At 56.5% G+C, this 114,328-nt stretch carries 121 protein-coding genes and 2 tRNA genes (2 of these 123 only partly in view); 64 read left to right on the top strand and 59 right to left on the bottom strand.

All coding sequences use genetic code 11. The features are described from left to right. The 6 genes from aroB to WC392_05535 form a co-directional block, all read left to right on the top strand. Positions 1–202, top strand: the end of a protein-coding gene (gene aroB / locus WC392_05560; GenBank protein ID MFA5241831.1) for a 3-dehydroquinate synthase. It extends 923 nt beyond the left edge of the window; 202 of the gene's 1,125 nt are visible here — the last part of the coding sequence; its start codon lies off the left edge, out of view; the stop codon is at positions 200–202. A gap of 161 nt (positions 203–363) precedes the next feature. Continuing rightward, on the top strand, positions 364–1,839 hold the full coding sequence (locus WC392_05555) for a diguanylate cyclase (GenBank protein ID MFA5241830.1): 1,476 nt from the start codon (positions 364–366) through the stop codon (positions 1,837–1,839). 121 nt (positions 1,840–1,960) lie between these two features. Beyond that, entirely contained in the window at positions 1,961–3,082 is a 1,122-nt protein-coding gene (locus WC392_05550) for a deoxyguanosinetriphosphate triphosphohydrolase (protein MFA5241829.1), read from the top strand. Next, on the top strand, positions 3,083–3,478 hold the full coding sequence (locus tag WC392_05545; protein ID MFA5241828.1) for a hypothetical protein: 396 nt from the start codon (positions 3,083–3,085) through the stop codon (positions 3,476–3,478). It begins immediately after the preceding gene. Continuing rightward, entirely contained in the window at positions 3,471–4,457 is a 987-nt protein-coding gene (locus tag WC392_05540; GenBank protein ID MFA5241827.1) for a CapA family protein, read from the top strand. Before WC392_05545 ends, WC392_05540 begins: the two co-directional genes overlap by 8 nt. A 114-nt stretch (positions 4,458–4,571) precedes the next feature. After that, the gene (locus WC392_05535) at positions 4,572–5,384 is read left to right on the top strand and encodes an HTH domain-containing protein (GenBank protein MFA5241826.1); all 813 of its coding nucleotides are present in this window, start codon (positions 4,572–4,574) and stop codon (positions 5,382–5,384) included. 655 nt (positions 5,385–6,039) lie between these two features. Here the strand turns inward: WC392_05535 and WC392_05530 are convergent. The 3 genes from WC392_05530 to WC392_05520 all read right to left on the bottom strand — a co-directional run bounded on the left by WC392_05530 (position 6,040) and on the right by WC392_05520 (position 8,364). After that, complete coding sequence (locus tag WC392_05530; GenBank protein ID MFA5241825.1) at positions 6,040–6,399, bottom strand: DNA-binding protein; 360 nt, start codon at positions 6,397–6,399, stop codon at positions 6,040–6,042. Continuing rightward, positions 6,381–6,563 carry a hypothetical protein gene (locus WC392_05525; GenBank protein MFA5241824.1) on the bottom strand — a complete coding sequence of 61 codons (183 nt, stop codon included), beginning with the start codon at positions 6,561–6,563 and terminating at the stop codon, positions 6,381–6,383. Before WC392_05525 ends, WC392_05530 begins: the two co-directional genes overlap by 19 nt. Positions 6,564–6,837: 274 nt before the next feature. Continuing rightward, on the bottom strand, positions 6,838–8,364 hold the full coding sequence (locus WC392_05520) for a Fic family protein (protein ID MFA5241823.1): 1,527 nt from the start codon (positions 8,362–8,364) through the stop codon (positions 6,838–6,840). Between the two features lie 204 nt (positions 8,365–8,568). Here WC392_05520 and WC392_05515 point away from each other — a divergent pair, with 204 nt between their 5' ends. After that, entirely contained in the window at positions 8,569–9,024 is a 456-nt protein-coding gene (locus WC392_05515; GenBank protein MFA5241822.1) for an EVE domain-containing protein, read from the top strand. A 5-nt stretch (positions 9,025–9,029) separates the two neighbouring features. On the opposite strand, the gene ftsY is transcribed toward WC392_05515, so the two are convergent. Continuing rightward, positions 9,030–9,995, bottom strand: coding sequence for a signal recognition particle-docking protein FtsY (gene ftsY, locus WC392_05510; GenBank protein MFA5241821.1), 966 nt, complete (start codon positions 9,993–9,995; stop codon positions 9,030–9,032). Positions 9,996–10,135: 140 nt separating this feature from the next. Here ftsY and WC392_05505 point away from each other — a divergent pair, with 140 nt between their 5' ends. Genes WC392_05505 through WC392_05485 form a run of 5 tightly spaced genes read left to right on the top strand, consistent with a single transcriptional unit; the run spans position 10,136 to position 14,183 of the window. Continuing rightward, entirely contained in the window at positions 10,136–11,482 is a 1,347-nt protein-coding gene (locus tag WC392_05505; protein MFA5241820.1) for a pitrilysin family protein, read from the top strand. Next, positions 11,472–12,890, top strand: a complete 1,419-nt coding sequence (locus tag WC392_05500; protein MFA5241819.1) for a pitrilysin family protein — start codon at positions 11,472–11,474, stop codon at positions 12,888–12,890. Before WC392_05505 ends, WC392_05500 begins: the two co-directional genes overlap by 11 nt. Then, entirely contained in the window at positions 12,880–13,422 is a 543-nt protein-coding gene (rsmD, locus tag WC392_05495; GenBank protein MFA5241818.1) for a 16S rRNA (guanine(966)-N(2))-methyltransferase RsmD, read from the top strand. The genes WC392_05500 and rsmD overlap by 11 nt, the downstream gene beginning before the upstream one ends. Before the next feature lie 4 nt (positions 13,423–13,426). Continuing rightward, positions 13,427–13,909: a pantetheine-phosphate adenylyltransferase gene (gene coaD, locus WC392_05490; protein ID MFA5241817.1), complete on the top strand. Its 483-nt coding sequence runs from the start codon at positions 13,427–13,429 to the stop codon at positions 13,907–13,909. Between the two features lie 22 nt (positions 13,910–13,931). Then, on the top strand, positions 13,932–14,183 hold the full coding sequence (locus WC392_05485; GenBank protein ID MFA5241816.1) for a YfhL family 4Fe-4S dicluster ferredoxin: 252 nt from the start codon (positions 13,932–13,934) through the stop codon (positions 14,181–14,183). A 71-nt stretch (positions 14,184–14,254) separates the two neighbouring features. On the opposite strand, the gene WC392_05480 is transcribed toward WC392_05485, so the two are convergent. From WC392_05480 to WC392_05460, 5 genes are all read right to left on the bottom strand, one after another. Further along, entirely contained in the window at positions 14,255–16,213 is a 1,959-nt protein-coding gene (locus WC392_05480; GenBank protein MFA5241815.1) for a dynamin family protein, read from the bottom strand. A 151-nt stretch (positions 16,214–16,364) separates the two neighbouring features. Continuing rightward, the gene (gene mutM, locus WC392_05475) at positions 16,365–17,180 is read right to left on the bottom strand and encodes a bifunctional DNA-formamidopyrimidine glycosylase/DNA-(apurinic or apyrimidinic site) lyase (protein MFA5241814.1); all 816 of its coding nucleotides are present in this window, start codon (positions 17,178–17,180) and stop codon (positions 16,365–16,367) included. 9 nt (positions 17,181–17,189) lie between these two features. Beyond that, positions 17,190–18,542 carry a GldG family protein gene (locus tag WC392_05470; GenBank protein ID MFA5241813.1) on the bottom strand — a complete coding sequence of 451 codons (1,353 nt, stop codon included), beginning with the start codon at positions 18,540–18,542 and terminating at the stop codon, positions 17,190–17,192. Between the two features lie 5 nt (positions 18,543–18,547). Further along, complete coding sequence (locus WC392_05465; protein ID MFA5241812.1) at positions 18,548–19,288, bottom strand: ABC transporter permease subunit; 741 nt, start codon at positions 19,286–19,288, stop codon at positions 18,548–18,550. Continuing rightward, positions 19,285–20,028, bottom strand: coding sequence for an ABC transporter ATP-binding protein (locus WC392_05460; GenBank protein ID MFA5241811.1), 744 nt, complete (start codon positions 20,026–20,028; stop codon positions 19,285–19,287). The genes WC392_05465 and WC392_05460 overlap by 4 nt, the downstream gene beginning before the upstream one ends. A gap of 94 nt (positions 20,029–20,122) precedes the next feature. Here WC392_05460 and WC392_05455 point away from each other — a divergent pair, with 94 nt between their 5' ends. The 9 genes from WC392_05455 to WC392_05415 all read left to right on the top strand — a co-directional run bounded on the left by WC392_05455 (position 20,123) and on the right by WC392_05415 (position 26,952). After that, a complete protein-coding gene (locus WC392_05455; protein ID MFA5241810.1) occupies positions 20,123–21,847 on the top strand; it encodes a tetratricopeptide repeat protein in 1,725 nt (574 codons plus the stop codon). A gap of 7 nt (positions 21,848–21,854) precedes the next feature. After that, positions 21,855–22,412 (top strand): lipoprotein insertase outer membrane protein LolB, encoded by a 558-nt coding sequence (lolB, locus tag WC392_05450; GenBank protein MFA5241809.1) that lies wholly within the window; start codon positions 21,855–21,857, stop codon positions 22,410–22,412. Next, the gene (gene ispE / locus WC392_05445; GenBank protein ID MFA5241808.1) at positions 22,409–23,245 is read left to right on the top strand and encodes a 4-(cytidine 5'-diphospho)-2-C-methyl-D-erythritol kinase; all 837 of its coding nucleotides are present in this window, start codon (positions 22,409–22,411) and stop codon (positions 23,243–23,245) included. Before lolB ends, ispE begins: the two co-directional genes overlap by 4 nt. Before the next feature lie 6 nt (positions 23,246–23,251). Then, a tRNA-Gln gene (locus WC392_05440) sits at positions 23,252–23,326 on the top strand. A gap of 63 nt (positions 23,327–23,389) precedes the next feature. Continuing rightward, the gene (locus tag WC392_05435) at positions 23,390–24,340 is read left to right on the top strand and encodes a ribose-phosphate pyrophosphokinase (GenBank protein ID MFA5241807.1); all 951 of its coding nucleotides are present in this window, start codon (positions 23,390–23,392) and stop codon (positions 24,338–24,340) included. A gap of 99 nt (positions 24,341–24,439) precedes the next feature. Then, the gene (locus tag WC392_05430) at positions 24,440–25,048 is read left to right on the top strand and encodes a 50S ribosomal protein L25/general stress protein Ctc (GenBank protein ID MFA5241806.1); all 609 of its coding nucleotides are present in this window, start codon (positions 24,440–24,442) and stop codon (positions 25,046–25,048) included. A 79-nt stretch (positions 25,049–25,127) separates the two neighbouring features. Continuing rightward, positions 25,128–25,712 (top strand): aminoacyl-tRNA hydrolase, encoded by a 585-nt coding sequence (gene pth, locus WC392_05425; protein MFA5241805.1) that lies wholly within the window; start codon positions 25,128–25,130, stop codon positions 25,710–25,712. A gap of 110 nt (positions 25,713–25,822) precedes the next feature. Beyond that, positions 25,823–26,107, top strand: a complete 285-nt coding sequence (locus tag WC392_05420; GenBank protein ID MFA5241804.1) for a hypothetical protein — start codon at positions 25,823–25,825, stop codon at positions 26,105–26,107. 116 nt (positions 26,108–26,223) lie between these two features. Then, positions 26,224–26,952, top strand: a complete 729-nt coding sequence (locus tag WC392_05415; protein MFA5241803.1) for a 16S rRNA pseudouridine(516) synthase — start codon at positions 26,224–26,226, stop codon at positions 26,950–26,952. Between the two features lie 144 nt (positions 26,953–27,096). Here WC392_05415 and WC392_05410 read toward each other — a convergent pair whose 3' ends face one another. From WC392_05410 to WC392_05400, 3 genes are read right to left on the bottom strand one after another with little or no spacing between them, the layout of a single operon-like run. Then, positions 27,097–27,345 carry a MoaD/ThiS family protein gene (locus WC392_05410; protein ID MFA5241802.1) on the bottom strand — a complete coding sequence of 83 codons (249 nt, stop codon included), beginning with the start codon at positions 27,343–27,345 and terminating at the stop codon, positions 27,097–27,099. A 58-nt stretch (positions 27,346–27,403) separates the two neighbouring features. Next, entirely contained in the window at positions 27,404–28,210 is an 807-nt protein-coding gene (gene murI / locus WC392_05405; protein ID MFA5241801.1) for a glutamate racemase, read from the bottom strand. After that, positions 28,200–29,084 carry an SDR family oxidoreductase gene (locus tag WC392_05400; GenBank protein MFA5241800.1) on the bottom strand — a complete coding sequence of 295 codons (885 nt, stop codon included), beginning with the start codon at positions 29,082–29,084 and terminating at the stop codon, positions 28,200–28,202. The genes murI and WC392_05400 overlap by 11 nt, the downstream gene beginning before the upstream one ends. Positions 29,085–29,107: 23 nt before the next feature. Between WC392_05400 and WC392_05395 the strand changes: the two genes are divergently transcribed. Together WC392_05395 and WC392_05390 are read left to right on the top strand one after the other, a co-directional pair. Then, complete coding sequence (locus WC392_05395) at positions 29,108–30,124, top strand: CDP-6-deoxy-delta-3,4-glucoseen reductase (protein ID MFA5241799.1); 1,017 nt, start codon at positions 29,108–29,110, stop codon at positions 30,122–30,124. A 130-nt stretch (positions 30,125–30,254) separates the two neighbouring features. Next, on the top strand, positions 30,255–30,719 hold the full coding sequence (locus tag WC392_05390; protein MFA5241798.1) for a hypothetical protein: 465 nt from the start codon (positions 30,255–30,257) through the stop codon (positions 30,717–30,719). A gap of 98 nt (positions 30,720–30,817) precedes the next feature. Here WC392_05390 and WC392_05385 read toward each other — a convergent pair whose 3' ends face one another. Both WC392_05385 and lgt read right to left on the bottom strand, forming a co-directional pair. Beyond that, positions 30,818–30,973, bottom strand: a complete 156-nt coding sequence (locus WC392_05385; protein MFA5241797.1) for a hypothetical protein — start codon at positions 30,971–30,973, stop codon at positions 30,818–30,820. A 98-nt stretch (positions 30,974–31,071) separates the two neighbouring features. Further along, positions 31,072–31,857 carry a prolipoprotein diacylglyceryl transferase gene (lgt, locus tag WC392_05380; GenBank protein MFA5241796.1) on the bottom strand — a complete coding sequence of 262 codons (786 nt, stop codon included), beginning with the start codon at positions 31,855–31,857 and terminating at the stop codon, positions 31,072–31,074. A gap of 63 nt (positions 31,858–31,920) precedes the next feature. On the opposite strand from lgt, the gene ilvD reads away from it, so the two are divergent. The 12 genes from ilvD (at position 31,921) to WC392_05320 (ending at position 42,614) form a co-directional block, all read left to right on the top strand. Further along, the gene (ilvD, locus tag WC392_05375; protein ID MFA5241795.1) at positions 31,921–33,774 is read left to right on the top strand and encodes a dihydroxy-acid dehydratase; all 1,854 of its coding nucleotides are present in this window, start codon (positions 31,921–31,923) and stop codon (positions 33,772–33,774) included. Beyond that, the gene (locus tag WC392_05370) at positions 33,774–33,917 is read left to right on the top strand and encodes a hypothetical protein (GenBank protein ID MFA5241794.1); all 144 of its coding nucleotides are present in this window, start codon (positions 33,774–33,776) and stop codon (positions 33,915–33,917) included. Before ilvD ends, WC392_05370 begins: the two co-directional genes overlap by 1 nt. A gap of 5 nt (positions 33,918–33,922) precedes the next feature. Further along, positions 33,923–35,698: a GspE/PulE family protein gene (locus WC392_05365; GenBank protein MFA5241793.1), complete on the top strand. Its 1,776-nt coding sequence runs from the start codon at positions 33,923–33,925 to the stop codon at positions 35,696–35,698. Between the two features lie 170 nt (positions 35,699–35,868). Continuing rightward, complete coding sequence (locus WC392_05360; protein ID MFA5241792.1) at positions 35,869–36,198, top strand: c-type cytochrome; 330 nt, start codon at positions 35,869–35,871, stop codon at positions 36,196–36,198. Positions 36,199–36,317: 119 nt separating this feature from the next. After that, positions 36,318–37,487: a branched-chain amino acid ABC transporter substrate-binding protein gene (locus WC392_05355; GenBank protein ID MFA5241791.1), complete on the top strand. Its 1,170-nt coding sequence runs from the start codon at positions 36,318–36,320 to the stop codon at positions 37,485–37,487. A 6-nt stretch (positions 37,488–37,493) separates the two neighbouring features. Next, the gene (locus tag WC392_05350) at positions 37,494–38,423 is read left to right on the top strand and encodes a branched-chain amino acid ABC transporter permease (protein MFA5241790.1); all 930 of its coding nucleotides are present in this window, start codon (positions 37,494–37,496) and stop codon (positions 38,421–38,423) included. Positions 38,424–38,546: 123 nt separating this feature from the next. After that, on the top strand, positions 38,547–39,668 hold the full coding sequence (locus tag WC392_05345) for an ABC transporter ATP-binding protein (GenBank protein ID MFA5241789.1): 1,122 nt from the start codon (positions 38,547–38,549) through the stop codon (positions 39,666–39,668). Between the two features lie 3 nt (positions 39,669–39,671). Then, complete coding sequence (locus WC392_05340; protein MFA5241788.1) at positions 39,672–40,436, top strand: ABC transporter ATP-binding protein; 765 nt, start codon at positions 39,672–39,674, stop codon at positions 40,434–40,436. 2 nt (positions 40,437–40,438) lie between these two features. Then, entirely contained in the window at positions 40,439–41,140 is a 702-nt protein-coding gene (locus WC392_05335) for an ABC transporter ATP-binding protein (protein MFA5241787.1), read from the top strand. Positions 41,141–41,148: 8 nt separating this feature from the next. After that, a complete protein-coding gene (locus WC392_05330) occupies positions 41,149–41,913 on the top strand; it encodes a hypothetical protein (GenBank protein MFA5241786.1) in 765 nt (254 codons plus the stop codon). A 72-nt stretch (positions 41,914–41,985) separates the two neighbouring features. Beyond that, a complete protein-coding gene (locus WC392_05325) occupies positions 41,986–42,273 on the top strand; it encodes a DUF6516 family protein (GenBank protein ID MFA5241785.1) in 288 nt (95 codons plus the stop codon). Then, positions 42,255–42,614: a DNA-binding protein gene (locus tag WC392_05320; protein ID MFA5241784.1), complete on the top strand. Its 360-nt coding sequence runs from the start codon at positions 42,255–42,257 to the stop codon at positions 42,612–42,614. The genes WC392_05325 and WC392_05320 overlap by 19 nt, the downstream gene beginning before the upstream one ends. Positions 42,615–42,664: 50 nt before the next feature. Here the strand turns inward: WC392_05320 and WC392_05315 are convergent, their stop codons facing one another. From WC392_05315 to WC392_05195, 25 genes are all read right to left on the bottom strand, one after another. Beyond that, a complete protein-coding gene (locus WC392_05315) occupies positions 42,665–44,056 on the bottom strand; it encodes an undecaprenyl-phosphate glucose phosphotransferase (protein ID MFA5241783.1) in 1,392 nt (463 codons plus the stop codon). Next, on the bottom strand, positions 44,057–44,974 hold the full coding sequence (locus WC392_05310) for a glycosyltransferase (protein MFA5241782.1): 918 nt from the start codon (positions 44,972–44,974) through the stop codon (positions 44,057–44,059). Positions 44,975–44,984: 10 nt separating this feature from the next. Then, complete coding sequence (locus tag WC392_05305) at positions 44,985–46,157, bottom strand: ATP-binding protein (GenBank protein MFA5241781.1); 1,173 nt, start codon at positions 46,155–46,157, stop codon at positions 44,985–44,987. 147 nt (positions 46,158–46,304) lie between these two features. Continuing rightward, the gene (locus tag WC392_05300; protein ID MFA5241780.1) at positions 46,305–47,612 is read right to left on the bottom strand and encodes a hypothetical protein; all 1,308 of its coding nucleotides are present in this window, start codon (positions 47,610–47,612) and stop codon (positions 46,305–46,307) included. 1 nt (position 47,613) lies between these two features. Beyond that, positions 47,614–48,660, bottom strand: coding sequence for a hypothetical protein (locus WC392_05295; protein MFA5241779.1), 1,047 nt, complete (start codon positions 48,658–48,660; stop codon positions 47,614–47,616). 27 nt (positions 48,661–48,687) lie between these two features. Beyond that, on the bottom strand, positions 48,688–49,977 hold the full coding sequence (locus WC392_05290; protein MFA5241778.1) for a glycosyltransferase 87 family protein: 1,290 nt from the start codon (positions 49,975–49,977) through the stop codon (positions 48,688–48,690). Between the two features lie 645 nt (positions 49,978–50,622). Further along, a complete protein-coding gene (locus tag WC392_05285) occupies positions 50,623–51,702 on the bottom strand; it encodes an AroB-related putative sugar phosphate phospholyase (cyclizing) (protein ID MFA5241777.1) in 1,080 nt (359 codons plus the stop codon). Next, positions 51,693–52,361 carry an SDR family oxidoreductase gene (locus WC392_05280; GenBank protein ID MFA5241776.1) on the bottom strand — a complete coding sequence of 223 codons (669 nt, stop codon included), beginning with the start codon at positions 52,359–52,361 and terminating at the stop codon, positions 51,693–51,695. The genes WC392_05285 and WC392_05280 overlap by 10 nt, the downstream gene beginning before the upstream one ends. Beyond that, positions 52,358–53,170, bottom strand: coding sequence for an aldolase/citrate lyase family protein (locus WC392_05275; protein MFA5241775.1), 813 nt, complete (start codon positions 53,168–53,170; stop codon positions 52,358–52,360). Before WC392_05275 ends, WC392_05280 begins: the two co-directional genes overlap by 4 nt. 36 nt (positions 53,171–53,206) lie before the next feature. Beyond that, the gene (locus WC392_05270) at positions 53,207–55,732 is read right to left on the bottom strand and encodes a hypothetical protein (protein MFA5241774.1); all 2,526 of its coding nucleotides are present in this window, start codon (positions 55,730–55,732) and stop codon (positions 53,207–53,209) included. A gap of 64 nt (positions 55,733–55,796) precedes the next feature. Beyond that, on the bottom strand, positions 55,797–57,317 hold the full coding sequence (locus WC392_05265) for a GMC family oxidoreductase (protein MFA5241773.1): 1,521 nt from the start codon (positions 57,315–57,317) through the stop codon (positions 55,797–55,799). A 9-nt stretch (positions 57,318–57,326) separates the two neighbouring features. Continuing rightward, the gene (locus WC392_05260; protein ID MFA5241772.1) at positions 57,327–57,806 is read right to left on the bottom strand and encodes a hypothetical protein; all 480 of its coding nucleotides are present in this window, start codon (positions 57,804–57,806) and stop codon (positions 57,327–57,329) included. 81 nt (positions 57,807–57,887) lie between these two features. Continuing rightward, positions 57,888–58,616, bottom strand: a complete 729-nt coding sequence (locus WC392_05255) for a class I SAM-dependent methyltransferase (protein MFA5241771.1) — start codon at positions 58,614–58,616, stop codon at positions 57,888–57,890. Positions 58,617–58,637: 21 nt separating this feature from the next. Further along, entirely contained in the window at positions 58,638–59,417 is a 780-nt protein-coding gene (locus WC392_05250) for an SDR family NAD(P)-dependent oxidoreductase (protein MFA5241770.1), read from the bottom strand. Between the two features lie 46 nt (positions 59,418–59,463). Further along, positions 59,464–59,883 carry a GtrA family protein gene (locus tag WC392_05245; protein MFA5241769.1) on the bottom strand — a complete coding sequence of 140 codons (420 nt, stop codon included), beginning with the start codon at positions 59,881–59,883 and terminating at the stop codon, positions 59,464–59,466. A gap of 39 nt (positions 59,884–59,922) precedes the next feature. Next, entirely contained in the window at positions 59,923–60,855 is a 933-nt protein-coding gene (locus WC392_05240; protein ID MFA5241768.1) for a glycosyltransferase family 2 protein, read from the bottom strand. Next, a complete protein-coding gene (locus WC392_05235; GenBank protein ID MFA5241767.1) occupies positions 60,852–61,391 on the bottom strand; it encodes an NUDIX domain-containing protein in 540 nt (179 codons plus the stop codon). The genes WC392_05240 and WC392_05235 overlap by 4 nt, the downstream gene beginning before the upstream one ends. Positions 61,392–61,413: 22 nt before the next feature. Further along, positions 61,414–61,962, bottom strand: coding sequence for an ORF6N domain-containing protein (locus WC392_05230; protein MFA5241766.1), 549 nt, complete (start codon positions 61,960–61,962; stop codon positions 61,414–61,416). A 356-nt stretch (positions 61,963–62,318) separates the two neighbouring features. Next, positions 62,319–64,136 (bottom strand): thiamine pyrophosphate-binding protein, encoded by a 1,818-nt coding sequence (locus tag WC392_05225; GenBank protein MFA5241765.1) that lies wholly within the window; start codon positions 64,134–64,136, stop codon positions 62,319–62,321. Then, positions 64,133–65,176, bottom strand: a complete 1,044-nt coding sequence (locus tag WC392_05220) for an NAD-dependent epimerase/dehydratase family protein (GenBank protein ID MFA5241764.1) — start codon at positions 65,174–65,176, stop codon at positions 64,133–64,135. Before WC392_05220 ends, WC392_05225 begins: the two co-directional genes overlap by 4 nt. Before the next feature lie 6 nt (positions 65,177–65,182). After that, positions 65,183–66,499 carry a lipopolysaccharide biosynthesis protein RfbH gene (rfbH, locus tag WC392_05215; GenBank protein ID MFA5241763.1) on the bottom strand — a complete coding sequence of 439 codons (1,317 nt, stop codon included), beginning with the start codon at positions 66,497–66,499 and terminating at the stop codon, positions 65,183–65,185. A gap of 63 nt (positions 66,500–66,562) precedes the next feature. Beyond that, the gene (rfbG, locus tag WC392_05210) at positions 66,563–67,630 is read right to left on the bottom strand and encodes a CDP-glucose 4,6-dehydratase (protein MFA5241762.1); all 1,068 of its coding nucleotides are present in this window, start codon (positions 67,628–67,630) and stop codon (positions 66,563–66,565) included. Next, positions 67,630–68,397: a glucose-1-phosphate cytidylyltransferase gene (gene rfbF, locus WC392_05205; GenBank protein MFA5241761.1), complete on the bottom strand. Its 768-nt coding sequence runs from the start codon at positions 68,395–68,397 to the stop codon at positions 67,630–67,632. Before rfbF ends, rfbG begins: the two co-directional genes overlap by 1 nt. Positions 68,398–68,456: 59 nt before the next feature. Then, positions 68,457–69,932 (bottom strand): mannose-1-phosphate guanylyltransferase/mannose-6-phosphate isomerase, encoded by a 1,476-nt coding sequence (locus tag WC392_05200; GenBank protein ID MFA5241760.1) that lies wholly within the window; start codon positions 69,930–69,932, stop codon positions 68,457–68,459. A 380-nt stretch (positions 69,933–70,312) separates the two neighbouring features. Then, positions 70,313–70,447 carry a nucleotidyltransferase domain-containing protein gene (locus WC392_05195; protein MFA5241759.1) on the bottom strand — a complete coding sequence of 45 codons (135 nt, stop codon included), beginning with the start codon at positions 70,445–70,447 and terminating at the stop codon, positions 70,313–70,315. 73 nt (positions 70,448–70,520) lie between these two features. Between WC392_05195 and WC392_05190 the strand changes: the two genes are divergently transcribed. The 3 genes from WC392_05190 to WC392_05180 are packed head-to-tail and all read left to right on the top strand — an operon-like array spanning position 70,521 to position 72,534. Beyond that, positions 70,521–71,261, top strand: coding sequence for a site-specific integrase (locus WC392_05190; protein ID MFA5241758.1), 741 nt, complete (start codon positions 70,521–70,523; stop codon positions 71,259–71,261). Then, positions 71,201–71,428 carry a tyrosine-type recombinase/integrase gene (locus tag WC392_05185; GenBank protein ID MFA5241757.1) on the top strand — a complete coding sequence of 76 codons (228 nt, stop codon included), beginning with the start codon at positions 71,201–71,203 and terminating at the stop codon, positions 71,426–71,428. The genes WC392_05190 and WC392_05185 overlap by 61 nt, the downstream gene beginning before the upstream one ends. Then, positions 71,425–72,534, top strand: coding sequence for an IS91 family transposase (locus WC392_05180; GenBank protein MFA5241756.1), 1,110 nt, complete (start codon positions 71,425–71,427; stop codon positions 72,532–72,534). Before WC392_05185 ends, WC392_05180 begins: the two co-directional genes overlap by 4 nt. 556 nt (positions 72,535–73,090) lie before the next feature. Here the strand turns inward: WC392_05180 and WC392_05175 are convergent. The 10 genes from WC392_05175 to WC392_05130 form a co-directional block, all read right to left on the bottom strand. Then, the gene (locus tag WC392_05175; protein MFA5241755.1) at positions 73,091–73,429 is read right to left on the bottom strand and encodes a type II toxin-antitoxin system PemK/MazF family toxin; all 339 of its coding nucleotides are present in this window, start codon (positions 73,427–73,429) and stop codon (positions 73,091–73,093) included. Next, positions 73,419–73,646, bottom strand: a complete 228-nt coding sequence (locus WC392_05170) for an AbrB/MazE/SpoVT family DNA-binding domain-containing protein (GenBank protein ID MFA5241754.1) — start codon at positions 73,644–73,646, stop codon at positions 73,419–73,421. The genes WC392_05175 and WC392_05170 overlap by 11 nt, the downstream gene beginning before the upstream one ends. Before the next feature lie 263 nt (positions 73,647–73,909). Beyond that, complete coding sequence (gene rfbD, locus WC392_05165; GenBank protein ID MFA5241753.1) at positions 73,910–74,824, bottom strand: dTDP-4-dehydrorhamnose reductase; 915 nt, start codon at positions 74,822–74,824, stop codon at positions 73,910–73,912. After that, entirely contained in the window at positions 74,821–75,369 is a 549-nt protein-coding gene (gene rfbC / locus WC392_05160; GenBank protein ID MFA5241752.1) for a dTDP-4-dehydrorhamnose 3,5-epimerase, read from the bottom strand. Before rfbC ends, rfbD begins: the two co-directional genes overlap by 4 nt. Continuing rightward, positions 75,369–76,280 carry a glucose-1-phosphate thymidylyltransferase RfbA gene (gene rfbA, locus WC392_05155; GenBank protein MFA5241751.1) on the bottom strand — a complete coding sequence of 304 codons (912 nt, stop codon included), beginning with the start codon at positions 76,278–76,280 and terminating at the stop codon, positions 75,369–75,371. The genes rfbC and rfbA overlap by 1 nt, the downstream gene beginning before the upstream one ends. Positions 76,281–76,476: 196 nt before the next feature. Further along, entirely contained in the window at positions 76,477–77,547 is a 1,071-nt protein-coding gene (rfbB, locus tag WC392_05150) for a dTDP-glucose 4,6-dehydratase (protein ID MFA5241750.1), read from the bottom strand. Positions 77,548–77,600: 53 nt separating this feature from the next. Beyond that, a complete protein-coding gene (locus WC392_05145; protein MFA5241749.1) occupies positions 77,601–78,116 on the bottom strand; it encodes a GNAT family N-acetyltransferase in 516 nt (171 codons plus the stop codon). Beyond that, positions 78,098–78,382: a DUF1778 domain-containing protein gene (locus WC392_05140; GenBank protein ID MFA5241748.1), complete on the bottom strand. Its 285-nt coding sequence runs from the start codon at positions 78,380–78,382 to the stop codon at positions 78,098–78,100. Before WC392_05140 ends, WC392_05145 begins: the two co-directional genes overlap by 19 nt. Positions 78,383–78,584: 202 nt before the next feature. Continuing rightward, a tRNA-Ser gene (locus WC392_05135) sits at positions 78,585–78,677 on the bottom strand. 90 nt (positions 78,678–78,767) lie between these two features. After that, positions 78,768–79,247, bottom strand: a complete 480-nt coding sequence (locus tag WC392_05130) for a thioredoxin fold domain-containing protein (GenBank protein MFA5241747.1) — start codon at positions 79,245–79,247, stop codon at positions 78,768–78,770. Positions 79,248–79,295: 48 nt separating this feature from the next. Here WC392_05130 and hemC point away from each other — a divergent pair, with 48 nt between their 5' ends. From hemC to WC392_05105, 5 genes are read left to right on the top strand one after another with little or no spacing between them, the layout of a single operon-like run. Then, positions 79,296–80,219 carry a hydroxymethylbilane synthase gene (gene hemC, locus WC392_05125; protein ID MFA5241746.1) on the top strand — a complete coding sequence of 308 codons (924 nt, stop codon included), beginning with the start codon at positions 79,296–79,298 and terminating at the stop codon, positions 80,217–80,219. Then, positions 80,219–81,001 carry a uroporphyrinogen-III synthase gene (locus tag WC392_05120; protein ID MFA5241745.1) on the top strand — a complete coding sequence of 261 codons (783 nt, stop codon included), beginning with the start codon at positions 80,219–80,221 and terminating at the stop codon, positions 80,999–81,001. The genes hemC and WC392_05120 overlap by 1 nt, the downstream gene beginning before the upstream one ends. Next, on the top strand, positions 80,998–82,044 hold the full coding sequence (locus tag WC392_05115) for a uroporphyrinogen-III C-methyltransferase (GenBank protein ID MFA5241744.1): 1,047 nt from the start codon (positions 80,998–81,000) through the stop codon (positions 82,042–82,044). Before WC392_05120 ends, WC392_05115 begins: the two co-directional genes overlap by 4 nt. Beyond that, positions 82,041–82,517 (top strand): heme biosynthesis HemY N-terminal domain-containing protein, encoded by a 477-nt coding sequence (locus WC392_05110; GenBank protein MFA5241743.1) that lies wholly within the window; start codon positions 82,041–82,043, stop codon positions 82,515–82,517. Before WC392_05115 ends, WC392_05110 begins: the two co-directional genes overlap by 4 nt. Positions 82,518–82,571: 54 nt before the next feature. Then, positions 82,572–82,976 (top strand): ribonucleotide reductase subunit alpha, encoded by a 405-nt coding sequence (locus WC392_05105; GenBank protein MFA5241742.1) that lies wholly within the window; start codon positions 82,572–82,574, stop codon positions 82,974–82,976. A 178-nt stretch (positions 82,977–83,154) separates the two neighbouring features. Here WC392_05105 and WC392_05100 read toward each other — a convergent pair whose 3' ends face one another. From WC392_05100 to WC392_05090, 3 genes are all read right to left on the bottom strand, one after another. Further along, entirely contained in the window at positions 83,155–83,589 is a 435-nt protein-coding gene (locus WC392_05100) for a DUF995 domain-containing protein (protein ID MFA5241741.1), read from the bottom strand. Positions 83,590–83,730: 141 nt separating this feature from the next. Further along, on the bottom strand, positions 83,731–84,603 hold the full coding sequence (locus WC392_05095; GenBank protein MFA5241740.1) for a lipid A biosynthesis acyltransferase: 873 nt from the start codon (positions 84,601–84,603) through the stop codon (positions 83,731–83,733). Continuing rightward, positions 84,600–85,478: a lysophospholipid acyltransferase family protein gene (locus WC392_05090; protein ID MFA5241739.1), complete on the bottom strand. Its 879-nt coding sequence runs from the start codon at positions 85,476–85,478 to the stop codon at positions 84,600–84,602. Before WC392_05090 ends, WC392_05095 begins: the two co-directional genes overlap by 4 nt. A 91-nt stretch (positions 85,479–85,569) precedes the next feature. Between WC392_05090 and WC392_05085 the strand changes: the two genes are divergently transcribed. Genes WC392_05085 through WC392_05065 form a run of 5 tightly spaced genes read left to right on the top strand, consistent with a single transcriptional unit; the run spans position 85,570 to position 90,517 of the window. After that, positions 85,570–85,842, top strand: a complete 273-nt coding sequence (locus tag WC392_05085) for an oxidative damage protection protein (protein ID MFA5241738.1) — start codon at positions 85,570–85,572, stop codon at positions 85,840–85,842. After that, complete coding sequence (gene ppk1, locus WC392_05080; GenBank protein ID MFA5241737.1) at positions 85,842–87,953, top strand: polyphosphate kinase 1; 2,112 nt, start codon at positions 85,842–85,844, stop codon at positions 87,951–87,953. Before WC392_05085 ends, ppk1 begins: the two co-directional genes overlap by 1 nt. After that, positions 87,950–88,561 (top strand): ParA family protein, encoded by a 612-nt coding sequence (locus WC392_05075; protein MFA5241736.1) that lies wholly within the window; start codon positions 87,950–87,952, stop codon positions 88,559–88,561. Before ppk1 ends, WC392_05075 begins: the two co-directional genes overlap by 4 nt. 18 nt (positions 88,562–88,579) lie before the next feature. After that, positions 88,580–90,103 carry a CHAD domain-containing protein gene (locus WC392_05070; protein MFA5241735.1) on the top strand — a complete coding sequence of 508 codons (1,524 nt, stop codon included), beginning with the start codon at positions 88,580–88,582 and terminating at the stop codon, positions 90,101–90,103. 42 nt (positions 90,104–90,145) lie between these two features. Then, positions 90,146–90,517, top strand: a complete 372-nt coding sequence (locus tag WC392_05065) for a diacylglycerol kinase (protein MFA5241734.1) — start codon at positions 90,146–90,148, stop codon at positions 90,515–90,517. A 112-nt stretch (positions 90,518–90,629) separates the two neighbouring features. On the opposite strand, the gene WC392_05060 is transcribed toward WC392_05065, so the two are convergent. The 5 genes from WC392_05060 to WC392_05040 all read right to left on the bottom strand — a co-directional run bounded on the left by WC392_05060 (position 90,630) and on the right by WC392_05040 (position 96,503). Continuing rightward, complete coding sequence (locus tag WC392_05060) at positions 90,630–92,378, bottom strand: alkaline phosphatase family protein (protein MFA5241733.1); 1,749 nt, start codon at positions 92,376–92,378, stop codon at positions 90,630–90,632. Between the two features lie 24 nt (positions 92,379–92,402). Then, positions 92,403–92,999, bottom strand: a complete 597-nt coding sequence (locus WC392_05055; protein MFA5241732.1) for a MotA/TolQ/ExbB proton channel family protein — start codon at positions 92,997–92,999, stop codon at positions 92,403–92,405. Positions 93,000–93,071: 72 nt separating this feature from the next. Beyond that, positions 93,072–95,285, bottom strand: a complete 2,214-nt coding sequence (locus WC392_05050; protein ID MFA5241731.1) for a TonB-dependent receptor — start codon at positions 95,283–95,285, stop codon at positions 93,072–93,074. A 41-nt stretch (positions 95,286–95,326) separates the two neighbouring features. Then, the gene (locus tag WC392_05045) at positions 95,327–96,076 is read right to left on the bottom strand and encodes a TonB family protein (GenBank protein ID MFA5241730.1); all 750 of its coding nucleotides are present in this window, start codon (positions 96,074–96,076) and stop codon (positions 95,327–95,329) included. 13 nt (positions 96,077–96,089) lie between these two features. Further along, the gene (locus WC392_05040; GenBank protein MFA5241729.1) at positions 96,090–96,503 is read right to left on the bottom strand and encodes a biopolymer transporter ExbD; all 414 of its coding nucleotides are present in this window, start codon (positions 96,501–96,503) and stop codon (positions 96,090–96,092) included. A 211-nt stretch (positions 96,504–96,714) separates the two neighbouring features. Here WC392_05040 and WC392_05035 point away from each other — a divergent pair, with 211 nt between their 5' ends. The 3 genes from WC392_05035 to WC392_05025 all read left to right on the top strand — a co-directional run bounded on the left by WC392_05035 (position 96,715) and on the right by WC392_05025 (position 99,429). Then, positions 96,715–97,947, top strand: coding sequence for a glycosyltransferase family 1 protein (locus tag WC392_05035; GenBank protein ID MFA5241728.1), 1,233 nt, complete (start codon positions 96,715–96,717; stop codon positions 97,945–97,947). A gap of 323 nt (positions 97,948–98,270) precedes the next feature. Further along, entirely contained in the window at positions 98,271–98,537 is a 267-nt protein-coding gene (locus WC392_05030; GenBank protein ID MFA5241727.1) for a hypothetical protein, read from the top strand. 1 nt (position 98,538) lies between these two features. Continuing rightward, positions 98,539–99,429, top strand: a complete 891-nt coding sequence (locus WC392_05025; GenBank protein MFA5241726.1) for a UDP-2,3-diacylglucosamine diphosphatase — start codon at positions 98,539–98,541, stop codon at positions 99,427–99,429. Here the strand turns inward: WC392_05025 and WC392_05020 are convergent. Beyond that, complete coding sequence (locus tag WC392_05020) at positions 99,348–100,580, bottom strand: glycosyltransferase (GenBank protein ID MFA5241725.1); 1,233 nt, start codon at positions 100,578–100,580, stop codon at positions 99,348–99,350. The genes WC392_05025 and WC392_05020 overlap by 82 nt on opposite strands. Further along, positions 100,577–102,475 carry a GGDEF domain-containing protein gene (locus tag WC392_05015; GenBank protein ID MFA5241724.1) on the bottom strand — a complete coding sequence of 633 codons (1,899 nt, stop codon included), beginning with the start codon at positions 102,473–102,475 and terminating at the stop codon, positions 100,577–100,579. The genes WC392_05020 and WC392_05015 overlap by 4 nt, the downstream gene beginning before the upstream one ends. A 146-nt stretch (positions 102,476–102,621) precedes the next feature. Here WC392_05015 and pap point away from each other — a divergent pair, with 146 nt between their 5' ends. From pap to WC392_04950, 13 genes are all read left to right on the top strand, one after another. Further along, positions 102,622–104,127 (top strand): polyphosphate:AMP phosphotransferase, encoded by a 1,506-nt coding sequence (pap, locus tag WC392_05010; protein MFA5241723.1) that lies wholly within the window; start codon positions 102,622–102,624, stop codon positions 104,125–104,127. Positions 104,128–104,129: 2 nt separating this feature from the next. Beyond that, complete coding sequence (locus WC392_05005; protein MFA5241722.1) at positions 104,130–104,396, top strand: hypothetical protein; 267 nt, start codon at positions 104,130–104,132, stop codon at positions 104,394–104,396. 16 nt (positions 104,397–104,412) lie between these two features. Continuing rightward, on the top strand, positions 104,413–104,967 hold the full coding sequence (locus WC392_05000; protein ID MFA5241721.1) for a glutaredoxin family protein: 555 nt from the start codon (positions 104,413–104,415) through the stop codon (positions 104,965–104,967). 181 nt (positions 104,968–105,148) lie between these two features. Next, on the top strand, positions 105,149–106,696 hold the full coding sequence (locus tag WC392_04995; GenBank protein MFA5241720.1) for a diguanylate cyclase: 1,548 nt from the start codon (positions 105,149–105,151) through the stop codon (positions 106,694–106,696). A 310-nt stretch (positions 106,697–107,006) separates the two neighbouring features. Next, positions 107,007–107,210, top strand: coding sequence for a hypothetical protein (locus tag WC392_04990; GenBank protein MFA5241719.1), 204 nt, complete (start codon positions 107,007–107,009; stop codon positions 107,208–107,210). Positions 107,211–107,347: 137 nt separating this feature from the next. Then, positions 107,348–108,088: a carbonic anhydrase family protein gene (locus WC392_04985; GenBank protein ID MFA5241718.1), complete on the top strand. Its 741-nt coding sequence runs from the start codon at positions 107,348–107,350 to the stop codon at positions 108,086–108,088. Between the two features lie 175 nt (positions 108,089–108,263). Continuing rightward, positions 108,264–108,731 carry a mobile mystery protein A gene (locus WC392_04980; protein MFA5241717.1) on the top strand — a complete coding sequence of 156 codons (468 nt, stop codon included), beginning with the start codon at positions 108,264–108,266 and terminating at the stop codon, positions 108,729–108,731. A gap of 3 nt (positions 108,732–108,734) precedes the next feature. Then, positions 108,735–109,082, top strand: coding sequence for a hypothetical protein (locus WC392_04975; protein MFA5241716.1), 348 nt, complete (start codon positions 108,735–108,737; stop codon positions 109,080–109,082). A 9-nt stretch (positions 109,083–109,091) separates the two neighbouring features. After that, entirely contained in the window at positions 109,092–110,162 is a 1,071-nt protein-coding gene (locus WC392_04970) for an AAA family ATPase (protein MFA5241715.1), read from the top strand. After that, positions 110,159–110,830, top strand: a complete 672-nt coding sequence (locus WC392_04965; protein ID MFA5241714.1) for a DUF4276 family protein — start codon at positions 110,159–110,161, stop codon at positions 110,828–110,830. The genes WC392_04970 and WC392_04965 overlap by 4 nt, the downstream gene beginning before the upstream one ends. Positions 110,831–110,968: 138 nt before the next feature. After that, the gene (gene xth, locus WC392_04960) at positions 110,969–111,745 is read left to right on the top strand and encodes an exodeoxyribonuclease III (GenBank protein ID MFA5241713.1); all 777 of its coding nucleotides are present in this window, start codon (positions 110,969–110,971) and stop codon (positions 111,743–111,745) included. Positions 111,746–111,813: 68 nt separating this feature from the next. Beyond that, the gene (gene mpl, locus WC392_04955; protein MFA5241712.1) at positions 111,814–113,154 is read left to right on the top strand and encodes a UDP-N-acetylmuramate:L-alanyl-gamma-D-glutamyl-meso-diaminopimelate ligase; all 1,341 of its coding nucleotides are present in this window, start codon (positions 111,814–111,816) and stop codon (positions 113,152–113,154) included. Positions 113,155–113,242: 88 nt separating this feature from the next. Then, positions 113,243–114,328, top strand: partial view of an RNB domain-containing ribonuclease gene (locus WC392_04950; protein MFA5241711.1) — the 5' portion only. The gene runs 777 nt beyond the window's last position; 1,086 of the gene's 1,863 nt are visible here — the first part of the coding sequence; the start codon lies at positions 113,243–113,245; its stop codon lies beyond the right edge, outside the window.

Raw genomic sequence — 114,328 nt, 5'->3', positions numbered from 1 at the left:
CCTTGGAGTGGAGGCCTATCTCGACTTCATGGGACTGGACAAGAAAGTGGAAGACGGAAAAATCCGCTTCGTCCTGCTGAAATCCATCGGCGCAGCGCTGGTCACGGCTGATGTCACAGCCGACAAGCTGGCACAGGCGCTGACGGGCTTTGTGCGCCCGGCCAAACTTCACAAGGAGGCTGACGGGACAGAAAATCCCTAGCGAGGGCGCCCATCAGCTCCGGAAACTTCAGGGTTAACCGTTTGCTGCAAGATATGCCTCTTCATACTTTCAGCCCATATTTTATTATTGGGCAAAAGCAACGGAATGACTTTGATAATGGCATAATCGTGTGCGTACAGACGGAAAAACCCCATTAGCAAATGAAACTTTCCCTAGCACTTTTCTGCCTGATCTCCTTCCTCGTGCTGGAGTCGGTCAACAGTGCCGCCATTTTTTACCTCTACCAGGCCAGCCCGTCACAAGCCAGGCCAGCCGATCCAGCCGCTCAAACAGATGCCAGACATGCCCTGACCGCCGCCATCATCGGGCTGACCGGAAACATGCGCTCCACTGCCTCACATATCGCGCAGCTCCCCCAGACAATCAATGCGCTAAAGGCGGGCCCGGACCACGGCCCCCAGACACAACTCATTCACACGCTTTACCCGGATGCCAGGATTCAGCGAACGCTGCCAAATATCAGTGCGGGCGGAAATTCCCCCATACCGCCGCTTTCGGTCGTGTATTCGCGCATACCCGAGGTTCCGGAAAAGGGGCATGCCTCCACTCAGGCCGCGCCTGCAAGCTCCTGGTTTATACCAACCGTTGCGGAGCCGGTCATTGATCCGCAAAGCAAGGCAATACTCGGCTTTGTCGTGATCGGAAAAAGCGTTCCGGAGATTGTCGCCTTATTCGATTCGCTACAGTTACAGGGTTCTTACGCCGAACTGCAACAGGCCAACAGCAACGGCCCCCACGACGTTTTGCTGCAACGTGGCGACACACGCATTAAAGCCAGCATTTTCCAGGAGCTGACTGATCTGCCGGGAAGCGCATGGAGACTCGTGGTATGGCGTACCCCGGCCTTGCCCGCCAAGCCGGTGGCCTCTTTATCTCAACGCCACCTGGCGGCATGGGCGCTTTCCTCGATATTGCTGGCTCTTGTTATGGCTGGGCTGTATTTTGCCTTGCGCAAAACGCTGAAAAACGACATCAACACCATACTGGTATTTTTCTCGGATATCCGCCATGCGCGCCTGCGCAAGACGTACGCCATCCAGATGAAGGATTTCGAGCAAAGCTTCGGGCTCATGTATCGTCTGGGTAAGCTCATGCTGGGAAAGCACAAACAGGTGACGGAATCCGCCAGCATCGACCATCTCTCCCAGGTCAACAACCGCCGCAGCTTCGACTTCAAGCAAAGTGAACTGTTTAAAACCCTGGCGGAAGGCTGGACCCACAGTCTGCTCATTATCGATATCGATCATTTCAAGCAAGTGAACGACACGTTTGGGCACGATGCCGGAGATGCCCTGATCGTGCAGTTCGGTAAAGCGCTTAAAGATCATTTACGCTCCAGCGATTTTATCGCCCGCCTGGGGGGTGATGAATTCTGCGTGATTTTCCCCAATACTCCACTGAAAAAAGCGGCGGAACTCGCCAGCCGCTTGCGCCAGAACCTGCCCGCCGAACTGGAACTTACGCAGGGCGTCATGCACAAGCTGCACTGGAGTGGCGGCCTGAGCGAATACAAGAAAAGCGACGGCACCGAAAACATGGCCTTGTCACGCGCGGATAACGCCCTGCTCCTGGCCAAGCACGCCGGGCGCAACCAGACCAAGCTTGCCGCCGCCTAGGCGCCCCCTGGCAAGGGGGGATTGAGAGGGGGCGGGGAAATGATGCTATCCTCCCCATTACGCTGGCCCGGCGGTCCATGCCGGGCGCCATTGCTGATCAAGCCAGAATTGAGGTACTTACATGACGGAACTCGCGCCCTATGCCGCGCATCCGCAGCACACCCGCGGCCGCAAGCTTTTCGAACCCGCCCCCGCCGGGCGCAACGAGTTCGAGCGCGACCGCGACCGCATCATCCACTCCACCGCCTTCCGCCGCCTTGAATACAAGACCCAGGTATTCGTCAACCACGAGGGCGACCTGTTCCGCACCCGCCTGACCCATAGCCTGGAAGTGGCGCAAATCGGCCGCACCATTGCGCGCAACCTGCAGCTCAACGAAGTGCTGGTGGAGGCCATCGCCCTGGCTCACGACCTGGGCCACACTCCCTTCGGCCATGCCGGGCAGGACGAGCTCAATGCCTGCATGAAGGATCACGGCGGCTTCGAACACAACCTGCAGTCGCTGCGGATGGTGGATTTTCTGGAAGAGCGCTATGCCGAATTCGATGGCCTCAACCTATGTTTTGAGACGCGCGAGGGCATCCTCAAACACTGTTCCCTCCCCAACGCCAGAACATTGGGCGAGGTCGGCGAGCGTTTCCTGAATGATCAACGCCCCTCCCTGGAAGCTCAGGTAACCAATCTGGCGGATGAAATCGCTTACAACAATCACGATGTTGATGACGGTTTGCGTTCAGGCCTGATTACCCTCGAACAGCTCTCCAACACCAGCCTGTTTGCCCGCCACCTGGCGATGGCACGGGCAAAACATCCCGCTCTCGACGGGCGGCGCCTGATCCACGAAACCGTGCGGCGCATGATCAACACTCTGGTGATGGACCTGATCGCACAGAGCACCGGCAATATCCGGGCCGCCGCGCCCGCCAGTCTCGACGACGTGCGCCGCGCCTCGCCACTGGTGGCTTTCAGCGAGCCACTGGCCAACGAGCAGCGCGAACTGAAACAGTTTCTGCGCGAGCATCTCTATCGCCATTTTCAGGTAAACCGCATGAGCATGAAAGCTCGCCGCATCGTGCGCGAACTGTTTAATGCCTTCTTCGACACCCCAGCCCTGCTGCCACCGCAGTATCAGGAGAAAGCGGCCACAGACAAGGCGCGCATCATTGCCGACTATATCGCCGGCATGACCGACCGCTATGCCTACCGCGAGCACCGCCGGCTGTTTTCGATCGAGGAAATGTAAATGCAGCAGGCCCTTGCAACCCTTCTGCTGCTGATTTTGATCCCGGCAGCCCAGGCCGAACAGGTGGTGTGCCACTACACTTATGGTGGCGAGTCCAGGGTTCTGGCGGCCCACCCCGTGAAGTCGCCCTATGCGGAAAAGGGCATCAAGGTGGGCTCGTATTTCCAGTTCCGCCTGATATTCCAGAACGAACCCGCCGATCAGGCCGCCATCAAGGTCTATACCTATGTCGAGCGCGACGAAGGCCCGGCCCTGATCCACCAGGCTACCTTCCCTTATCCTCCTCCGGGCAAGGCGGCAAGTCCCCATGGCTTCAGCGGCCTGCATTTCGTCTACGAACCGGTGCGCGACAGCGAACTGCAGTACTGGTGCGACATGAGCGCCACCAATGAATAGACCCCGCCTGTTCCTGTGCCTGACCCTGACCGGCCTGCTCCTCATGACCACCCCGGCCCGGGCCGAGCCGGTGCGCCTGATCTTCGCCGGTGACATCATGCTCGACGACGGGCCGGGGCGGGTGATTCAGTCCGGGCGCGACCCGCTGGCCCACTTCGCCGCCACGCTGGCCCAGGCTGATTTCACCATAGGCAACCTGGAGTGCCCGGTCGCCACCACCGGCCAGCCGCTGGAGAGCAAGATTTTTTCCTTCCGCGCCCATCCCCGCGTGCTGCCCATCCTGAAGGGTCGCTTCAACGCCCTGGCCGTCGCCAACAATCACTCCGGCGATTACGGCAAGGAAGCCTTTCTCGAAACCCTGACGCTGCTCGAAAAAAACGGCCTGCCCTACTTCGGCGGCGGACACGATCTTGCCACCGCCCATGCGCCGTTGTGGATAGCACGCAAGGGCCTGCGCATCGCCGTCCTCGGCTACAACGAATTCAAGCCCCGTTCCTTCGAGGCCGGACCCGACTGGGCGGGAATAGCCTGGAGCGAAGACAGCCAGGTCGTCGCCGACATCCGCGCCGCCCGTGCCGCAGGAGCGGACCTGGTGCTCCCCTTCATGCACTGGGGCTGGGAGCGCGAACTGCAACCCACTGAACGCCAGCGCCAACTGGCCCGGGCCATGATCGACGCGGGGGCGGACATGGTGATTGGCGGACACCCCCACGTCACCCAGGGGGCGGAATATTACAAAGGGAAGCTGATCGTCTACAGCCTGGGCAACTTCGTGTTCGACGGCTTCGACCCGCCGGAAATCCCGGAAACGCGGGAGGGGTGGCTGCTGCGGCTGAGCGTGGATCGCAATGGGCTGATCGAGTGGGATACGCTGGCGGCACGGATGGATCAGGAGGGTACGCCGCACCCCGTTTCTGGCGCTGAAACGCCTTGTGGCAAGGCGGGAGAAGCGGTGGTCAGGGTGTGCAAGAACCCGTAATTTGTGGATGGCTGCCTTGAGCGGCATGCCAATCGCGTACATACTCTTAGCCTGCCAGTAGCATTATTTACATACAGACCCGTTTAATAACTGTTAGATTTTTCGGAGGCATCAGTGGAGAAGTCGTGGAAAGAAGCCATTAAAAAAGTACTCACAGAGTCCTCGACGCCGTTGCATTACACAGAAATTTCCGAACAAATCTTGATGCGCGGCTACTACGAGACTGACGGTGCAACCCCTGCGGCAACAGTAAATGCACAAATGGCATCATCGATAAAACACGATGGTGAGAAATCACCATTTATGCGCGTTGGCAAAGGTATATTTGCACTCAAGAATTCACCTGCAGCAGCAATTGCTACTGGATCAACTCCATTTCCAAAACAAAAGAAACTGGAAACGCTTGCCGAAACCGATGTGGAGGCATCTGACTCAATCATTCACTCCTTCGGCATGTATTGGCAACGTGATCTTGTTGTCTGGCGTAACGATCCAAAGATGTATGGAAAACAACAGGCTCTTTCCAAGCCAGTCGATTTCGGCAAACAGAAAGGGATCTACATTCTGTACGACCACCACACCGTGGTCTATGTTGGACGGTCAATTGACCGCCCGCTCGGAAAACGCCTTTTTGAACACACTGTTGATCGCCTAGGCAGTCGATGGAATCGGTTTTCGTGGTTTGGCTTACTCGATGTAACCCAAGAGGGAAGTCTCCGAGAAACCGCGCTCAATACTTCGCTCGCGGCTCTTGTCGCAACATTGGAAGCTTTGCTCATTGAAGCACTTGAGCCTCCTCAGAATAGAAAACGCGGTGATGATTTTTCTGCTATCGAATACATCCAAGACATTGACCCAGAGCTCAAGGAGCGCGAAATTCAAAATACGCTTCGGTCTATTGAGCAAAAAATGCGAGGTGGTTCGTAAGAAAACTCAACGATCATGCGCAAGATCAAAGCAAGTATTCATAGTTTTCAATTGAATGGGTTTGTGCGCTTCGCGCAGATGATTGATTGCCGGGGGCAGCCCGGCGGCTGGTATCTTTCTTTTGCTTGCCCAAAAGAAAGATACCAAAGAAAAAGGCACCCCGCTGCGCCGCCCTTCGGGTTCCTTCGGCTTGTCAGGCAAATTGGGCGTCTGCGCAACTCGCCCTAGCAGGGCACACAAACCGTGCCCTGCCGCGGAGCTCGAACAGGGCGCAGCCGACACCCCCCCAATTCGCCTGCCAACCCGAAGCGGCGCAGAGGGGGAGCTGGGTGGTGGCTCCACGCCCTACACCGATAAAAATCGAAGACCAGTCGTTAGCGCCGCGTCCAATTCCCCTTGATCCACCGCCGAGCAGCACAGGCAAGCCGGGGGCAGTCGGCGAGCACTGTCTGAGCGCGTAGCGCGAGTTGCGCAGCCGCCCGGCTTGACGAGCAGCGCAGGGAACCCCCGAAGGGGGCGGTGGATGGGGTGCCTTTTTCTTTGGTAACTTTCTTTTGGGCAAGCAAAAGAAAGTTACCCGCCGCCGGGCGGCCCCGGCACCCAATCAACCATGCGCAAAGCGCATACAGACTACCCAGACATCGCCAATGCTCTTTTATGCCGCATGGCGCAAATGCATATCCACATGAATGTCAGCGAACGGGCAGACCACTCCCCCGCGAGCGCTGCGCTCCACCAGGCCAAGCTCGGCAAGAGCGCTGACGTCTTCATGAACGCGCTTCACATCCCGCCCGACCCTGCGGGCCAATTCGCGTACGGAAAACTCGCCTGCGCCCAGCAAGGCATTTACCAGTGCCCAGCGCCGTTCTGTCATGCGCGAAAAAAATGCGTCGGGGGAATCGAAGTTGAGCGTTTCACCCTGGTAGGCGCTGACCTGAAAAGCCGCCTTCGCGGCGTGCCGCAATGCGCCCTGCCAATCCGGCTGCATGGTAATGGTCAGTGTTCTTGCTTCCATCGCTCAACCTCCTCGATAAAATCATCAATCAGCCGGTATTTGTGCGGATGCCCTGACGACGGCACTGGCTCCGGCATGTGCCAGACGACCATTTCAATCCCCGTGCCATCATCGGTGACATTGCGGAAGCGGGTAATCAACTCGGCCTTCATGTTGTCAATCAAGGGCGATGTTCTGTTCCCAGCCCTCACCAGCCGATCTCCCAAACCGTCTTGTGCCCCACCACGCATTCCTCCTGCCCGGCTGGAATTCTCGCCACGCCCGGCCTGACGGCAATGCACCCCGCCATGATTTCAGCCGCATGCTGCGGATAGCATGCACAGCATGGAGTTTAGATTCATAGCATTGCTCAGAATGGTTTCGTGCGCTTCGCGCGGATAATTGATTGCCGGGGGCAGCCCGGCGGCTGTTTGCCTTTCTTGCTTCGCAGTAAACATGCTAATCGGCAAATGCTTCTGCCACTGCCTGAATAATTCGTTCGCTCAATTGCGGATTGTCAGCCAACAATGGGTAGCGCTTGCGAAGCCTGTTCGAAATGGTATTTCCATTTTCCCGAACACTATGAATAATCCCATCAAGCTCATTATCCGGGGCTTCCAGGAAGTTTTTGATAGCGCTTCTTGCCTTGTCATTCGACTGAAGGAAGCGCGCCTCACTCCGCATTTCTTTTGTCAATGTGTCATCGATGACTTCAGCCAGGTAGATAACGTGGGCAGTAAGATCGGGGTAACGCCACGCAGGCAAGGCGTCATCGTAGCTTTGAAAATACAGGTTGTATTCCACGCCATCTTTGGCAATGACCGGTTCGCCAAAATGGTATTGATCTGCGTAATGACGCATCAGGGGGCGTGAGAAGCTTTCAAGCACCTTGTCATAGGCCGCCCGGTTATAGGTGCTATTGGTTATCGTGGCAGACACCGGCAGAATGATGGGCGGGGGGACAACACCGTCGCGGCGCAACACGTCGTTAATCAGAAAACGGGAGATACGCCCGTTTCCATCGGCCATCGGATGCGCATACACAAAGCCAAACGAGGCTGTTGCGGCCCTTACAATGGAAGCCCCGCCTTGTGTCCGTTCGAGGAAGCAAGCCAACCCGGCAAGCATGGATTCGAGGCAATCCCAGTGAGGCGCAATATAATCGACCACCGGCTGATAGCGCGCAGAATGTCCAACATAGACGGGGGATTTTCGCGCGCCATAGCGAAGGGCTGTGTCACCAAGAATTCCGCGTTGCAACATCGCCAGTGTTTCCGGCGCAAATGGGTTCCCGTGCTTGCCGCATTCGCTTTCCATTACAGCCGCAAAGCGGTGGATGCGATCTTCCTTGTCTTGCTCGTGTTCGATCAAAAAACTGGCCCGGCTTTCTTTAATCGTTAACCAAACTGTACTTCTAATTATCAGATCAATGCCGTAATCAGCTTCAAGCGCCAATAGCCTGGTGGCCAGGTTGTATTGCTCGGCTGCCTTGACGGCATCGACTCGCCGGATAATGGGGCAATAATCCCGATTGCCCGGAAGATTGTCACGTACACGCCAACGCTTGTTAAGGATTGCATGGCCGACGATGAAGTCTTCTGGAGGCAAGGCATCAACATAATTTCCTTGCATTACCCCAGGGAAGATTAACTGATCCGGCATGATCCATTCGTACAGGAAGCAGGCGCGGCGTGCATAAGCACCGGTTGGCTCGCTGGAAATCCACTGTTCCAGCTCATGCCTGACGCCCGGCAGTCGAAACAGCCGCGCAAGAAACTCAAGGTGAATTCCCTCGTACTTGAATGCAAAAGTGAGGTGTTCACTCAGCGTTGCGCCTGGACGATAAGATTCGACGTAGGACTCAAGGCAAACATCGCCCTCTTTTGAAGTGGATCGAATACGGCCAATTTCACTCTGTACGGGGAAGGGCTGTACCGGCGTGATTTTGAATGCGTGGGAAAGCCACTGATATCCGACATAGGGCATAATTTTTAATTACGAGGCTAAAAAAACGATTATAAAATAGCTGTTTCCCAAAAAACCAATTATACCCTTCGATTGTGCTACCCGTTCAACTTGGAGCAGATAGCCTACCTGCAATCCCAACGCGGCAGGCTGTCAGCAAAAAAGTGTAAAATACTGTTATTTTACAATGATTAAAATACTTATCAGGATAGCAAAGGAAGTTAAATGCGTTACTGGCTGATGAAATCCGAACCAACCGACGTCAGCGTCGACGACCTCGCCGCCATGCCGAACCGGACCGTGGCGTGGTATGGCATACGCAACTATCAGGCACGCAATTTCATGCGCGATCAGATGAAGGTTGGCGATCAGGTGTTTTTCTATCACTCGAGTTGCGCTGAACCGGGTATCGCCGGGCTGGCGACAATAAGCCAGCTGGCTTACCCGGATCAGACCCAGTTTGACCCCGGCAACAAATACTTCGACCCCAAGGCGACGCCGGAAAATCCGCGCTGGATGAATGTGGACGTAAAACTGGTAAAGAAAACCCGCCTGGTCAGCATCAGGGAGCTGCGCAGCCACCCGGAACTGCAACACATGCGCATTCTGCAGACGGGCAACCGGCTCTCGATTACGCCGGTCGATCCCAAGGAATGGCAGTTTATTCTAGGGCTGTTGTAGGCCGCCTATTCGAACAGGGCTGAGACAAACTCCTGCGCCACGAAGGGGCGCAGATCATCGAGCTGCTCGCCCACCCCGATAAAGCGAACCGGAATCGGCCGGGTACGGGCAATAGCCGCAATGATGCCACCCTTGGCCGTCCCATCGAGCTTGGTCAGCACCAGGCCACTCACCTGTAGCGCATCATCGAAAGCCTTGACCTGCGCCAGACCGTTCTGGCCGGTATTGGCGTCGAGCACCAGCAGCACTTCATGAGGGCCACTGGGCTCAGCCTTGGCGATAACGCGTTTGACCTTCTTGATCTCTTCCATCAGGTGCAACTGTGTTGGCAGCCGCCCTGCGGTATCTGCCAGCACCACGTCAATGCCGCGCGCCGTGGCGGCTTGGATGGCATCGAAAATCACGGCGGCGGAATCGCCGCTTTCCTGCGCAATCACTGTGACATTGTTGCGCTCGCCCCAGATCATGAGCTGCTCCCGTGCGGCCGCGCGGAAGGTGTCTCCCGCTGCCAGCAGCACCGATTTACCCTGCGACTGAAAATATTTTGCCAGCTTGCCGATGGTGGTGGTTTTTCCCGCTCCATTGACTCCCGCCAGCATGATGATGTAGGGGCGGTGGCCAGCGATTTCCAGCGGCGCTTCCAGCGGCTGAAGCAATGCCAGCAGGGACTGTTGCAGCGCGTCTTTCAATTGGCCTGCCTCGACCAGCCCCTCGCGCCTGACGCGAAGACGAAGGTCATCCAGCAGGTACTGGGTGGCGGCCACGCCCACATCAGAAGTCAGAAGAATGGTTTCCAGTTCTTCGTACAGCTCGTCGTCGATTTTGCCGCCGCTACCAAAAAGATTGGCCACTTTGCGCCCGAACTGCTCTCGGGTTCGTGTCAGGCCCTGCTTCAGCCGCGCAGCCCAGCCCTCCGGTTTGCTCTCTGCTTCAACAGCAGGTGCTTCGGATTTCTTGAAGAAACTAAACATGGTGTTTTCGGGTCAGTGAGTTATTGCAGTGAATGGGAGTAGCCTGGGCCGCTTTATGGGATATCCGGGCTATAATCTCCGCCATTTTATCCCGAATAGAACCTGAAAAGGTAGGAGGTTGCGTGCTGACAAAAGCGTTGCTGGGGGCTGCCCTGCTTGGACTGGCCTGGGGAGCTGCCGCGAACCCGTATGAACACCGGCTGGCCAATGGCATGAAAGTGATCGTCAAGGAGGACCGGCGCGCGCCCGTGGTGGTGTCGCAGGTCTGGTACCGGGCAGGCAGCATGGACGAACAGAACGGCACGACCGGCGTGGCGCATGTGCTGGAACACATGATGTTCAAGGGTACGCCCAAGGTGCCGGCTGGCCAGTTTTCAAAAATCATCGCGGAAGCAGGCGGGCGCGAAAATGCCTTTACCGCAAATGATTACACCGCTTATTTTCAGCAGTTGAAAACAGACAAATTGCCACTGGCCTTCAGGCTGGAAGCAGACCGCATGCAAAATCTGGTGCTGACCGAACAGGAATTCGCCAAGGAAATCCAGGTGGTGATGGAAGAGCGCCGCATGCGCACTGAAGACAAGCCGCAGGGTCTGGTTTTCGAGCAGCTGAATGCCACTGCCTTTAGCGCCCACCCCTACCACCACCCGATCATCGGCTGGATGGACGATCTGGAAAACATGCGCGTGGAGGATGCCCGAGCCTGGTACCAGCGCTGGTATGCGCCCAATAATGCCACCCTGGTGGTGGTCGGCGATGTCAGCCATGAAGAGGTATTCAAGCTGGCGCAGACCCACTTCGGCCCGCTCAAGGCGCACCCGTTGCCGGCCCGGAAACCGCAGCAGGAACCCCCGCAACGCGGCATCAAGCGCGTGACGGTAAAAGCGCAGGCCAAGCTGCCTTATCTTGCGCTGGCCTATCGCGTGCCCGTCCTTCGTGACGTTGGCCGGGACAGTGAACCCTATGCACTGGAAATCCTGTCGGGTGTGCTGGATGGCCATGCCGCCGCGCGTCTGAACCAGTCCCTGGTGCGTGAAAGCCGTCTGGCGACCGATGTCGGCGCAGGCTACGGCGCCATTTCGCGTGGCCCGGGACTGTTCCTGATCGAAGCCACTCCCAGTGAAGGCAAAAGCGTGCTCGAGGTGGAGCAGGGGATTCGCCAGGAAATTGCTCGCGTGCAGCGTGATGGCGTCAGCACGGAAGAATTGCAGCGTGTCAAAGCCCAGGTCGTCGCTGCCCAGGTTTATCAGCGCGATTCGATGTTTTACCAGGGCATGCTGATCGGCCAGATGGAAAGCGCCGGACTTTCCTGGCGTGACGAAAAAACCATGCTGGAGCGGCTCAACGCAGTGACCGCAGATGAGGTCAAGGCCGTGGCGAATAAATATCTGCAGGATGATGGACTTACGCTGGCCACGCTCGATCCGCAACCGATGGAAGCGATGCGCCCTGTTCAGACTACAGCGGGAGGGCGCCATGCGCACTAGATCCTTGGGCCCTTTGCTGGGCATTCTGACACTTTTCCTGGCTGGCGCCGTTGAAGCCGCCCTACCCATTCAGCACTGGCAAACCGCCAATGGTTCCCGGGTTTATTTTGTGGAAAGCCGAGGCCTGCCGTTGCTGGATATCAGCGTTGAATTCGATGCCGGCGCACGCCGCGACAACCCGGCTCAGGCAGGGCTGGCGAGCCTGACTGCGCGGACCATGAGCCTGGGCGCAGGCGGGCTGTCCGAGGAAACCATTTCCCGCCGCTTTGCGGATGTCGGCGCGCAGTTTGCGGCCACTTTCGAGCCGGATCGCGCCGGGATGACCCTGCGCACCCTCAGCAGTGAACGTGAGCGCAACCAGTCGCTTGACTTGCTGGGCATGATTCTGCAGCGGCCAGACTTTCACGACGCGGCGATTCAGCGCGAAAAAGCTCGCACCATTGCGGCACTGAAGGAAGAAAGCACCCAGCCCGGGCCAATCGGGGAAAAAGCCTTTTACGCTGCGCTTTATGGCGCCCATCCCTACGGGCTGCCCGGCACAGGCAAGATAGAAACACTGGCTACGCTGCAACGGCAGGATGTAGCCGAATTTTATCGCCGCCACTATGTTGCCGAATCTGCGGTGATCTCTGTGGTCGGAGATGTCAGCCGCACTCAGGCTGAAGCCATCGCCGGGCAGCTTTCCGCTGGCCTGTCACGCGCCACGGATACCCTGCCGGCGCTGCCACAAATTTCACCTCCGCAACGGGGAGAAACCCTTCGCATTCCGCATCCCGCCAGCCAGAGCCATATCCTGCTCGGCATGCCGGGCATGAGCCGCAGCGACCCGGACTATTTTTCCCTCTACCTCGGTAACTATATTTTGGGCGGCGGCGGCTTCGCCTCCCGGCTGACCGAAGAGGTGCGCGAGAAGCGCGGCCTGGCCTACAGCGTGTACAGCCACTTCCTCCCGCTGGCCCAGCCGGGCCCGTTCCAGATCGGCTTGCAGACCAAGCAGGAACAATCGCAGCAAGCACTGGATATCGCCCGCACAACACTCAGCCGGTTTGTGGCAGAGGGGCCGACCGCGGATGAACTGCGGCGCGCCAAATTGAATATCGGCGGGGGCTTTCCACTGCGCATCGACAGCAATAAAAAAATTCTTGGCTACCTGGCGCTGATCGGCTTCTACCGCCTGCCGCTGAATTACCTTGACGAGTTTGCCGGCAGAATTGAAAAAATCACGCTGACGGACGTCAAGAGCGCATTCAAACGCCGTATTGATCCGGAGCGGATGGTGACGGTGATTGTGGGCGGAGCACCTGAACAGAATGTCCCTGCGAGGGCTGGTGGCGGCATGGCGGTTCAACCCGGAGAGCAAGCGGCCCCGGAAACATTGCGCGACACGCAGCTTGCCGTTGAAAAGTAACCGCGTACGCATCGGCGGTGGAGTCTGGCGCAGCCGCTTGCTCACCTTTCCTGATGTGATAGGATTAAGGCCCACCCCCGACCGGGTCAGGGAAACGCTGTTCAACTGGCTGGGCCAGGTCATGGACGGCAAGCGCTGCCTTGATCTCTTTGCCGGCAGCGGCGCACTCGGATTCGAGGCGCTTTCACGCGGCGCCCGGCAGGTGGTGATGGTCGAACGTGACAGCAAGGTGGCGGGGGCGCTGAAGGAAAACGCCGCCGCCTTGAAGGCAGATAATTTTGAGCTGGTGGTCGCAGATGCGCTGAAATTCCTCGGCCAGGAAACACGGCGTTTCGACGTGATTTTTGTCGATCCTCCCTATCAGCTGAATCTGCTGCCTCTTGTTTTGCCCGGGTTGCTGCCTCATCTTGAGGACGATGGCCTGGTGTATGCCGAAGCCGATGCGCCGCTGGAGTTTGCTTCGGAATGGCAGGTCTGGCGCCAGGGCAGGGCGGGCCTGGTGCATTACTATCTTTTGAAGAAAGCGGGCTGATATCATGCTCAAGGTCGTTTATCCCGGCACCTTCGACCCGGTTACCCGTGGTCATGAAGATCTGGTTCGCCGTGCTGCGCGCCTGTTCGACGAAGTCATCGTAGCAGTGGCCGACAGCCGGACGAAACAGCCTTTTTTCAGCCTGCAGGAGCGGGTCGCGATGGCTTCCGGGGTGCTGGCCGATTGCGCCAACGTGCGGGTGACGGGTTTTTCCGGCCTGCTCATTCATTTCCTGCAACAGCAGGAAGCGGCTATCATATTACGCGGATTGCGGGCGGTATCGGATTTTGAGTATGAGTTTCAGCTGGCGGGGATGAATCGCAACCTGTACCCCAATGTCGAGACGATTTTTCTCACCCCTTCCGAACAGTACATGTTTATTTCTGCCAGCATGGTGCGCGAGATCGCCCTGCTGGGTGGAGACGTCAGCCAGTTCGTGCAACCCGTGGTGGGCGAACAGCTGAGCAACAGGATTTATCAATCTTAACTAAACGAGCGAGGAAACTGCCATGGCATTAATGATTACCGACGAATGCATCAACTGCGACGTGTGCGAACCCGAGTGCCCCAATGGCGCAATTTCACAGGGCGACGAAATCTATATTATCGATCCCGCCCTGTGCACCGAATGCGTCGGCCACTATGATGAGCCGCAATGCATCTCGGTTTGTCCGGTGGATTGCATCATCGTCAATCCGGAACACACCGAAAGCAAGGACGAACTGCAAGCCAAGTACGAGATGCTGAGCGCTCAGGGCTAAATCGCAGACACAAAAAACCCCGCACCAGGAGCCTGCCGGCCCGGTGCGGGGTTTTTGTTTCCGGGACTTCGTCAGGCCGCGAGTTGTTGCGAGCCGCTCTCGAAATCGAGCGCCCGCATCAGACTCTGTTGCAGCTTGCTGAGGTCATCCAGTTGCCCGGTGATGACCGTCTCCATTTGCTCCAGCTCGGCAATCCTGTCTTCCAGGGTATCGGTTGCCTTGTGGATGCGCTTGATGCTTTCCAGGCGGCGGCGCAATTGCAGCTGATGCTCCCGCACCTGGGTTTCCATCGGCGCCATCACCGCCTTGAGCCAGTTCTCGACATCGCGGTTGGCCACCTCGTAAACGTGGACCACCCGGCTGGCGATGGTTTCAAAAAACTTGGTAGTCAGCGTGAACTGCTCGTTTGTCAGCATGTTCAGTGTCGTATTGAAATGGTCGTTGTAGCCCTTCTCCAGCTTGGCGATTTCCTTCAGGTACTTCAGGGTCGAGAAGGGCGGGGGCGAGCTCTGTGACAAGCCATGATCCTCGCTGAACTTCTTGTACATGCTGTCCATCATGTGCTTGATTTCTTCAACCTGCTTGCCCGACTTGCTGATATTTTCCGATACATCCCTGAAAAATTTGTTCATCGCATCACTAATGCCCTTGCTGAACCGGCTGCTGACCATGGCATCGCGGGTGACCGTCACTTCGATCTTGAGCGCATCCATGCCAAGGTAGGTAAACAGGATGTTGGTCTGCTGGGAAAACACGCTGCGTAGCGCCTGAAAACGCTGCAAGCCTTTCTCGAAGCTTTCCTTGTCGCACTTGACCTTTTCCATCATGTGCTCGATCACATCCTGATTTTTGCCGCGCAGGCCCTTGAGCTCATCAAGCTGTTCACTCACGCCGCCCATGCGCGCATCGAGAATGGAATGCGTGACATCCATCATGTCCTCGATTTCGCTTTGCGTGTTATCGCGCACGATTTCCTGCTTGGAAGGAATTAACTCGTCGGACAGGGCTTTTTCCAATGTCAGCAGGCGGCTCTTTTCAAGCAGCAGCGGATCATTGTTGATCTTGGCCAGCAGCCCCTTCTGGGCTGAGATAGGAAATACCTGGGAGGGATTGATCCCCAGCAACTCGGCGCTGCTGGTGAGCTGCGACGCGATTTCACGCTCGACCGCTTCGCTGCTCTTGAGTTCGTCCCACAGGCCGTCGATCTTGTTCAGCACCACCAGGCGGCCTTTCTGCCGCCCCTGGGGATTGCCGACATAATCGCGCCACACCTGGATGTCCGTCTTGGTCACGCCGGTATCGGCGGCCAGCATGAACAGCACCGCATGGGCGTTAGGCAGCATGTTGATGGTCAGTTCCGGCTCGGTGCCGATGGCGTTCAGGCCAGGGGTGTCCAGGATCACCAGTCCCTGTTTCAGCAGCGGGTGCGGGAAGTTGATGATGGCATGGCGCCAGCAGGGCACCTCAACAGTGCCGTCGGCATTCAGGGTGAACGCATTGTCCGGATCATTTTCGTCGTACAGCCCGAAGCGCTTTGCGTCTTCCTTGCTGACCCGCTTGACCTGGCTTACCTGCTGGAAAGCGTCCAGCATGCCCTCGGCGGAATTGACGTCAAGCGGGAAAACCTGCCATTCGTCCACGTAGCGCTTGTATTCCGTGGTCGTGGTGTCGGTGGCCCGGGTTTCGATCGGCAATAACTGGATGCAAGGCTCACGGCCTTCCTCGTACAGCAGCTCGGTAGGGCACATGGTGGTGCGCCCGGCACTGGATGGCAGCAGGCGCAGGCCATAGCCGGCAAAAAAGATGGCGTTGATCAGTTCGGATTTGCCGCGCGAAAACTCGGCCACAAAGGCCACATTGAGTTTGTCATCGCGCAGGCGGTCAAGAATGTGCTGGATTCGCAGGTCGGTCTGGCCGTCGTTCAGCTCCTGCTCGTTCAGCCAGTTGCGGTAGCCGCTGATGTTATTGGAAAGCCCGCTGCGCCAGGCGCTGTAAGCCTCGAAATGTGCGACCAGATTTTTATTTGTCATGTAATTCCCCCAAAACCGGCCCTGCCGGGACGATGCCATCGTACTTTAGCATAAAATTCAAATTAAACAATGTAGTCCGCGTGGGTTCTAAGCATTCTCATGAACGCCTGAAATATATGGCGAACACAGGCAATTTACATGCCACTTTCCATTATTTCTGACAGCAGGGGCAATAAAAAGTGGCGCGCTGCCCCTGACGCAGCAGCCGGATGGTATTGCTACAGACATGGCAAGGCTCTCCGGCGCGGCCATAGACAAAGTACTGTTGCTGAAAATATCCTGGCCTGCCGCTACTGCCGACAAAATCCCGCAGACTGCTGCCGCCCGCGGCGATCGCCTGCTCCAGCACCTCTTTCACCGTGCGGGCCAGCTTGTTGCAACGCTCACGCCCCAGGCGAGAAGCCGAAAGCGCGGGGTTGATGCCGGCGCGGAACAAAGCCTCGTTGGCATAAATGTTGCCCACGCCCACGACCAGATGGCCGTCCATCAGGGTTTGCTTGATGCTGGTTTTTTTGCCGCGTGTAATGCGATAGAGCCAGGCGCCATCAAAATCGCCGGTCAGCGGTTCCACCCCCAGCTTTATCAGCAAGGGGTGACGCATTGGGTCAGTTTCTGTCCAGATCACGGCACCAAAACGGCGCGGATCGCGCAGGCGCATGCAAAAACCATTCTCCAGCACCAGATCGAAATGGTCATGTTTTTCCACCGCTGTAACAGCGGGCAGAATGCGCAAGCTGCCGGACATGCCCAGATGCAGGATCAGCCAGCCCTGGCTGCAATCCAGCAACAGGTATTTGCCACGCCGGGCAGCCCCGCGGATGACCCGTCCGGGCAAAACCCGCACCAGCTCGGGGTCAACGGGGAAACGCAGGCGAGCATTGCGGACGATGGCCGCCTTGATGCGCTGGCCGTTCAGATGAGGTTCGAGGCCGCGGCGGGTGGTTTCGACTTCAGGCAGTTCGGGCATAAAGACAGCTTAGCTGTTGCGCCGGCGGCGCCAGACAACAATGGCAATCACGAAAAAGGACAAGGGCAATACCAGCAGGAAAACCGACGTGAGCACGATCGCCCCCGTTTTGCTGATATCCAGCGTGGCATCCAGCGTATTCTTGGGCTGGATGGTAATGAGTTTCTCGTCCCCTGCCAGCCAGTTGAACAGATTGATGCCGAGATCCAGATTGCCGGCATTGCCAAGGGTGGCATTGGCGAGGAAGCCTCCACTACCGATCACGGCCACGCGCTGTTCGACGTCGTCCTGCGTCCGTTCCAGCGCCCAGCCAATTACCACCGGTCCGGGAACATCCTGGCCCTGGTCGAACGATGCCCGAGCATCCGCCACGCCATATTCCACCCAGGCCCGCGCCGAGGTTTCAAGCAGCGGCGTCACACGCCATCCGGGGTCATCGTTCATGCCCACGGCACGGGCATGGGGGTAAAGCGTGACGAGATCGAACCGGGCAGTAATTGCATGCGGGCCGTACTGGGCCGCCATTGCCGTTGTAGGTGCAAAACCCGACTCGCGCGCGGCGGGATCAATCACCACCCCTGGGGTCAGCGCCAGCCCCAGCATTTCGGCGATGGGCTGCAAACCCTTGAGCGAACCGGGCTCCAGCAACCACAGCAGATTGCCGCCACGCGCCAGATAGCGCCGGATCTTGTCCACTTCGCCCGGCGGAATTTCCGTGCCGGGTTGCGTGAGCAACAGCACATTGATTTCGAGGGGCACTTCCTGCATCAGCGCCAGGCTTTCGACCGAGCTACGAAAACCCTTGTTCGCCAGTTGGCGCCCGAGTTCACCCAGCTCGTGCGGCGCGCCCCCATCCAGTCTGCGTTCGCCATGGCCGCTCACGCCCAGAACCAGGCGTTCATGCCCCCTGACGAGGCGCATCAGGGTATTGGTGAAATCCTGTTCATTCAGCGTCGTAAGATGCTCGCTGCGTTCCCCGTATCTCAGCACCAGTTCGCCATTGACCCGAACTCCAGCCATGCGCGCCAGCTCGGGTTGCGCGACCGGATCAATGAAATTCAATTCCAGGTCGGACTTGAGCCCCTGATAACGGGCAACAAAATCGCGAATGGGCCTCCGCAGATCACCAAGCCGCGCATCCTGCAAGGTGGCATAAGCGGTCACGGAAACCCTCCCCGGCATCTCGCGCAGCACATTCCGGCTGGCCTGGCTCAGTGTGTGGCGCCCATTCTGCGTGGCATCCCATTGCCAGTCATGGCGCTGGGAAAAAACCCCCGCAACGCTCACGATACTAAGCAGCAACAGCACATATATCCGTGGATGGCGGCGCAGCCAGAACAGAAGCCCGGGGAAAGTCTTCATGGCGCTCATCCGCACACCCGCTCCCGATCGAGGCGGCGCACCGCCAGCATCAGGAAGGCTGCCGTGAATAGCAGAAAATAAGCCGCATCGGCGCTATTCAGGAATCCCCGGCTGATACGCTCGAAATGCCACAGCAGCGACAGCGCATGCCAGGCCCCCAGATCCTTTGATGCAATATCCAGCAGCCACAGGCCGAGAGAAGCGCCGATGCCGCCGATAGCCGCCACGGCGGGATGCGCGGTGAGGCAGGAAAAATACAGGCCGAGCGCGGCAAGGCAGGCTGCCAGCAATACCAGGCCGGACAGATTGGCAAGCAGCAGGCCTATATCAAGCTGCCCTCCCGCATAAAGCGAAAGTGACATGAGCAAGGCAAGCATGATGATCAGGCAGAGAAAACCCCACAAGCCAAGAAACTTGCCCAGCACGATGTCAGAGAGCGAAAGCGGCGCGGAAAGCAGCAGGGGCAGGGTATGGTTGCGCCGCTCTTCCGCGATCAGGCGCATGGCCAGGACCGGCGTCACCAGCAGCAGCAGCGTGGCGACCGCCCCGAACAGGGGAGCCGCCACCATTTCCGTCACGCCCGGAGGGTTGGCAAGCAACGCCAGTTGCGCTTGCAGCCCGGCAAAGGCATCCACCTGATTGATAAACAGCCATGCCAGCACCCCTTGCAGAACCCCAAGGGTAATCCAGGCAAGCGGCGAGCCGAACAGTGCCCTGAGCTCCTTGGTTGCGATGGTGGCGATCATGCCGCCTCCTCTGGCCTGGTCAGATGGAGGAAGCAGTCTTCCAGGCTGCCGCCGGCGCACTGTTGCCGCAAGTCTTCCAGTTGCCCGCTGAAAACAGCTCTGCCCTGCCGCAGGATCAGCACCCGGCTGCAGAGCGCTTCGGCTTCAGGCAGAAAGTGAGTGGATAAAATCACGCCATGGGAACGGCCCAGCTCGGCAATCAAAGCGCGAATTTCACGAATTTGCAGCGGGTCCAGCCCTGCCGTGGGCTCATCCAGAATGATCACTGCGGGCACATGGACGATTGCCTGGGCGATGCCGACCCGCTGCTGGTAACCCTTGGACAGATTGCCGATCAGCCGCTTCGCCACTTCCGTCAGATCACAGCGCTGCAGAGCCTGTATCACAGCGGTCCCCACACTGGATTCCGGCACCCGGTGCAGGCGAGCCACCAGATGCAGATATTCGCTCACGGTCATTTCACGATATAGGGGCGGGGTTTCGGGCAGATAGCCGAGATACCTTTTTGCCTCCACCGGCTTCTCGCACAGGTCTACGCCGCAAGCTTCGACACTGCCGGTGGTGGGGGCAAGATTGCCGCTCAGAATCCGCATCGTGGTGGATTTTCCCGCGCCATTCGGACCAAGCAGGCCCAGTATCTCTCCCGGGTGCAATTCCAGATCAAGCCCTTCCAGCACCACGCGATGGCCATAACGGCGGCTCAGGTTGCGGGCGCGAAGGGACGGCAGGGCTTCAGGCATAAAATTCGGGAGGCATGAGTTCAGAGTAGCCAGTTCAAAGGGTTGTGCCTATACTTGGCAAGCACTCATTATACTTGAGACCCCGAACACCAAGATGCCTACTCTGAAACTCAAACTCGCCTTATTGGCCTCCTCTCTGCTGGCACTGACGGCATGCGCGCCATTGCAGACCAGGCTGCCGTCTGCCGTCACGGAAAAACCCCAGCCCGAAGAGAAAAAACCGGCGCTCCCCAACCAGGAATTGACGGCGCAATCGCTTTATCAGTACCTGGTAGGCGAAGTAGCGCTGCAACGCGGCCAGCCGGAACTGGCAGCAGAAGCGCTGCTGGATCTGGCGAAGCAGACCCGCGACCCTCGCCTGGCCCAGCGTGCGACTGAAACCGCGGTTCAGGGGCGGCAAGCCGCCCAGGCTGGCGATGCGGCATCACTGTGGCAATCCCTCGATCCGGACTCTACCCAGGCCACCCAGGCTGCGGCTGCCCTGCTCATTAACAGCGGACGCCTGAGCGAGGCACGCCCCTATCTCGAGAAGCTCATCGCCGCCGAGGACGAAGGCCGCGCTGCCGCATTTCTCCACCTGAACCAGATGCTGGCGCGGCAACCCGACCGTGAGGCCGTATTGGCACTGGTGCAGGATCTTGCAAAACCCTATCCGGAGAGCGCTGAAGCCCATTTTACGATTGCCCAGGCGGCATGGAGCGCCGGCAAGCAACAGGAAGCCATCGCGGAATTGCGCCTGGCCGAGCGTTTGCGCCCGGGCTGGCAGCCCGCTGCATTGTTCCAGGGGCAGGCGCTGCAGCAGACATCCACCAGTGATGCCCTGGAATTTTACCGCGCCTTTCTGCGCGCTTACCCCAAGTCCGGCGAAGTGCGGCTCGCCTATGCCCGCCTGCTGGTGAGTGAAAAAGCCTATCCACAGGCCCGTGCGGAATTCCAGCGGGTGCTGGATGACGTGCCCAACAATGCCGAAATCAGTTTTGCCATTGGCCTGCTTGCCCTGCAGGTGTCCGACCTGGAAGCCGCAGAAACCTATTTGAAGCAGGCGCTTGCCGCAGGCTATAAGGATGCCGACCTGGCGCACTTCTACCTTGGCCAGGCGGCGGAAGAGCGCAAGCAGCTGGAACAGGCTGCGGAATGGTTCGCACGCATAGGCCCCGGGGAACACTACATCAGGGGCCAGATCCGCTACGCCGGCATACTGGCAAAACAGGGCAGGCTGGATGAGGCGCGCGCTCATCTGCAACAGGCTCAATCTCAGAATAATGCACAGCGAACCTTGCTGATCCAGGCTGAGGCGCAATTGCTACGCGAAGCGAAACGCCATCAGGATGCCTTTGATGTGCTGGGGAAAGGGCTGGAAAAGTTGCCCAGCCAGCCAGAACTTCTTTACGACCACGCCATGGGTGCCGAAAAACTCAACCTGCTGGATGTGGCGGAAAAAGACCTGCGCCAGCTGATCCAGCTCAAACCCGACAACGCCCACGCCTATAATGCCCTCGGCTACTCTTTTGCGGAACGCGGCATCCGTCTCGGAGAGGCGCTACAGTTGACGGAGAAGGCGCTATCCCTGGCGCCCAATGACCCCCTTATCATGGACAGCCTGGGCTGGACCTATTTCCGTATGGGAGAGCATGGCAAGGCCGTCGAGTGGCTGAAAAAAGCCCACGAACTGCGCCAGGACCCTGAAATTGCAGCGCATCTCGGCGAAGCGCTTTGGGTGCAGGGTCTGCATGATGAAGCGCGCAAGGTGTGGCAATCCGCCCTGAAACTTTCCCCGGAAAACGATGTATTGCTCAATGTCATGCAAAAATTCAAATAGCGGCTTCATGCTTTGGCTGCTGCTGGGCTCGCTGCTTCTGGGCGGTTGCGCCACGCCAGTGCTCAGGTTGCCAGCAGCGGCAGCCGTTCAAACCGTACCAGAATCGTTCCAGATGAATGGCCGGATTGGGGTGAAACATGATGAACAGGGGTTTTCCGGCAATCTGAGCTGGCGGCATCATGCAAATGAAGACGAGATCCAGTTGCGCTCCCCCCTCGGACAGACCGTGGCGCGCATACAGCGCAAGGCGGAAATCGTGACGCTGGATACCCCGGACGGCCATTACACCGCACAAAGCGCGGCAGAGTTGACCGAACAGGTGCTGGGCTGGCGCCTGCCGCTGGACGGGATGCAATACTGGGTGCTCGGCCGTCCGGCACCCGGCAGCATGGCCGAAAGCGAGCGTGATGACGGCATGCGCATCACCCGCTTGCGCCAGCAGGAGTGGGATATCAAATACCTGGACTACCGCATGGAAGGAAATCATGTCCTGCCATCCCGCATCACGATGCGCAACGATACACTTGAACTCAAGCTGATCGTGGATGATTGGGAGCTGCCATGAGCGACATCTCCTATCCGGCGCCAGCCAAGCTCAACCTGTTTCTGCACGTGGTGGGGCGGCGCCCGGACGGATACCACCTGCTGCAAAGCGTATTCCGTTTTATCGACTACGGCGACAGTCTGCGCTTCAGCCTTCGCGGCGACGGACAGGTGGTGCGCAAGACCGAACTGGACGGCGTTGCACCTGACAAAGACCTGGTGGTGCGCGCAGCACGCCTGCTTCAGGAACATACCGGCTGTACGCAAGGTGTGGAGATTGCTGTGGAGAAGCGCCTGCCAATGGGCGGCGGACTGGGTGGCGGCAGCTCTGATGCGGCCACCACCCTGCTGGCCCTGAACCGCCTGTGGCAACTCAACCTCCCCCGTACCCAATTGCAGCAACTGGGATTGCAACTGGGTGCCGACGTGCCGGTCTTCATATTTGGTGAAAGCGCATTTGCCGAGGGCGTGGGCGAACACCTTCAGCCCATCCATCTCCCTCCGGCTTGGTATGTGGTGCTGATCCCGCCTGTTTCGGTACCGACAGCAGAGATTTTTGCTGCGCCGGAATTGACACGAAACACGACTTCGATCAAAATACCGCTCCTCCTGACAGCCGATTTGCGCAACGATTTGCAAGCGCTTGTTTGCAGAAGGTATCCCGAGGTGGCTGAATATCTGGACTGGCTTGGTCAGCACGGAACAGCCAGGATGACAGGATCGGGGGCATGCGTATTCGCGGAGTTCGGCTCGGAAGACGAGGCAAGCCAGGTGTTAAGGCGCAAGCCTGCCGAATGGCGGGGTTTTGTAGCGCGAGGGCTGGACCGGCACCCGTTGCGGGATTTTGCAGACTAGATTAATTGGGGAGTCGCCAAGTGGTAAGGCACCGGATTTTGATTCCGGCATTCGTAGGTTCGATCCCTACCTCCCCAGCCAAATTTCAGGGGCGGGTGTTTAAACCCCGCCCCTTTGTTTTTTATTCGCTGAGATAGGCACCTCATGGCGTACGGCAGCATGATGGTTTTTACCGGCAATGCCAATCCACGGCTTGCTGAAGAAGTGGTGAAGCATCTCAATATTCATCTTGGGCGCGCAGTCGTCGGGCGCTTCTCGGATGGCGAGGTGATGGTCGAATTGCTCGAAAACGTGCGCGGCAGGGACGTTTTCGTATTGCAATCCACCTGCATGCCAACCAACGACACGCTGATGGAAGTGATGGTCATGGTGGACGCGCTGAAGCGCGCCTCCGCTGGACGTATTACCGCTGCCATTCCCTACCTTGGCTATGCCCGTCAGGACCGCCGCCCGCGTTCCGCCCGTGTGGCAATCACCGCCAAGGTTGTGGCCAACATGCTGCAGAGCGTAGGTGTGGACCGGTTGTTGACCATGGATCTGCATTCTGACCAGATCCAGGGGTTCTTCGATATCCCGGTGGACAATGTTTATTCCGCGCCCATCCTTCTCGGCGACATATGGAAGCATGACCACAAGAACCTGATGGTGGTTTCGCCGGACGTAGGCGGCGTGGTACGCGCCCGTGCCCTGGCAAAGCGCCTGGAATCGGACCTGGCGATCATCGACAAGCGTCGCCCCAAGCCTAACGTGGCCAAGGTGATGCACATCATTGGCGATGTGTCCGGCCGCACCTGCATCCTCATGGACGACCTGGTGGATACCGCCAACACCCTGTGCGAAGCCGCTGCTGCACTCAAGGAGCATGGCGCGGAGCGGGTACTGGCTTACTGTACCCATGCGGTACTGTCCGGCAGCGCAGTCGAAAGGGTCATGAACTCCCATCTCGACGAACTGGTGGTGACCGACACCATCCCGCTGCGCGAAGAGGCCAAAAACTGTGGTCGTATCCGCCAGCTCTCGGTAGCCGAACTGATGGCCGAGACGATACGCAGAATCAGCAACGAGGACTCGGTAAGTTCCTTGTTCATGGAATAGCTTGGTTTGTTGGGTTAGGCCATAGGCCGTAACCCGACAAACCGGCTTGTTACACCGCCTGGTCGCGGGCGGTTTTTTGTACACACTTGGAGTAATGCAATGACCATTGAATTTAACGCAACCTTGCGCACGGTGCAGGGAACGGGTGCGAGCCGCCGTCTCCGCCATGCCGGCAAAACCCCAGCCATCGTCTACGGCGTTGGCGAAGAAACCGCAGTGATCGAACTGGACCACAATGAAATCTATCATGCGCTGCGCCATGAGAGCTTCCACTCTTCCATCCTCACCATGAACCTGAATTCCAAAAAGGAAAAGGTTCTGTTGCGCGATTACCAGATGCACCCTTTCAAGCAACTGGTGATGCACGTGGATTTCCAGCGCGTCAACCCGAAACTGAAGATTCACATGAAAGTGCCATTCCACTTCACCAATACCGATATAGCACCGGGCGTGAAGCTGACCGGCAGCACCGTGAACCACGTCATGACAGAAGCGGACGTAAGTTGCCTGCCCAAGGATCTGCCCGAGTTCGTCGAAGTGGATCTGTCCAGCCTGGCAGCAGGCCACTCCATCCACATGGCTGAAATCAAACTGCCAAAGGGCGTGGAATTCGTGCAACTGGCTCACGGCGACAATGCCGTAGTTGTAACCATTCCGACCCCGCGCGGCGGCGCAACTGAAGCTGCAGGCGAAGAAGCAGCTTCCTGATCGGGCGCCTCTGGCGCTAAAACAGAAAAGCCCGTCAAAATTCTTGACGGGCTTTTTTTATTCACAAGGACGAAAGCAGATGCCGCCTATTCGACTGATCGTGGGACTCGGCAATCCTGGCCGGGAATATGAAGATACCCGGCATAACGCGGGATTCTGGTGGGTGGAGCGCGTCGCGACCGCGCGCGGCGCGTCGCTCAATCCGGACAAGAAATTTCACGGCCTGGCGGCACGCATCCACGTCGCCGGATATGAAGCCTGGCTGCTCAAACCCGCCACATTCATGAACCGTAGCGGACAGGCCGTAAGCGCACTGGCTGCCTTTTACAAAATCACCCCGGAAGAAATTCTGGTGATTCACGATGAACTCGACCTGCCGCCAGGCGAGGCCCGCCTCAAGAAAAGCGGCGGCCATGGCGGGCACAATGGCCTGCGCGACATCATTGCGCATCTAGGCACCCAGGACTTCTGGCGTCTGCGTCTGGGCATTGGCCATCCCGGCGACAAATCCCAGGTCGCGGATTTTGTGCTGCATCCCGCACGGCGCGAGGAGCAGGAACTGATCGACGCCGCCGTGGACAAGAGCCTGCCCCTGCTGCCGCAACTGCTGGCGGGTGAATTTCCGGCGGCCATGCTCAAGCTGCATACCAGGGCGCCTGGATAGCCGCTTCAACAAAATGAACAATAACTAATCATCCTCTGTCAACCCGGATTCAGGCCGCAGCGTTGAATGTCCCATGGCGGATTGCCGCCAGACATCCAACGGAGGGTAAGATGGGTAGCCTTAGCAATGAATCCTTTGATAGTTTTCTTGATTCCCTGAAAAAAGCCGGTATTGAAATCAGCAACGAACGCGAACTGCGCGAGCGTCTGGCAGAAGCTCAACGCTGGCGTTATGCATTCACCACCCTGGCCTCGAACGGCCGTTCAATCGGCATCTGCTTCGAGGAGCGCGATGCAGAATGCAACAAATCGGAAATCCACCGCGCTTTCTCCGAATTCCAGTTTCCGGAAAATGCTGTCGCAATTTTCGACGCCAGCCTCAAGACTCGTCACTGACAAATAGCGTCTGCCGATCGCGCAGATCAAAGGTTCGCCTCATGGCAGGTCTTTTCGTTCTGCGATAAACTGCGTGCCGGATTGGGTTTTCCTCTAATGGAGAGGCAAGGGCGCCGGTGAGCAAACAGACTTTGGACCGTATCCTGCAATCGCAGGGCTTTGGCACCCGCAAGGGCTGCCAGCAACTGATCGCGCACGGAGAAGTCTCGATCGATGGAGAAACTGTAACCGCCAATCGTGCCAGTTTTGAAACAGTTGGCCTGACTTTTACAGTATTTGATGAACCCTGGATCTATCGCGAGCATGTCTATATTGCACTGAACAAACCCGCCGGTTTCGAATGCTCCAGAAAAACCAGCCACCATCCCGGCGTGTTGACACTGCTACCGGAACAATTCACCTGGCGCGACGTTCAACCGATTGGCCGTCTCGATCATGACACCACCGGCCTCTTGCTGATGTCTGACGAAGGCCCCTTCATTCATGCCCAGTCGTCCCCGAAACGGCATGTTCCGAAAATCTACATTGCCACTACGCATGATCCGGTCACGCCAGAACTGGTCGAGGAATTGCTGTCCGGCGTGCAACTCCATGACGAACCCGCCCCGCTAGCAGCAGTGAGTTGCCGCACGCTGGATACGCACCGCGTTGAAATCGTGCTGGAACAAGGGAAATACCATCAGGTCAAGCGCATGCTGGCGGCTACCGGAAATCATTGCAGCGCCCTGCAACGCTCGGCAATCGGTCTCCTGACGCTGGAATCGCTTGGGCTGGAAGAAGGTGAATGGTGCTATCTCGATGCCGCCCAGCTGGCCCTGCTGACTGCTCCGCCGCCGCAAGGCTGAACCTTCCTCAATAGTGGCCCTTTGAATGCCGGGGATTTCTGCAACCGATTGGTCGCGCTGGACACAAAAACAATCCGGTCCAATACGTTCGTGCCGTCAATATATGATTCGGCACAACAAAAATTCGTCTGCATCGTGCCACGGTCAATTGTGGCGGCTCAGCATCAGGCCAATTTCATCCTGATCGTTGATCCCCGCATGTAATTCGACAAAATTCTTGTTTACCGTGGCCTGGATCTTGTCATCAATCAGGTAAACCGGCCACTCTTCGCCGCGCTGGCGCAGAAAAGCCAGCAGGCCGCGCAGATCCTGCACGCTGTGTGGAAGCTTCACTTCCTCGGCGGTTTTGCCAAGGCGTTCGGCGAGAGTGGAAAAATACAATATCCTGGCCATTGATGAGCTCCTTTATTTTAGGGCGCGAAATTAGTGTCAACGCGCCCTGGATGACAACTTACCACTTAACTACATGTACATTGGAGAGGGTTCGCCCGAGAAAGCGTTCACCGATGGTTTGGAAACGCAGCGGCACGTCCGTGACATAGAATTGATAGTCCGGCTGATTGCGCTGCGGGTTGGCCAGGTCAAGGCCGGCCAGTAGCGCCGCGGCCTCCTCCGCCATGGCTTCGGCCGAATCCACCAGTTTCACGCCGCTGCCCGCGACGTCCTGCAGCAAGGGCTTGAGCAGGGGGTAGTGGGTACACCCCAGGACCAGAGTGTCGACATCCTGAGCCAGCACCGGTTTAAGGTATTCCTGCGCGGTGAGCCGGGTGACGGGGTGATCGAGCCAGCCCTCCTCCACCAGCGGCACAAACAGCGGGCAGGCCTGGGAAAAAATGCGCACATCCGGCTCGTACTGGTGGATGGCACGCGCGTAGGCATTACTGTTGATGGTGGTGGGCGTGCCAATAATACCCACCTTCCTGCGGTTGCTGGCCGCAATGGCACCCAGCGCACCGGCGTCGATCACATCCAGCACAGGCACCGGAGAAAGATCCTTCACCACCTGCGAGGCCACGGCTGCCATGGTATTGCAGGCGATGATCAGCATCTTGACCTGCTTTTGCAGCAGGAATTCGGCAATTTCGCGAGTGTAGTAGGAAATGGTTTCCACGGATTTGACACCGTAAGGTACCCGCGCGGTGTCGCCGAAGTAGATGATGTTCTCGAATGGCAAGCGCTCCATCATGGCGCGCACAACCGTCAATCCGCCGACGCCGGAATCGAACACGCCGATGGCGTTGCCGGGATTAGCTTGCATGAGTCATTCCTTTCATTGCGTTCAACCCTTGCTGGACGCCGGGATATTCCAGCTTCACTTTCAATTCCACCTTGATGCGGCGATTCAATATCCGGCGTGATTCCTGCATATAGGACAGCATGCCCGGCGAGATCTCCTGCTGCGCCTCCTGCCATGAAATCCGGCGCGGGCGGTCGATCCTGCAATGGTCTGCAACGAGGTCGAAATAATCGGCCATTTTCATCGGCACATCGTCGCAGGCATTGTAAACCCTGTTGTGGCGACCACGAACTAATGCCGCGGCGGCAATGCGTGCCAGATCATCGCCGTGAATGTGGTTGGTGTAGCCGTCATCTTCCTCGCGTAGCGCCGGAATGCCTTTTTTCAGCCGCTCCAGCGGCAGACGGCCAACGGCATAAATTCCCGGCACCCGCAGGATGCTCACCCTGACGCCGTGGCGCTGCCCCCAGCGCCGCAAGGCGGCTTCCGCATCCGCGCGTCGCACCGCGCGGGCCGTGGCCGGGCAAATACGATGAAGCTCGTCTACCTCGCCACCCTGACAATCGCCATACACCCCGGTGGTACTGATATAGACCAGGCGCTGTGGTAAACTTTTTCCTTGCGTCAGAGCGGCAAGCAGGTTGCGGGTGCGCAGATCGTGCCTGCCCTGGCGCTGTGGCGGAGCAAAATGGAGCACGGCATCAGCCAGACCGCCAAGGCGCCCCAAAGTGGATGCCTGGTCGAGATCGCCTGGAACGGGCGTCACACCCTGGCTGCGAACCCTTTCCGCGCCCGCGGCATTGCGTGCCAGCCCGTAAATGCGATAACGATGGGACAGCAGCGCGGCAGCCCGGGTTCCGATGTCGCCATAACCTACGATCAATAATTTTTGCATTTGTTACTCAATCAGGGTGTTCCATGTCATTTCAAGTCACCATCAAGCCCAGCAACCACCAATATTCAATGCCGGAGCATGAAACCATTCTTGAATCAGCCCTGCGCGAGGGCTTTGCCGTTCCTTACGGATGCCGCGATGGCGCCTGTGGCAGTTGCAAGGGGAAAATTCTGCAGGGCCAGGTGGATTATGGAAAATATCAGGACTCTGTCCTCAGCGAAACTGAAAAACTCGCCGGAATGGCCCTGTTCTGCACTGCCCGGCCACTCACCGATGTAGTGATCGAATGCAGAGAGGTCGGGGCGGCGCGTGATATCCCAGTCAAGACCATGCCATGCCGCGTGCATAAAATGGAAAAAATCGCACACGATGTGATGATACTGCACCTCAAGTTGCCCGCGAATGAACGCCTGCAATTTCTTGCCGGGCAGTATATCGACATCCTGCTCAAGGATGGCAAACGGCGCAGTTATTCCCTGGCCAACGCACCTCATGATGACGGCTTTCTGCAACTGCACATTCGCCACATTCCGGGCGGCTCGTTTACCGATCAGGTATTTAACAGCATGCAGGAAAAAGCCATTCTTCGCTTCGAAGGGCCGCATGGCAGTTTCTTCCTGCGCGAGGACAGCACCAAGCCGATCATTTTAATAGCCGGCGGCACTGGTTTTGCCCCCATCAAGGGCATTCTGGAGCACGCATTCCAGACACGCAGCAAGCGTGAAATGGTGCTCTACTGGGGGGTGCGCAGCCTGCGCGACCTCTATATGCCGCATCTGGCCGGGCAGTGGCAGCAGGCGCATCCCCATTTCACTTTCATCCCCGTCCTGTCCGAGCCGCTCCCGGAAGATAATTGGCCGGGCCGCACGGGACTGGTGCACCAGGCGGTTTTGGATGATTTTGCCGATCTGTCTGGATACCAGGTCTATGCCTGTGGCGCGCCGCAGATGGTCAATGCCGCACGCCAGGCTTTTGCGGCAAAGGGAATGCCGGAGGATGAATTTTTTGCGGATGCCTTTACTTTTTCAACGGGCGGTTAACTGAAAACCGGGGGTCTGAATCGGCCAGGGCGCGTGAAGAAGCGATGATTTGCAGCGGATCACGGGGTTAATCAGGCGGCTAGCGGTTTATAATCGCTGCCATGAAAATGAATATAGAGGTCAAACGAAAATGGCAACTGAAGAAAACAGCAAAACCTATGAAGTGGGTTTTTCAACGGAGCAAATGCAACATATTTTTTATATGACTTGCCCGGATGGCGTTGATGCGAAAACATTTGCACATGCGGTTTTCCATTATTACGACACGCCTGCGGAATGGGGTAAAAAGCGTGGCATAACGGCCATCGCGGAGATAAAACCAAAAAATTGCATCCCGGATTTCCTGCATATAGCCATGCTGGATAAAAAAGAATTGGCCATGCCGGAAGAAAACGAAGAATCACTCAAGGCCGTCAGGGAAATAACGCAGCAGGTCATGGAGGCCGGGTACGTGCCGATGGCTATCTATGACGAAGAAAACAAAACTATGACGGTCTACGCGACAAATAAACTGGAAGTGGACCCGCAAACCGGCGCTACAAGCGTTGTCCTGAATTTCAGCCTGTTTGGAGGCGCCGTAGCCAAGGCCCGCTAAGTACTGCTGGCACATCGTATGCGGTTTTCTTGAGAGCGGATGCTTGCCCTGAACTCTGATTTTCCTCTCGGGCGCAAGGACGGCGCATTGCTTGATGCTTAGCTATCAGCGTCTGGCTGGCCAGCTTGTGGCACCACAGGCTCTTCGCTCTGGCTATTGTCAGGTGCATTCTTCCGCTGCTGTTTTTCTTCTTTTTTCTGTTTTTTCGCCAGTTCTTTCTGGCGTTTCTCATAAGAGTAATTGGGCTTTACCATGTGGGTTCCTGTTTTATGCTGGGTGCCTCTTAGGGTAACCCAGACACGGCAAAATTGAAATTAATGAGGGTTTGCCGTGCCCCCGGGATGTTCCCGGGTTATGACCGGGGCCGATAGGCCCAGCGCAGCATGGCGATTCCGGCAAGAATCATGGGTAGCGAAAGCCACTGGCCCATGGAGAGTCCAAGGCTGAGGAGGCCAAGAAAATTGTCCGGTTCGCGGGCGAACTCCGCCAGGAAACGGAAACTGCCATAGCCGGTCAGGAACAAACCGGAAACCGCCCCGGCCGGGCGCGGTTTGGCGGAAAACCACCACAGCAGGGCGAACAGTGCCAGCCCTTCAAGCGCGAATTGATACAGCTGCGAAGGGTGGCGCGCAATGCCATCACCTGCCTGGGGAAAGATCATGCCCCAGCCGGCATCGGTGGGGCGCCCCCACAATTCACCATTGATGAAATTTCCAACGCGCCCCGCGCCCAGTCCCAGCGGCACCAGCGGCGCGATGAAGTCGGTCACGGCCAGCCAGGATTTGCCGCTCTTGCGCGCAAACAGCCACATCGCTACCAGCACGCCGAGAAAGCCGCCGTGGAAGGACATCCCGCCCTGCCATACGGCAAAAATTTCCAGCGGATGCTGCAGGTAGTAGGCAGCCTTGTAAAACACGATATAGCCCAGCCGTCCACCCAGTACCACCCCTAGTACGCCATAGAACAGCAGGTCATCGAGTTCGCGTTTGCTCCAGCCCAGATCCGGACGGGCGCGCATGCGATGGCGGCCGAGGCCGAGAAACAAGGCGAAGGCGGTGAGATACATCAAGCCATACCAGTGAATGGCAAGGGGGCCGAGATGGAGAGCAACGGGGTCAAACTGGGGGTGGATGAGCATTGAGGGCCGGACTAATTCGGTTAGAATGCGGGAATTATACGTGTTTTTATCTGGAGTCCCGCGATGCCGCAATACCGTTCCCGCACCACCACCCATGGCCGCAACATGGCCGGCGCCCGCGCCTTGTGGCGCGCTACCGGCATGACCGATGGCGATTTCGGCAAGCCCATCATTGCCATTGCCAATTCCTTTACCCAGTTCGTGCCGGGGCACGTGCACCTCAAGGACATGGGCCAGCTGGTGGCGCGCGAGATCGAGGCTGCCGGTGGCGTGGCCAAGGAATTCAACACCATCGCGGTGGACGACGGCATTGCCATGGGCCACGGCGGCATGCTCTACAGCCTGCCTTCGCGCGAACTGATCGCCGACAGCGTCGAATACATGGTGAATGCCCACTGCGCCGATGCGCTGGTGTGCATTTCCAACTGCGACAAGATCACCCCGGGCATGCTGATGGCGGCCCTGCGTCTCAATATCCCCACGATTTTTGTTTCCGGCGGACCGATGGAAGCCGGCAAGGCGGTGATTCACGGCAAAACCCTGGCACTCGATCTGGTGGATGCCATGGTGTTCGCGGCCGATTCGAAGGAGTCAGACGAGGACGTAGCCGCTATCGAGCGTTCCGCCTGCCCGACCTGCGGTTCCTGCTCCGGCATGTTTACCGCCAATTCCATGAACTGCCTGGTGGAATCGCTGGGCCTGGGCTTGCCCGGCAACGGTTCGCTGGTGGCGACGCACGCCGACCGCAAGCGCCTGTTCCTCGAAGCCGGGCGGCTGATCGTGGCTATCGCCAAGAGCCATTACGAGCGCGACGACATGTCGGTGCTGCCGCGTTCCATCGCGACTTTCGAAGCCTTCGAGAACGCCGTGGCGCTGGATATCGCCATGGGCGGCTCGACCAATACTGTGCTGCACCTTCTGGCCGCGGCGCATGAGGCGGGCGTGGATTTCACCATGAAGGACATCGACCGTATGTCGCGCAAGGTGCCGCATCTCTCCAAGGTGGCCCCCAGCATCCAGACCTACCACATGGAAGACGTGCACCGCGCCGGCGGCATCATGGCGATTCTCGGCGAACTGGACCGTGCCGGGCTGCTGCATCGCGACCTGCCGACCATCCACAGCCCATCCATGGGACAGGCGCTGGCGCACTGGGACGTGCTCCGCACCACGGACGAGAAAGTGAAGACCTTTTACCGCGCCGCACCCGGCGGGGTGCCGACCACGGTGGCATTCAGCCAGGACAAGCGCTTCGCGGAGCTGGATCTCGACCGGGAAAACGGCTGCATCCGCGACCTGGCCCACGCCTATTCCCAGGACGGTGGGCTGGCGGTGCTGTATGGCAACATTGCCGAGGATGGCTGCATCGTCAAAACCGCCGGGGTGGACGCGAGCATCCTCAAGTTCACTGGCCGGGCACGTATTTTCGAAAGCCAGGAAGATTCCGTGGCGGCCATTCTCGCCGGCCAGATCGTGGCCGGCGACGTGGTGGTGATCCGTTATGAAGGGCCGCGCGGCGGTCCCGGCATGCAGGAAATGCTGTACCCGACCAGTTACCTCAAATCCCAGGGGCTGGGCAAGGCCTGTGCTCTGCTCACCGATGGACGTTTCTCCGGCGGCACTTCGGGCTTGAGTATCGGCCACGTTTCGCCGGAAGCGGCCGAGGGCGGCGCCATCGGCCTGGTGGAAGAGGGTGACACGATCGAGATCGATATCCCGAATCGCGGCATCAACCTGATGGTGTCGTGGGAAGAGCTCTCGCACCGCCGCGCGCTGATGGAAGAAAAAGGCGCAAAGGCCTGGCAGCCTGCCAAGCGCGCACGCCTGGTGTCCCAGGCACTGCAAGCGTACGCTGCCATGACCACCTCGGCTGCCAAAGGCGCAGTGCGGGATGTGTCGCAACTGGTGAAACGGTGATGCAGCGTACTGCATTCTGCTTCGGGGTCGCATCCCCCGCCTGCGGCGGCGGAATCCTGCTCTGCCCTTCGCAGATGCACGCCTTCATGACCACCTCGGCTGCCAAAGGCGCGGTGCGAGACGTTTCACAGTTGAAGCGTTAAGCCGCATGGCCTTGTCCACTCACGAGCACAAGCTTGCTCTCGACGAAGTTCTCGCCGAGCTGGTTGCGGACGGCCTGGTGCCACAGGCAAATGCCGACAAGATCAATTTCCCGGCACGCAACCAGGGCGGCGTCAAGCTGCACCCGCTGGTGGTGGTGGCAAGCCAGAAATGGAAAAATCCGCGCCCGCCTTTTCAGAGCCTTGACCTTGATGAGCTGACCCAGTGGCTGGCGGGGAAAGTGGGCTTGCCCTGCCAGCATATCGACCCGCTCAAGGTGGATGTGTCCGCCGTGGCCAAGGTCATGTCGCATGCCTATGCCACGCGCTTCATGGTCCTGCCGATCGCTTCCAGCCCACGCGAAGTGGTGGTGGCGACTGCCGAGCCTTTCGAGCGCGAATGGGAAAAGGAAATCGCGCAGATCCTGCGCTGTGAGATTCGCCGCGTGATCGCGACCCCGGAGCAGATCAAGCGTTACCTGCCGGAATTCTACAATCTGGCGCGCTCCATGAAAGGGGCGCTGAAAACGCATGAAGGCGCGGGCCAGTCCGGGATCGCCAATTTCGAGCAACTGGTCGAACTGTCGCGTACCGGCCATCTCGATGCCAACGACCAGCACGTGGTGCAGATCGTGGACTGGCTGTTCCAGTACGCGTTCGAGCAGCGCGCATCGGATATTCACCTTGAGCCGCGGCGCGATTCGGGCAATGTGCGCTTCCGTATCGACGGCGTGATGCATCATGTGTACCAGATACCTTCCCCAGTGGTGATTGCCATCACCAGCCGCATCAAGGGCCTGGGGCGCATGGACATCGTCGAGAAGCGGCGCCCGCAGGATGGCCGCATCAAGACCCGCACTCCCGACGGGCAGGAAATCGAGCTGCGGCTTTCCACCATGCCCACCGCCTTTGGCGAGAAACTGGTGATGCGGATTTTCAACCCCGACGTGATCGTGCAGGACTTCAAGGATCTTGGCTTTGGCGAGCAGGAAGAACAGCGCTGGAACCAGATGGTGTCGCAGCCTAACGGCATCGTGCTGGTCACCGGGCCGACCGGCTCGGGCAAGACCACCACGCTGTACTCCACACTGCGCACCCTGGCCCAGCCCGAGGTCAACGTGTGCACGGTTGAAGACCCGATCGAGATGGTCATGCCGCAGTTCAACCAGATGCAGGTGCAGCACAACATCGGCCTGGATTTCGCCAGCGGCGTCCGCACCCTGATGCGGCAGGACCCGGACATCATCATGGTAGGCGAGATCCGCGATCTGGAAACGGCGGAAATGGCGATCCAGGCGGCGCTGACCGGCCACCTCGTGCTCTCCACCCTGCATACCAACGATGCGCCCTCGGCGATTACCCGCATGCTCGATCTCGGCGTGCCCGGCTATCTGCTCAACTCCACCCTGCTGGGGGTGCTCGGCCAGCGGCTGGTGCGCACCCTGTGCCCGCACTGCAAGGAAAAAACCGGTATCGACGAGGATGCCTGGAACGCCATGGTGGCGCCCTGGAAAGCCTCGCCACCCGCCAGCATCAATGCACCAAAAGGCTGCCTGGAATGCCGCATGACCGGCTACCTGGGGCGCTCCGGCATTTATGAAATCATGCTTCTATCGCCGGCGCTGAAGAAACTCGTTGCCAGCTCTGCCGATATCGCCCTGATCCGGGAGCAGGCCTACAAGGAAGGCATGCGGCCGCTGCGCATCAGCGGTGCGCAGAAGGTGGCTGCGGGCGTGACCACCATGGACGAGGTGCTGCGCGTTACGCCGCCGCCGGGGCAGTAGCCGGCAAAGTTTTTTCCGGAATCTGTTTTTGTTCAGGTTTCTGTCAGCTTGCGTGTGCAAAAATTCTTGCAATGGCAGCAGGTTAGTTTAAGATAGCCAGCTCCAGATTTTGTGGTTTTGTTGCAAATTTATTATTTACCATAATTTTTTGTTTTTTTGAGGAGTCGATTATGAAAGCTACCTGGTTGGGAATGGCTGCAGCAGCAGCTGTACTGGTTTCCGGTTACGCCAATGCGGCCGATGAAGCGGCAATGATGGCGCTGGCGCAGAAAAGCGCGTGCATGAGCTGCCACGGCGTGGACAAGAAGATTGTCGGCCCGGCCTACAAGGATGTTGCCGCCAAGTACAAGGGTGACAAGGCCGCCTCAGCCAAACTGGCAGCCAAGGTGAAGGCTGGCGGCAAGGGCGTATGGGGCGAAATCCCGATGCCGCCGAACGCCGCGGTCAAGGAAGCGGATATCAAGGCCCTGGTGGACTGGATTCTGACCCGCAAGTACTAAGCTGGCGCACCATGCATCGCCAAAAGCCAACCCCCGGGTTGGCTTTTTGTTTTTTTAGGGCGCTGAGTTCGATAGAATAGGCGGCTTCGTGAGCCAAACATGAATCAGAGGAAAATAAATTGAAATCGCGCCTGCTCGCTGTACTGCTTTCCACCTTGCTGCTCAACCTTGCCGCCTGCGGCAAGAAGGAGGCGGCGCCAGCCGCGGATGGCGAGGTAGTGGTCAAGATCGGCGCGATTCAGCCACTTACAGGACCGCAAGCGCATCTGGGCAAGGACAACGAGAACGGCACGCGCATGGCGATCGATGACGCCAATGCCAGAAACCTGATGATCGGCGGCAGGAAAGTCCGCTTCGAACTCCTCAGCGAGGACGACCAGGCCGACCCCAAAACCGCCACCATCGTGGCACAGAAGATGGTGGACGAGAAAGTCAACGGCATCATCGGCCACCTCAATTCCGGCACCACCATTCCCACCTCGAAAATCTATTCCGACGCCGGTATCGTGCAGATTTCCCCTTCCGCGACCAATCCCAAGTACACCGAACAGGGCTTCAGGACCGCTTTCAGGGTGATGCCCAATGACGTCCAGCAGGGCAAGGTGCTGGGCGATTTTGCCGTGACCCGGCTCGGGGCAAGGAAAGTCGCCATCATCGATGATCGCACCGCCTATGGTCAGGGCCTGGCGGACCAGTTCGAAGCGGCGGCGAAAGCGGCTGGCGCAGAGGTTGTGACGCGCCAGTACACCACGGACAGATCCACGGATTTCATGGCGATTCTGACGGCGGTAAAAGCCAAAAATGCCGACGTGTTGTTCTTCGGCGGCATGGATGCCCAGGGCGGCCCGATGTTCAAGCAGTTCAAGACCCTGGGGCTGAATGGCAAATTCCTCATGGGGGATGGCGGCAGCACGCCGGAGTTCATCAAGCTGGCGGGTGGCAACGCCGAAGGCGCATACAGCTCGCTGCCCGGCCTGCCGCTGGACAAGATGCCAGGCGGCAAGGCATTCGGCGACAAATTCAACGCCAAGTACGGCCAGATCCAGCTTTACGCGCCTTATTGCTACGATGCCGTGAGCGTCATGATCGCCGCCATGCAGAAGGCCGATTCCGCCGACCCGGCGAAATACCTGCCGGTACTGGCCGGCATCACGCATGACGGGGTGACGGCCAAGGTCAGCTTTGACGCCAAGGGCGACATCAAGGATGGCGCGATTACCCTGTACCAGGTGAAAAACGGCAAGTGGGAAGTGCTGGAAACCGTGGGCGGCACCGCGCCAGCCAAGTAACCCGCTTTGGATATCTTCCTTCAGCAACTCATAAACGGCCTGGTGCTGGGCAGTGTCTACGCCCTGATCGCACTGGGCTACACCATGGTGTATGGCATCCTCGAACTGATCAACTTCGCCCACGGCGAGGTGGTGATGATTGGCGCCATGGTCACGCTGGCGGTGGTGAATGTGCTGCTCGCCAGCGGGGTGGATCTGCCCGGCATCATGATCGTCGCCGCCGGACTGCTGGTGGCGATTAGCGTTTGCATGGTGCTGGGTTTCGCCATCGAGCGCATCGCCTATCGGCCCTTGCGCCGCGCGCCGCGCCTGGCGCCGCTGATCACCGCCATCGGCGTATCCATTGTGTTGCAGAACGTGGCCATGATCATCTGGGGGCGATCGTACATCTCCTTTCCGCCCATCCTGCCGATGACGCGCCATGAAATTGCCGGCGCGGGCATCACCGACCTGCAAATCTTCATCTTCCTGCTGGCGCTGATGCTGATGGCGGGGCTGGTGCTGCTGGTGCAAAAAACCCGCATCGGCCGCGCCATGCGCGCCACCGCCCAGGCGCCGGAAATTGCCGGCCTGATGGGGGTGAACGTCAATGCCGTGATCTCCTTCACCTTCATTCTCGGCTCGGCCCTGGCCGCCATCGCCGGGGTGATGGTGAGCGCCTACTATGGCATTGCGCACTATTACATGGGCTTCCTGCTCGGCCTCAAGGCCTTCACCGCGGCGGTGCTGGGCGGCATCGGCAACATCGCCGGCGCCATGCTGGGCGGCCTCTTGCTGGGCGTGATCGAGAGCATGGCCGCGGGCTACATCGGCGACCTCAGCGGCGGTTTCCTCGGCAGCCACTACCAGGACGTGTTCGCGTTTTTCGTGCTGATCGGGGTGCTGGTGTTCCGGCCTTCGGGTTTGCTGGGTGAACGGGTGGCGGAGCGGCCATGAACCCATCCCGGCCTGTCATTGCGAGCGTAGCGAAGCAATCTCGCCCTTTCGTGGAGCCCACGGAAAACAGATTGCTTCGTCGCTTTGCTCCTCGCAATGACGGATTAAATGACGGATTCCGCCATGCCTGGTAGCTGGCAGCAGCTCAAATCCGACCGCCGCGCGGCCATGCTGGCGTTTGTCCTGCTCGGCCTGCTGCTGGCGGCCGCGCCTTTCCTGGTGGGCGCTGGACTGGGTAACGGCTGGGTGCGCATCCTCGATTTTGTCCTGCTCTACATCATGCTGGCGCTGGGGCTGAATATCGTGGTCGGTTATGCCGGCCTGCTCGATCTGGGTTACGTCGCCTTCTATGCCGTTGGCGCCTATCTTTATGCCCTGCTGGCTTCGCCGCACTTCGGCCTGCACCTGCCGGTGTGGCTTATCCTGCCGCTGGGGGCACTGGTCGCCGGGATGTTTGGCATGCTGCTGGGCGCGCCGACCCTGCGCTTGCGTGGCGACTATCTTGCCATCGTGACCCTGGGGTTTGGCGAGATCATCCGCATTTTCCTCAATAATCTCAACGCGCCGCTGAATCTCACCAACGGGCCGCAGGGCATCAGCATGATCGACCCGATCGGCGCGGGCGGGGTTTCCCTCAGCCAGTCGTTTGAACTGTTCGGCATGCAGCTGCCGGGCATTTACGCCTATTACTACCTGTTCCTGGCGCTGGCCCTGTTGATCGTGTTCATCTCGCTGCGCTTGCAGGATTCGCGCATCGGCCGCGCCTGGGTGGCGATCCGCGAGGACGAGGTGGCGGCCGAGGCGATGGGGATCAACACGCGCAACATCAAGCTGCTGGCTTTCGCCATGGGCGCAAGTTTCGGCGGGATTTCCGGCGGCCTGTTCGCCGGTTTCCAGGGTTTCGTCAGCCCGGAAAGCTTCAACCTGATGGAATCCGTCATGATCCTGTGCATGGTGGTGCTGGGCGGCATGGGACATATTCCGGGCGTGATCCTGGGCGCCATCCTGCTCACCGTTCTGCCCGAGGCACTGCGTTATATCGGCCCGCTCGAAGAAGCCCTGTTCGGGCGCGTGGTGGTGGACCCGGCCGACCTGCGCATGCTGATTTTCGGTCTGGCGCTGATCGTGGTGATGATTTTCCGCCCCGCCGGGCTGTGGCCGTCAAAGACGCGCCAGCGCGAATTCAGCAGCGAAGCAGAGGTGCTGGAACGCGGACAGGAAGCACTCAATGGCGCAAAAAGCTAAGCCATGAGCCTGTTGCGCGCGGAAAATGTGAGCAAACACTTCGGCGGTCTGGCTGCGCTGAGCGAGGTTTCCTTCAGTATCAGGAACAGTGAGATCTTCGGCCTGATCGGGCCAAACGGCGCGGGCAAGACCACGCTGTTCAACGTGTTGACCGGCCTGTACACCCTGAGCTCCGGCCAGATAACCCTGGACGGCCACCCCATTCATGGCCAGAAACCCAGCCAGGTAACAGCTCTGGGGCTGGCGCGCACTTTCCAGAATATCCGCCTTTTCGCCAATATGAGCGCGCTGGAAAATGTCATGGTGGGCCGTCATGTACGCACCCATGCCGGTGTGCTCGGCGCCATCCTGCGCAGTGCCGGAACGCGCAGGGAAGAAGCGAGTATTCGCCGCCGCGCCCATGAACTCCTGGCCTATGTCGGCATCACCAGGCACTCGCAGACATTGGCGAAACACCTTTCTTATGGTGACCAGCGCCGTCTGGAAATCGCCCGCGCGCTGGCCACGGAGCCAAAATTGCTGGCGCTCGACGAGCCTGCCGCCGGCATGAACGCGAGCGAAACCGCGACGCTGGAACAACTGCTGCAAACCATCCGCGCCGATGGCGTGACCCTGCTATTGATCGAGCACGACATGAAGCTGGTGATGGGGTTGTGCGACAGGGTGGTGGTGCTGGATTATGGCAAAAAAATCGCTGAAGGCACACCCGCAGAGGTGCAGCGCGACCCGCGGGTGATCGAGGCTTACCTGGGCGGAGCCATCGCATGAGCCTGCTCGAAGTGCGCGGCCTGAGCGTATCCTATGGCGGCATCAAGGCGGTCAGGGGCATCGATCTTGAAGTCGCCGCTGGCGAACTGGTGTGCCTGATCGGTGCCAATGGCGCAGGAAAAACCACGACCCTCAAGGCGCTGGCGCGGCTCTTGCCCGCGCACGGAAAAATTTTATATCAGGGCAAGTCCATCGCCCAGGCGCCAGTATTCGACCTGGTGCGCCAGGGCATCGCGCTGGTACCGGAAGGGCGCGGCATTTTCGGCCGCCTGAGCGTGGAGGAGAATCTCTTCATGGGCGCTTACAGCCGCGCCGACAAGCCCGCCATCCGCAGCGATCTGGAAAAAAATTACCACTTATTCCCGCGCCTGTTCGAACGCAAGGCCCAGCAGGCCGGCACCCTGTCCGGCGGGGAACAGCAGATGCTCGCCATCGGCCGAGCCCTGATGAGCCGGCCGCGCCTGCTGTTGCTCGACGAGCCGAGCATGGGGCTGGCGCCGCTGATGGTCAATAAAATCTTCGAGACCATTCGCGCCATCTCGGCCGAAGGCGTGACTATCCTGCTGGTGGAGCAGAACGCCAAGCTGGCGCTGGAAACCAGCCATCGGGCCTATGTCATGGAAAACGGCACAATCTGCCTCTCCGGCGAATCCGCCAAACTGCTCAACGACCCGCAGGTGCGCCATGCCTACCTGGGGGAATAGCGGCTAACATGTCATTCCGCGCCATCCGCATCCTGTTTTTGCTCACTTTGCTGGCCGCTGCCGCCGGCATGACTTACTGGGAAAGCACGGTGGTGCGCAACTGGCTGCGACCGCTCGATGTGACGATTTACCCGGTGAACGGCGATGGCACGGCGGAAGTGGACGCATACATCGCCGGCCTCAAGCAGGATGATTTTCAGGAAATCGGCCGCTTCATCGTCAGCCAGTCCGAACGATACCGCGGCAAGGACCTGCCGCCAGTGAACATCCGGCTTGCCGGAGAAATCACAGCCATGCCGCCCGCTCCTCCGCAAGGCCGTCACTCGCCCTTTTCCGCCATCCTGTGGAGCCTCGGGCTGCGCTACTACGCTTTCGAGCACACCCCCTTCTGGGGCAGCCTCGGCGCGGTGCGCCTGTTTGTGGTGTATCACCAGGGCGAGGATGGCAAACCGCTGCAACACTCGCTCGGCTTGCACAAGGGCCTGGTGGGGGTGGTGCATGCATTTGCATTGAACAAGCAGAATGCGCAGAACAACGTGGTCATCACGCACGAGCTGTTTCACGCCCTGGGCGCTTCGGACAAATACGATGCCGCCAACCAGCCGATCCACCCGGAAGGCTTCGCCGAGCCGGGCGAGGAGCCGCGCTATCCGCAGCAAGCGGCTGAGATCATGGCGGGGCGCATTCCCGTCAGGCCGGAATTGGCGAGGATTCCAGCCGGGCTGGCGGAATGCATGGTGGGGTACAAGACGGCTTGGGAAATCAACTGGTAAGTTGTTTCTTCGTGAAAACGGCATCCCGCCTTTCGATTGACAATATATCCGCATGTTGGCATTATTGCCAACATGCAGGCCGACCTGATTACCCGATTCCGCAATGTTTCCGATGATGGCACAGGGATTGAATTGGTCGTCTGGCGCGTGCCCGAGCCGGTGCCGCCATCAGAGCACCAATACAAGTACCGGCTGGTCTATGTGGAAAGCGGTCGCCGCGTAGTCGGCTTTGATAACGAACGTGGCAAAGGCGATCACAAGCATGTAGGCGACGTGGAACTGCCCTATGTGTTTGCTACGGTTGACAGGCTGATTGATGATTTTATCGAGGAGGTTGAGCGATGGAAGCAAGAACACTGACCATTACCATACAGCCGGACTGGCAGGGGGCATTGCGGCAAGCGGCGAAGACAGCCTTTCATGCCAGCACCTACCAGGGCGAAACGCTCAATTTTGATTCCCCGTCCGCGTTTTTCTCACACATGACAGAACGGCGCTGGGTATTGATCAATGCCCTGCAGGGCGCCGGAGCGCTATCGGTGCGCGAATTGGCCCGCAGGGTTGGGCGGGATGTGAAGCGCGTCCATGAAGACGCCCGCGCGCTTGCCGCTCTGGGCCTAGTGGAGCGCACCGATCGCGGGGGGGTGATCTGCCCGTTCAGCGACATTCATGTGGATATGCACTTGCGCAATGCGGCTTAACGCATCTTTCATTGATCAGATGTTACTTGGCCTTGGGTGCAAACCTTCTCTCAATACGCGTTCTTGCTAACAAACCCCTTGAACGCAGTCAGCAGAATGATGCGCAAATCAAACCACAACGACCAGTGCTCAATATAGTAAAGATCGTACTCGATGCGTTTGGACAGGTCCGTATCTCCCCGCCAGCCGTTAATCTGTGCCCAACCAGTGATGCCGGCCTTCACCAGATGTTTTTTCATGTAATCGGGGATTTCGTCCTTGAATTTCTCCACGAACATGGACCGCTCGGGGCGAGGGCCGACGATAGACATATCGCCTTTCAAGACATTGATGAATTGAGGCAACTCATCAAGACTTGTCCTTCGTAGAAATGCGCCGAATGGCGTTGCCTCCTTGTTCCTCGCCCCGCCCCATTGAACACCATTCTTTTCCACATCAACAGGCATGGAGCGGAACTTGAGCATCATGAATGACTTGCCATTCCAGCCCACGCGCTCCTGACGATAAAAGATCGGGCCGGGAGAACTCAGTTTCACTCCGACGGAGAGCACTACCAGCAATGGGCTGATCAAAATCAGGATCAGGGCTGAAAGCAATCTGTCTTCCAGAGCCTTCAGCAAACGGCTAACACCAACCATGGGGCTGCTTGAAAGGCTTAACACCGGCATGCCGGCGATTTCAGACATGGAATGGTTGATCAGGCGAAAACTGGAAATATCCGGCACCCAACGAATATCCACCGTCGAATGGCGCAACAGAAACATGATTCTTTTTACCGTATCCTCAGCCTTGAGAGGCAAGGTAATCCAGACCTGGTCCACACCCCTCTCACCGGCAAACGTCTCCAGATCATCGATAAACCCCAGCAAAGGTATGCTCGTATTGCTCTCCTGGGAAACCGGACGATCCCCAAACACCCCAATAACCTGCAAGCCCGCCCATGGCGAATGCTGCAAGCGCTCCGCGACTTCCTGAGAGAGCGCATAGTCCCCTGCCATGACAATCTGCCTTTGGTTAAAGCCCCAGCGTCGTAACGACCTTAACCCAACCCGCAGGCCGATTCGGCCAGCAAATAAAAGCACCCAACCCAGAAGCGCCCAGTAACTGATCCAGCCACGAGAAAAAGCCGCACCGGTTTTAGTCAGGAAAGCAAAACCAAACAAGCAGAACAACACCGTTGTCCAGGCGATCAGGACGCTGCGGGCCTCTTCGGCCAAAGACACACCTCGCCAGATTTTATAAAGCGAAAATTGCGGAAAGATCAGGCCCGCAAATAAAATGCTCACCCCGATCAGTATCTGATAACTCTGCGGTACAGCCCAGTCGCCGAGATACCAATAGTGCCCCAGCACCGCTGCAAGCACGATCAAACTCCAATCCAGCACATACATCGCCAGATGAAGAGAACTTCCATGCCCCTTGAGCATACCCCCAGTTTTCATTTAACTTTTTCGCCAGTAACCACGATTCATACTCAAAAATGGCTTCACCGCTGCAGGAATAAACGCCTCATTCCTGCCCAGTCGATAACCCAAATATTTCACGCCTGTCCGCATGAGCGCCATGGGAATCAGCCAAGGTGCATTCTTGGCCAGATAACTCAGCTCAGACAAAACAAATCCCTTGCCACTGCCCTCCGCATTGCCAAAAGTTTCCAGCAGCCACTTTTCGCGCGCATGCAGGACACCCGTATCAAAATAACGGCGAAACTCAGCCAGCATACTGTAATCATGCGAGTGATAAACCTTTGCCTCGGCACAATATGCAACATGCCAGCCGCGCATCAGCATGCGCGCAGCAACCACCATGTCCTCCGCCAGAATGACATCACCCGGAAACCCTCCGGCAGCCTCAAGCGCTTCACGCCGGTAAGCCGCAAATGAATTCGACATGTAAGGCGTTTTAAGGCCCAGCCTCGGCGCATCGGCCAGCGTTTTGACCTGAGACTGCGAGGGGTAATTATAAATCCTCGCATGTGCACCCAAGGCTTTTGCATCAGCATGAGGCAGTTGGCGGCCATAAGCAGCCCCGATACTTTTATCCCTGAAAACCCCCACCAGGTTTGCCAAGGCGCGGGGGTCGGCCAGAATCGCATCCTGGGTCAGTAAAACGATAATCTCGGCATCCACCAACATGTTTACACCAAGCTGGCGGGTGCCCCCGTGGCTGAACTCCCTGGAAGAAATGACATGCACATCAAGCCCCGCCTGCTTCGCCCATTCAGCCGTATTATCCCCAGAGCTTGAATCGATCACCAGACACCTTTCCGGTTTGCAGGTCTGGACAGCAAGTGCGTCCAGCCAACGACGCCATAGTTTACCCGCGTTGTAAGTAGGCACCAGTAAACCCAGTTTTTCCATTTCTATCTGTTCACGGAGTGGCGCATTTGAAAGTAGCCATCTCACGCCAGCCCATCAAACGAACACCGCTGCGCTCATAGCTCTGCTCACCACCGTAAATCAACCAAGGCATCATGGCTTCATCGCCAGCAAAACGAGATGACCGCTGACCTGCGCGGATGTAATCCCCGGTCGCCGTTTGTCCTGACTTGATCTCCACCGTCTGCAATCGCCCCCCTTGTTCAAAGAGCAAATCAGCCTCCACGCCATTATTGTCTCGCCAAAAATAAATATCGGGCGGCAGCCCGGCATTGCAGCGAGCCTTGAGAAATTCGCTTACCACCAATGTTTCGAACAGCGCGCCACGCAGGGGATGCAGAGCCAAGACCTCGGTGCTGCGAATACCCAATAGCCAGCAGGCCAACCCCACATCCACAAAATAAAGCTTGGGTGACTTGATAAGACGCTTGCCGAAATTCCGATGATAAGGAGGCAGCAAAAAAACAAGATCGCTCGCCTCCAGTACCGACATCCAGGCTCGCGCAGTGCTCTGCGAAATACCCGCCTCGCCCGCCAGCGCGCTCAAATTCAGCAACTGGCCCGTACGCCCTGCGCAAAGACGCAAAAATCGCTGAAAAGTCGAAAGATCCTGCACATTGAGCGCTTGGCGAACGTCTCGTTCCACATAGGTCGCCACATAACTTGCGAACCAGTCTTCTGGCGTCACTGGCAGGGCATGCAAAACAGGGTACCCGCCTCTCACCATCAACCCATCCAGCTCCATGCGCCGGCCGCTTTCCTCCGGCAACTCCCCCAGAGCCAAAGGCAACAATCGCGTCATTCCGACACGCCCAGCCAACGACTGGGTCACCCCGGAGAGGAGGCCAAACTGCTGCGAACCGGTCAGGACAAAACGCCCCGGGGAACGATCCGCATCCACCATGCCCTGTAGATACGAAAAGAGATCGGGCCAGCGCTGCGCCTCGTCAAAGATCGCCCCCGCCGAAAACCGAGCCAGAAAACCTCGCGGATCCTCCTGCGCGAAAGCGCGTTCTGCCGGGTCTTCCAGGGTAACATAAGGCTTATCCGGAAAGACTGCACGTGCCAGCGTCGTCTTTCCTGATTGCCGTGGCCCGGTAACGGCCACAATCGGAAAAGCCGCAGCAAGCCGCAACAAGGTAGGTGTTAACTTTCGATCAAGCATACCGAATTATACATATTCCCGTCAAAAACACAGATATGTATGAATGCCCTGAATAATCCACATTTCGACGCTAAAGTTGAATCTCGGAGGCGCGCTTGCCATGTGAACTCGTGGCGCACTATCTGTCCGCGCCGAATGCCGGCGCCTTTATGAAATATTCGGGTTTGTTTTCAAAAAACCCATGACTACGTAAATGCTCAAAATCAAATACGCGCTCGCCATAATTCCAATAACGCCGGTAACCCCATAATTTTGGGCCATTAAACAACTGCCTATAAAGATGGCCACGGTTGCTAGCAGATTCGGAACGGCTAATGGCTCTTTCTTGAATGCTCTGAAATAAATGGAGAGCGCATTAAAGATGTGGAACCCCGCGAATACCAGAAGAAGCAACGCCAGCTGACCTGGGCTGAGAATGCGCATGGCAAAATCATTGCCCTGAACAAGCATAGCCAAGCCTACAAAGAAAAAACTGCCAAGCAATAAAAGCAGGAGTGCAATCAGAAGCCCATGACGAAACAAAGCCCGCCCCTCAACAAATTTTCCTTGTGCAACCAGGGTGGTCAGCCGAGGGGTAATCGCTGTTACCCAAGACATAGAAATAGCGCCCAGAACATTCGCGACCGTCATTGACAACCCCATTTGACCGGCAGCCTTGGCCCCCACAAAATAAAAAACCACGGGAGTGGGTATGTGAAGGAATAAATAGTTGCTGAACCAGGTAATGGCCACTCGTTTGTGTTGCGGCCAAAGATCGCGTTTCCAGCTAAAGCTGGATTCTTCATGCAGGCACGCTTTAATTAGTAGGCCATACTGAGTTTTCACCCAATACGAAACAACCAAAGCGATCGCAACCGGCGCCATTGCTTGAGCGAATAACCCATTTCCGCTCAGCAGCAAAGCCCAGGCCATGAGCGCGCCCAATATGTAGTGCGCGATGCGTAGCGCATAGGTTGTTTTGATTCTTCCCGTACCCTCCAGAATGGCAAGGAATCCAATCCCAGGCATGCTGATGGCGATAGAAAGCACGATAGCCACCCAAGGTAATTGCCAAGCGACATGATCCGTCGTTTTGGCAAAGTAAAAATAGGCATAGCCTATTGGCGCGAGCATAAGGGTGGCGAATCCGGCAAAGGTATACCAACGAACGGTCCAATGTACCAAGGCCAGGAAGTTGGATTTTTGAGTATTTACCGGGCCAAGCTCGCCATTCTTTCCCCATTCCAGCCCTGAAAAATAACGGGCACTTACTTGAACCAACAGGCTGGACAGCCCCAGATCCAGCAGGGTGTAGCTGCTGAGCAAACTCCCCATGGTGAAGAAATACCCTTGCTCCTCTGGCGAAAGAAAAATAGTAACCAGAACAGCGGTAATAAAACCCGTGCCAGCCTGGATGGTTTTTTGTAGCGCTACGATATGAGCAGGAGCCACAAGGTAGCTGAGTGATAGTCTCATATTAGTGCAGTGCAATACGCCCAGAACGAAGGCGCTTCACCACTATATTTATGGTCTTTCTGAGACCTCTATCTTGAATGACTTCTCTTAAAAACCGCGTTAAATCCAATATTTTCTGGAGCGAAGAGGGATTGGATAAAAATTGCGTCGCAAAGAGTTTTTTATAAGGGGTATTTTCAGCCAGAGGCTGGCTGTTCTTTATAAAATTTCTTACCGCCGATCCAGCTTGATCCAACAAGAAAAGGTAGCGTTCTCGGGCTTGCTTAACAGTCGCTTTGGCATGAGCCACTTGCTCCGGCGAATTACCCCAAGCATAACCTAAACTGGCCATCTCCTTCGCGCCGAGTGTCTGCCGAAAGTACTCATTTGGCAGAAAAATCACAGGGCAACCACACAGCATCGCCTCAAGCGCTAAGGCAGAATCCTCATAGCAATAGAAAAATTCCGAGCTTTGAAATAGTGCACGAATTTGTTCTGGCGTTTGGGAACCCAATTCATCTCGTGTAATTTCTGGCATGCCATTCGTAATTGGAAAAGTCTTGCCAGAAAAGCGGTATTTGAATTTACCCGCATAAAAAACGCCCCCATTTCTTTTTTCATGGATCGGGGGGCAGTAAAAAGTGGGGTCGGATACCGGCAGGAAAATCGTACTGGCGGGTTTTTCGATATGGATTTTGCTTGCGATGTTGGCGCTGTACGAAAGAAGGTAATCATCATCTTCCAAAGAATCATTCTGAAACAGCAAGTCATCGTAGTTAAGAATATAACGAACACGTACTGGCGCAGAAAATCGACTGATGCGAAATGTCTCCGGATAGATAACGATGGGTGTTAAACCGTTGTCGAAGTGATAGTCAACAATTTTCCTGGTCAAGAATGGCGCCACATCCATGGGCGATGAGGCCAAATCATGGTTCGAGTGAGGCCTTAAATAAATGAACGCCGAGCCGCCCGCCTTGTTGATAAGGTCACAAAGCTTATAAAGAACTCTGACCCCGGCAGAGGTTCGGATATAGCTGGGGGCAACGATGTAATAGGGGTATTTCACAATGATTTGGTTGCTAAAAGTTAGGATCTAATTTTTAGGTGGGCTAACCTGCGGCCACAAAATCAGACTCCGCTCCGCAGGCATTGGCTCATATGTATGCGGCTTTCTTGCGAAAAATTCAAATGACAATATTAGCAGTAACAATATGTTCAAAACTGGCCGAATCACGCTACCCAGCCCCAAAGTCCACTGAACATTAACGTATGCGCCGGCAAGGTAGGAATATTGCGCCCCAATAAAACCATCCAATAAGGGAATAATATCTAAAGGTATTGCCATTAGCGATAACAAGCCGATATACAGCCATGTTGCACGCATTTTTATAAAGATGGGAATCAGTGCGATATATAAAATAAATGTATAGCCGCCGACCCAGACGCCTAAATTGCTTATGATGACAACCAATAAAGAGAGCGCTTCTGTATCACCTATTAGCCTCGATCTCACAAACAGTATGACCAAGGAAATTGCAAGCACGCCCCATTTTGCCGCTTCAATAATATATACAATAATTGCAATGCTCGCCGGATTTAAAAAGCCTGATGCCATCATGGCCCCATCTGGGTTCTTGAGCACATAAGAAAAGGCGGAAATGCTTGATGGCATCGCCATCACTCCCCTTAGGGAAAAAAGCCCCGCTTCTTTTGAGAAATTAAATAGATTTGTAAAAAAAACGAGGAAATGGTTATCCAGCGCCAATCCCGATACTGAAAATACCAAGCCCGAAAGCACAGCGCAGGTTGCAAACCCCTTCCAATCTTTTCTTGCTATGTAGTAAATCAGAAGAAGAGCAAAGTATGGCTTGATGTTAATTAGCAGTGCTATACAGAAAATCCTTGCGATGCCGATTCTTGAAAAGGCAAGAGCCAAGAGGATTGGAGCGAGCAGAATCAAATTTCCCCTCTCCAAGGCAAAAAGCATGGGTGCACTAAGTACGATTGCACAATAGATTAGAAATTTTTCGATTCTTGTAAAATCTTCCCAGACCCTTGTTTTTAATACAATAGCGGGAACTGCGAGATAAACAAGGCAGAGACCTGCGATGACAAATGGTGAGTTGTCACGCATAAGTGCTGGGTCTCCAAACCCTCCGCCAGCAAATACAAAGTTAACAAGCTTCAAAATAATAAAGTTTAGCGGCGGATAAACAGAACCCCATTCTGTATAGCGACCATCATTGTATGCCCAGTACAATACGTTAAACAGGTCCATGAAAGTATCAGACTTATTATATAAAAATGGGCTAGGTAAATAACCATTTACCATTAAACAATAAATGTAATAGAAAAAACCTGCGGCATTAAGCAGCAAGATCATGCTTAGATATGCAAGCCTTCTCCGGTGCCAATTGCTCGATATGGAGGCCCAATCAATCAAAACTTACCTTTTCCTTTTTCACCACTGCTGGACGCCGCTGGAGATAGATATGGATTGAGTCAATGTATTCTAAGATACCGATGAACATCGACTGCATACCGAATAATGCCGAGAAAAACACCCTTCCAGATCACCAACTAAACAACCACCAGCTAAAGCTGGTGGGTTTGAATTACGGACTGAAAGTCCGGATACGCGTCGACTGAACGACGCGTCTCATGTAGGTTGGGTTAGCGGCCTTATCGCGTAACCCAACAAACCCAAACTTCAAAACCTGTTCTTGATGTCGCCTAGAGGCGCCTACTTTTGGTCAGGTTTGTTGGGTTACGGCGCAAAAACCGCGCCTAACCCAACCTACATAGGGCTTATGGCGAATTTCTGCTCCTACCTGAATTGTTATAAAGCGTCAATTCAGTTAAAACTGACCGGCTAAAGCCGGTGGTTTTAACCTTGTGATCGACAATAAATATCCCGAGGGTTTGCTGGGCCTGTACGACATGAGGTCATGGCTGGAATAAACCAGCAAAGCCCGGCGAAGCGGTTATAGATAATCAGACGGGTTCAAGTTTCTGGTTATCCCAGGTATCACATCACACCAATAAGTTTCTGCAATTCCTGATTCCCAACAGCCAGTTCATCATAGGTAAGATCATCAATTTTAATCAGTTCAAAACCATCAATCAGCATGATCACCACCAGACCATCACCAGTTCGCTTTTTGTCCATCTTCATTGCAGCAAAGAGGGCATCCGTATCAAGCTGGCTCTTGTTTGGCTGGGCAGTTAGTGCTGGTTGCAATGCCTGTTGGTGTAGCTGATCGAAAAGGGCAGCGTTCATCAAGCCACGATTTTTGGCAACGATATTGGCAAACATCATGCCAATGACCACGGCTTGTCCATGGGGGATAGCAAACGCTGAAGTTGATTCAACAGCATGACCAAAGCAGTGGCCGAAATTGAGCAGGTTGCGCTTGCCCGTATCGAACTCGTCATCCTGCATGTAGCTGAGCTTAACAGCGAGGGATTTTTCGATAGCGGAAAGTAGTGCCGCAGAATTTTCGCGACCTGTCAGTGCAGGCAGAGTCGACATCAGCTCATGGGCCAGCGGCTCACCCCCCATCAGATGCAGTTTCACGACTTCACCCAATCCACTGAAATAATCTTCGTTCTTTAACGTTTTGGTGAAACCGGGGCTGAGGAAGATCTGATTCGGCGGAAAAAATGAGCCGACGAGATTCTTGTAACTCTTGTAATTAAGGGAAGTCTTGCTGCCAATGCAACTGTCAGCCTGTGCCAGCAGGGTTGTCGGAACAAAAATCCAGTTAATGCCACGATACAGGGTAGAAGCCGCAAAGCCGGTAATATCCTGCACAATCCCGCCACCAATCGAAATCAATGTCATGTTGCGTTTGGCCGCACGTGACATCAGCGCATCATAAACTTCCATGACTGTATAAAGATTCTTGCGATCCTCTTCGATCGGCAACACCATGACCAGTTGAGGATCAAGGCGTGAAAACAGGGATTCACGGTAGAGGTTCCATACGTTGCTATCGATTACGTAGAAACGGTTGGGGATTTCTTCGAATGCCGAGATAAAATCAAACGAATCGAAAAAATTCACCTCATAGTCACGAATTGCGGAATGAACCTTGATTACCTGCATACATAGCCCCCATCAACCACCAACACCTGACCAGTCATATACGAATTCTTTTCAGAGCACATAAAAGCCACCATCTCGGCAATCTCTACCGGTTCGGCCAAGCGCTGAAGCGGAATATTATCGCTGATGGCCTGGATCTGCTCGGGTGAATTGTTCTGAGACGTCAACTCGGTGTTGACATACCCGGGGGCGATGGCATTAACCAAAACCCCATGCGGCCCCAGCTCCAAGGCTAACGTACGCGTGACCCCATTAATAGCCGACTTGCTTGCCGCATAAGCCACTCGACGCTCTTTTGACACAATGCTCCAAATCGAACTAAGGTTGACGATTCTCCCATATCGGTTCGCCCTCATGCGCTCGGCAACCAGCTGCGTAAGCAGCAGGGGCGCGACCAGATTGATCTGCAATGTCTCATTTAACGCAGCCGAATCGAGTTCATCGAGTCCGGCCAAAAAATTTATGCCGGCATTGTTAACCAGAATATCGATGGGGCCTTCTATCGTTCTCACATAACGCTCTATGGACTCAGAGTCGCTCAAGTCCATTTCAGTGCGTGAAGGAGTTAAAACTCGCGCGCCTTCACGAGCCAATACCATAGCAATGGCAGCACCAATACCACGAGCCCCTCCCGTAACCAGGGCGACTCGATTTTTCACTTCACAATCCCATATTTTTCCATGGCACTTTTGTAACGGCCTTCAAGCATTTCAATGCGGTGAGCATCTTCAGCGAAGATCATGCCATAGAAGTCGCGTTTGTTTTTCAGCCATAGCAATTCGAAATAGACGGCCTTCAAGATGCCCTTCTCGGTGCCTTCATCCAGCGCTTGTGGGCAGCTAAATATGACCTTGCGTGTTTCATAATAGCTTAGAGCACCCGCAGGAAGTCTGCGTAGAAAAGGCAGGGCATCGGCCGAGACACCGCCGCCAACAGCCGCAATCAACCCATGAGCATGAGCTTTGGCGACGATTCTACTGGTCAAGTCAAAAACGGCGTCACTATTGATGTCATCCCGTCCCAGACCAGCAGATCCACTCAAGTCAACACGCCCCACGACGATGCCTTTCAGCTTCTTGATATTGGGAAGGGTCAGCATTTCATCGAAGTTCTGACAAGTAGTAACCGTTTCAACATTAATCGCAAAAGACATTTGCTCAATTTCATCTTGCGGGAAGGCAAGATCAATCGCAGCGAGGAATTTCTTCAATGCGTAAGGAGTTTCCACCATGGGTGCGACAATGCGCGAAACACCCAGCACACGGGCCTCATACATATCACGGATAGCTTCGCATCCCCCAATCTTGAGCGTGAGCCCCAGACCTGCGGCGCTAATTACCTCCTTCAAGCGCATCGCTTCTTCGAGGCGCGTCCCCTCCGCTTCGAACTCGGCCTTGACGCCCACCACATGGTGGTTTTCCCTGAGGTCGGTCAGAACCCCAACCATTTCGCGTTCAATCTTGTTCAAAATGAGCTCCTTAATTAAATATAACCATAAAAACCATCAATCCGGATTGCGACAATAGACAGAAATTAGCCGTCCCGACTCGCAACGCACATATTTATTAGCGACGCGAGCATAAACATTATTTAAACCTTGCAGCACCATCACCCGCCCACGCGCCTCCCCATACAATTGCAACTGGATAGTTGCCGGGTCATTTTCTATAGGAATTTCGCCGTTTAAATTTCGACCAATATCACTATCCACAAACAAAAACGCGGGTTTATTTTTCAAAATGGCCACCGATGCGACCTCCACTTCTTTTGGCGAAACCAAATTTGTGGGCAACTCATTGTATGGCATAGCACTATATTTACCGGCCAGGATCGGCAAAATATGATCATATTTAGAAACAATAAAAATGCCATTATCGTTTTGGCTATAGCGCTTTATTAAGTTAGCAGCTTCCTCAAAAAGAGTGGGTTCCATAGTTGAGATAAAAGACGCCTTTTCAAATGCCCAGTTATACAACTGATGGTTCCTGAATGTCTGACTATACGCATGCTGGCCCAAATAAAAACTTGCGGATGCTGGAAGGTAAACTAATAGCAATAGCAGAAAAAGCACCAAAGATTGCCGCTTTGCGCCCCCCTCACCCTGATCTTGGCTTACCCATCCGTGAAACAGCACCGCTAGCCACAAAATAAAAATCGGGGCTACGCCCAATATATGGTGTAACGATGGGTACCATATATAGTAGGTTAAGCTCTGTACAAAATATAATGCCATCCCCACAGCAAGAATCGTATAGGCCTCGTTTTGTTTTATCCTTATTGTAGCCATCAACAATAGGCTAACCATTATCAATAAACCAAAGATCTTGCCACTTGTGGCTTGTGGCGATCCGACTCCCAGTATCATATAAATTGCCGTAGGATTTGCGCCCGGCATCGGATAAAGATAAAGCAGCATCCCGGCTATTACTGTTATGCCCCCAATAAATAATGGCATCAACTGGAATGGTCGCTGTTTTATCCCCTTGAATAAGATCGCCCCACCAACGGACAAGGTAAGAAACAAGCCAAAATCCTTGCTCCATAAAATCGCAAACAAGGCCAAAGCACAGGCTAAAATGAGATGCCTTTTTCGATCTTGTGCCAAATAGCGATATAACAGGTAAAACACCGGCACATCAAGAACATGTCGCACTGGATTAAAGCCAGGAGCTAACCGGATTAGCTCAATCCCGAGAAAAAATAGTGCGGAAATGGCCAGAGCCGCTGCAAAGACTACCGTCCCGAGACGTCTGAAAATAGCCCATATACCCACGAGGAAGATAACAAAGTAAATAAGGTATTCAGCAAAGTAAACTTTGAAATATCCTTGATAATTCGACATCCCGAAAAACTCAAGTACTTTGCTTTGCGTAACTGTAGCAAGCCAGCCATAAACCATAGTCTGACCATAAGGGGAAGCCCCTAGAGATAGGGCATTCATCGGCCCGAAACTGTAACCATGATGGTACAAAAGCCATCCTGCCTTCGTTTGGTTTAGCAACTCCCCCGCGTTTCTGCTGATAAAATCCATCTCCTCTTCGGAATGTAGTCTCTTCTGGCAAGCCCTCTGCAAATCAACAGTCGATACGAACAATGCATCTAAACTTTTTTTATCTTCAATGGATAGTGTCAATCCGTCCAATATGGATTTTTCGGCCAATGAAAATGGGCCTCTTGCAATAAAAGTTTTTGTTTTTTCGTCACAAGTAAATTTTTGTTCATTATTTTGGTCAATTGCTTCCAGGGTTTGCAAAACTTTGGAGCAGTTCTCAATCTTTGCCATATTTCTTCGCTCAGACTGGACGGCACTGACATTCTTACGAGGATCATATAGTTGAAATCCCGCAATTCTGTGCTCATTAATGTAGTCCAGGTTATCGACCACTTTCCCTGACTTTAGAATGGTCTTCTCAGGAATATTTATATAATTGTTTTCAACCAACAAGGGATTGGTAATTAATGGAAGAAAAATTGTGGCATATTGGGCTGATATAAAACACAGAAAAGCAATCCAAGCCCAGTTAGGTATTGAAAGAGATAGCTGTCGATTTCGAAAAACCGCAAAAAGCGTCCATAAAAACAGAAAAACCCATAGGATAGACATGATTCCTAAGAGAAGTTTTTGCTCTTTACTCACAAACAATAGTATGCCGTTAATGACCGTCGCCACCAGAAAATAAAATCCGATTCTCCGCAACCGATCTTTATCAATCGGCGTGCCCGCGTTAGAGAAATACTTAGATACACGTAGAAAGATTGTGTAGTGAACAAACAAAGCCACCACAGGCAAAATGTACTGCAAGAGTGAAGTAAGCTTACCGACCGATGAAACTGGCTTTGCCCATTGGTACAAACTTCCATAAACGTTTCCACTTGGCATGGCGAACTTAGCCAGAGTGCCGGCAACAAGCATTGAAAACACTATTAAACCAATACTATTGATAAAAAAATGTATCGCTAGCAAATTGCGTAAGCTTAATAATTCGAGTGGAAGGGCAAAAAACTTTGCCCACTTTGAAACTCTATTCATCGAATTTAATTATCCATTCCGGCAACTCAAATTGAGTGCGCGACTAAACACACCAGACCTTCGATTAAGCTTTCGGGAGAGCCTTTTTTATTTCTTCCGACAATCTCAAGCATAGTGCAACCAGTGTTAACGTCGGATTTGCTGAGCCACTCGTGGGGAAAACCGAACTACTCGCCACATAGCAATTGGTTAATCCATGCACCTTCAAGTTGGGATCAACAACTCCGTTACTGTAACTAAAGCTCATTCTGGTAGAACCCATGTGATGCCCGTAGCCCCTGATTAGCGGCCACTCTTCTGACACTGGCGGCAAAGTAATTTTTAGGCGGCCAATCCCGCTTTTGGCAACTTCACGACTAAAAATTAAAGCAGATTGATAAATGCTCGTCTTATCTTGTTCCGAGACACGCCAATCTAAAGCGATTTTGGGTTGACCCAATTTATCGGTGGATTTACTCAGATATAACCGGCTTGCTTTGTTTGGTGCTTGCTCGCTTACTGTACCTAGAGCAAATCTTTGCAGTTGGCCTGATGTAGAACTAAGAAGGTCCGAAATTGCCATTTCAGCGACGTCTACACTCGCTGTACCCGGGAGAGGATGTAACTGTATACCGCTATTTAGTAATCTTTGCTCATTTTGTACTCTTTCTGCCACTACTGACACAGGCGCCACCGGTACAGATTTATCTTGATAATTTGGATATTGTCCATGCTTACGCGTTAACTTAATTTCTCTCCTAAAAATCTCCTGATAAAACGACACACCAGCGCGAACATAGAGAACACCAGGAGAAATATCTGGATGTTCCATGAAACATGCCCCCAAATACCCACCCCTATTGGCATATCCTATAGGATGAATTCTGTCTGAAAGTAGCAACAGTCTTGTGGTTTCGATCCCCCCAAGTGCCAATACAAAAATCTTCGCTTTAACTTTGCAACGACTTCCATTAAGGGTTGCTGCGGTTAGAGATAATACGTGCCGCCCATCATCAGATGTATTGCATTGCAGAACATTTAAATTCAAATAACATCGAATATTCGAACTATGTTCTATCTTTTTGGCATATTTTGAAGAATATCTTGTCGGCGGACTAAATTGGAATAACTTGTTTTGTATTACGTTATCGTTCTTTAAGAGATATTTTCTCTCGTCTTTAGCAAGACCTTTCCAATACCTCACGTCATAATTATAAGGACCGAGATCCAGCATGTCTTGCGCCATTGCATACCAAGGATCTAAGCTTTTCCTGGAAATGGGCCAACCACTTAATGGGACCCATGGACGTAATTTAAAATCGATATCATCTAGTGGGCGACAGTAACCACCCCAATGATTTGTGCTTCCCCCGAAATACCGAAGCCTTGTTGACAGTAACGAATAGTCCCTGCCTTCATTCAATCCGTTATACAAATCTTGTGTTGCGCTATCTATCGCAAGATCTCCACTTTCAATTAATGTTACTGATAACTTTGGATTCTCAAGTTGCAGTGCTATTGTTATTCCGGCCGCTCCTGCGCCAACAATGCAAACATCGCTATGGATTTCATTATTTAAAGAAAGTGAGCGTGCATCTATGAACATATGGACCCTCTATAAGGATAGATTGTCGGTATGGTTCGATAGAGCAACATATGATCCCTTTGATTCAACCAAAAATATTGACAACTGAAGCTCAGACTTTGAAAACATACAGCCATCAATGACAATATATTCATTATTTTCAAACTCATTGGCCACCTTCTGCGGCAATAAGTGCATCCCTTTATCCAAACGAGTAGATAAATCAAGGTCCATACTCAATTGCGTTCTCAGCTCCTCATATATTTTTGGTAACTTTGTGCGCAATATTTCGGCTAACTGCCGCAATCCCGCCAGTCCATTATCAGTTTCATGTAGGTGTAAGTAGCCCGAAGAGGCACAAGCAATGTCACTTCCAATATGCATCGCAAAGGGAAGAATCCCTAGGGCGCGCAAAAAATCCCTTCGTGAAATGTACCCACAATGAGATGTTTGTGTCTGATTTGCGCATGCAAAACCCCGCACAATAAACTCTCCAATTTTAAAAAACATGAAACCCACCAACCATCCCTTAATAAACCAATTAGCCCCGCGAAAACTTCGAATTAAGAAATCACACAGTGTGTCATCGGATCAATCCACTGGTCTTTTAGCAACGGTCTCAACAATAAAGTATCTAGGTGGGTGGACATTAATTTTTCTTCTTAAATAATCCATTACCGGATGTTTTACAAAGAATGTATTTACTTCTTTAGGCTTAAATAGGGGAACGACTATTCTTCTGGTGATAAATTCAAGCACCGATAATTTCAGAGGGGAGAGCTGCGTTTTTTCAATAGCAAACCCTGCAGCTTTTATTACGCTTTCAAATTCTTCTTTTGATGCGTACTCCCTAAGGTGTGTTGGATCCATCGCCCATTTTCCTTCTGCCGTCTTGTAATACCACCAGCCATAGGATTTTCTTACAAGCGATGCGATATAAAGCGTACCCCCAGGCCGAAGAATACGTTTAATCTCCTGGAGTAACTTATCTTGATCGACATGTTCAATCACTTGGGTGCATACAATAAAATCGAAGCTATTGTTTGCAATCTCTGGAATAGAGGTCACGTCCGAGCAGACAACCTGAAAGTCCGTATACTGTTTTAGTCTTTCGCAGCGTTCTGGCGATAAATCGACAGCTACAACCTTCTTGGCTTTTTCTAAATATCCGCCCATCTTTAACGCGACCAAAAGCGCACCATCTCCAGCGCCTAGATCGGCAAGATCAACCTCTTTCCCTCGAAGATGCTCCGACACTAGATCAGGTATTTCCTCTGTATGAAAATGCAGAAATGTGCGCGAATATTCATTAAAATCCATCTTTACCTCAATTTTTACTAATCAACGTTTTGGCCCATGGGCTTTCGCCCAGACTATAAGCTTGTCATATACGGCACCTGGCAAAATACGAAATACATTCCAAATAAATCGTGATTGCCACGGAAGAATTGAAACCCTAGCTTTCTTCCTTATTTTTTCCGCAATCAATACCGATGCTTTTTCGGGAGTTAAAATTCCTGGCATCCAAAATGGCAGCCCTTCAGTCATCGCTGTATTAACAAACCCCAAACAAATCGTTGTAAGGCTTACCCCATGGGCGAGAAGACGCAGCCGGAGGCTTTCTGACCAAACATTTACAGCTGCTTTTGATGCAGAATATGCCCCAGAATTGGGTGTACCTCGAAAAGAAGCTATGCTTGAAATGGCAACCAATTGACCGTGGCCTAAGGCTTTCATTGGCCGAATAAAGGGTGAGAAGGTATTAATCACTCCGAAATAATTAACGCGCATTATTTCTTCAGGTATCTGAGTATCTTGGCAATCCTGATCCTCTTCCCCTCGAGTTCCAGCATTAGCAATCACAATATCTACACCACCAACATGTGCCAAAAAATCACTCGCACACCTCCTTACTGCCTCAATGTCGGTGACATCTGCCACATATTCGTGAACGACTGCACCCTTTGCACGACAACGTTCTGAAATAATATTCAGCTCTACTTTGCGACGAGCCATTAATGCCAATGTTGTGCCTGGCCTGGCGTAATGCTCGCCTAAGGCAGCTCCGATACCAGAAGACGCCCCTGTTATCCATATCACCCGCGTAATTTCTTTATTCATGCACCCACTTCCCAAGCCTGATTGGCTAATTCACTTATTACAAAATCTATTTAGCATTAAACGAGAATCGACTGTGTCCAAAATACGCCATTGTGACGACTATTATTGCAATTACCCCTTGCGATATAACCGGGTTAATGCCCAATGCCTCAACGAAAATGGCAATCAACACTAGGTTAACTATAAATGTTGTTCCATAAACAATATAGAAACGAAGGTACTCGCGAACAATATTTCCTTTAGTCTTGAACACAAGAAGTTTGTAGCAAATATACGCATTAGTCAGCCCTACTACCTGGCTGAGCACCAGAATCAGCATATAGTGAAGCCAGGAATTAGTAAGGTAATAAAGAAAAACAAATGCAACATAGGAGAACACCGTATTCCAAACTCCAACGGCGATGTATCGTATTTTTTTTCTGTTTTCCGGCGATGGGCTTGTAACAAGATTAACTAACCGCTTCATGGTAGGCTTCCCTAGCAAATCAAAACCTTTAAGGCTCGCCTAGAGTCCTATTTTCGTTTTTACTATAAAATTGGGGCGTTGTTTTACTTCCTCATAAATTAGCCCCACGTATTCACTCACGATCCCCAGCATCGTAAACAGAATGCCAAACATCAACAGCATGACTGTCATGATGGTTCCATAACCTTCGAATGGAACTCCCCATATAACCGCTTTTGTCACAGTCCAAGCCAGTAACAGGAATGACAATGTTGAAACCGCGAGTCCGATTAGGGTAATCAGTTTTAATGGTACATATGAATGTGCGAAAATCCCTTTCAAAGCCAATTCGATAACCTTGAACGTATGCGCTCCGGACACGCCCGCATAGCGCTCCGCTCTCACATGCTCTATACCAATGGATTTGAATCCCACCCACGCGAACAAGCCTCGAATAAATCGGTTGCGCTCATGAATTGAGTTGATGGTTTCGTAGACTTTTTTATCAACTAGTCGGAAATCGCTGACATTCCTTGGAATCATGCCGCCGGTTAAGGCATTTGCTACCGTATAGAACAATTGAGAATTAAATCTTCTAATGGCGCTGGTTCCCGTGCGCTTGGTGACAATGCCATATACGTTCTCGTAGCCCTCTTCCCATTTTTTGATGAACTCGGTAATAAGTTCGGGCGGGTCTTGCAGGTCAGCGGTCATGATCACTGCAGCATCGCCTGTTGCCGCGTTGAGCCCGGCGGTAATTCCGCCATCCATACGGAAATTTCTCGCCAATTGCAATATCTTGAAGCGGCTGTCTTGCTGATGAACAGCTAGCAGTTTTTCATAAGTGTTATCCAGAGAGCCGTTCTCAACGATGATGGCTTCGAAATCATAATCAGGATTGGCGGTGAATACGCCCTGCAGGCGCCGAGCCAGCTCATCAACATTATCTTGCTCGTTATAAGCGGGGATGACGATGGAAATTAATTTTTTCATGATTGGGCTTCAAACGATAAATAGGGGCGGTACATATTATGAACGGATATAAGATTATCCGGGCATGTTTTATGCCATTGAAATTGGCCTCTTTGGGGTTGATCGAGCACTGCCAGAGTTTTTGCTGGGGGTGAAATCAGGCGGCAAGCAAAAAGCAGCGAAATAAAGTGGCCGCGGATCGTTTTTGTAGGGTGGATAACCTGATTAATCGCAATCGGATCGTGGTCATGCACCACGCGGGCACCCAACTCCTGCCGGGCTACGGTATGAATGCGGTCGCTGAAGGTTTCCTTATAGCGGATGATGCCGCCGGGCACGTGCCAGCCCACACCATAATAGCCGTCATCCCGCCATGTCAGCAGGACGCCATTAACTTCGTCCTTGATAAGCAGGTCAACATTAACCAGCGGAGTGATCTGGCTGGCATAAAGAAATAGCTCCTCGGGCAAGCCTTTGGTCGGATTTCCGGTGACGGCTTGCAACTCCCGCAACAGGTTACTTAGACGGTCTGCCATCATTTTTACCAGCGAGCCCATCCGGTAGCGACGCGGGTTGTTCTCATTTGCTTTTCTTTTTTATCGTGTGTTTGAATTTCAAAACAGCGAAGTTCAGTTCTATTGAGGTTTCTGTGTCGCTTGCTTGCAAGTCGTCATCGAAAATTTCGGCGATTAGCTCACCGCTTTTTTGCATGAGTGATTTTTGATCGGCTTTGTCTTGAACTGTTGATAACTCTTTGATGCTTCTAGACAGCTCTCTGATTTTTGAGAAGGTCTCAACTATCGCGATGGTCGCTTGGGTTGCTTGTGGGCTTTTGAGTATTGTGGCAAGCATATACAGCCCTTTTTCGGCAAATGCTTTGGGATTCACCGTAGAGTGCTTAAGCTTTTCGAACCGGTGGAAATTTTCCACCAGTTCAATTTTTTCAGCTTTTGAAAGCTCGACGATATATCCAGCAGGAAACTTATCAAGATTATTCGCAACGGCTTTATTGATATCTCTTGTCTCAACACCATAGATTCGGGCCACATCGCTATCAAGCAAAACACTTTGCCCCCTTACCTCGATAACGAACTCTTTTAAATTTTCGATTTTCACTATATCGCTCATATCAATTCATCCTCCTTACAGCGCCTTTGCGAGACTTGCTCTATCACTTCATCACATCGCATAGGGCTTGGTGCCTTTGCTCAATGGCACTAACTTAAGCGGTTCCCTAGTCAATGTAGGGTGGGCTAGGCACGCAGTTTGTGCCGTAAACCCACCAGTGTGCCGTGAGGCACTCATTAAAAATGCGTTGTGTTGCTTCTCAACGCTTGGTGGGTTACGCAAAAAACGCTAACCCACCCTACATTTGGCTTAAGTTGGGGCCATTGATACCTTTGCCCAATTTTTTGGAGGTGATTTGTCCTCGCAAAAGATTAAGGGGTGCTCTAAAAATTCAGATTTTGGAGACACTATAGTCATTATTTGCTGCTATCCCATGGCTCGATGAGCATGTTTTCCAGGAATTCCGCACGATCAAGGAAGGGGAACATATCTTCCAGTGGTTTGGATACCATGGTGCCGTCCGGCTTCACTTCGGAGGCCAATTTTGGATACAGCGGCTGGTCTGGTGCCATCATGATCTCGCACAGGGCTGGCCCTGGCCCGGCCAAGGTTTGACAAATTTTTTCCAGCAATTCCTCATGGTTTGCTGCCCGGTTGGATGGAATACCATAGGCGGCGCAGATTTTCTGAATGTCCGGGAAAGTCACCCCGCTGCTTGGATCAGCCGCGATGTAGTCCCCAGGGAAGTAGGCATCCTGGGTAAGGCGGATGGAGGTATAACCATTGTTGTTAAGCAAAAAAATCTTGATGGGCAGTTTGTGGTGAACGATAGTCTGCAGTTCCTGTAAGTTCATCTGGATGCTGCCGTCACCTGCGATACAAATTACCCGTTTGCGGTCATTGGCAAAGCAGGCCCCAATGGCGGCAGGCAAGTCATAGCCCATGGAGGCGCAACCGGAGTTGGTAAACAACCGCTGGCCTTTCTTGAGTTTGACCGCCTGAAAGGTACACGTATTGGCCGCGCCATTGGCGAGGACGATTACGTCACTGGGCGCCAGTTCATCAGAAAGGGTGTCCACAAAATGGAAAGAATTTACATAGCCCCTCTGTGCGCGCCATTCCGGCGTAACGCTGGGGTAACGGCGACGCCGCTCGCGGCACCATTCAATCCAGCTTTCCCTGTGTGGCAGCGGGTTGCCACGCAGTTGCCTCGCCATTTCTTCCAACAGCACCTTGGCGTCACAGTGGACTGGCATGTCGGGGAAAATGGTGGGTTTCTTGAGTTCGGCAGAATCGATGTCAACGACGATTCTGTACGCAGCACGGGCGAACGCCTTGAACAGGTAGGAAACCGTTCTGACGCCGAGCCGCACCCCGATGGTCAGCAGGACATCAGCGTTCTGAATGATGAAGTTGCTGGAGCGGTCTCCTGTAACGCTGGGACGACCGAAGAACAAAGGGTGATCTGAATGGATAACGTCATTGCCGCCCATACCCGTTTGCACGGGTACGCCGAGCAACTCGATCACTTCATGAAAGAGGTCCATGGCGCCAGCGAGGCGGATACCATTGCCCGCCATAAACACGGGCCGCTCGGCAGCACGAAGGCGCCCGATAATGCTTGCCGCCTGTGCCTTGACGACTTCTGGGTCAAAGCAAATTCGGTCTTCCGCTTGGCTATAGGCCAATAGCTCATCTTCCTCAACCATAGCCGCCTGAACATCCAGGGGAATGTCCAGCCAAACTGGGCCAGGCCTTCCGTTACGGGCAAGATAAAGCGCTTTCTCGAAGTGATAGCGAATGCTCTTTGGATCACGCACCATCACGGCGTATTTGGTGACCGATTTGACGATGTCAATGATGTTGGCTTCCTGATCACCGAGCTGGCGAAGCGGCAACCCACTACTCTCGACTGTCGTGCCATATTTTATCTGGCCAGAAATGAACATTCCGGGGATGGAATCAAGCCAAAGTCCCAATACACCGGTCAGAGTATTGGTGCCGCCCGGGCCGCTGGTGACAACCGCCACACCCAGGTTACCCGTTGTGCGAGCGTAGCCTTCAACGGCGATGGCGCAAGCCTGTTCGTGGTGGTTGCAAACGTATTCCAGATCCTTGTTTTTGCCGATGGCGTCATTGAGGTGCATGGCTCCGCCGCCGGAGACCATGAACACGTGGCGGACGCCCACTTCGGCAATACGTTTTGCCAGATAATCGGAGACTCTGATTTTCATGAATGCTGCTCCCAACCATGCCAACAGGCAGTTTTGATAATGGCTTGTTCCAAGGTGACGCTTTGTGTGAGGTCGAGCTCGGTTTCGGCACGCTGTGTGGAAGGCACATACCGTTTAGGTATCGCCCCCGGCTGAGCTTGCTGCATGATATGCATACCATTGCCGCCAAGCGTTGTATTGACGAGTGCAGCAAGCTCCGCAATGCTGATAGCCTGGCTTGCGCCCACGTTGTAAGGGCGAGCAGTCTGGCCACGTAACAGGATGGTCCACAGCCACAAAGTCAAATCAGCCGCATACAGGTAAGAGCGATATGGTGTGCCGTCTCCGCTAATCTGGATCGGCTTTTTAGCCATGGCATCCCGAATGAAGTTGCCAATCGCAAAGTGGCTATCGATGGGCAAGTAGGGGCCGGCAAAAGCAAAGCAGCGAGCCAGCTTGGCCTCAATGCCATGCTGCTTGGCATACAAGGTGCATAGCATTTCCGCAGCGCGCTTGCCTTCTGCGTAGGCGGACCCGGCATTGGTACAGTCTGGGCCGTTGGGGTCGGATTCAGACCAGTGAGATATATGCGGAGGTTGGTCGCCATATATCGCACCTGAACTTAGGAAGAGGAAATTTTTTGCCCCGGCTTGCGCGGCGAAATCGAGTGTTCGCCGCGTTCCTTCGACAATAGTGTCAAACATGCGAATAGGGTCTTCAGCATTCAGCTTCGCACTGGCATCGGTGGCGCCATGGATGACAAACGAGAATTTCCCTTCCGGAAAGGCAAAGGTTCTTATGTCTCCTGTCAACAACGTGATGCTGGGATGAGACGCCACATGGGGCACCTTATCTTTGAATGCCTCAGCGTTGCGGGTGAGGACGACCGCACTCATGCCCAGATTCAGCTGATCATTCAACCAGACAAAACTTTCAAGCAACCAGGTGCCGATGAAACCCGTGCCGCCAGTTATGAAAAACCGCGCGCCCTTGAGGGCGGGCCAAAGCGCACGCCCTCGATCGAGAATGTTATTTAGGTCTTCTGCCAGCTTGTTTTCCACTGTGCATTACCACCCACCCAATCCGAAGAAGGTTTCCAGCTTCTCTCCCACAAAATCCAGCATGGTTTCGTTGAGTCCAGGATAGATTCCAATCCAGAAGGTCTGATTCATCACGATGTCGGTATTTTTTAGTTCGCCACTAATACGATAGGCGCGGTCCTTGAAATATGGTTGCCGTGTCAGGTTGCCCGCGAACAACAGGCGGGTGCCCACCTTGTTCTGATCCAGATATTTAAGCAGATCCACTCGCGCCACTTGCGCCTCTTCGCGCAAGGTGATGGGAAAACCGAACCAGGAAGGCTCGCTGTTCAGTGTCGCTTCGGGCAGGATCAGGAATTCTTCCATTCCGGCCAAGCGGTTCTTCATGAACTGGAAATTCTGTTGTCGGGTTTCGATAAAACCAGGCAGCCGATCCATTTGCGCCAAGGCGCAGGCGGCCTGCATATCGGTAATCTTGAGGTTGTAGCCCAAGTGAGAATAGGTGTACTTGTGGTCATAGCCAAAAGGCAACGTGCCAAGTTGCCAGCCATAGCGCTTGCCACAGGTGTTGTCCTTGCCTGGCTCACAGTAGCAATCTCGTCCCCAGTCACGGAACGATTCGATGATGGTTTTTAATTGACTATCATTGGTGAAGACCATACCCCCTTCACCCATGGTGATATGGTGCGCGGGGTAAAAGCTGCATGTGGCAATATGGCCAAAGGTGCCCACAGGCTTGCCGTTGTAAGTTGAACCTAGTGCATCACAGCAGTCTTCAATAACCCAGAGATTGTATTTCTTGGCCACAGCCATAACCGCATCCAGATCAAAAGGATTGCCAAGAGTGTGGGCAATCATGATGGCACGGGTTTTGTCCGAGACAGCGGCTTCGATCTGTGCTGGATCGATATTGTAGGTCGGGATCTGAACATCGACAAAAACCGGCACCATGCCATTCTGAATAATCGGATTAACCGTGGTAGGAAAGCCGGCAGCAACAGTAATGACTTCATCGCCCGGTTTCAGTGCACGATCTCCCAGCTTTGGCGAGGTAAGCGCTGTGAATGCAAGCAGGTCCGCCGACGAACCTGAATTGGTTGTCAGTGCATGCTTGACTCCTAGAAACTCTGCGAAACGTTTCTCGAATGCTGCGTTAAAGCGTCCAGTGGTCAGCCAGCCATCCAGTGAGGCTTCGACCATATTACTAATTTCAGCAGCCCCGATAACCTTACCCGATGGGGGCACAATACTCGTGCCGGCCTGAAAAGGTTTGGGCGCGTGTGCCACCTGAGCGTATTGTTCGACAAGTGCGAGGATTTGTTTGCGGAGTTCGGCTTCGGTCATTTCTATTCCTGTTTTCATCTCGGGCGGCGCCCAATCTAGCAACTCAAATTTATCGTAAGGACTTTATGCTTGCATGTAACTTTGTATCTGGCGCAGACACAAGGCATGCATGTCTTCTTCGTTTTTCCAGGCTCGATGCCATTCAACAATACTTTCCAGCGTGTACGCCAAATTCCAGCGCGGGCGCCATCCCATACGCATGCGCGCCTTGGATATATCGAGCTTGAGATAATGGGCCTCATGTGGCTGCATGCGGCTATCAAGTTCCCATGACGCACCTTCTCCCCACAGCTCCGTCAACTGTTCAACGATCCACTCTACTGGTTTTGCATCTTCATCTACCGGGCCAAAATTCCAGCCCTCAGCAAAGGCTGTGCCGTCTGTCCACAGTCGCTGCGCCAGTAATAGGTAACCGGATAGTGGTTCAAGTACATGTTGCCATGGCCGGATAGATTGGGGACTGCGAATTACAACCGGCCGCCCAGCCATGATGGCACGCATAAAATCTGGGATAAGCCGATCCTCGGCCCAATCACCGCCACCGATTACATTACCAGCACGTACAGAAGCCAGAGCGACGCCATGCGTCTCAAAGGTTGAGGGGTTAAAGAACGAATTGCGATATGCCGAGGCGACCAGTTCGGCGCACCCTTTGCTGCTGCTATAGGGATCATAGCCGCCCATGGGGTCATTTTCTCGATAACCCCAAATCCATTCGCGGTTCTCATAGCACTTGTCGCTGGTAATATTGATTACCACTTTTACGGAGCCCACTTGCCGCACGGCTTCCAGCAAGTTTACTGTCCCCATTACGTTAGTGGCGTAAGTTTCAACTGGATTCACATAGGAATAGCGAACAAGTGGCTGGGCCGCCATATGGATGACTATCTCAGGCTGGGTTTCGCGCATGACTGCCGCAAGGCGGTCAAGGTCGCGAATATCGGCGATGTGGGAACGCATGCCATCACCTACCCGCGCCACTTCAAAAAGACTGGGCTGTGTGGGTGGCTGGAGGGCATAGCCGGTTACATTGGCCCCCATCGACTGCATCCATAGGGACAACCACCCGCCCTTGAAGCCGGTGTGCCCAGTTAACAGGACACGCTTTCCTTTCCAAAAATCGACGTCCATTACCATGCCTTCCACGGCGCCTTACCGCCCGCCCAGAGTTCTTCCAAGTGCACTTTGTCGCGCAACGTATCCATAGGCTGCCAGAAACCATGGTGAAAATAGGCTGTCATTTGCCCATCGTGGGCCAGGCGTTCCATCGGCTCACGCTCCCAAATGGTATGGTCGCCCTCGATATAGTCCAGCACCTTGGGCGAAAGGACAAAGAAGCCGCCATTGATCCAGCCACCATCACCCTGGGGTTTTTCCTGAAACCCGGTAACTTGCTCTCCATCAAGATTAATTGCACCGAACCGGCCGGGGGGCTGGGTGGCGGTCAAGGTGGCAAGCCGGCCATGTTTTTGATGGTGGGCGACTAGTTCGCCAATATTCACGTCACCAACTCCATCGCCGTAGGTGCAACAAAAGTCCTCGCCATCAAGGTAGGGCGCGATACGCTTGATGCGTCCACCTGTCATAGATCCATCTCCTGTATCAACTAAAGTGACGCGCCATGGTTCTGCATTTCGTTGATGGACCTCCATCTTGTTATGCGCCATGTCGAAGGTTACATCTGACATGTGCAGGAAGTAGTTGGCGAAATATTCCTTGATGACGTAGCCCTTATAACCCAGGCAAATAATAAAATCATGAATACCAAAAGAGGAATACATTTTCATGATGTGCCAAAGAATCGGCTTCCCGCCGACCTCGATCATGGGCTTTGGTTTGACGGTGGTCTCTTCACTAATGCGAGTACCCAAGCCACCGGCGAGAATGACAGCTTTCATTGATATTCCCTTTGCCAGATAATCAAATCTTCGAATTGCTCTACTTTTCCACCCATACCTCAGCCCTCAGTCCTGTTGAGGTATGCCCGGCCGTACACATCATCAAAACGCACAATATCGTCTTCACCCAGATATTCGCCGCTTTGCACCTCGATCATCACCAGATCCGTCAGTCCCGGATTGACCAGGCGGTGTTTATGGCCGGCGGGGATATACGTGGACTCATTGGTTCTGATCAGCAGCTCCTTGTCATCGTTTACGATGCTGGCCGTGCCGCTTACCACGACCCAGTGCTCGCTGCGGTGGTAGTGCATTTGCAGCGAAAGCGCAGCGCCCGGTTTGACGACGATGCGTTTGATCTTGAAATTCGTACTTTCTTCCAGCACGGTGTAGGTTCCCCAGGGACGGGCGACCGTGCGGTGCAGCTTGTAGCTGTCGTGGTTCATCAGCTTGAGTTGCTGCACCACTTTTTTTACGTCCTGGGCATGGTCCCGGTTCGCCACGAGCAGGGCATCCGGGGTGTCGATAATCATGATGTTATCGAGGCCAATGGCGGCAATCATGCGGCCTTCGCTTTGTATGAAGGAGTTGCCGACATCGACCAGCACGGCTTCTCCAATGACGCGGTTGCCCGCGTTGTCGGGCGCGGATAGTTCGCTGATGGCGTTCCATGAGCCGATATCGCTCCAGCCGAAGCGGCCGGGCACGACAACGACACTCCCCCCCTGCCCCTCTCCCACATGGGGAGAAGGGAGCGATGCGGGCTCCATGAGGGCGTAGTCGATGGAGTTTTCGGGGATGGCGGCAAAGGTGTCCGGGTCGATTTCGACCATGGCCGTGTTGTTCGGGGTGACTGCTCGGGTGGCTTCCCAGCATTGTTGGGCGTGCTGGTATATCTCAGGCGCATGGAGTTTGAGCTGCTCAAGCATCGCCCCGGCCTTGAAGCAGAACATGCCGGAGTTCCACAGGTAGCGGCCTGAGTCGACATATTCCTGGGCCGTTACGTAAGAGGGTTTTTCCACGAAACGCTTGACGATATGGCCTGCTGCCTCAATGTAGCCAAAACCGGTTTCCGGGGCGGTGGGCACGATGCCGAAGGTAACCAGTTGCCCAAGTTCTGCAAACTCCGCAGCCTGTTTTACCGCCGCGGCAAAAGCGTTATGGTCTTCGATCAAATGGTCTGCGGGCAGAACCAGCAGGGTGGCCTCATTGCCATGTTCGGCCGCAATTTTGAAGGCGCCCAGCGCGATCGCGGCGGCGGTGTTGCGGCCGAAAGGCTCGAGCAGGAAGGTATCTTTTACACCGGGAAATTTTCTTTTGGCGGGCTGATATTCATCCCGGCTTTTGAAGTAATACTCGCGGTTGGTGATGGTCAGCACTTCGCTCACGCCTTCGAGCGCGGCCGCGCGCGCAAAAGTCTTGTGCAGCAGGCTCTGCCCGTCGGGGAGCTTCATGAAGGGCTTGGGGTGCGATTCGCGGGAAGTCGGCCACAGTCGTGTGCCGGCTCCGCCGGAGAGAATGATGGGTATAAGCATAGGCCGCTATTGTACTTGGAGAGGGCTTCAATCCAAAATTAACGCGCAGTCATTTATTTTTCTGGCATTTTTGCAGGTGAAATTACTATTGACCCGGCCAGAATTTATGTTAACGAAAATAGGTCAGACTCACATATCGTGATCTACCGTGCATCATGCCGACCAGTAGTGCCCGGTTAAATCGAGAAGAACCGGACACTACTTTTTTAATATATAAAAAAGTCGGGTTATTGCTGCCAAGAATATGGCCAATCTGTCATCGTGGAAGAGAGAGATCAGCCATCTTGTGGCACTGGCTCATTGGGAACAATTAGCCGCAACCGGCCCAGCAGCGCTTCAAATGCGGAAAGATATCCTCGCGAATCGCATCCAGCGCTTCATTAAGACGCATCCGGCGCATCGAAGGCAAAATCGTAGTCGCTTTCGGGCCTGGCCTCGCCCGTGACACGCGAGCCAAACAGAAAAATATGTTGGACGAAGCCGCTACGCGGAGGAATCGCCTTTCTGATCCACACGACATATCCTGCACCTTCATCCCCTCGTTGCTGAGGGGTTTGATTGTGCAATATTTCGTGAGGATAAACCAGCATGACGCCCCCCGCCGCCGAGCACTTTGACCGGCAATACCAGACGCATCTCAAGCACCTCAAGCTCAAGGGACTGCAACCCAAGACCATCGAAGCCTACGCCCGCGCCATCCGGCGCCTGGGGGGATACTTCTCCCACCGGATCGACGACCTCACCGAAGCCCAACTGACCGACTACTTCAGCGACCTGATCGAGACCCACTCCTGGAGCGCAGTCAAACTTGACCTGTATGGCCTGAAGTTCTACACCACCCACGTCCTGCACAAACCCTGGGCAATGCCCAACCTGATCAAGCCGCCCAAGACCCAGCGGCTGCCCGACATCGTCACGGTCGACGAAGCCCGGCAACTCTTTGCCGCCACCCGCACGCTGAGCTACCGGGTGTTCTATTTCACCCTCTACAGCCTGGGTTTGCGCCTGGGCGAAGGACTTGCCCTCAAAGTCAGCGACATCGATGCGGATCGCCGCCGGGTGCATATTCGCGATGCCAAAGGCAACCGGGATCGCTTCGTACCCTTGCCGGATGCCACCCTCAGCGCCTTGCGCCAGTTCTGGCAAATTCATCGCCACCCCGAACTGCTCTTCCCCAACCGCCATGGCGGCCTCAAGGCAGCCTGTCGCGCCCGCTCGCCGCTGGATCGCGGCGGCGTGCAAACCACCTTGCGCCAGGTCGCCCTCGATTGCGGGCTAAAAAAAAGATCACCCCGCACAGCCTGCGCCACAGCTACGCCACCCACCTGATCGAAGCGGGCGTCGACCTGCTTGAAGTCCAGAAGATACTGGGCCACTACTCGATTCTCACCACGGCCCGCTATACCCACCTGACCAGCCACACCAACGATCAGGCCAGTGTGCGCATCAATACCCTGATGAGCCGCTTCTCGATCCGGTGGGGGACGGTCAAATGATTCCCCTCTCCGCCGTCATCACCCGCTTCGAAGCGGACTACCTCCAGCAGTATTCCTCCACGATCCTGCCCAGCCACCGCCAGGCCCTTTCTGCCATGAAGCACTGTCGCACCGCCATGGCCCCCCGCATGCTGGCGCACTGCGGCGCCTGCGACGAGAAACGCCTGGTGCCGCACTCCTGCGGCCATCGCAACTGCCCGCACTGCCAGCATCATGAAAGCCAGCAGTGGCTGGAACGCCAACTGCGGCGGCAGGTGCCGGCAAGCTACTTCCTGCTCACCTTCACGCTGCCGGCGGAACTCAGGGAACTGGCCTGGCGACATCAGCGCACGCTCTACGCCTTGCTGTTCGAATGTGCCTGGGCTACGTTGAACACCTTCAGCCGGAACGACAAACAACTGCAAGGCCGGCCCGGTGCAGTGGCGGTGCTGCACACCCATTCCCGCCGTCTGGATTTCCATCCGCATGTCCATCTGGCGATGCCGGCAGCGGCGCTGGATACGCAGACGCGGCGCTGGCGCACGAAGCGCCGCAGCGGCAAAAGCAACGGCTACCTGTTCAACCATATAGCCCTGGCCAAGGTGTTCCGGGCCAAGGTGCTGGCAGCCCTCAGCCAGGCGGGGTTGCGGCTCCCGCCCGGCGTTCCGGCGCAATGGGTGGTCGACTGCAAGGGCGTGGGCGACGGTGAGAAGGCGCTGGTCTATCTGGGCCGCTATCTGTATCGGGGCGTGATTCAGGAGAAGGACATCCTCTCCTGTGAGAACGGGCAGGTCCGCTTCCGGTATCGCGACGGCAAGACCGGCAAGCGCATGACTCGCACGGTGAGCGGAGCGGCCTTCCTGTGGATGATCCTGCAACACGTTCTGCCCAAGGGCTTCCGGCGGGCGCGCAACTTCGGCTTTCTGCATCCGAACAGTAAAGGCCTGGTTGCGCTGTTGCAGGTGGTGTTGAAGGTGATTCCCGGCGCGAGCCTGGCGTGGATAAAGCCACGTCCGCCGCTTCTGTGCAAATGCTGCGGCGCGCCGATGCGGATCGTGAGAAGGCGAATCCCGGCGGCGGAGCATCGACCGCCCGATTCGGGCTTTGCCGGGGCAGCGGAAATGTAAGCCGACTCAGCCCGGTATCACGCTGAGCGCATTCGGGCGCAACGGGCGCGCTCGGCCAGAAAACAGGGAAAAGCCGCTGATTTGACCGCTAACACGGTGAAATCAAGCGTCGCGCCGTCGCAATGACGGTGTGCAACACCCGTTCCAGAGGGCCTTTTACTGATGAGACCCTTGGGCGCGGTGAAATGCAAATAGATATTTCCAGGGAATTCTTGCTGACGACTGGACCGGGCTTGTCCAACAACCGGTTCAGATCGTGGCTCGCTTCGCGATCACGATCTAACCTTAATCGTTGTGGCGACACATGCTTGAGGATGACATCGCGCACCCCCGCAACGATCCTAGGGTCATATTGACGGAGCGGTTCAGTCATTTGCACGATCCTGGCGGGTTGTTGGAAAAAACCGACTTCGGCAAATCGTGGAAACCCAAGGCCTGTTTAACCCAGATAGTTCATTAGCCGTTTGGGTATCGGAAAATCAATGAGTTGTAGGTCGGGTTTTAACCCGACATGTCGGGCTGAAGCCCAACCTACGCCCAAATGGATTATCTGGGTTTAACCAACATCGACATACTCAGCCAAGACAGCCCGCACGGATTTAATATCTTGTGATGATAAATGCCCGACAACCTTCAAAACCAGGGTCTGGTCCAGCGTGAATAACTTCAAACGAAAGCGGCAAGCCACTTTTAGCCCAGCCTCTTTCCAGTCAGCAATTAAAACATCACTGGGCCAAACATTATCCGTGGCCGAGGTGATCATGGCCAAAACAAGTTGCTTGTGCTGCTGGTTGAAGCGCTCACTGGAAATCACCAATGCAGGCCGACGCTTGGTTGCATCACGATCCGTGAAGGGGAAAGGGACGGCAACCACATCAAATGCTTTAAAGATCACGCCAGGCTTTCTCGTCCTGTGGTGAGTTCCATTCTGACAAAGTCTCTTGCAATGCTGATAACTCGACATCGATAGACGGGTCAATACGCTTGATAATGATCCGGTTGTTGCTATCCAAGTCAAACGCCAGCATATCGCCCTCCCGAATATGAGCGGCTTCTCTGATGCGCTTGGGAATTGTTGCCTGGCCTTTGGCCGTGACGCGTGCAAGTTCCATGATTTTCTCCATCAATTACTACATGTAGTAATTTACTACTTTTCTTACCAAAGGAGCAACCCTACGCTTAAAAGAGGCGCACCGACTTCCTCAGAAAGGGGAAATGGGTACAAACATGGCTACGTCATTGAAATCACTTAAACCCGGATAATCCATTAGAGCCAAAACACCGCTGTGGGAGCGGCGCCCTCGCCGCGATTTGCGATCCCATTCGCGCCGAGGGCGGCGCTCCTACCAGGCTAGAGCATTCCAACGGGTTAAACTCAACCATCTCCAGCCATGCACAGCGCCAGGGAATCGTCCCACGGCGGCAACTTCATGCCGAAGGTTTCGCTCAGCTTGTCGCTAGCGAGCAGCGAGAATAGCGGCCTGGGTGCCGGCAGGGGGTAATCGCTTGTGGGGATGGGGAGCAACTTTGGTAATGGGTGATGGGTGATAAGTGATGAATGAGCGCCCTGGATTGCCATTGATTCAAGGATGGCTTTAGTGAAACCGTACCAGGACGTTTGGCCTGCCGCGGTCAGGTTGTAAATGCCGCTGTACTGGGTGAGGAGTGAGGAGTGAGGAGTGAGGGGTAAAACACTCTGCGCGAGGATTTGCGCGGTGGCTTCGGCGATCATGCGGCTCCAGGTCGGGGCGCCGATCTGGTCGTTGACGATTTTCAGTTCTTCGCGCTCTTTGACCAGGCGCAGGATGGTGAGCAGGAAGTTCTTGCCGCGCATGCCATACACCCAGCTGGTGCGCAGGATCAGGTGCGGAACGCCGACCGCCTGAATCGCCTGCTCGCCGGCCAGCTTGGTTCGGCCATAGACGTTGAGGGGATTGGGGATGTCCTGTTCGGTGTAGGGGCTGGTTTTGCGGCCATCGAAAACGTAGTCGGTGGAATAGTGGATCATGGCGGCGCCCAGTTTCCTGGCCTCTTCCGCCATGATGCCGGGCGCGATGCCATTGACCGCCATGGCCAGTTCCGGCTCGCTTTCGGCCTTGTCCACGGCGGTGTAGGCGGCAGGGTTGACGATGAGATCGGGCCTGATTTCACGGATCACCGCACGAATGGAGTCGGGATTGCCCAGGTCCAGCGTCCGGCGGTCCACAGCCACCACTTGCCCCAAGGGAGCCAGGGTACGCTGTAATTCCCAGCCGACCTGGCCGTTCTTGCCGGTGAGGAGGATTTTCAAGCGAACACCTCGGCACTGTTAAACGGCACGCCAGCACTATCCTTGGCCGACAGCGACGGCGATGCACCATCCAGCGGCCAGGCAATGGCGAGGTCCGGGTCGTTCCAGGCAATGCAGCGCTCATGCTCCGGCGCCCAGTAATCGGTGGTCTTGTAAAGAAATTCTGCATGCTCGCTGAGCACCAGAAAACCGTGCGCGAAGCCGGGCGGAATCCACAGCATGCGCTTGTTCTCGGCCGAGAGCTCGATCCCTTCCCATTTGCCGAAAGCGGGGGAATTCCTGCGCAAGTCCACCGCCACGTCATACACGGCGCCGGCCACCACCCGCACCAGCTTGCCCTGGGGCTGGCAGATCTGGTAGTGCAGGCCGCGCAGGACATTCCTGGCCGAGCGGGAATGGTTGTCCTGGACGAATTCGGCTACGACGCCGGTCAGTTCGACAAATTTCCGCGCATTGTAACTTTCGAAGAAAAAGCCGCGCTCGTCGCCGAACACGGCTGGCTCGACGATCAGGAGGTCCGGGATGCCCGTGGCGAGCACTTTCATCAATACACCTTTTCGAGCAAGACATTCAGCAGATACTGGCCATATCCATTCTTGGCCAATGGCGCAGCCAGGGCTTCGAGCTGCTGCGCCGAGATGTAGCCCATGCGGTAGGCGATTTCTTCCGGGCAGGCGATTTTCAGTCCCTGGCGCTTTTCGATGGTTTCGATGAACATCGAGGCCTCCAGCAGGGACTCGTGCGTGCCGGTATCGAGCCAGGCCATGCCACGCCCCATGACCACCACATCGAGCGTGCCGTTTGCCAGGTAGGCCTGATTGACGTCGGTGATTTCCAGCTCGCCGCGCGCCGAGGGCTTCATGTTGCGCGCGATTTCGACCACCAGGTTGTCGTAGAAATACAGGCCGGTGACGGCGTAACGGGATTTCGGCTGCTGCGGCTTCTCCTCGATGCTCACGGCATTGCGCTGCGCATCGAACTCTACCACGCCGTAGCGCTCCGGATCATGCACCGGATAGGCGAACACGCTCGCGCCTTGTGTTTTCCTGGCTGCCGCCTGCAAATCATCCGACAGCTCGTGACCATAAAAAATGTTGTCGCCCAGCACCAGTGCGCACGAATCACTGCCAATGAAATCCGCACCAATGATGAAGGCCTGGGCGATTCCCTCCGGCTCGGGCTGCACCGCGTAGGAAATGTTCAGCCCCCAGCGCGTGCCGTCGCCCAGCAATTGCTCGAAGCGCGGCGTGTCCTGCGGGGTGGAGATGATCAGAATATCGCGTATCCCCGCCAGCATCAGCGTGGACAGGGGATAGTAGATCATCGGTTTGTCATACACCGGCAACAACTGCTTGGAAACGGCCAGCGTCACCGGATGCAGGCGCGTGCCGGAACCACCGGCGAGGATGATGCCTTTGGAGCGGGAATGGGAGATGGGGGATGAGGAATGGGTCATGGCTGGGGGCTGACTTTCTTATTTAATTCAATGATAAGGCGCGTAGGTTGGGTTAGCGGCCTTATCGCGTAACCCAACAGACCCAAACACTCAAAGCCGAAACTTGAAAGGAAGATCGGGTTTGTTGGGTTACGGCGCAAAAAACCGCACCTAACCCAACCTACATGTGACCGCTTCCTTAAATTCTGGTTATCCATTACTCATTCCCCATCACATACTGCTTTGTGATCCATTCACGGTAGGCGCCGCTGGTGACATTCTCGATCCACCCCGCATGCTCAAGATACCAGCGCACCGTCTTGCGGATACCGGTTTCGAAGGTTTCTGCCGGCTTCCAGCCAAGCTCACGCTCGATCTTGCGCGCGTCGATTGCGTAGCGCCGGTCGTGGCCAGGGCGGTCCTTGACGTAGGTGATGAGAGAGGAATAAGGCTGGCCGTTGGCTGCAGGTTGCAACTCGTCAAGAATGGCGCATACCGTGTGCACCACGTCGAGGTTGGTTTTCTCGTTCCAGCCGCCGATGTTGTAGGTTTCGCCCAAATGCCCCTTTTTCAGCACTTCGCGAATCGCCGTGCAATGGTCGCCGACGTGCAGCCAGTCGCGGATGTTCTGCCCGTCGCCGTAGATCGGCAGGGGCTTGCCGTTGAGGGCATTGAGGATGATCAAGGGAATCAGCTTTTCAGGAAACTGGTAGGCGCCGTAGTTGTTGGAGCAGTTGGTGGTCAGGGTGGGCAGGCCGTAGGTGTGGTGGTAAGCGCGCACCAGATGGTCAGAAGCGGCCTTCGATGCCGAGTAGGGGCTATTGGGCGCGTATGGCGTAGTTTCGGTGAAGGGAGAATCATCCGGCCCAAGCGAACCATACACTTCGTCGGTGGAAACATGCAGGAAGCGAAAGACATCCTTTTCCTCGCCCGGCAATTCCTGCCAATGAGCCCGCGCCTCTTCCAGCAGGCTGAAAGTGCCGTTGATGTTGGTCTGAATGAATTCAGCCGGCCCGTGGATAGAGCGATCAACATGGCTTTCGGCGGCAAAGTGAACCATCGCGCTGGGCCTGTGCTCGCGCAGCAGGCGGCCAACCAGCGCACCATCACAAATATCACCCTGAACAAAGAGGTGACCTGGGTCACCCTGCAAGCTGGAAAGATTGTTCAGATTGCCCGCATAGGTCAGTTTATCCAGGTTGACGACGCGAGTCTTTTCGCCAGCAACCCAGTCGAGAATGAAGTTTGAGCCAATAAACCCAGCCCCGCCAGTAACAAGAATACTCATCGTTTATTCGACCTCCCTGATCGCTTCCTGACTAAACATCCGGCTAATCCCGATCACAGTTTTCTGATCGCTTCAGTTGGTATCCACAACGTCAAAGGCGAATCGGGAAGCCGCTCGAATTCATAGCGCTCATACCACCCTCGCGCACCTTCGTCCTTTGCATCAACAACGACACCCGCCATCCCGATTTCGTCTGACAGGCGCAAACAACGTTGCAAGGCGTCTGCCAGAAGCAGTTCGCCAAATCCTTTTCGCTGATGGAGTTCCGCCACCGCAAGTCGAGCCAGACGTGCTACCGGCAGGGGGAAGTTCGGAAAGCGGTCGGCGTGTTTAACCGGCAGGTTGTCCCGACGAATTCCGGCCATGGCAAGACTGTAGTACCCACGTATCGTGGTACCGTCCACCGCGACATAGGTTCTGCTGATGTTGGCCGCCGCATGCTGACGCGCGAAGCGGCGTAGATACTCATCAAGAGCACCCACGCCACAAGCAAATGAACGTCTGTCGTGATCTGGAGAGAGCTGTTCGATGCTTCCCGTAAAAATCACGTTCAGCGCTTTCCCTGCCACTCGCGGTGACGCTTCATTGCTGCGGAAAGCTTCGGTCTGGGTTTGTCCGCGTTGTCCAGGGCATTGGCAAATGCATTCCAGTCGCGGGAGGACAAGGTCATCATCTCGGTATCGGCAAGGATCTGCCTGGCACGTTCCTGTGCCGTACCCAGCAGAAAAGCGCTGACCGACATGCCTGCCGCAGTGGCGGCACGCACAATCAGTTCCTTGACTTCCGGTGACGTCCGCAAATCAATGCGTTCGTGAGATTGAGTCGAAACCAGCATAACCACCACCTTTGTACGGAAGATTTACGGACCATTGTAATACCCGCTACGACCGGATGCAATATTCCGTACAAAAGACGTACAAGACTTTCAAAGAAAGCTGGCACGCAGCCCGAAGGTTGAAACGAAAAACCCCGCACAGACTGTGCGTCTGCCGGGGTATCCGTAACGGTCAGAGACCGTTTTGTGCCATATTATTTATTGGCGGAGAGAGAGGGATTCGAACCCTCGGTGAGGTATTAAGCCCCACGCTCCCTTAGCAGGGGAGTACCTTCGACCACTCGGCCATCTCTCCGTTTTGAGCAGGCGGAATCATATCGGCTATTCGACGCGAGGTCAATTCGGCTCGTTGCCGTCAATGGCTTTCTTGCCGGTGAAATGCCGCCTATCTGGACGGGGTGCGAATTTTCGCCAGAGCCTCATCAATTGCCCGATCAAGAAAAGCACCGTAATAGTCTGGCGTGGTCAGGCCGATCAACGGTTCGGAGAGCGAATTCCCTTTGGCATCGAACAGTTTGATGGTCGGTGTCAGGGTGATTTTATGCTGCCGGGAAAACCTGGCGGCAGTGGTGGCCTTGCCAGAGAAATCCACCAGCTTGCCCCGGCCCCGGTATTCGACCTGGCGCATGATGACTTTGTCCGCGTACTCGGGATTGCGCTGCATGGGAAGCAGAAACTCCTGTTTCACGCGCTCGCAGTAGGCGCACCCAGGGGCAGTAAAAAGAATCAGGATCGGCAGTTGCCTGTTTCGAGAGGCTGCCGCCTCAAGCGTCAGATCTGTTGCTGCGGGAATTTCATCCACCGGGGCTGCTGCGCCAGCCAGGCTGAACCATGTTAAACTAGCCAGCGCCAGGCTGAGCGCCATGGCCTTTGAAAATAAACGCTTAATTACCATCTTGAGCAGGAACCTGTTTTGAAAAACACACTCATCATCGCGTCACGCGAAAGCGCCCTGGCAATGTGGCAGGCTCATCACATCCAGAGCCGTCTGCAAGCATTATATCCGCAATTGGACGTGCAGATATTGGGCATGACCACTACCGGCGACCAGATCCTCAATTCACCGCTGGCCAAGATTGGCGGCAAGGGCCTGTTCGTCAAGGAACTCGAGCAGGCGCTGGAAGAAGGCCGCGCCGACATCGCGGTGCATTCAATGAAAGATGTGCCGATGACACTGCCGCCCGGCTTCATTCTGGCCGCCACCGGCGAGCGTGAAGACCCGCGCGACGCCTTCGTTTCCAACCAGTATTCCAATCTCGAAGCCCTGCCGGAAGGCAGCGTGGTGGGCACCTCCAGCCTGCGCCGCGAATGCCAGTTGCGCGCGCGCTTTCCCCACCTGAAAATCGAACCGCTGCGCGGCAATGTGCAGACCCGGCTGCGCAAGCTGGACGAGGGCCAGTTTGCTGCCATCATCCTGGCGGCTGCCGGGCTCAAGCGCCTGGAACTGGGCCACCGTATCGCGGCGCTGATCGAGCCGGAACAGAGCCTGCCCGCCGTGGGCCAGGGCGCGCTCGGCATCGAATGCCGCGAAGGCCGCAACGATCTGGTCGCTTTGCTGGCACCGCTGCATCACGCCGAAAGCGCGGCCTGCGTTGCGGCTGAGCGTGCCATGAGCCGCGCCCTGCAAGGTAGCTGCCAGGTGCCGCTGGGCGGTTTTGCCCAGATCGAAAATGGCGAACTGCGCCTGCGCGGTTTTGTCGCCAGCATTGACGGCCAGCGCATGGTACGCGACGAACTATGCGGCAAGCCCGAAGATGCCGAGCAATTGGGTTCACAGATGGGCCAACGCCTGATTGCACTCGGCGCGGACAAGATTCTCGCCGAACTCGCACTCTAGTGAGCATCGATTTGCCGCTCAAGGGCATGGGAATCGTGGTGACGCGTCCAACCCATCAGGCACAACACCTGGCACAACTGATCGCCAGCGCCGGTGGCGAGGCGATTCTGTTTCCGGTGCTGGAAATTCTCGACGCCGGGGATTTGCGCCCGCTCAATGCCCTGATCGCCCGTCTGGATGAATTCGATGTGGCGATTTTCATCAGCCCCAATGCAGTGAGTAAAGCACTCAACCTGATTCGCGCACAGCGTCAACTCCCCCGGGATCTGGTGATTGCGGCCATAGGCAAAGGCAGCAAAAAGGAGCTGGAAGACCGCGGCATCAAGCAGGTCGTCGCGCCTGAAAAACAGTTTGATAGCGAAGGCCTGCTGGCGCTGCCACAGTTCCAGGACATGCACGGCAAGCGAGTGATCATTTTTCGTGGCGAGGGGGGGCGCGAATTTCTGGGCGACACCCTGATTTCACGCGGGGCAACCCTCGAGTATGCCGAGTGCTACCGGCGCGCCAGGCCCGTTATGGATACCGCCCCCCTGCTGCACCGCTGGGCGCGTGGCGAAATTCATGCCGTTACGGCCACCAGCGGAGAGAGTCTGCACAATCTGTTTGATCTGCTGGGAAAACCTGGGCAACAATGGCTGAAAACAACTCCGCTCTTCGTATCCCATGAGCGAATTGCCCAGACAGCGCAGGGCATGGGACTGACACTGACTATTGCAACAGCGCCGGGAGATGAAGGTTTGATAACAGGCTTGATCAAATGGGCGAAACGCGGCAAACCATGACCCCCCCCGGCGCAACACCGTTGGCACAGGATGCTGCGGCCACAAAAAAAACATTGGGCTGGGCCAGCCTGCCTTTGCTGATCGCCATGCTGGCACTGCTTCTGCTCGGCTGGCACTGGCTCGATTCGCGCCAGCACGATGCGCAACTGGAGCTTAATCTGGGCCGCCGCCTGGCTGAATTCGAGGCAAGCAACAAGGAAAGCGGGATTCTCGTTCGCCAGACTCAGGAAACCGTGCGTGAAACGCAAGCCAAGCTTAGTCTGCTGGAGCAGAAAATTGCCGAGTCCCAGAGCCACCAGGTCGCACTGGAAGAGTTGTATCAGGAAATGTCGCGCAACCGCGACGAATGGGTGCTGGCGGAAATCGAACAGATGCTGCTTATCGCCAGCCAGCAGTTGCAGTTGGCCGGCAACGTCCGGGCCGCGCTGATCGCGCTGCAAACTGCCGAAAGCCGCCTGCAGCGCATGGACCGGCCACAATTTTTCACGCTGCGCAAGGCGATCAACAAGGACATCGAGCAACTTCAATCCCTGCCGCAGCTGGACCTGACGGGCCTCAATCTGCGGATCGACATCCTGGCGGCAGGAATCGATCGATTACCCCTGCTACAGGGCCGCGTGACCACCAGCATGGAAAAACCAGCTCCACGCCAGCCCCTGCCCGAAAATTTCTGGCTGCGGCTGAAGGAGGAAGCCTGGCAAGACTTCAAGGAACTGGTGCGCATCCAGAACCTGGAAAAAACCGAACTTCCCCTCCTCTCTCCTGACCAGGCTTATTTCCTGCGCGAGAACCTGAGGCTGCGCCTGCTCTCTGCGCGCCTTGCCCTGCTGCAGCGCAACGAAGCAAGCTACAAGGCAGACATCAAAGCCGCCGAAGACTGGCTAAACCGTTATTTCGACACCAGCGACAAAGCCGTCCGCGGCGCGCTCAATCATCTGAAACAGCTTGAACAGAGTCGTCTTTCCATCGATTTGCCGGATATTTCCGGCAGCCTGGACGCTGCGCGCGCCTTCAAACTGGCGCAGGATAAAGCCGGCAAATGAAAGCGCTGTTCTGGACTCTGGCCATCCTGCTTCTCGCCGTGGCATTGACCATGGCAGCAATACACAATACCGGTTACGTGCTGCTGATTTACCCGCCCTACCGCATCGAGCTGACCCTCAACCTCCTGCTGGCCCTGCTGGCAGCGGCTTTCTTTGTCATTTACAGCCTGCTGCACGTGGGTAGCCGCACCCTCCGGCTACCTGCCCAGGTTCGTGCCTTCAAGCAGCAGAAACGGCAGGGCAAGGCACGCAGCGCGATGCTCGAGGGCATGCGGGATTTCGCCGCCGGCCGTTATGCCACAGCCGAAAAACATGCCGCCAGCGCCCTGGAGCTGGGCGAATCGCCTGAAGTCAATGCCCTGATTGCAGCCCGTAGCGCCCATGCACTTGGGGCGACAGCCAGACGGGACGCCTATCTGGCACAGGCGGGCAAGAATTGCAGCGACTTTCCGGATGCGGGAATGACCGGATAAGCACTGACGGCACACACAACAAGTAAACCATTTTTTTCAGTAAAGGAAATTCGCATGAGCATTTCAAGCTACGAAGAGCTGTTAAAAGCCGCCGGACAGCAAGTGGAACCGCAACGGCTTCTTTTTGTATTCACCCAACCCGAGCTGCCTGAAGGCTATGCAAAAGAACAGATTGAACGTTTTCATGCCGGGCAGGGCGGCGTATTGACGCCCAAGATGTGCACCGACAAGACGCTTGATGAACTGGGCAGCTTTTCTGATCTTGTCGCGGAATCACAACAGACCGGGCAGGACTGGAAAGTCGTGTTTGTCGCCTGCCTGGAAGGGCGGAACGGCGTGATGCCGAGCTCCGAAGATGCACAGGAGCCGCTGAAAAAGATGGTCGATTCCATCCAGAACGGCGCAATTTCGAATTATCTGGCTTATGACCGGGACGGAAATCAACTCCGGTTTTCCTGAAGATTCGCAACAGGGGAAAACCTTCATTGCCCCTGTTGCGTGCACTGCCGGCTCGTACTTTACTGCGCCGGTCAGGGTTGAACCCAGAAGTTCATTAGCCGTTTGGGTATCGGAAAATCAATGCATCGTAGGTCGGGTTTTAACCCGACATGCCGGGCTGATGCCCGGATCCCCGCGCTTACTTTGAAAATTCAAACTCATGCGCAATGGCAATGCCATCGGTGACAGACTTGACGCCGTAGTACTTATCGCCGGCCTTGAGTATGTACCGGCACCAGTTTTCAGGTTGTTTGGGCCAATCCAGCGTAACGCAATAAGTTCCATTGTCACCGACATGCCAGGTACCTTGAGCGGTTGATGATTTCCCCGGCTTGCCGGCATCACGGCTGACACCGCTTGAAGCCACGAGCTTGCCGCCGGGTTCGTTCGTCCAGAGGCGGGGGTTCCCCTCCTTCTGATAGCTGACGACCTTGGCGTTTGGCATCAGCTTCTTCAGCTCCTCTACGGATAACTGAACCCCGTTCTGCGCCCTGATGTCTTTTAAAATCAGGCCGTCCGCCTGAGCAGCCAGGGACAGAGAAAGCAAAACGGATGCAAGGATGGAACGAAGCATAAGACCTCCTGACAGTGACTGGCCGGACGCATGCGCCAGAGATGATCCGAACAACGCGAACGCAAATAATGCCATCCAGATCCTTTGCTACGCAACAGGATTCAAAATTGCCCGCTGGCCGCACCCCTGGCTGGCAATTTTTCAGCTGCCGTAGATTTTTTTCTCGCCCGGCGGGCGGGTCTTGAAGCGTTTGTGCAGCCAGAAATACTGCTCGGGCATTTCATTGACCCGTTCCTCGATGAACTGGTTCATGCGCAGGGTGTCAGCGTAACTGTCGCCGCTCGGGTAGCGCTCCCAGGCGGGATAGAAACGCGCCACATAGCCCTTGCCGCCGGGCAGCTGGCGCGTCACCACCGGCACCACCGCCGCGCCAGTGAGTTTGGCGAGACGCGGCAGGGCAGTGACGGTGGCGGCCGGAAAGCCGAAAAAAGGCACGAATTCGGCATCGCGCGCGCCGAAATCCATGTCCGGGAGATAATAGAAAGGCAGGCCCTGTTTCATCGCCTTGATGACCGGCTTCAGCCCTTCCTGGCGCGAAACCATGATGCATGGGTTGAAACGGGTTCTGGCATGCAGCAGAAGCTCGTCAACCGCCCGGCTTTTTTGCCTGCTGTACATGGATACCAGGGGGTGATCGGCGGTCAGGCGCACGCCGCCCATATCGAGGCCGACGAAGTGCGGCGCGAGCCAGATCACGGGCTTGCCCTGCACCGCCTGCCAATGCTCCAGCCCCTCGATTCTGACCAGCCGCCGCAACCGCCGCTCGGACGACCACCACAGGATGCCGCGATCGAGCAGGCTCTGGCCAAAAGCGAGGAAGTGGGCTCGTACCAGTTTTTCGCGTTGGGTATCCGGCATTTCCGGAAAACACAGGCGCAGGTTGATGCGCGCCACCTGCCGCCGCTCGCGCCCCAGCCAGTAGAGCAGCATGCCCATGCCTCTGCCGGCCGGTGCCAGCAGGGGCAGGGGCAGGAAATGCAACAGCCAGAAGATGAAAATACCGAGGCGGATCACTGGCTTTCCGCTTCTGCCCTGGAACCCCTGGGCGCCTTGTAGCGGTTGTAGCTCCACAGGTATTGCGCCGGGTTGCGGCGCGCCAGGTTTTCGACGGCTGCATTGAGGATGCGCGCGGCCTCCGTCGCGGACTCCGGCAATGCTTCAGGCAGCGGCTCGACCCACAGGTCGTAGCCCTGCCCCCCCGGCAGGCGCTCGGCGAACATCAGCACGATGACTGCGCCGGTGGAATGTTGCAGGCGTTGCACCAGGGTCATGGTATAGGCTGGGCGGCCGAAAAAATCGGCCCACACGCCGTCGCCCTTGCCGGGCACCTGGTCGGGCAGGATGCCGGCGGACTGGCCGCGCTTCAGCGCCTTGAGCAGCGCCTTGACGCCCTTGAGATCGGTCGGGGCCATGCTGACCTGACCGCGCCTGCGCCCCGTCAGCATGGGGGTTTCGGTCCAGCGCAATCTGGGCGGACGATACAGGATGGTGATCGGCATGTGGCTGGCGATAAACGGACCGACAATTTCAAAGCAGCCGAGGTGAGGGGTGAGAAAAATGATGCCCTGGCCGTCGCGCGCCAGCATTTCCACCTTGTCCCATCCCTCCGCCTTGCGCACCAGACCCAGGACATCTTCATAAGGGCGCAGCCATATCGCCGGCAATTCAAGCACGCTTTTACCTGCTTCGCCAATGGCCTGATGCAGCAATTGGCGGCAGGCGTCCGGCGAGGCGCACAAGCCGCTGCGGGAAATATTCTCTCGCATACGGGAGGCGTAGCCGGAGGAAGTCCAGTAGACCAGCCAGCCGGTGGCGATACCAAGCGCATGAAGCCATGACAGCGGCAGGCGCGCAAATTGTCTGAAAAACCATTGCATGGCTTGAATTATCGCATATCTGGCCAGAAGTTAAGCTGCGCGGTAGTTGACGCGGTGTTTTTTGGTTATCATCAAGAGTTGAATAGACTAAGGAGCAATTGACATGGCGAGAACGGTTAAATGCATCAAGCTGGGCCGCGAGGCGGACGGTCTGGATTTTCCCCCTTATCCCGGCGATCTGGGCAAGCGTCTGTTCGAGAATGTTTCCAAGGAGGCCTGGGCATCCTGGGTCAAGCAGCAAACCATGCTGGTGAACGAGAACCGGCTTAATCTGGCCGACCCCAAGGCGCGCAAATATCTGGCCGAACAGACCGAAGCGCACTTCTTCGGCGCTGGCGCGGACAAGGCGCAGGGCTACGTTCCACCCAGCAAGTAATCAAATCCAGACAATCCAGGCGAGGACCCATGACAACCAGCTTCAATGCACCGGAATATTTCATCAATCGCGAACTGTCCCAGCTGGCCTTCAACCGGCGCGTGCTGGAGCAGGCGGCGGATGACTCCAACCCTCTGCTTGAGCGGCTGAAGTTCCTGTGCATTGTCAGCAGCAACATGGACGAGTTTTTCGAAATTCGTGTTGCCGGCCTCAAGGAACAGATCAAGTACAAGAGCATCGTGACCGGGCCGGAGAAAATGTCGCCCCGCCAGGTATTCGAGCAGGTGAGCCGCGAAGCGCGCATTCTGGTTGAACAGCAGTACAAGCTGCTCAACGAGGTGATTTTGCCCGCCATGGCGCGCCAGGATATTCGTTTCCTGCGCCGCACGCACTGGAGCCCGGAGCAGAGCGAGTGGGTCCGGGCATATTTTTTCCGTGAAGTGATGCCCGTGCTGACGCCGATCGGCCTCGACCCGGCCCACCCCTTCCCGCGCGTGCTCAACAAGAGCCTCAATTTTGCCGTGGAGCTGGAAGGCAAGGACGCATTCGGCCGCAGTTCCGGCGCGGCCATCGTGCAGGCGCCCCGGGTGCTACCGCGCGTGATCCAGTTGCCCAAGGAAATCGCCGGTCACGAATATGGCTTCGTTTTCCTCTCCTCCATCCTGCATACCCATGTCGGCGAGCTGTTTGCCGGCATGCACGTCAAGGGCTGCTACCAGTTCCGCGTCACGCGCAATTCCAACCTGTTCGTCGACGAGGAAGAGGTCACCAACCTGCGCCAGGCGCTGCAGGGCGAACTGTCCCACCGCCATTATGGCAATGCGGTGCGGCTCGAAGTGGCAGACAATTGTTCCCCGGAAATGGCGGAATTCCTGCTGGCCCAGTTTGATCTTGGGCAGGATGACCTGTACCAGGTCAACGGCCTGGTGAATCTGGTGCGTCTGATCCAGATTCCGGACCGGGTCGATCGCCCCGATCTCAAGTATCCGCCCTTTATCCCGGGCTTTCCCGCTGGCTGCGTGGACGAGAAGCAGCCCGACATGTTCCAGGCCATCCGTAATGGCGATGTGCTGCTGCACCAGCCGTTCCAGTCTTTCAACCCGGTGGTGGATTTCCTGCGGCAGGCGGCGGACGACCCCAATGTACTGGCCATCAAGCAGACGGTGTACCGTACCGGGTCCGAATCCGTGCTGATGGAAGCGCTCATCAGGGCGGCGAAAAACGGCAAGGAAGTCACCGTGGTGGTGGAGCTGATGGCGCGCTTCGACGAAGAGGCCAACATCAACTGGGCAGCGCGCCTGGAAGAGGCTGGCGCCCATGTGGTGTATGGCGTGGTGGGCTACAAGACCCATGCCAAGATGCTGCTGGTGGTGCGGCGCGAGGAAAACGGGCTGCGCCGTTACGTGCATCTCGGCACCGGCAATTACCATCCGCGCACCGCCAAGCTGTATACCGACTTCGGCCTGTTTACCTGCAATGGCGACATCTGTAGTGACGCGTCCGACGTTTTTGCGCAGCTCACCGGTCTCGGCAAGGCGACCAAGCACACCCACCTGTGGCAATCGCCCTTCACCATGCATCCTCAGCTGCTCAAGGCGATTCGCACCGAGATCGGCCATGCCAAGGCAGGCCAGCCGGGGGCGATTATCGCCAAGATGAATTCCCTGCTCGAACCGGAAGTGATTCAGGCGCTGTATGAGGCTTCCTGCGCCGGCGTGAAGATCGACCTGATCATACGCGGCGTGTGCGCCCTCAGGCCCGGCGTGCCCGGCGTGTCGGAAAACATCCGCGTGCGCTCGGTGATCGGACGCTTTCTGGAGCACACGCGGATATTCTATTTCCGCAACAACGGCGCGCAGGATGTCTATCTGTCCAGTGCAGACTGGATGCATCGCAACCTGTTCCGGCGCATCGAGGTGGCCTTTCCCGTTCTCGATCCAGTCCTCAAGCGCCGCGTGATCAGGGAAGGGCTCGACCCTTATCTCAAGGACAATACCCAGACCTGGGAAATGAGCTCTGACGGCAGCTACAGCCGCAAGGTCTCGCGCCGTGCCAAGCCCGTATCGGCACAGCAGATCCTGCTCGCGGCCATGGCCACACCGCTTAAATGAGATCCATACTGGTAGCCAACCCCAAGGGCGGCAGCGGCAAAACCACACTCGCAACCCACCTGGCCGGTTACCTCGCCAGCCTCGGACGGCAGGTGGTGCTGGCCGACCTGGACCGGCAGCAGTCGGCCGCGGGCTGGCTCAGGCGCCGCCCGCCGCAGTTGCCGACCATCCACAGTCACCTGGCAAGCAAAAAATCACTCCGGCCGGACTGGATGGTGATCGACTCTCCCGCCGGACTGCACGGCGACAAGCTCACTGCGGCGGTGAAGCTGGCCGAACTGGTGATCGTGCCGGTGCAGCCCTCGGCTTTCGACATGCTGGCAACCGGCGATTTCCTGAACGTGTTGCGCGAGGAAAAGGCCGTGCGCAAGGAAAAAAGCCAGGTCGCGATGGTGGGCATGCGGGTGGACCCGCGCACCCGCTCCACGGCTGAGCTGGCCGAATTTCTGCTGGCGGTGGAATTCCCCGTGCTGACTTATCTGCGCGATGCCCAGCTGTACATCCAGTGCGCCAACGAAGGGGTGAGCCTGTTCGATTTGCCGCCCTCCCGCGCCGCGCGCGACGTGGAGCAGTGGCAGCCGCTGCTCGAATGGATTTCAGCGTACTGACAACGGAGCTCCTCTGGCATGGCGACTGAAGTCGAGCTCAAGCTTCTCATCAACCCGGCGGACATCCCCCGCTTGCGCCGCCATCCCCTGCTCAAGGCCCATGCTGCCGGGCGGGCGCGCTCCCGCGATTTGCTCAGCATCTACTTCGATACCCCTGACTTGACCCTGCGCCAGCAGCGCGTCGCCCTGCGCGTGCGCCGCATTGGCGCGAAGTGGGTGCAGACCGTGAAAGGCGGCGGCGGCGTGCGCGCGGGCCTGCACCAGCGCGGCGAGTGGGAAGACGAGGTGGCGCATGACTACCCCGACCTGACCAAGATCAGCGACCCATCCCTGCACAAGCTGTTTTCATCCGCCGCGGTGCGGGACAGGCTGCAGGCGGTGTTTACCACGGAATTCAGGCGCACCACCTGGGCCTTGCAGTGGGATAACGGCGATGCGCTGGAACTGGCGCTCGATCAGGGCGCGGTGAAAAGCGGCGGCAAGGCCGCTCCGTTGTGCGAAATCGAGCTGGAACTGAAACAGGGCGACCCGGCGCGCCTGTTCCAGGCAGCGCTGGAGCTGCAGCAGACCATCCCGCTGCGGCTGGAAAACGTCAACAAGGCCGACCGCGGCTATCGTCTCAGCCAGGCTGCGACGCCTCCGGTGGTCAAGGCCGCGGCGCTCGACCTCAAGCCGGAAATGAGCGTGAAACAGGCTTTCCAGGCCATCGCCTGGAACTGCATCAGTCACTGGACCGCCAACCAGGAAGGCGCGCTGCTGGGCAGCAACCCGGAAAACATTCACCAGGTCCGGGTCGCACTGCGCCGCCTGCGCTCGCTCCTGCCCCAGTTCAAAGCGGCCATTCCGCGCGAAAGTTATGCTGCCATTGCGGACGAGCTGAAGTGGCTGGCCAATGCCCTGGGACCGGCGCGCAACTGGGACGTATTCGTCACCCAGACCCTGCCGCCCATTCTCGGGCAGTTTCCCGCCGACCAGGGCCTGAAAGCACTTTACCAGGCAGCCGGCAAGGCCCAGGCGGCGGCCAGAAACGATGCGCACCTGGCTTTGCGCTCGCAGCGCTACGACCGCATGCTGCTCAGCCTGGGTACCTGGCTGATGGCGGACGGCTGGCATGTCCATGTCAGCGACGAACAGAAGCAGCGGCTGGAGGCCCCGATCCTTGAACTGGCGCAACGGGTGCTGACTCGCTGCCACAGAACCGTGCATCTGCACGGCGCGGCATTATTGGCCATGCCAGCCGAAGAAAGGCACGAGGTTCGCATTGCTGTAAAGAAACTCCGCTACGCTACCGAATTTTTTGCCTCGCTGTTTCCGGACAAGGCTACGCGCAGCTACATCCAGGCGCTGGCGGTGTTGCAGGATGAGCTGGGGGTGCTGAACGATGCTGCGACCACCGAATCCCTGCTGCAACACCTGGCCGCGCCAGACGCGGCAGCGCTTGGCACGGTTTCGGGCTGGTGCGCGCGCGGTGTAGCGGTGCATCTGCTCAGCATGGACGCGGCATGGCAAAAATATTACCGCTGCCGCCCTTTCTGGAAATAAACCCGAGGCCAAGGAGTTGCCGAGTTGATCAAAGATGAAACGATGAAAGAAAGTCCTTTCAAGGGGAAAACCGGTCTGCGCCGGGTTTGGAATGCCATGCATTACTCCTTTGCCGGGCTGAAGGCCGCCTACCGCCATGAGGATGCCTTCCGTCAGGAAGTGGCCCTCGCGCTGCTGCTGATTCCGTTGGCGCTGTTTCTTCCCGTCGCCGGGATAGGCAAGGCACTGATGGTGGCGAGCATCCTGCTGGTGCTGATCATCGAGCTGGTGAATTCTGCCATCGAGGCCACCGTGGACCGCATCTCGCTGGAAAACCACAACCTTGCCAAACGCGCCAAGGATATCGGTAGCGCGGCGGTGCTGCTGGGGCTGCTCAATGTCGTGACCGTGTGGGGGCTGGTGCTGCTGGGCTGACCCGCCTGGAGATTCCCTCGCTGGGGCCAGGAAGGTTCATGGTCAAGGAAGCTTGAGGCCGCGATTGCGGCCTCAAGCCATTTCAGCCTGACCAGGTGGCACTGAGGGGTTTTTACTTGCTGGATTGCCTGCCAGCGGCCTGGGCAAAATCAAACATATTCATCAGATCGCCAATTGCGGGGCGGTTGCCTGGAATATAGGGGTCTTTTGCACTGTGGACAGGGTTCGGCAGATTGTCCCGGCTGCGCGGGGAGAGCGGAGGCATGCCCCAGTTGCGCTGAATGAATTTGAGTATGGAGGCGTGATCGTAGTAGGTATGGTCGACATGCCCGCTTTTGGCAAAGGGCGAGATGGCGATCATGGGAATACGCGTACCGTCGCCGAAAAAATCAATCAGCTGGATATAGCCTGAATCGTAGTAACCCCCGCCTTCATCAAAGGTGACCAGGATGGCGGTTTTTTTCCACAAGGCCGGATTGGCTTGCACGCGTGCGACAACATCCCGCACCAGCTCGTCAAAACCGGTCTGCATGGCGTATCCCGGATGGCCGGATATGCTGTCATAGGGGGCGATGAAGGAAACGGCGGGGAAATTCCGCGCCTCCTTGACGTCCACATGGAACTGCTGCAGATCCTGAAGCTTTTCCCGGTCCGGCCCTTCCATGGTGGAGGCGAAGAAGGTAGGGGTATCGCACATGCCGCAATATTCCTTGTCCACCGCCACCCCGTCGTTGCGCCCGCCGCTATACCACTTCCACGGCACCCCGGCCTTGCTCAGGGCGTCTCCGATATGGGGAATGGTCTGGGGCGGCAGCAGGAACTTGTCCGGGCCAAGGGGAAGCGGCTTACCCCCGGCGCTGTAGGCGGGGTCAAGATTGTTGACCATGTAGTAAGCGCCTGGATCGCAGTTGCCATCGTTGAAGGAGCGGTAGGGCAGGCTATCCAGCACGGCACGGACACCCGCCACGCCAGGCGCCGCAGGATCGGCGCAATGGACATAGGTGCCGCCCTTGTAGCCGTCTTCGGTATACCAGTTGTTGGTGCCATTCTGGGCATCCGGGTTTTCAATCTGCCCGGCGGGAGGTACGGCGGGTTTTCCATCGCTGGTATGGAAGCCCACATCCGCCGTGGCCAGTGCGAAATAATTGGCCGTGGTGCCGCCCATGATGGGCTGGTGATAGTTGTCGGCGATGGCGTAGCGGTCCGCCAGTTGCTTGAAATACGCCGCGTCGCCCCTTGCCATGTTGTAGAAACCCATGGCGACGCCGCCCTGGAAGGTTTGCCCCGGACCGAGTGCGGGATGGGCGTTGCTGGGGCCGACGCCCACCGTCTCCGCCGTCCACACGTACAGGTCATTTTTGCCGCCATTCACCTGCTGCCACATCTGGAAAAAACGATGCACCGGATCGCCGGTGTGGGCGCCGTAGCTGACGTGCCGGGTGATCTGGAACGGTCCGTTGGGCAGACCGGCGGGAAAGCGGGCGTCGGGAATGTCGCGGCGCTGGCCGAAGGCGCCAGCCGCATAGGGCTGGGGCAGGGTTTCATAGCTGCCCGTCAGTTTGGGCATGGCGCTGAAGGCGCCCGTATTCTCCGCCTTGCTCTGGGCGGCGAGGTGGAAATTGGCTCCGGGAGAGCCGTCTTCCATGACGATTTTCCTGGAAAGCAGATTCCAGACCGTCTCGCCTTTTTTTGGTTTATAGGTGGCGAAAAGATTGTCGAAGGTCCTGTTTTCCCCGACGATGACGATCACATGCTCGATCGGTGTTGTTGCCTGTGGCGCCGCCTGCACCAGGGATGGCAGAAGGGAAACGCAGGCGGTCGCGCCAAGCAATGCGGCATGAATGCGGTTATCGTGGTTCATTCAAAGCTCCGGTCGGGATGGATTTCAGCGGTGGGCAAGATAGCGCAGCGAGGCGCGCTTGATCTGCGAGCTCACCTGGTCGGCCTTGGCGTTGTAGAAGTTGTGGAACATGAAGGCGAACAGCGCGATGGCGATGCCGAAGGCGGTGGCGAACAGGGCCGTGCCGATACCGCGCGAGACCATGGCCGGGTCGGAGCTGCCCCCTACCTGGGAGAGGGCGTGGAAGGCGTCGACAATGCCGAAAATGGTGCCCAGCAGGCCCAGCAGCGGCGCCATGGTGGCAATGGTTTCCAGTATCCACAGGCGTTTCTTGATGGTTGGCGTGGCGTCGGCGTATTGGGCCTGGACCAGGTATTCCATATCGTCCTTGGGCAGATGCCCCGCCTTGATGACCCCGCACAGCGCGATAGCCTGGGGGCTTTGGGCGCTGGCAAATTCGGTCAGAATTTCCTCGCGCAGATCGCGGTCGGAAAGATGGGAGCGGATGTACTGGTCGAGGGCTTTGCCTTCGCGCAGCGCAGCGCCGAAAAAGATGCCGCGTTCGATGGCGACGTAGAGCATGAGCAGGGTCACGCAGACCATGGCCCACATGATGGTTTGGTGCAAAATCTCGTAACTCATGATTTGTAAGATCCATTCACAGGGGAAAAACCAGAACGGGCGGCGCTGGCGCGCCGCCCGCCCCGGCAGGGTTTAGAACTTTCCGGTAACGTTGAAGAAGAACTGACGGGGGGCGCCCACCATCAGGGTCTGAGCGGTGCCATCCGGGTCAGAATAGGCATAACCACCGGTGCCAACAGTTGCAATGTACTCCTTGTCGAACAGGTTGGTCACATTCACCTGGGCGCTCAACTCCTTGAGGAAGCTGACATTTTTGGTCCGGTAGCCCGCGCCAAGATTCCACAGCCAGCGCGCATCGGCGGAGTTGTCATTGGTGTAGGTGTAATAACGCTCGGAGGTGTAGTCCCCGCCAAGACGGGCAAACCAGGTTCCATCGTCGTAAGCCATCTCGGTCTTGAACATCTGCTTTGGAATCCCCACCACCTGCTTGCCGCTGACGTTGCGCAGCGTGGTGCCATCCATGTAATCCTCTTTGTACTCGGTGCTGTTGAAGCTGATGGAGTTGAACCAGGTCAGCTTGGGCGCGAATTTCCAGCTGATGCCCGCATCCAGCCCGTCGGACTCGACCGCGCCGACGTTGGCCAGAATGGTGGGGCTGCTGATGATGGCGGGGCCGCTGCTGATGGTCAGCAGGCGATCCTTGAAGTCCACGTGATAAATGGACAGCACGCCCTCGAACTGCTTGTTGTGGAAACGCCAGCCCGCTTCATAAGTCGTCGATGTTTCCGGCTTGAGGTTATCCTTGATGGCGTCAAAGCCGGCTTGTGTCGTGCCAAAAGGCTGGGTGTAGATGGCGCGCATGTTTTGCGCAATGCCGGCGAACAGCTCGTTGCTGCCGTCATATTTATAGACCAGTCCCAGCTGGGGCAGGAAGGACTCTTCCGAGGTGATGGTGCCGGAAGGCCGGTTCGCCCCGGTTTTTTCCGTACCCGTGATCTCGACCGTGGGGGACTTGAAACCGACGTTCAGGGTCAGCGCCGGAGACACGGTTATGGTGTCCTGGGCATACCATTGCAGGGTTTTTTCCTGGTAGTCGAAATCCCAGTCGGTGCGGAAAGCGCCGCTTGGCGTGTCATAAGGCGAAAGCGGGCTGGTCAGGGTGGTGGCGTAGTAGCGGCGTGCCTGGTTGAAATCGTCGTTTTCGTACCAGAAGCCGCCGTTGATTTTATGGTTGCCCAGGGTATAAGTCAGCGACGAGAGCAAGCCCGAACGATCCATGTCGTATTCGGTGGTGCGCACGGATGGCGTGCCGCTTACCGGCGACAATACCGCTGGCGTCCACCACAGGCCGGTGCCCTTGTCCGTGTGATTGTAGACAGTCGTTTTCCAGCGCAGGTTGTCGGACATCTTGGCGTCGAGGGTTGCGCCCATCAACATATCCTCGCGCAGGCCGGAAGCGGAATAATAAGCGTCCCATACCGAGGTTTCGCCGCTCGTCCAGACGCCATTGGCGGAGTTGACCGCCTTGTTCCAGTCCGGGTAGTAGTTGTCCCAGTCGTAGCCCAGGCGGCTGATCATTTCCTTGGACATATCCTGGTAATCGATTTCCTTGCGGTCAGACCAGTTCACGAAGGCAGACAGCTTGGATTCACCAAAGAACTGGACGTATTTGGCGTTGACCTGCTGATTGCGGTGCTCGCCTTCCCCGGTCCACTTCTCCGAATTCTGGTCCATCACGCTGATATTGAATTTGCCGCCATTGGCCAGATGCCCCGTATCCAGCTTGAGGAAAGTACGGCGCGCGGAATCGCTGCCCAGCGTCTGGCCAGCCGTCACGCCAAAAGTGTCCGCGGGGTCAACGGAATAAAATTGAAAGGTGCCGCCAAGGTTGCTGGTGGAAGCCGTATCCAGTGCGCCAGTGCCCTGGGAAATCTGGACGCGACCGATGTTTTCAGAAGAAATGGCGCGTGAAATATGCAGGCCGTTATGGTTGCCGTAGCTCAAGTCGCCGAGAGGAATATCATCCAGGGTGTAACCGAGTTGCCCGGAACTGAAGCCGCGCACAGAAATGCTGGTCGACCACTCATAGGCGCCATAGGCATCCGCCGACTCGAAATGCACGCCTGGAACCTTGTCCATGACTTTCAACGGACTGGTGCCCGGCGCGGACTGCTGGATGTCCTCGCGGGTCACCGTCGTGACCTGGCGCGTCTGGCCGCGGCCAAAGACGTTGACCGCCTCGGTTTCCACGGCAGCATTTTCCACGGCAACGGCAAGGGCGGGAACGAAAGCGCCGATGATGGCAGCCGTGAGTGCAGCATATTTAAAAGGTACTGGGCGAAACATTTTTCTCTCCTTAAGGTTTTATGACAAATTTTTAAAACGGGTTAATCAAGCGTAAAGGCGATGCGGGTGCGAAAACTCTGCTCCTTGATGCCGATCCAGGCATCCGCCGGCATCGCCTCGAAACGGGTGCGCTGCACCGCTTGCAGCGCAGCCTGGTCAAGCAGTTTGAAGCCGCTTGATTGCGCAATTTCGGCGTGCAGCAAGTGGCCGTCACGCGCAATTGAATAGCTCACCAATACGGTTCCGGTCATGCCCAGTTGCTGGGCTTCTTCGGGGTAGCGTTTCTGTTTGTCGATCTCGGACCTGGCCAGCGCCTGGTAAGCGCTCTCGGCAGCAGGGTTACTGCGTGGCGCCTGGGGCGGCACTGGCGGCTCCACTGTTTTCGGCGGCTCTACCGGCCTGGGGAGTTGCTGCGGCTGAACAGGGAGGGACGGCGCCGGATCCGCCATTGCCGGGACGGGTTTGACTTGCGGCGCCGGTTGCGGTGCCTGGGGTTTGGGCGGCACGACCGCCTTGGGTGGCGGCGGCAATGGTTTTTCTGGAACAGGCTCAGGTATCTCTTTCGGCAGTGGAATGTCGGCCAGCTCAATGGTCATCGGCTCCGGCTCACGGTCTGCCGGCGCGAGAGAGAGAAATTGCAGCGCCAGAAACAGAATGATGCCGGAGATGGCTGTTCCTGCCGTGGCGATCCGGTCACGATGGCGAAACGCCCGGGTGCAGAATTGCTCGCAGCCGGTATTCGATGGCGTCATGGCGCTAGCCAGGAAACCGAGAGTAAAAATGGGTTCCATGGGTTTACCGGCTCTACTGCGTGTGCCTGGCTGCGATGGCGACATGCTGCACGCCAACCTTGCGCACCATGTCCATGACCCGAACCAGATCATCGACGCGGGCAGTTTTATCGCCATTGAGCACCACGTCGAGTTTCGGATGAAGCTGCATTTGCTGGCGCAGCACGGCAGGCAGACCACCCGAGGGATAGCGTTTCCCTTCCACCTCGATTTCGCCTTCGCCGCCTATGGTAATGACGAGATGTTTGACCAGATCGAGCCGCTGTGCGGCTTGAGCCTGCGGGAGCTGGGTTTTCAGTCCGGAAACAGGAATGACATTCAGGCTGATCATCACGAAGAAAACCATCAGGAACATCATGACGTCAATCATCGGGATGATTTCGATGTGTGTGCGTTGCCGCGGCTCTTCATCAAAAACAACCATCATGCAGCTCCTGCCAAAAAGGGGCGATTATCGGCAGGGCTTGTTACATTAAAAAGTGATCCATGTAATCGTTTTATGACCGTACCATTACATGCGATTGACAGTGCGGAGGGGTAGTTCAGGAAGGAACGCTGTCACCTAAACATCATGCTCCGGTCATCAAATTTTCTTCTTGCCGGAGCACAGTGCCGGATTATTGCTACAGGATTCCGGCATGCAAGACCTTCCACATTTGCTGTTTAACCCGCCGCGCTCCGGCCCATCACTGCGCATCGCGGTGGTGACCGAAACCTATCCGCCCGAGGTGAACGGTGTGGCGATGACCGCCCGGCACATGGTGCAGGGGCTGATCAGCCGCTATCACCAGGTCCAGCTGATTCGCCCGCAACAAAGCCATGAGGATCAAGGCACCTCGACCGCTTCTTTTGATGAGGTGCTGGTGCGCAGCGTGCCGGTGCCGCGTTACCAGGATCTCCGCATGGGCTTGCCGGCCAAGGCGGCATTGCTTGCCCTGTGGAAGCAGCGGCGGCCGCACCTGGTTCAGGTGGTGACGGAAGGCCCGCTGGGCTGGTCCGCCATCGCCGCGGCAAGGCAATTGAACCTGCCGGTGATTTCCGACTTTCATACCAATTTCCATATCTACAGCCAGTACTACGGCGCAGCCTTGATGGGCAAGGCCATCGGCACGTATCTGCGCTGGTTTCACAATCGCTCGCATTGCACGCTGGTGCCGACGGAGGCGATGCGCCACGAGCTGGCGGACATGGGCATCCGGAACCTTCAGGTGCTGTCTCGCGGCGTGGATACGCAACTGTTCCAGCCCTCGCGCTGGAACAAGCTGCTGCGCCAGTCCTGGGGCGCGGGAGAGCATCGTCTGGTAGCGCTTTACGTCGGCCGTATCGCGGCGGAGAAGAACCTGTCTCTGCTGATCGACGCCTTTCGCCACATGCAGGCCGCACGCCCGAGCATGAAGCTGGTGATGGTGGGCGACGGGCCGGAGCGGGCAAAACTCCAGGCCATGCATCCGGACATTATCTTTGCCGGCATGCACGTGGGCGAGGATCTTGCGGAGCATTATGCTTCCGCCGACCTGTTCCTTTTCCCCAGCATTACCGAAACCTTTGGCAATGTGGTGCTCGAAGCCATGGCAAGCGGATTGCCGGTGGTGGCATACGACTGCGCCGCCGCAAGAGAGCATATCCGCCACGGCGAGAACGGACTGCGGGCGGCTTTCGACAACACCCATGCCTTCATTTCCCAGGCACAGCGGCTGGTTGCCAGCGTGGATGACGCCCGGCGCATGGGGCGCAACGCTCGCCTGACGGCGGAAAAAATCGACTGGAATCTTATCCATGACCGCTTCGAACAGCTTATATCGGATACCGTGCGGCAATGGGAGCACTGCCATGACAGAAAAGACCGGCTGTCGTTTGTTCCGGACCTGTAAGCCTGCGCATGTCCCGGCCCGGCGTCTCTGCCCGGACCTGCCACGCGCACTCGCTTTATCCTAAAAACCTCAGTTCGACAACCACGGAGGGCACGGAGAACACAGAGAAAGGCAGTTTGAGGAAATTTATGACCTCACCCAACGGGTGATTGCCAAATATCATGCTATCTATTGTTTTTACTCCGTGTTCTCCGTGAACTCCGTGGTTAACTGCTTTTTCAAGGTTTATTGCAAGGACTCCCCCTGGCTGCGTGAGTCATATTTCCATCATGTTTCGCTGACATACTCTGGTGAAGTAGCCAATACCTTACTTCGAGAATCACATGAACATATTGAAACAGCTTGAACAGCGTCTGCTCAGCAAACCGGGCGATCCGGACAATGCCGTTTTCATGGGCCTGGTTCAGGCCTTATGCAACAAGGAAAAGCTTGACCTGGCCGGGCTGTACGAGCTGCCCTACGATGACTTCGAGCTGGCCATGGACATCATGAAGAGCTGGCGTCTTGATCGCTACACCAAGACCAAGGACCGGCTTGAAGAACTGGTCTGTTTGCCCGCCAAACCGGATACGCCGCCGGAAGGATCCTGAAATGCCCCAGGTTCGCGCCATTTTCATCTCCGACGTGCATCTGGGAACCGCAGCCTGCCAGGCAGACAGGCTGGTCGACTTCCTGCGCGAATACCAGTCCGAGCATCTTTTCATGATCGGCGATATCGTCGATTTCTGGGCCATGAACCGGGGAAAGATCCACTGGTCGCGCGACCAGAACACCATTGTGCAAAAACTGTTGCGCCGCGCGCGGCATGGCGAAAAGGTGATTTTCATTCCCGGCAATCACGACGAGGCGCTGCGGGAATACATCGGCACTTCTTTCGGCGACATCAGGATCGAGGATGAATATATCCACACCGCTGCCGACGGCAAGCGCTACCTGCTCACGCATGGCGACGCCTACGACCAGGTGACGCGCCACCACAAATGGGTGGCCATCCTCGGCGACATGGCCTACAACATGCTGGTCTACCTCAATGGCTGGCTATCGTGGCTGCGCCGTACCTTGCGCCGCCCCGGCTACTGGTCACTCGCCGGCTACGCCAAGCGCAAGGTAAAAACCGCGGTCAATTTCATTTTCGACTTCGAGGATTCGGTCATTCACCACGTGCGCGAAAGCGGGCTGGATGGCGTGATTTGCGGCCACATTCACTGGCCGATGAAGAAGGATGTCGGGGGCCTGGTGTATCTCAACTGCGGCGACTGGGTGGACAGCTGCACGGCGATCATCGAACACATGGATGGCCGGATGGAACTGATCGCCTGGGGTGCCGCCGTGCCCCTGCCGGTGCCGGAATCACCGGCAGCCAGCTTTGTGCCGGATTTCGGGCGCTGCCCGGAAAGCCTTCAGTCTTCCCCTGTATTCAGGCAAACATTTGATTCAACGTTTGATTCGCAAAGTTGTGAACGGGTGGAAACTTCAAGGTAGCGCTCCGCCGTGCGCTGGTAGAAATCCAGCATCTTCTCCGCCAGCGCCCCGGCTGACCAGCCACTGGCATATTCGCGTCCGCGCTCGCCCAGTTGCCTGGCCGCATCGTCCCTTTGCAGCAGGGACATGGTTTTTGCGGCGAAATCCTCGATTTCATGAGCGGCGATCAATGCCCCCTGCCCTTCCTGCAGCACGTCGCGGGTGCCCAGTTCGGCCAGGGCAACCACCGGCGTTGCCTGCGCCATGGCCTCCAGCAGCACCAGCCCCTGGGTTTCGGTGCAGGAAGAAAACACGAACACATTGGCGGCGCGGTAGCAGCCTGGCAATTCGCTTTTGCGGTCGAGGTAGCCGACAAACAGGACGTTATTGCCGAGTCCCATCCGTGCCGCCCGGGATTTTAGCTGCTCCAGCGCCGGGCCTTCGCCAGCGATGAGCAACAATACCTCTGGCATGTCCTGGCGAATGCGTGCCGTGACCTGCAGCAGGAAGCCGATGTTTTTCTCGAATGCCACCCTTCCCACATAAAGCATGACCGGGCGCTGCGGCGGAATGCCATGCAGGGTGCGGAATGCCGCGCCATCTCCGGGCACAAAGCTCTCCGCCGGGAGGCCGGTGGGAATGATTTCCGCCCGGGCCTGGATGCCATAGCCGCGCAATACTTCCAGCATGCCATGGGATGGCACCACCAGCGCATCGAGGTCGTTACACTGGCGCCGCGACAGGCTGCGCGCCAGATAACGCGCTGCGCCCTTGGGCATGAATGGCAGGTAGTGGTAAAGATATTCCTCGAAATAGGTGTGGTAGGTTTCCACGCGCGGAATACCCAGTTCTTTCGCCAGCTTTACGCCCAGATAGTGGGCGGCGAATGGAGTCTGAATGTGGATCAGGTCGAAATCGGCAGCATATAGTGCTTCCCGTTCCGCCATGGCGGCACCCGTTTTGAGCAGGCGGTCTTCCGGATCAAATGGCAGATGACGCGAGGGGATGCGGCGGACCCCTTCCTCGTTGCCCGTGGTGACGCCATCGTAATCCGGCGCAATCAGGTGCACCTCGTGACCGCGCTCCTCAAGTGCTTCGCGATAGGTGGCGATGGAGGTGGATACACCATTGATGCGCGGAAAATAGACATCCGAAATCATCAGAATTTTCAATTGCACACTCCCGGATCTGATAGGGAAAAAGCGGGCTGATACGGCTTTGCCGCATCGGGGTGCCGCCGTTCGACGAACAGCGCGCTGCCAGCCAGGGCTTTTGCCTGTCTCTTGGCCTCACCGGCGGCAGCCGCAACTTCGTAATGTGAGCGGTATTCATCCGGCGCAACACAGACGGCGCCGACGGATAGGCTGGTAAGCGGGAAAAACAGGATGTTGCCCTGCCGGTCTTCTCCCTGGAAGCCCCTTGCCTTGAGGTCCTGCGGATCGAACAACGCTTCTATCTCCTGGTCGAAACACGCCAGAATCTGGCGGCAGCGCTGCTCCCAGTCCTCGCTCTGAAACAGCAGCACGAAGTCGTCGCCGCCAATGTGGCCGAGGAAATCCCGCGCCGGGTCGGAGGCTTCGGAGAGTACCCTGGCGCAGAGCAAAATAATGTCATCGCCACGGCGGAAACCATAGCGGTCATTGAAAGGCTTGAAATGGTCGAGGTCGAAATAGCAGGTGACAAAAGGACTGCGGCTGTGGAGCAGGCGTTCGATATGCTCGTTGATCGGCACATTGCCCGGCAGCTGGGTCAGGGGGTTGGCGTGGCGCGCCGACTGGATCTGCTGTTCGGTGATCTCGCGGATCAGGTCCTGGATGTTGCCGATACCCAGATAATTTTCCTGCTCGGTAATAATGAAGCCGTCCGCGACATGGCGCCGCGAACCCTCCGCGATCAGGCGGCTGACCTGCGCCAGGCTCATGGATTGATCCACCTTCAGGGGCCGGGCATCCATGAAGCGGGTACAGGGCTTGCTGCCATGCAGTTCGCGCTGGTAAGGGCGGGCATAGTGATCGATAAAGCGATAGCGGTTGATCAGCCCAAGCGGTGCGCCATGGCTCACCACGGGCAACACATTCAACTCGGCATCCTGGGAGAAAATGCTGAAAACCTCGTCGGCTGTCATGAGCGGGCTGACCACGGGAGCGGATGTCAGCAATTTTCTGGCCGTGACAGCCTTGTGCACCGCGATACCCGCGGGATAGGCCACCATCCCGCCTTGCCTGAGCGCCATCACCACTTCTTCCGGAGCCAGCAGCAGCGGCGCCGAGTTTGGCCGCGCGATGTGATAGCCCTGGCCGAAAGACAGGCCAATGGTCTTCAGCACGTTGAGCTCCGCCGGGGTCTCGATGCCTTCCGCGATCACGCGCGAACCCATGCTTTCGGCAATCACCTGAATCGAGCGCACGAATTGCAGCTTGACGGGGTCGTGGTTGATGCCCTGGACGAAGTGCATGTCTATCTTGACGTATTCGGGCCGCAGCTCCGACCACAGGCGCAAGCTGGAAAACCCTTCACCCAGGTCGTCGATGGCGATTTCGAAGCCCATGCCACGGTAGTGCCGCGCTGCTTCGCGCAACAGGTTGTAATCGTAGGACGGCTTGTTTTCAGTCAGTTCGATAATGACCCGGGAGGGGTTGAGCTTCAGGCGGCGGATCAGGCGCAGCGTTTCACCCTCGCGGAAATCGGGCTGCAACAGGCATTCAGGACTGACATTGATGAACAGGCGGCCGGGCAGTTTCTGTACCACAAAGCTTTCGAGAACCACATGGCGGCACAGGCGCTCCAGTTCCGCCAGGCGCCCGAGCGCTTCCGCCGCCGCGAAAAGATGAATCGGTGCGTGCAGGGGCGTATCCGCGGGCCCGCGAATGAGGCCTTCGTAGCCGAAAATGCGGCCGCCGGAGAATTCGACAATGGGCTGAAAAAATGCCGTCAGTTTGCACTGCGCCAGGATCACATCCAGCAGCTCGGCATGATCCTCATCAAGATGGGAGGAAGTCTCATGGCAGGCGCACGGGACAACTGAAGCGCGGGCGGGAGAAATGGATGCGGGCTGCGGCATGTGCATGTAATAGTGGATTCGCAATGCGGGGACTTGGATGCTAACGCGCCCGCGTGACAGAAACATGACAGGGGAAACAGCAAAATCTATTGAAATTTGCCGCAAAGGGGAGTGAGATAGCGCTTTGCGCGACTTATCCTGGGAATAACGACATGTTCGAATCAGCAGAGCTGGGCCACAAGATCGACAAGGCAACCTACGACAAGGAAGTCCCTCTGCTACGCGAAGCACTCCTGGAGGCGCAACTCGATCTGGCGCAAAGCGGCAAGTTTCCTGTCATCGTCCTCCTCGGCGGCGTGGATGGCGCGGGGCGCGGCGAAACCGTCAACCTGCTGAATGAATGGATGGACCCGCGTCACGTCCAGTCGCACGGCATGGGCGAGCCGTCCGACGAGGAACTCGACCGGCCCATGATGTGGCGTTTCTGGCGCGCTCTGCCGCCCAAGGGGAAAGTCGGCGTTTTTCTCGGCTCCTGGTACACCTGGCCGATCCTGAATCGCGTGACCGGCGTGACCAAGACAGCCGATCTTGACCAAAGCCTGGAACGCGCCAAGCGCCTTGAGAAAATGCTGACGGATGAAGGCGCGTTGATCATCAAGTTCTGGCTGCATTTGTCCAGGGACAAACAGGAAAAACGCCTCAAGGCGCTGGAAAAAGACCCCAAGACGCGCTGGCGCGTGACAGAACGTGACTGGAAACATTTCAAGCTCTACGACAAATTCCGCACCGTGCACGAAAGCGTGATCCGCCATACCAGCACTGCCGAGGCGCCGTGGTTCATTGTCGAGGGGGAAGACCCGCGCTACCGTGGCCTGACCATCGGAAAAATGATTCACGAGGCGATCCGCAAGCGGCTGGATGCCAGCAACGGGAAACCCGCTGGAATCAACGCACCACCCCTGCTGCCCTCGATTGACCAGCTGCATATTCTCAAGACCCTCGATCTCACGCAGAAACTCGACAAGAAAAAATACGAGGAAGAGCTGGAAAAATATCAGGGCAAGCTGGCCTTGCTGACGCGCGACCCCCGTTTCAGGGAAATCACCGTGATCGCGGTATTCGAGGGCAACGATGCGGCAGGCAAGGGGGGCAGCATCCGGCGCATCACCAGCGCGCTGGATGCACGGATTTACCAGGTCGTGCCGATTGCCGCGCCGACCGAGGAAGAGCGCGCTCAGCCCTACCAGTGGCGTTTCTGGCGCCATGTGCCGCGCCGGGGGCGGGTGACGATATTCGATCGCTCCTGGTATGGCCGCGTGCTGGTGGAGCGGGTCGAGGGCTTCTGCTCGGAAGCAGACTGGATGCGCGCCTACAGCGAGATCAACGATTTCGAGGCGCAACTGGCGCGCCACAATATGGTGGTGAGCAAATTCTGGCTGACCATCAGCAAGGAAGAGCAGCTCAGCCGCTTCAAGGAGCGCGAGAAAACCGGCTTCAAGCGCTACAAAATCACCGACGAGGACTGGCGCAACCGGGAGAAATGGGATGCCTACGAGCAGGCGATCTGCGACATGGTGGACCGCACCAGCACCGAGAATGCGCCCTGGACGCTGATCGAGGCCAACGACAAGAATTTTGCCCGGATCAAGGTGCTGAAAACCTTGTGTGACCAGATCGAAGCCAAGCTGAAAAATTTACCGAAAAACAAAACATTTTGAATATGCCGCTCCAGAACATCTTCAACGACGAAGAGTCGAAGCTGGTAGCGCAGCATTTTGCGGTCATTTATGCACCGCTACGCAAGCGCTCCCGCTTCCCGGAAAACTGCGTCCGGATAGTCGCATCTGCATCCGAGGCCCTGGCCGCCGCAAATACGCCGAAGCATCTCTACGCAGGGCGGGTGGTGGGCCCTTCGCGATCGTCGGAAGGCGTCCGGCTGTATTACCTGGTGGACTGGATCGAAAACGAAACCAATACCGAAGCTTGATTTGAGGAGCAAGAAAATGAAATTCATCCTGGTTTTACTGTGCTGCACCCTGGCCGGCCTGGCACAGGCGGGGGAATTGTTCCGCTGGGTAGATGCCGACGGCAAGGTGCATTACACCGATCAGCCGCCGCCAGCGAGCGCAAAGAAGGTGGAGGAGAAAAAGCTGACCGGCAGCACCATCGATACCTCGCAATTGCCCTACGCAACCCAACAGGCACTCAGGAAATCGCCGGTCACCCTGTATGCCAACGATTGTGGCGAGCCCTGCACGCAGGCACGCAATCATCTTGTTCAGCGCGGCATTCCGTTTAGCAGCAAAAATCCGCAAACCACCCCGGCCGATGCCGAGGCCCTCACAAAGCTGGTAGGGGCGGCGTATGTTCCGGTGCTGGTGGTGGGCAGCGCAGTCAGCAAGGGCTACGAAAAAGAAGCCTGGGATGCCGCACTGGATACGGCGGGCTATCCCAAAAGCGCGCTGCCGGGGAAAGCGCCGGCAAAGGACGGCGCGGAAAAGGCCAAGCCTGCGCCAGAAAAATCCGCGGCCCCGCACCCCTGGACCGGAGGCCGCTAACCCCGGCCCGGCCCCTGCGGCCCGGCATGAATCCCCATCAGGCCATTGCCGGGCAAATATAAGGGAAACCCCGATGGTCTGATGATGCTTTGCTGGGTTAAGGTGCGACCTTAATTCAACATATCTCATTGCGCTTCTCGTGGCACGATCCGCATTGGGGCTGGTTCAAGGTCCGCCATCGATGAAACCGCTTTCAATCTGGACATACGTCATCAGCCTTGCGCTATGGCTTTCCCTGTGCCTGGGCGTGGCGGTCATCGTGATCGTGCTGAACTTCCGCGATGCGGAAAAAGATCTGATGCAATACGGGGATGCCTATTCGGATCACCTCGACAAGGAGTTGCTCAGCAGCGAAACCATCCTGAAAGGCTTTTCGGCCCTGTTTGGCGCCGTTGGCAACATTGATCAGGCCCAGGCCTCGCGCTACGTCAGGCAGGTCATCGAGGCAAACCCCCATATCTTTGCGCTTGAAATCGTGCAGGCAGTGGCAAAAAACCAGCTTGCGGAATTCATTGCCCAGAAAAGACGTGATGGCATCCCGGAGTTCGCCGTCAAATCGTTCACCTACGACTCCGGCCGGAAGTGGCAGGCACCGAAAGAAAAACCCTTCTACTACCCCATCATATTCATGGAGCCGATGCCGGCGGGTTCCGCTGATATCCTTGGGCTGGACATGGAAAGCGTACCGTTCCTGCAACGGGCCATGAGCGAATCACTGCGGCGCCGCGCACCTGTCGCCAGCCATCCGTTCAGGCTGGTGCAGGGCAATCTGGCCTATGTTGTTTTCTTCCCGGCCCAGCAAACCTTCCTGCGTGATGGCTCAACCCTGGCACCTTCCGCCAATACGGAATTTGTGGTCGACATGGTCATTGACGCGGCCAAGCTGGCAGAGCCCGTCCAGTTTCCGATTTTTGACGGGGGCGTGGTGCTGGTTCATCACCAGGATTTCAACCCGGAAGATCCACGGGGCCAGCTGCTGACGACTTCAGGACCAACCCGCGGCCTCATCGAGACCGCCATTTTCCCCTCCCATGTTTACAAGAAAACGCTGGCAACATCGGGAGAGTCCTTTTCCCTTGTGGTGAAGCGCCAGCTCGGCTGGTCTGATTTAAGCCTGGGGCTGCTGGTGCTGATCGCCCTGTTAACAATCTTGTCTTCCATGATGCTGATACGGTATCTGCGTGAGCATCAACAGGGGAGGATTCTGCAGATCGAGAACCAGAACAGGCTGTGGCAACTTGCCAACCATGATTCATTGACCGGGATTCCCAACCGCATGCTGCTGCTGGACCGGCTGGAACAACAGCTGGCAAGGATGCGCCGTCAGGGAAAACACATGGCTGTCCTGTTTCTGGATCTTGATGAGTTCAAGCAGGTCAACGACACTTACGGGCACGAAACTGGCGATCAATTGCTCAAGCTCGTTGCAGAGCGCCTCTGCGCCGCGGTCCGGGAGGGCGATACGGTCGCAAGGATGTGCGGCGATGAATTCATTGTCCTGATTGAAGGCGTGGAAGACCGGACGGTGCCGCAAGCCGTGAGCAGGAAAATCCAGCAAAAACTGTCCGAGGGGTTTCTGATAGCAAGCCAGCTGGTCCGTGTGCGGGCCAGCATCGGGATCGCCATTTTCCCCGAAGATGGCGACAGGCCGGAAGAACTGATCAAACAGGCGGACACAAGAATGTATGCCGGCAAACAGGCCCGCACGGCAAAACTGCACTTGGTCTGAACGCTAGGAGCCTGTCGGACTTAAAGGAATCCGGCTGCAAATCCGCCTTGGCGGTCCATATTTCGCCGCTTTTTTGGTCAATAGAACGACTATTGACCTGCAAAACCGGCAAACTCTGTCCTCACCCAGCCGAATTTTGCGAGCAGCCGCTGCGCGGCTTGCCTGCTAAACCCAATGCGCTTCGATTCTTCAAGTCCGACAGACTCCTAGTCGTGCAAACCGTCCGGGTGACAATATTGTCATGTGAATGACATACTTTTCCCTTACAATGCCGTCCCCTGAGCAGCAAGAAAAGGAATGGACATACCGAATGCAAGCACAAGAAATCATGCAGGCACAAATAGACTCGGCACTAGCCGGCCTGACGCGAATTCGTGAGCGCCTGGCAGATGCTGCACCATGCGAGCCGGAGCTGATCGGGCGCGACCTGGAGTGGGCCGCATCCCATCTGGAAGATATTCGCCATTACTGGTCGGCATTAAGACCGGACCCGGCGCTTTCAGCAAAGCAGTAAATTCCCTTTTTCAGCACGCTCAGGCCCGTTCCGGCTGGCAAACAATCCCAATTTAAATCGCAGTGCCAAATTTCATGGCATGCGGATTTGCGCCATGCAGGCGGGCAATTTTTCCAATAAAAACACAAGGAGAGACCATGAACCAACGCATTGCCCTGATTATTGCGGCCACTTTGCTGGCCAGCCCCGCTGCTTTTGCTTCCGGCACGGCACAATGGAAATACAGCGGTCACGAAGGCCCCGAGCACTGGGGCGAACTGGCGCCGGAATTCGCTGCGTGCGCCAAGGGTGTGAACCAGTCGCCGATCGACCTCAAGGGAGCCATCGAGGCGGACCTGCCCCCGATCAAGTTCGATTATGCAAGCCAGGCCAGCGAAATCCTAAACAATGGCCACACCATTCAGGCCAATTTTGCGCCGGGCAGCACGATCAAGGTGGACGGCATGGCTTTCGAGCTGAAACAGGTCCATTTCCACGCCCCGAGCGAGAACCTGATCAACGGGAAATCCTACCCGCTGGAAGGCCACCTGGTTCACGCCAACAAGGACGGCCATCTCGCCGTGGTCGCCGTCATGTACGACACAGGCAAGGCCAATGCGGGTCTCGCCGCGCTGTGGAAGCAGATGCCAGCGGAAGCCGGCAGCCCGGTAGCGCTGGCCGCCAAGGTCAAAGGCAAGGACCTGCTCCCGGCCAGGCGTGACTATTACCGCTTCAATGGCTCCCTGACGACCCCGCCTTGCAGCGAAGGGGTGCGCTGGCTGGTGATGAAAGACCCGGTGACCGCCTCCAGGGCGCAGATCGAGCAATTCAGCCACGTCATGCACCACCCTAACAACCGCCCGGTACAACCCGTCAACGCCCGCCCGGTATTGCAGTAATACCTGATGGCATGGCGGCAGCACGGCTGGCCGAAGTGCGCAAAGCCGTGCTACCGAATCTCCCGGATGGCCAGACCCAGCTTTAGATATTGCGCTATAATGCAATAAATTATTTACTAAAATCGCACTTTAATGCAATATATTGGTTCATTATCTTGCATTGAGACGCAATATTATGGAATCTGGCTTCTCCGGACTCAAACTCCGCCAACTCGACGCTGCATTGAACCGCTGGCGTAGCGCCGATTTGCCACCGCGCCCCGCCTCGGGCTGGCTCAAGGCGATTCGCGAAGCGCTCGGCATGACGGCGACGCAGCTTGCAGAGCGGCTGGACGTCACCCTCTCCACGGTCACCCGGCTGGAAACCTCGGAAGCCGACGACACCGTCCGCCTGTCCACCCTGCGCCGTGCTGCCGAAGCACTGGGCTGCGAACTGCAATATGCCCTGGTGCCCAGGCAATCGCTGGCAGGCACGCTGGAATCACGCGCAACCGAAATAGCCCGAAGCCGCATGGCCGCCATCAGCCACACCATGGCGCTGGAAGCGCAAGCAACCTCACGGGAAACCGTCGAGGCACAGACCCGCGAACTAGCCGAGAACCTGCTCAAAGGCTCGCGCCGCGTCCTGTGGCGAGATAAATAACGCATGACCATGAATCTCGACTATCCACCCGGCGCTACGCCGCTCGATGCAGACGAACTCGCCAGCCTGATTCCTGGCCACATCACCACGCAGGGCGAGCTGAACGAGTGGGAACAACTCAACATCCTGCAAGGCGAAGCATCCCTAATCTTTTGGCTACCGAGCGGTGTTGGGCGCTTTACGGTCAACTCGGCCACAGACGCCGTAGGCTGGCGCTGTGCCGCACCGCATTCCGGTCAGCAACTCGATTTTGGTCGATTGCTCTGGGGCGAGGCGCACGAGTATCCCCAGGAAATATTGCTGCATGATGGCGCCAAGCCCGCAGGGCTGTTCCATCTGCGGATTACGTAGGAGAGACCTATGCGAACTTTACGTAGGGTCAAGATTGAAGGCTTCAAATCAATCGCCAAAGCAGAAATCGACCTGAACGATTTGAACGTCGTCATCGGGTCGAACGGCTCGGGCAAGTCAAACCTGATCGGGGCTTTCCGCCTGCTGGAACGCGTTCTTTCCAAGAACCTTCAGCTTTATGTTGCCAGCGAGCCGGATCGTTTTCTGCATCACGGCAGGAAAGCTACGCCTGCTTTGTCGCTCGATTTTGCCTTTGACCAGAACTCGTATGGCTTCACCCTCAAGGCCACGCAGGACACCCTGATTTTCGAGAGCGAGCGGGTGCAGTACAGCGGCTATTGGAGCTATGGCGAACCCATCGCGGTGGGCCACAAAGAAAGCAAGCTGGAAGAGGCCGCCGAGTCGTATCACAACAAGATTCCGAAGTACGTGTTTCCCAAGGTGCGGAAGCTCGTTGTCTATCATTTCCACGACACGTCGGATTCCTCGCCAGCCAAGCAGACTTGCGACGTTGAGGACAACCGCGCGTTCCGTTCCGATGCGGCGAACTTGCCCGCCTATTTGTATCTGCTCCAGCAGAAGCATCCGGTGCAATTTCGGCATATCGAGGAACATATCAGGCTGGTGGCGCCCTTCTTCGATAGCTTTGTCCTGGCACCTTCAAACCTCAACGAGAAAAAAATCAAGCTGGAATGGCGGCAGAAGGGGTCTGATGCCTATTTCGATGCCTACTCGTTGTCGGACGGTACCCTTCGATTTATCTGCCTAGCGACCTTGTTGCTTCAGCCTTCGCCTCCGGCGCTGATTCTGCTAGACGAGCCGGAGCTTGGCCTGCACCCGTTCGCGATTCGCATTCTGGCCGAGATGCTGGAGTCGGCATCGAAGCGCGTGCAGGTGGTGCTGGCAACACAGTCGGTGACGCTGCTCAACAATTTTGCCCCGCAGGACGTGATCATCGCCGAGAACGACGGTCTGAAAACCACCTTCCAGCGGCTGGACGAAGAGAAGCTCAAGCATTGGCTGGACGAGTTCAGCATCGGCGAGCTTTGGGAAAAAAATGTTCTCGGAGGTCGTCCATGATTCGGCTGTTGATGTTGGTAGAGGGGCAATCCGAGGAAATTTTTGTCAAGCAAACGCTCACGCCTTTTCTGGCTGAGCGCGGGGTGCATGTGTTGCCGCCCATCGTGCTTTGGACCAAGCGGATTCCGAGCGGTGGCGGCTTTCGTGGCGGCGTGTCGAACTGGAATCAGATTCGCAGAAGCTTGCTGCCCTTGACCTACGATACGGACGCGTGGGTAACGACCTTACTCGATTTCTATGGCTTGCCCGACGACTTTCCGGGATACCAAGAGGCGTTGGCGCCGGGCGACCGCCGTCAGCAGGTGCTTGCCCTTCAAGAGCGATTCGCTGCGGAAATCGGCCATCCCCGTTTGATCCCGTTCTTTGCATTGCACGAGTTCGAGGCGTGGCTGTTCACCGCGCCTGATGTAGTAGCCGAGCACTTCGGCAATGCCGCACTGGCGGCCAAGGTGCGCAGCGCCGTAGAGCATGCAGGCGACCCCGAACTAATCAACCACGGTGAGAATACGCATCCGAAGGCGCGTTTACTCAACATGAAAACGAGCTATAAGGAAACTTCGGATGGCCCAACCCTGATCGAGAAGATCGGCATCCCCGCTATTCGTGGTGCCTGCTCCCATTTCGCTGGCTGGCTGGATCGTCTGGAAGCATTGGGACAAACTGCGTAATGCTCGATACCTCTGCGACAGGCTTCGCCCCCGGCGAGCGGATCACTCACGCCGAATTCGGTCAGGGCGTTGTTCTCGACGGTGCCCATGAGGGTTACATATGTTTAATGTCGCGCTATTACTGAGTTTAATGTCTGCATGAAACTTGTTACCTGGAACGTCAATTCACTCAAGGTCCGCCTGCCGCATGTGCTGGACTGGCTGAACCTGCATCAGCCGGATGCCTTGTGCCTGCAGGAACTGAAGCTGGAAGACCGGAATTTTCCCCTGGCCGAAATTGAGGCGGCAGGCTATCACGCCGCTTTCTCCGGCCAGAAAACCTATAACGGCGTGGCCATCCTGAGCAAGCGGCCGCTGCTGGACGTGTGCGCCGGTATCCCGGGCTACGAGGATGAACAGAAACGGGTGCTGGCGGCGGTCCTCGATGGCGTGCGCCTGGTATGCGTGTATGTGCCCAATGGCCAGAGCGTTGATTCCGCCAAGTACCAGTACAAGCTGCAATGGCTGGAGGCGCTGACCACCTGGCTCAAGGACGAATTGACGCGACACCCGAAGCTGGCCTTGCTGGGAGATTACAACATCGCGCCGGAAGACCGCGACGTGCACGACCCCAAGGCATGGGAAGGGTCCGTATTGTGCAGCGCACCAGAGCGCGAAGCCTTCCGGAAGCTGCAACAGATCGGGCTGCAGGACAGTTTCCGCCTGTTCCCCCAGGCCGATGGCGCCTTCACCTGGTGGGACTACCGGATGCATGCTTTCCGGCGCAAACTGGGTTTGCGTATCGATCACATCCTGTTGAGCGATGCGCTCGCCGCGGACTGCGCTTCATGTACCGTGGATATCGAGCCGCGCAAACTGGAGCGCCCTTCCGATCATGCGCCGGTGATCGCGGAGATCGCTCCCCATAAGCCGTAAGGCGCCGTCGCCACCCGCTTACGCCGTTATGGCCGGTAAGCCCTTGTTCAGGCTATAATTCGGCCCTTATGAAAATCCATATTCTCGGCATCTGCGGCACCTTCATGGGCGGTATCGCGGCGATTGCCAAGCAGGCGGGCCACCAGGTCACCGGCTGCGACGCCAATGTCTACCCCCCCATGAGCACCCAGCTCGAAGCCATGGGCATCCGGCTGATCGAGGGCTTTGGCGCCGAACAGATCAAGCTGGAACCGGACGTCTTCGTGATCGGCAATGTGGTGAGCCGCGGCAATCCGCTCATGGAAGAAATCCTCAATCGCGGCCTGCCCTACATTTCCGGCCCGCAATGGCTGGCGGAGAACGTGCTGCGCGACAAGTGGGTGCTGGCCGTGGCGGGCACCCACGGCAAGACCACCACGTCCTCGATGCTGGCGTGGATACTCGAATACGGCAACCTCAATCCGGGCTTCCTGATCGGTGGCGTACCGCAGAATTTCGGTATCTCGGCGCGCCTGACCGAGATGCCGTTCTTCGTCATCGAGGCGGACGAGTACGACACGGCATTTTTCGACAAGCGCTCCAAGTTCGTGCACTACCGCCCGCGCACCGCGATCCTGAACAACCTGGAATTCGATCATGCCGACATTTTCCCCGACCTGGCGGCGATCGAAACCCAGTTCCACCACCTGCTACGCACCGTGCCGGGCAACGGCCTGATCGTGGCCAATGGCCGCGAGGCCAGCCTGGAGCGGGTGCTGGCGCGCGGCTGCTGGACGCCGGTGGAAAAATTCGGCGTGGCAGACGGCTGGATCATCGGCGGCGCCGACACCATCGCCTTCAAGGAGGCGTTTCAAGGCCGGCTGCAATGGGACCTCTTGGGCGAGCACAACCGCATGAACGCCCTCGCGGCGATTGCCGCGGCGCGCCATGCCGGGGTTCCCTCCGAAGTGTCCATCGAGGCGCTGGCCGCTTTCCGCAACGTGAAGCGGCGCATGGAAGTACGCGGCGTGGTGAATCGCATCACGGTGTATGACGATTTCGCCCACCACCCGACCGCGATTGAAACCACGCTGGCCGGCCTGCGCCAGAAAGTGGGTAGCGCACGCATTCTGGCGGTACTCGAGCCGCGCTCCAACACCATGAAGCTGGGGGTGATGAAGGACGCCCTGCCCGCCAGCCTCAGGGATGCCGACCAGGTGTTCTGCTACGGCGCCAACCTGGGCTGGGATGCAGCGACCGCCCTGGCCCCGCTGCACGACAAGGCAGCCACCTTCGACGACCTGGGTGCGCTGGTGACCGCTATCGCAAGTGCCGCCCGTCCCGGCGACCATGTGCTGGTGATGAGCAACGGCGGCTTCGGCGGCGTGCACGGCAAGCTGCTGGCGGCGCTGCTGGCCGGAAATAGGTGAGGCGTGAGGGGTGAGGGGTGAGGCGTAAAATGCACTCTCCCCGGTCCACTCCTCACCCCTAACCCCTAACCCCTCACGGATTTTCTGAATGAACGTACTGTACGAAGAAGACGGCGCCATCAAGGTGGCGAACGTCATGGCCGACAACACCTCCTCGCTGCAGGTGGAAACGCCGCACGGCAAGCGCTCCAAGATCAAGGCCGGCAATGTGCTGCTGCGTTTTGAAAATCCGCCCATGAGCGGCTTCATGGATGCCGCCGATGCGGCAGCGGGCGAACTGGACACCGATTTCCTGTGGCAGTGCTGCGGTGCCGACGAATTCATGTTCAGCGAGCTGGCGCAGGAATACTACGGCCATGCGCCGAATCCGGTCGAAGCCGCAGCCGTGGCGCTGCGGCTGCATTCTGCACCGATGTATTTCTACAAGAAAGGCAAGGGGCGCTACAAGGCCGCGCCGGAGGAGAACCTCAAGGCCGCGCTGGCTTCCGAGGAGAAGAAGCGCCAGCAGGCCGCCACCGTGGCGTCCTATGTCGAGCAGTTGTGCGCCTCCACCCTGCCCGATGCTTTCACCCCGCAAGTGGTGGAAATGCTGCTTTACCGCGAAGACAAGAACTGCCTGGAATACAAGGCGCTGGAAAAAGCCTGCGCCGAGATGGGCTTGCTGCCGGTCAAACTGCTTGAGCAATGCGGGGCGATCCCCAGCAGCCATGATTTCCACTACAAGCGTTTCATTCTGGAGCATTTCCCGCGCGGCACGGATTTTGAAAATTTCGGCGAATTTGCGCGCGACCACGACCTGCCCCTGGCCCGGGTTCAGGCATTCAGCATCGACGATGCCACCACCACGGAAATCGACGATGCTTTCTCGGTGGAGCGCCTGCCCAACGGAAACTGGCATATCGGGATTCATATCGCCGCTCCGGCGCTGGGCTTCGGGCCGGGCTCGGATCTCGACAATATCGCGCTGCGGCGTCTTTCCACCATCTACATGCCGGGGCGCAAGATCACCATGCTGCCGGACGAGGTGGTGAACTGCTTCACCCTCAACGAAGGCACGGCCAACCCGGCGCTTTCCATGTATCTCGAAGTCACGCCGGACGAATACGCCATCGAGCGCATCGAAAGCCGGGTGGAGCGCGTGCATATTGCCACCAACCTGCGCCACGACACGCTG

The sequence above is a fragment of the Sulfuricella sp. genome, from assembly GCA_041651995.1.
Classification (GTDB): Bacteria; Pseudomonadota; Gammaproteobacteria; order Burkholderiales; family Sulfuricellaceae; genus Sulfurimicrobium.
The sequence above is the reverse complement of the archived record's forward strand: the minus strand, read 5'-3'. Positions and strand labels throughout refer to the sequence as shown.

Coding starts and splice junctions, on each gene's coding strand:
- rfbF (MFA5241761.1), bottom strand. CDS start 68,397: ATGAAAGCTGTCATTCTCGCCGGTGGCTTGGGTACTCGCATTAGTGAA.
- WC392_05290 (MFA5241778.1), bottom strand. CDS start 49,977: ATGATCTTGCTGCTTAATGCCGCAGGTTTTTTCTATTACATTTATTGT.
- WC392_05260 (MFA5241772.1), bottom strand. CDS start 57,806: ATGTTTTTTAAAATTGGAGAGTTTATTGTGCGGGGTTTTGCATGCGCA.
- WC392_05555 (MFA5241830.1), top strand. CDS start 364: ATGAAACTTTCCCTAGCACTTTTCTGCCTGATCTCCTTCCTCGTGCTG.
- WC392_05465 (MFA5241812.1), bottom strand. CDS start 19,288: ATGATCGCCACCATCGCAACCAAGGAGCTCAGGGCACTGTTCGGCTCG.
- WC392_05530 (MFA5241825.1), bottom strand. CDS start 6,399: ATGGAAGCAAGAACACTGACCATTACCATGCAGCCGGATTGGCAGGGC.
- WC392_05470 (MFA5241813.1), bottom strand. CDS start 18,542: ATGAAGACTTTCCCCGGGCTTCTGTTCTGGCTGCGCCGCCATCCACGG.
- WC392_05025 (MFA5241726.1), top strand. CDS start 98,539: ATGCCCCAGGTTCGCGCCATTTTCATCTCCGACGTGCATCTGGGAACC.
- WC392_05235 (MFA5241767.1), bottom strand. CDS start 61,391: ATGGGCTCGCTGGTAAAAATGATGGCAGACCGTCTAAGTAACCTGTTG.
- WC392_05365 (MFA5241793.1), top strand. CDS start 33,923: ATGGCCTTGTCCACTCACGAGCACAAGCTTGCTCTCGACGAAGTTCTC.
- WC392_05395 (MFA5241799.1), top strand. CDS start 29,108: ATGTCATTTCAAGTCACCATCAAGCCCAGCAACCACCAATATTCAATG.
- rfbH (MFA5241763.1), bottom strand. CDS start 66,499: ATGACCGAAGCCGAACTCCGCAAACAAATCCTCGCACTTGTCGAACAA.
- WC392_05110 (MFA5241743.1), top strand. CDS start 82,041: ATGAAAGCGCTGTTCTGGACTCTGGCCATCCTGCTTCTCGCCGTGGCA.
- WC392_05225 (MFA5241765.1), bottom strand. CDS start 64,136: ATGAAAATCAGAGTCTCCGATTATCTGGCAAAACGTATTGCCGAAGTG.
- WC392_05455 (MFA5241810.1), top strand. CDS start 20,123: ATGCCTACTCTGAAACTCAAACTCGCCTTATTGGCCTCCTCTCTGCTG.
- WC392_05315 (MFA5241783.1), bottom strand. CDS start 44,056: ATGAAAACTGGGGGTATGCTCAAGGGGCATGGAAGTTCTCTTCATCTG.
- WC392_04985 (MFA5241718.1), top strand. CDS start 107,348: ATGAACCAACGCATTGCCCTGATTATTGCGGCCACTTTGCTGGCCAGC.
- WC392_05015 (MFA5241724.1), bottom strand. CDS start 102,475: ATGCACATGCCGCAGCCCGCATCCATTTCTCCCGCCCGCGCTTCAGTT.
- WC392_04980 (MFA5241717.1), top strand. CDS start 108,264: ATGGAATCTGGCTTCTCCGGACTCAAACTCCGCCAACTCGACGCTGCA.
- WC392_05240 (MFA5241768.1), bottom strand. CDS start 60,855: ATGAAAAAATTAATTTCCATCGTCATCCCCGCTTATAACGAGCAAGAT.
- WC392_05485 (MFA5241816.1), top strand. CDS start 13,932: ATGGCATTAATGATTACCGACGAATGCATCAACTGCGACGTGTGCGAA.
- WC392_05100 (MFA5241741.1), bottom strand. CDS start 83,589: ATGCTTCGTTCCATCCTTGCATCCGTTTTGCTTTCTCTGTCCCTGGCT.
- pth (MFA5241805.1), top strand. CDS start 25,128: ATGCCGCCTATTCGACTGATCGTGGGACTCGGCAATCCTGGCCGGGAA.
- WC392_05285 (MFA5241777.1), bottom strand. CDS start 51,702: ATGCAGGTAATCAAGGTTCATTCCGCAATTCGTGACTATGAGGTGAAT.
- WC392_05245 (MFA5241769.1), bottom strand. CDS start 59,883: ATGAAGCGGTTAGTTAATCTTGTTACAAGCCCATCGCCGGAAAACAGA.
- lgt (MFA5241796.1), bottom strand. CDS start 31,857: ATGCTCATCCACCCCCAGTTTGACCCCGTTGCTCTCCATCTCGGCCCC.
- WC392_05070 (MFA5241735.1), top strand. CDS start 88,580: ATGGCGACTGAAGTCGAGCTCAAGCTTCTCATCAACCCGGCGGACATC.
- coaD (MFA5241817.1), top strand. CDS start 13,427: ATGCTCAAGGTCGTTTATCCCGGCACCTTCGACCCGGTTACCCGTGGT.
- WC392_05060 (MFA5241733.1), bottom strand. CDS start 92,378: ATGAACCACGATAACCGCATTCATGCCGCATTGCTTGGCGCGACCGCC.
- WC392_05065 (MFA5241734.1), top strand. CDS start 90,146: ATGAAAGAAAGTCCTTTCAAGGGGAAAACCGGTCTGCGCCGGGTTTGG.
- WC392_05115 (MFA5241744.1), top strand. CDS start 80,998: ATGACCCCCCCCGGCGCAACACCGTTGGCACAGGATGCTGCGGCCACA.
- rfbA (MFA5241751.1), bottom strand. CDS start 76,280: ATGACCCATTCCTCATCCCCCATCTCCCATTCCCGCTCCAAAGGCATC.
- WC392_05075 (MFA5241736.1), top strand. CDS start 87,950: ATGAGATCCATACTGGTAGCCAACCCCAAGGGCGGCAGCGGCAAAACC.
- WC392_05345 (MFA5241789.1), top strand. CDS start 38,547: ATGCCTGGTAGCTGGCAGCAGCTCAAATCCGACCGCCGCGCGGCCATG.
- WC392_05000 (MFA5241721.1), top strand. CDS start 104,413: ATGAAATTCATCCTGGTTTTACTGTGCTGCACCCTGGCCGGCCTGGCA.
- ilvD (MFA5241795.1), top strand. CDS start 31,921: ATGCCGCAATACCGTTCCCGCACCACCACCCATGGCCGCAACATGGCC.
- WC392_05305 (MFA5241781.1), bottom strand. CDS start 46,157: ATGCTTGATCGAAAGTTAACACCTACCTTGTTGCGGCTTGCTGCGGCT.
- WC392_05035 (MFA5241728.1), top strand. CDS start 96,715: ATGCAAGACCTTCCACATTTGCTGTTTAACCCGCCGCGCTCCGGCCCA.
- WC392_05435 (MFA5241807.1), top strand. CDS start 23,390: ATGGCGTACGGCAGCATGATGGTTTTTACCGGCAATGCCAATCCACGG.
- WC392_05130 (MFA5241747.1), bottom strand. CDS start 79,247: ATGGCGCTCAGCCTGGCGCTGGCTAGTTTAACATGGTTCAGCCTGGCT.
- rfbG (MFA5241762.1), bottom strand. CDS start 67,630: ATGGACGTCGATTTTTGGAAAGGAAAGCGTGTCCTGTTAACTGGGCAC.
- WC392_05515 (MFA5241822.1), top strand. CDS start 8,569: ATGCGTTACTGGCTGATGAAATCCGAACCAACCGACGTCAGCGTCGAC.
- WC392_05085 (MFA5241738.1), top strand. CDS start 85,570: ATGGCGAGAACGGTTAAATGCATCAAGCTGGGCCGCGAGGCGGACGGT.
- WC392_05360 (MFA5241792.1), top strand. CDS start 35,869: ATGAAAGCTACCTGGTTGGGAATGGCTGCAGCAGCAGCTGTACTGGTT.
- WC392_05250 (MFA5241770.1), bottom strand. CDS start 59,417: ATGAATAAAGAAATTACGCGGGTGATATGGATAACAGGGGCGTCTTCT.
- WC392_05550 (MFA5241829.1), top strand. CDS start 1,961: ATGACGGAACTCGCGCCCTATGCCGCGCATCCGCAGCACACCCGCGGC.
- WC392_05300 (MFA5241780.1), bottom strand. CDS start 47,612: ATGAGACTATCACTCAGCTACCTTGTGGCTCCTGCTCATATCGTAGCG.
- WC392_05430 (MFA5241806.1), top strand. CDS start 24,440: ATGACCATTGAATTTAACGCAACCTTGCGCACGGTGCAGGGAACGGGT.
- WC392_05140 (MFA5241748.1), bottom strand. CDS start 78,382: ATGCTGGTTTCGACTCAATCTCACGAACGCATTGATTTGCGGACGTCA.
- WC392_04995 (MFA5241720.1), top strand. CDS start 105,149: ATGAAACCGCTTTCAATCTGGACATACGTCATCAGCCTTGCGCTATGG.
- WC392_05050 (MFA5241731.1), bottom strand. CDS start 95,285: ATGTTTCGCCCAGTACCTTTTAAATATGCTGCACTCACGGCTGCCATC.
- WC392_05540 (MFA5241827.1), top strand. CDS start 3,471: ATGAATAGACCCCGCCTGTTCCTGTGCCTGACCCTGACCGGCCTGCTC.
- WC392_05200 (MFA5241760.1), bottom strand. CDS start 69,932: ATGCTTATACCCATCATTCTCTCCGGCGGAGCCGGCACACGACTGTGG.
- lolB (MFA5241809.1), top strand. CDS start 21,855: ATGCTTTGGCTGCTGCTGGGCTCGCTGCTTCTGGGCGGTTGCGCCACG.
- WC392_05170 (MFA5241754.1), bottom strand. CDS start 73,646: ATGGAACTTGCACGCGTCACGGCCAAAGGCCAGGCAACAATTCCCAAG.
- WC392_05040 (MFA5241729.1), bottom strand. CDS start 96,503: ATGATGGTTGTTTTTGATGAAGAGCCGCGGCAACGCACACACATCGAA.
- xth (MFA5241713.1), top strand. CDS start 110,969: ATGAAACTTGTTACCTGGAACGTCAATTCACTCAAGGTCCGCCTGCCG.
- WC392_05310 (MFA5241782.1), bottom strand. CDS start 44,974: ATGGAAAAACTGGGTTTACTGGTGCCTACTTACAACGCGGGTAAACTA.
- mpl (MFA5241712.1), top strand. CDS start 111,814: ATGAAAATCCATATTCTCGGCATCTGCGGCACCTTCATGGGCGGTATC.
- WC392_05520 (MFA5241823.1), bottom strand. CDS start 8,364: ATGCCCTATGTCGGATATCAGTGGCTTTCCCACGCATTCAAAATCACG.
- WC392_04965 (MFA5241714.1), top strand. CDS start 110,159: ATGATTCGGCTGTTGATGTTGGTAGAGGGGCAATCCGAGGAAATTTTT.
- WC392_05320 (MFA5241784.1), top strand. CDS start 42,255: ATGGAAGCAAGAACACTGACCATTACCATACAGCCGGACTGGCAGGGG.
- WC392_05265 (MFA5241773.1), bottom strand. CDS start 57,317: ATGTTCATAGATGCACGCTCACTTTCTTTAAATAATGAAATCCATAGC.
- WC392_05370 (MFA5241794.1), top strand. CDS start 33,774: ATGCAGCGTACTGCATTCTGCTTCGGGGTCGCATCCCCCGCCTGCGGC.
- WC392_05385 (MFA5241797.1), bottom strand. CDS start 30,973: ATGGTAAAGCCCAATTACTCTTATGAGAAACGCCAGAAAGAACTGGCG.
- ftsY (MFA5241821.1), bottom strand. CDS start 9,995: ATGTTTAGTTTCTTCAAGAAATCCGAAGCACCTGCTGTTGAAGCAGAG.
- pap (MFA5241723.1), top strand. CDS start 102,622: ATGTTCGAATCAGCAGAGCTGGGCCACAAGATCGACAAGGCAACCTAC.
- WC392_05255 (MFA5241771.1), bottom strand. CDS start 58,616: ATGGATTTTAATGAATATTCGCGCACATTTCTGCATTTTCATACAGAG.
- ispE (MFA5241808.1), top strand. CDS start 22,409: ATGAGCGACATCTCCTATCCGGCGCCAGCCAAGCTCAACCTGTTTCTG.
- WC392_04975 (MFA5241716.1), top strand. CDS start 108,735: ATGACCATGAATCTCGACTATCCACCCGGCGCTACGCCGCTCGATGCA.
- WC392_05390 (MFA5241798.1), top strand. CDS start 30,255: ATGGCAACTGAAGAAAACAGCAAAACCTATGAAGTGGGTTTTTCAACG.
- WC392_05410 (MFA5241802.1), bottom strand. CDS start 27,345: ATGGCCAGGATATTGTATTTTTCCACTCTCGCCGAACGCCTTGGCAAA.
- WC392_04990 (MFA5241719.1), top strand. CDS start 107,007: ATGCAAGCACAAGAAATCATGCAGGCACAAATAGACTCGGCACTAGCC.
- rfbC (MFA5241752.1), bottom strand. CDS start 75,369: ATGAAAGTGCTCGCCACGGGCATCCCGGACCTCCTGATCGTCGAGCCA.
- WC392_05330 (MFA5241786.1), top strand. CDS start 41,149: ATGTCATTCCGCGCCATCCGCATCCTGTTTTTGCTCACTTTGCTGGCC.
- mutM (MFA5241814.1), bottom strand. CDS start 17,180: ATGCCCGAACTGCCTGAAGTCGAAACCACCCGCCGCGGCCTCGAACCT.
- WC392_05500 (MFA5241819.1), top strand. CDS start 11,472: ATGCGCACTAGATCCTTGGGCCCTTTGCTGGGCATTCTGACACTTTTC.
- WC392_05545 (MFA5241828.1), top strand. CDS start 3,083: ATGCAGCAGGCCCTTGCAACCCTTCTGCTGCTGATTTTGATCCCGGCA.
- murI (MFA5241801.1), bottom strand. CDS start 28,210: ATGCAAGCTAATCCCGGCAACGCCATCGGCGTGTTCGATTCCGGCGTC.
- WC392_05055 (MFA5241732.1), bottom strand. CDS start 92,999: ATGAGTTACGAGATTTTGCACCAAACCATCATGTGGGCCATGGTCTGC.
- WC392_05480 (MFA5241815.1), bottom strand. CDS start 16,213: ATGACAAATAAAAATCTGGTCGCACATTTCGAGGCTTACAGCGCCTGG.
- WC392_05105 (MFA5241742.1), top strand. CDS start 82,572: ATGAGCATTTCAAGCTACGAAGAGCTGTTAAAAGCCGCCGGACAGCAA.
- rfbB (MFA5241750.1), bottom strand. CDS start 77,547: ATGAGTATTCTTGTTACTGGCGGGGCTGGGTTTATTGGCTCAAACTTC.
- WC392_05030 (MFA5241727.1), top strand. CDS start 98,271: ATGAACATATTGAAACAGCTTGAACAGCGTCTGCTCAGCAAACCGGGC.
- WC392_05005 (MFA5241722.1), top strand. CDS start 104,130: ATGCCGCTCCAGAACATCTTCAACGACGAAGAGTCGAAGCTGGTAGCG.
- WC392_05460 (MFA5241811.1), bottom strand. CDS start 20,028: ATGCCTGAAGCCCTGCCGTCCCTTCGCGCCCGCAACCTGAGCCGCCGT.
- WC392_05270 (MFA5241774.1), bottom strand. CDS start 55,732: ATGAATAGAGTTTCAAAGTGGGCAAAGTTTTTTGCCCTTCCACTCGAA.
- WC392_05325 (MFA5241785.1), top strand. CDS start 41,986: ATGCAGGCCGACCTGATTACCCGATTCCGCAATGTTTCCGATGATGGC.
- WC392_05190 (MFA5241758.1), top strand. CDS start 70,521: ATGACGCCCCCCGCCGCCGAGCACTTTGACCGGCAATACCAGACGCAT.
- WC392_05340 (MFA5241788.1), top strand. CDS start 39,672: ATGAGCCTGTTGCGCGCGGAAAATGTGAGCAAACACTTCGGCGGTCTG.
- WC392_05230 (MFA5241766.1), bottom strand. CDS start 61,962: ATGAGCGATATAGTGAAAATCGAAAATTTAAAAGAGTTCGTTATCGAG.
- WC392_05045 (MFA5241730.1), bottom strand. CDS start 96,076: ATGGAACCCATTTTTACTCTCGGTTTCCTGGCTAGCGCCATGACGCCA.
- WC392_05400 (MFA5241800.1), bottom strand. CDS start 29,084: ATGCAAAAATTATTGATCGTAGGTTATGGCGACATCGGAACCCGGGCT.
- WC392_04970 (MFA5241715.1), top strand. CDS start 109,092: ATGCGAACTTTACGTAGGGTCAAGATTGAAGGCTTCAAATCAATCGCC.
- WC392_05420 (MFA5241804.1), top strand. CDS start 25,823: ATGGGTAGCCTTAGCAATGAATCCTTTGATAGTTTTCTTGATTCCCTG.
- WC392_05180 (MFA5241756.1), top strand. CDS start 71,425: ATGATTCCCCTCTCCGCCGTCATCACCCGCTTCGAAGCGGACTACCTC.